Below are 101,854 nucleotides of genomic sequence, written 5' to 3' on the forward strand. Positions count from 1 at the left end.
ACCTCGGCGCCGGGTACGTCGCGAGCGGGCACGAGGTGACGCTCGTGGTGCCCGGCACGCGATACGCCACCTGAAGGTGCCCCTCACGGCACTAGGCGTGCTTCGCCGCAGCCGCGGCTTCCAGGCCCAGGAGCGTGATCGACTTCTCGCGCATCTCGACCTTGCGGACCTTGCCCGTCACCGTCATCGGGAACTCCTCGACGACGTGCACGTACCGCGGGATCTTGTAGCGCGCGAGCTTCCCGTCGCAGAACTCGCGCACCTTCTCCGCGGTCAACGCCGAAGCGCCTTCGCGCATCCGGACCCAGGCCATCAGCTCTTCACCGTACTTCTCGTCCGGGACGCCGATGACCTGCGCGTCGAGAATGTCCGGGTGCGTGTAGAGGAACTCCTCGATCTCCCGCGGGTAGAGGTTTTCCCCGCCGCGGATGACCATGTCCTTGATGCGGCCGGTGATGTTGAGGTAGCTGTCGGCGTCCATGATCGCCAGGTCGCCGGTGTGCATCCAGCGGGCCGCGTCGATCGCCTCCGCCGTCTTGTCCGCCTGCTCCCAGTACCCGAGCATCACCGAATACCCGCGCGTGCACAGCTCTCCCGGCTCGCCGCGCGGCACCGTCAGGCCCGTCTCCGGGTCGACGACCTTGACCTCCAGGTGCGGCCCGACCCGGCCGACCGTCGACACGCGACGCTCGACCGAGTCGTCCGCCCGGGTCTGCGTCGACACCGGTGACGTTTCGGTCATGCCGTAGCAGATCGACACCTCGGCCATCCCCATCCGGTCGATGACCTGCTTCATCACCTCGACCGGGCACGGCGAGCCCGCCATGATCCCGGTCCGCAGCGACGACAGGTCGAAGCTCGCGAAGTCCGGGTGGTTCAGCTCGGCGATGAACATCGTCGGCACGCCGTAGAGAGAGGTGCACTGCTCGGCGGCGACGGCTTCGAGGGTCGCCTTCGGGTCGAACGCCGGCGCCGGGATCACCATGCACGAGCCGTGGCTGGTGCACGCGAGGTTGCCCATCACCATGCCGAAGCAGTGGTAGAAGGGCACCGGGATGCACACTTTGTCGTGTTCGGTGTAGTTGCACAGTTCGCCGACGAAGTAGCCGTTGTTGAGGATGTTGTGGTGGCTGAGGGTGGCGCCTTTGGGGAAGCCGGTCGTGCCCGAGGTGTACTGGATGTTGATCGGGTCGTCGGCCGAGAGCTTGGTCCGCATTTCGGCCAGCACCGCCGGATCGCCCTGCCAGCCGGCGTCCATCAGCGCCTGCCAGCTCTCGGTGCCCAGGATGACGATGTGCTCCAGCCCGGCGCACTTCTCGCGCACCTCGTCGACCATCGCCGGGTAGTCGGAGGTCTTGAACTTGTCCGACGCGACCAGCAGCTTCACCCCGGCCTGGTTGAGCACGTACTCCAGCTCGTGCGACCGGTAGGCGGGGTTGATGTTGACCAGGATGGCGCCGATCTTCGCCGTCGCGTACTGCAGGAACGTCCACTCGGCCCGGTTCGGCGACCAGATCCCGACCCGGGCGCCCTTCCCGATGCCCTGCGCGACCAGACCCAGCGCCAGCGCGTTCACCTCGGCGGCCAGCTCCCGGTAGGTCCACCGGCGGCCGGCGGTCCGGTCGACCAGGGCGTCTCGATCACCGAAGACCGCCACCGTCCGATCGAAGTTGTCGCCGATGGTGTCCCCGAGCAGCGGAACCTCGGAGATCCCCGAGGCGTAGCTCGGCAGGGCGGGCGCGTCAGGCATGGGTGCCTCCCGTAGACGTCTTCGTCGGGCCAGGTGAGTCTAAGAACGGAACGCGCCGGTCGCGACTGCTCGGAGCCGTTTCGAGATCAGGGCGCTGGTAATGTCCGGACGGATTTCGAGGGGGCGTTCGATGGCCGGCCAGGGGTTTCGCGACGAGCTGACCGAGTTGCTGCAGGCTCGCTACCCGCTGCTGGTCGTCGAGACGCACGAGGAGCAGCGGGTGCTGCGGGAGATCCGCGCGGTGGCCGAAGACCAGAGCCGGCTGCGGACGCCGCGGCGGGTCTACGTCTGGTCGTCCACCACCGGACTCGCTCCCGCGGGCGGCCCACCGATCTCCGAGACCCGCGCCGCGTCCGCCGCGCTCGAGCGCGTCTACGGCTGGGGCGAGCCCGCCGTGTTCGTCTTCGTCGACCTGCACCCGCAGCTGGTTTCCGAAGGGGGGCACCGGCCGGACCCGGAGGTGGTGCGCAGGCTGCGGGAGCTCGCGGCCGCGTTCAAGACGCGGCCGGTGCCGCTGAGCCTGATCCTCGTGTCGCCGTCGCTGCCCGTGCCGCCGGAGCTGGAGCACGACGCCACCGTCGTCGACTTCCCGCTGCCCGACCAGCGCCAGATCGGCGAGCTGCTGGACGGCATGGTCGCCGCGCACCGGCAGAACGTCCGGATCAGCATCGACCGCGACGACCGGGACATGATCGTCGCCGCCGCGCGCGGGCTGACGCTGCCGGAGGCCGAGAACGCGTTCGCCAGGGCGCTCGTCGAAGGCGGCGGGCTCGACCCCAGCGACCTGGAGCTGATCCTCGCCGAGAAGCGCCAGGCCGTCCGCCGGTCCGGGATGCTCGACATCGTGCCGGCGGAAACGAGCTTCGACGCCGTGGGCGGCCTCGACCGGCTCAAGCGGTGGCTGACCAAGCGCACCGGCACCTGGACGCCCGCGGCGTCGGCGTACAACCTCGCGGCGCCGAAGGGCTTGCTGCTCACCGGCGTCCCCGGCTGCGGCAAAAGCCTGTCCGCGGTGTGCGTCGCGAATATGTGGCGCCTGCCGCTGCTGCGCCTGGACCTGAGCCGCGTCTTCGCCGGTCTGGTCGGCTCCAGCGAAAAGAACATCCGCACGGTCATCCGCACCGCGGAAGGCATCGCGCCGTGCGTGTTGTGGGTCGACGAGATCGAGAAGGGTCTCGCCGGCGCGGGCGGCGGTGGCGACGGCGGCACCGCGCGCCGCGTCTTCGGCACGTTCCTGTCGTGGATGCAGGAAAAGACCGCGCCGGTGTTCGTGATGGCGACCGCGAACCAGGTCGGCTCGCTGCCACCGGAATTCCTCCGCAAGGGCCGCTTCGACGAGATCTTCTTCGTCGACCTGCCCTCCGCGGCCGAGCGCACCGCGATCTGGCGGATCCACCTGCACCGGCGCGTCACCGACGACTTCGTGGCCAGTGAGCTGCGGATGGACGACGCGCTGTTCGCCGAGCTCGCCGACGTCAGCGCGGGCTACAGCGGCGCCGAGATCGAGCAGGCCGTGCTGGCCGGCCTGGTCGACGCGTTCGCCGAGAAGCGGCCGCTGCGCCGCGACGACCTGGTGCGGGCGGTGAAGTCGACCGTGCCGCTGTCGGTCACCCAGGCCGACGAAATCCTGGCCATCCGGAACTGGGCGGAGACCCGGGCCGTCGCAGCCACGGACACTTCCGACGACGTCGAGACTCCCGTCGCACCGCCGCTGCCGGAGTCCCCGAGGGGAAGGACGATCGACGTATGACGCACCGCGTGACCGTCACCATCGGCAAGGACGGCTCGATCAGCGCCGAGACGCACGGCGTGACCGGGTCCCAGTGCCTCGACTACATCCCGCTGCTGGAGGACCTGCTCGGCGCGGAGACCGTGACGTCGGAGTTCACCGAGGACTACCGGCGCACGTCGGCTTCCGAAGAGAACACGGCTTCGCAGCAGCAGTCGCAATGGAACTCCTGAACCTCCACCGGATCGTCGACGTCACCGCGGCCGAAGGCCCCGGCCTGCGGTGCGCGGTGTGGACGCAGGGCTGCTCGGTGCGCTGCCCCGGCTGCTTCAACCCGCAGACGTGGACGACCCGCGGCGGCACGCTCATGCCGTGGCAGGAGCTGGTTTCGCGCGTGGCCGGAATCCGCGGCATCGAGGGCGTCACGCTGCTGGGCGGCGAACCGTTCGACCAGCCTGCACCCTTGGGTGAGTTCGCTTCCGCCGTCCGTGAAGCGGGACTTTCGGTCATGACGTTCACCGGGCGCGTCCTGGAGGAGCTGCCGCCGTCGAAGTTGCTCGAGTCGACGGATCTGCTGGTGGACGGCCCTTTCCTGGCCGACCGGCCGGAGCCGTCACGGCCGTGGGTCGGGTCGGTGAACCAGCGGTTCCACTTTCTGACCGGCCGCTACGACGAGTCGATCTTCACCACCCCGAACCGCCTGGAACTGACGATCGCCCCGGACGGCGCGATCGAGCTGAACGGGTTCGCCACCACCGAAGTACTCGAAGCGCTGCTCGAAGGGGATCACCGATGAGTGTCACGCTCAAGCTGCGCAGCGAGGCGCTGGCCCAGCTCAACGCCGCCACGATCGCCGCGCCCACGCAGGCGCAGCCCGGCGTCGTCACCGTGCGGACCCGGATGCGGCACCGCGACCTGCTGGGCCGCGCGCTCACCGGGCTGCGCGCGCAGGTGACCGACGACGGCAACGCCGTCACCGCGGCGTGGGAGGGACGGCGGATCACGTTCGTCTACGGCCCCGAAGGCGTCCAGATGGCGCACGTCGACGGGCCTGGCCTCGCCGAGGCCGAAGCCCAGCGGCTGGTGCTGTCGGTCGACGAGGCGTACGCGGCCGAAGTGCAGCGCGCTGTGCTCGCCCGGCTGAAGGAACGGGCGGCTTCGAACGGGATGGTCGTCGAGTCCGAGCGCGTCAACGCCGACCAGTCGATCAGCGTCACGCTGGCCGCCACGTCGTGACCGAGGTCAGGGTCGGGCTGATCGAGTTCGGGAAGGCGCTCAACGACTCGGTCACCCTCCCCGGCCTCGGGGAGCTGCCCGGTGGGCAGGTGAGCATCGGGCGCGCGGTCCGCGGCGCCCGCGCCCGGCTGAAGCGCGCCGATCGCATCCTGGCGGACAACCTGCGCCTCGGGATCATGGTGCGGAAGAAGTTCTTCTCGAGCGACGTCGAGCCGGTGACCGATGCCGGGTTCCTCAAGGACGTCTTCGTCGCGGTGGGGCGGCGCGACCTCGGGAAGGGCGACGCGCTGGAGCTGTACACCGATGACACCGTCGGGCCTGACCTGAGCCGTCAGGAGGGGCTGGCGCAGGTGGTCGCGCCGGCTTACGACCAGCTGACCGGGTTCCACGTCCAGGTGCTGGTCCGGGAGGGTGTCCTGCGCTTCGGTTCGCTGGTGTCGCTATCGCGCGGCGGCCAGCCGATGCGGGTGCTCGGGCTGTTCGGTCCCGGGCCGGTGGAGGAACTGCCCGCCGGGCGGCCGGGCACGATGCTGCTCGGCTTCCAGTGCGACGTGCCGCCCATGGCGGGCGACGCGCTGACCGCGTTCCACGAGGCTCCGCACGACCACTTGGAGCGGCGTGACGGCGTCGCGGTGGTGCACGGGCTGAACGACCTGGGCAACGGTTCGGTGGTGGCGGCGGTCGAGGTCCCGGAGGGGCGGGGCTCGCTGTTCACGGTGGGCACGCGGGCGCGGGTGCTGCGGCCGGCGGGGACGACGTTCAACGAGCGGAGCACGGTCGTCGCGTCGGACCTGCGGATCCTGTCGCTGGCCCGGGGTGGGGTGGCGGTGCGGACGAACGGCGGGGTGCGGGCGTTCACGGTCGGGCTGGGGTTCCGGGACCTGCAGCAGAACGACGTGATCGAGGCCTACGTCCCGGCGGACGTGGTTCCGCTGGCGCCTCCACCGCCTGCTCCTGTTGCCTTGGTGGACGTCAATGCGGCTTCGGGGCCGGAGCTGGCGCGGCTGCTTTCGCCGGAGCAGGTGGCCAAGGCGCTGGAGCTGCGGCAGCGTCAGGGCGGGTTCCCGGACGTGGAGGCGTTCGGCGTCGCGATCGGGTTGCAGCCGCACGAAATCGTCCGCTTGCGCAAACGGGCGACGGCCGGCCGGGTGGCGTTGCGCGAGACGGGTGTGCGGCAGCTCGACATCTGAGCGCGGGGTGGCCGTTCCGCTACGCTCGGGGACGTGCCGGAGGAATTTTCACTGGGCTTGGCTGAGGTCGACACGGCGGTCCGGCGTACCGGTCTTCCGGCGAACTGGCACCCGTTCGAGATCCGCAGCCCCGGCCGCACCCTGGCGGAGAACGAACGCATCGCTTCGCTTTCTTGGGAGTCCATGCGATCACGGGGTCTGGCCGGGCCGGACAAACTGGACATCGAGGTGGAGCAGACGCTCCGGGCGTGGACCCAGCCGGACGTGCTGGTGATCGTCCGAGCGGCGGAGGAGGGCCGCCAGGTGTTCTACCGCGCGGTCATCGGCCACGGCCTGGGGGTGTTTTCGGAGCTGGTGGGCGAGGAGGTCCTGTTCGCCCAGGCCCGCCCGGACCGGCTGGCCGACCTGCTGGTCGGCATGCTCCCGGCGTACCGCCCGGTGCCGCTGGCGGAGCTGACGTTCACCGAGCCGGGCACCCGCCGCGACGCGGACGCGGCAACGGAGTTCTCATCGTGGCCCCTGCACCGCTACGGAACGTTCGAGCTGTCGGTCCGCACCGCGGACGTCTTGCGGCCGGCGGGAACGGTGACGTTCGTGGACAACGCGGGCGGCCGGTTCCTGATGTTCAGCGAGGCGTTACCGGGCGGCGAAACCCGGGTGACGTTCACCCCATCGGATGGTTCTCACCTGCGAACCTGGCTCCACGAGCGTGGCCGGAACCACTGACGCGGCCGGTTCGTCACTAGTACAGTGCGAAGGGACCACGCAGGGTGGTGCCGGACGACTGGGAGGGCGTCATGGGCGGATCGCAATTCGGCGCGCCGGGATCGTTCACACCCCCGGCCGGCGGGGACGCGGGGTCCAATTTTCTCTCCGGGCTGCTCACCGGTCCAGTGGACACCGCGGCCGCGGAGAAGGTCAGCACTGGCGGCAGCCACCTGAAGTCCCTCGCGGAAAACGGTCAGTTCGCGGTGAACGAAGAAGGGTTCCAGGCGTACATCAAAGCCTGCGACTTCTTCCTGGACGGGTTCACCACATTGATCGTCAATGTCAATACGCTGGCGAATCCGGCTCAGATGGGTGGCAGCGACTATGCCAAGGCTATCGCCAGCTTCAACGTGCAGGTCGCCAACGGCGACCCTGAGTCACTGATACCCAACCTCGAAAAGATGCGAGACGGTGTCGAGCAAGCGCGCGAGGCCATGGTGATCGCGCGCAAGAACTACCGCGAGACCGAAGATGCCCACAGCATGACGTTTGCCAAGTTGAACGAGGGGCTGCAGGGATAGTGATCGCACGACGCGTTCCAGTTGCGTTCACCGCCTTGACTCTGGGTTTCTGCCTCGCCGGCTGTACAAGCGCAGTCAGCGGCCAAGCGAATCCGAGTTCGCCGGGCCCCACCGCAAACAGCACGGCTGCTGATCCGAGCGACCCCTTCGCCGGGATGAGCCCGTGCACGATCCTCGACCAGGCTCTTGCCGGGCAAGATTTTCCTCAGGCAGTACCGAGCGTCGCATCTCCGGAACACAGCTGCCACTCCTTCAAGCCCACGTCCGGCGACACACCAGCCCTGGATCTTGGGCTGGTCCTTCAAGCCGGTGGAAACTACCGGAACAACGTGAACAACCCCGCGAAGGCCAGCGAGGGAAAGGTGAACGACCGCCCGGCGATCGAGGAGCAGGAACCTCTGCACGTCAAGGGCCAATGTTCCATCCGGTTCCAGGTACGGGATTCGCGAGCCCTGATGTCGCTCGCTTTCGGATCGGACACCGCCGCCGCCTGCAAGAAAATCGAAGAGCTTGCTCCGAAAGTCGAGCCTCTGCTGCCGAAGAACAACTGATACGGAGTCCAGCCATGAGTCAGCCGCACCGGGCGCAGCACCGCCAGTCCGAGGGTGACTACTACGCGGCCACCGAGCAGAAGCTTCAAGGCCAAGGCGCCGACGCACAGGGGATAACCCAGAAGGCGGCGTCGGACTATTCGGTTGCCCAGGGAAAGCTCCTGCAAGAAGGGCAGACTCTTCGGGGCGATGCTCCGGCGCCCGGGGAGAACTACGCGAACCAGCCACACGAAGTTCTGTACGACATGGTTCACAAGAACATGAACCTCGAGGACCTCAACGACCGCAGCCGGGTAACGAACGTCTACGGCAACTGGCTGGCCGACGCTTCCAACCAGTTCCGCGACGCCGCCACGGCGGCAGGCGGCTCTTGGCAGGGACCCGCCGCGGACCAGGCGAACGGCTTCTTCCAGAGCACCGCCGGGCATACCGAGCAAACCGGCAGTGCGATGCAGCTGGCGTCGAACCACTACTCCCAGCAGTCGGCCGCCGCGTCGTACGCCAAGAACAACATGCCCGAGCCCACCGGCTTCAATCAGCAAGCCGAGCTCGACAAAGCCAAACAGCAGTACAACTCCGGCAACCTCATCGGCATGAGCGGCACCATGGCCGGCATCCAGGCCAAGCAACAGCAGGCCGACGCCGCGCACCAGCAGGCCGTCCAGGTCCTCCAAGGTCTCGATGGCACCTACCACGAGACCGCCAGCTCCCAGCCCACCTACGTGCCGCCGCCGCAGCTGGGTGGGAACGACTCCACCTCCGTCTCCGGCTTCCACGGCACCAGCAGCACCTCCTTCACCGGCACCCCGACCATCGGCGGCGGGACCACCACCGGGCCCGGCGGGACGAGCGGGAGCTTCGTCCCCGGCGGCACCACCCCACCCGGGGTCACCCCGCCCGGCACCACGCCGCCGAACTTCGTCCAGCCCGGGGTCACCAGTGGTACCGGGAACTTCAGCGGCGGCAACACCGGCCTCCGCGGCGGCCCGGCCCCGAGCGCCTTCCCGCGGATGACCCCGGACGGCCTCGCCATGCCGGGGACGACCGGCGGAGCCGGCAGCTCGAGCGGGGACATCACCCGCGGCAAGTCCGGTGCCGGGCGCGCCGGGGCCGGGTTCGCCGGCTCCCGCGTCTCCGGTGGCGGCTACACCGGGGGCCCGAAGGAAACTCCGGGCGAAAGCGCCAAAACCGGCGGAAAAGCACCAGGTGAACGCCTCGAACGCGGAGCCACCGCCGCCGCGGCCGCGAAGGGCAAGGCCGGTGCTTCCGGGGCCCCAGGCGCCGCCGGGGCCGGCAAGAAGAAGGAAGACGACAAGGAGCACAAGAACAAGTACGCGGTCGACGAGGACGTCTTCGACCTCAAGCCCGAACGCGGCCCGGACGGCGAGAAGATCGTCAAGCCCACCATCGGGGAGTCGTAAGGGACAACCCCTGAATGTCCCTGAGAAAAGATCAACACGCCCAGGTCGCGGGCTACATTGGGGACATGCGCTTCTTCGTGGTCGACGCCTTCACCGACCAGGCCTTCGCTGGGAACTCAGCCGGGGTCGTCCTGCTGGACGAGCCCGCCGACCCCGCCTGGATGCAAGCCGTCGCGGCTGAGATGAAGCACGCCGAGACCGCCTTCGTCGTCACCACACAAGCCGGCCCGAAGTCACTCCGCTGGTTCACCCCCGCGGTCGAGGTCGCGCTCTGCGGCCACGCCACCGTCGCCGCCACGCACGTCCTCGGCGGCGAACAGACCTACACCACGAAAAGCGGAGAGCTGCGCGCCAGGGCCGACGACGGCTGGGTCGAGCTGGACTTCCCCTCCGACCCGCCGACCCCGACCGACGACGATCTGTCCGAAATCCTCCCCGATGTCGAGATCGAGTACACGGGCCGCGGCGTCGAGAACCTCTTCGCCGTCCTCGCCGACGCTGAAACGGTCAAAAACCTCGAACCCGACCTCGCGAAGCTCAAGACCACCTGGACCGGACGCCTGCTGGTCACCGCGAAAGGCGACGACTACGTCAGCCGCTTCTTCGCACCGGGCGTGGGCATCGACGAAGACCCGGTCACCGGCTCGGCGCACTGCATCCTGTCGCCCTACTGGTCCGAGAAGCTCCACAGCAAAGAACTGACCGGCCACCAGATCTCCGCCCGCGGCGGGATCGTCCGGACTCGCCAGGACGGCGACCGCGTCCACCTCGCCGGCCAGGCCGTCACCATCGTGAGTGGGGAGCTGCACGTCTGATGCGCACGCTGCTGAACATCATCTGGCTCGTCCTGTGCGGCTTCTGGATGGCCCTGGGCTACCTGGTCGCCGGCGTGATCTGCTGCGTCCTGATCGTCACCATCCCGTTCGGGCTGGCGTCCTTCCGGATCGCCCGCTACGCGCTCTGGCCGTTCGGCCGCACCGTGGTCGAACGCCGCGACGCGGGCGCGGCGTCCTTCCTCGGCAACGTCATCTGGTTCATCTTCGCCGGGCTCTGGCTGTCCATCGGGCACGTGTTCACCGGCATCGCGCTGTGCATCACGATCATCGGCATCCCGCTGGGCGTGGCGAACTTCAAGATGATCCCGGTGTCCCTGATGCCGCTCGGCAAGGAGATCGTCGAGATCGCCTAGGACTCCGGCTCGTACGGCAGCTCCACCACCAGGCACGGCCCGCCGACGAACAAGCCGCCGTCGACGCCGAGGGCCTTCCCGCCCGCGTACAGGAACGGCCCCTCGATCTGCGTCGGGTGGATCCCGAGCTGGTCGGCGATGACGCTGTGCCCGTGCACGATCCGGGACCCGCCCAGCGCGTCCATCAGCTTCTGCGCGTTCTCCTCGCCGTCCGGGCCGCGGAACGCGTAGCGCGTCGTCATGCGGCGCCACACGTCCCACCACGCCTCGATGTCCGAACCGGTCAGGATCTCCGCCGCCGCCTCGTTGATCTCCGGGACCGTCGACCCCCAGTCGAGGTACTCCAGCGTGTCGGAGTGCAGCAGCAGGTGATCGGCCGCCACGGCCGCCAGCGGGCGGGCCGCCAGCCATTCGATGTGCTCGGGCGTCAGCCGGTCCTGGTCCGCCAGGAGGCCACCGTTGATCTCCCAGCTGCGGGCGAAGCTGCGCGGGCCGAAGTCGGACGGCACCGGCTCGTCGCCGAAGTGGTACATCCCCAGTGCCAGGATCTCGTGGTTGCCCAGCAGCGTCTGCACCTGGCCGCCGGCCTCGGCGGCCTGCGCCTCCAGCCGCATGACCAGGTCGATCGCGCCGACGCCGTCCGGGCCGCGGTCGACGAAGTCGCCGAGGAACCACAGCTGGTCCTCTGCCCCCGACCAGTTGTCTTCGTCGTCGACCAGGCCTTCGGCGCGTAGTGCCTCGGCCAGTTCGTCACGGTGGCCGTGCACGTCGCCCACTACGTACGTGGACTTGCTCATCCGGTGACGATAAGCCCTCCGCGCACCCGGCCCACCGTCAGCCTTCGCCGAACGGGTCCGCGGTTCGCCCGATCAGGTCGGCGATCGAGTCCAGCACCAGGGTCGGCCGGTACGGATAGCGTTCGGCCGACTCCCGGGTGGAGATGCCGGTGAGCACCAGGATCGTCTGCAACCCGGCCTCGATGCCCGAGTGCACGTCGGTGTCCATCCGGTCGCCGATCATCAGCGTCGACTCCGAATGCGCACCCAATCGGCGCAACGCCGAGCGCATCATCAGCGGGTTCGGCTTGCCGACGTAGTACGGCGAGCGCCCGGTGGCCTTCTCGATCAGCGCCGCGACGGACCCGGTGGCGGGCATCGAGCCCTCGACGCTCGGGCCGGTCGCGTCCGGGTTGGTCGCGATGAACTTCGCGCCGCCCTCGATCAGCCGGATCGCGCGCGTGATCGCGCTGAAGCTGTACGTGCGGGTCTCGCCCAGCACGACGTAGTCGGGGTCACGCTCGGTCAGCACGTAGCCGACCTCGTGCAGCGCCGTCGTGAGGCCCGCTTCGCCGATGACGTACGCCGAGCCGTTCGGCCGCTGCGACGAGAGGAACTTCGCCGTCGCCAGCGCCGACGTCCAGATCGACTCCTCCGGGATGTCGAGCCCGGTGCGCTCCAGCCGGGCCCGCAGGTCGCGCGGGGTGTAGATCGAGTTGTTGGTCAGCACCAGGAAGTCGATGCCGTTCGACTTCAGCTCGGCGAGGAACTCGTCGGCCCCGGGGACGAGGTGCTCCTCCTTGACCAGGACGCCGTCCATGTCGGAGAGATACGTCCACCGGCGATCGTTCATGCGCGGAACCTATCACGCGCGCGAGGCACCTGCGTTCTTCGCGGAAAAGCGATACAGTGGGAATTGCGGGTATCGCGAGGGGAGTCGCATACCCGGCACACGAGGGGGTTCGGGGGAATTCTTCACAAGCGTCACCGACGGAAACGTCGTGGCGCAATTCGTCCTGCCCCCGCACAGCGAGGGGGAGAAACCGCATGACCGAAATCATCGAGCGTCCGGCCACGACCGGGCCCGTCACCGGGCCAGGCTGGGGGCTCACCAAGTTCCTCGACCCACTGCCGGTTCCACCGGTACTCCGGCCCCACAGCCGGGAAACGATCACCATTCCCATGGTGACCAAGAAGCAGCGGCTGCACTCGCAATTGCCGCCGACCACGTTGTGGACGTATGCGGGCCATTTCCCGGGTCCGACGATCGAAGTGCGCAGCGGCAAGCAGCTGCGGATTTCGTGGTCGAACGAAATCGACGGCGAGTTCCCGTTGGTCGCCGTTCAGGGCCCGGTGACGGACGCGCCGACCAGCCGCCCGGGCCGCGAGCTCGGCAAGCCCGGCTACTCGATCGTCGAGGGCGTCGCCGACCTGCCGGCGTGGACCGTCGTGCACCTCCACGGCGCGCGCACCAACGCGGGCAACGACGGCTGGGCGCACAACGCGGGCCTCAAGGGCACCTCGCAGCTGACCGAGTACCAGAACCGGCAGCCGGCGATGCCGCTCTGGTACCACGACCACGCCATGGCGATCACGCGCTTCAACGTCCACACTGGCCTGGCCGGGATGTACCTGATCCGCGACGACGAAGAGGATGCGCTCGACCTGCCCCACGGCGACCGCGAGCTGCCGCTGATCATCACCGACCGCAACCTCGACACCGACCCGGCCGGCGCGCTCACCGGGCAGCTGCTGTTCAAGTTCCCCTACGTCCCGGACGGCCCGATGATCCCGTTCTCGGGGCCGTTCAACCTGGTCAACGGCGTGATCTGGCCACACCTGGACGTCGACGCGAAGTGGTACCGCTTCCGGCTGCTCAACGCGGCCAACTCGCGGTTCTACACGCTCAACCTCGTCGACGAGAACAACAACCCGGTGAACGACGCCGTCCGCCTGATCGGCACCGACGGCGGCCTACTGCCCGCGCCCGCCCGCCTCCCGGCGAACGGCCTGACCGTCGCCCCCGCCGAGCGCTTCGACGTCCTGATCGACTTCAGCCGCTTCAAGGGCCAGAAGCTCAAGCTGCGCAACGCCGACCCGCGGCTGGGCGGGGTCGAGCCGGACCTCATGGAGTTCCGGGTCGACGGCCGCGCGAAGCACGACAACTTCACGCTGCCCGAGAAGGTCTCGACGTCCTACACACGGCTGGTGCACGGCTCGACGCTGCCGGAGGACCACGACCACGTCTGGATCGCGCTGCTGCTCAACGCCGAGGGCCACCCGGAGATGTGGGACCTCGAACAGGTCGACGCGGACCCGGGCGGCGAGGGGATCATCCAGCTCGACGACCCGAGCGGCGGGCTGAAGACGTTCCGGATGATCGGCCGGCTCTTCGACGACACGACCGGCATCTTCATCGACCACGACCGGTGGGCGGTGTGGAACATCGTGCACGTCGCGAACGGCGGCCCGGCGCACCCGGTCCACATCCACCTGACGGAGTTCCAGGCGCTGTTCCGGCGGAGCTTCACCACGACGTTCGACCAGGCCGCGGAGCGGACGACCGCGCCGATCAGCGGGTTCACCGACGTCCCGCTGGAGAAGTACGAGGAGGGCTGGAAGGACACGATCATCGTGAACCCCGGCCAGTGGGTGAGCGTCGCCGGGCAGTTCGGCGGTGGCACCGGCCAGTTCATGTACCACTGCCACATCCTCGACCACGAGGACGAAGGCATGATGCGGCCGTTCGTCGTGCACCCGCCCGAGGTGGCGAAGTTCCACGTCCACCCGGGCGGCGGCCACCACCACGACGGCTGAGGTCTAGGAGGCCGCGGCCGGGTGCACCGCCACGGTCGCGGCCTTCACCGAGAGCGTCACCGCCGAGCCGGGCTCCAGGGCGAGCTCGGCCACGGCGGCCGGGGTGAGGTCGGCGGTCAGGCCGTGCGCCCAGCCGTCGCCCTCGGCCCGGACCCGGATCACCGGCCCGTGCGGCTCCAGGGCCGCGACGACGGCGTCGGCGGTGTTGCGCGGGCTCCCGTGGTGCTCGCCGTCGTGCGGGTAGACGGCGACGGCGTTCGGCGGGAACACCGCCACCGCGGGCTCCCCCGCGACGACGTCCGCCGCCGGGATGCCGGCCACCACCTCGCCCGACGCCGTCCGCAAGCCGTCGTCGACCGCGGTGCCGGCGACGAGGTTGAGCCCGGCGATCCGCGCGGTGAACGCCGTCCGCGGTGCCGAAAGCACTTCGCGGGTCGGCCCGCGTTCGACGATCCGGCCGCCGTTCATCACCGCGACGTGGTCGGCGAGCGCGAGCGCGTCCAGCGGGTCGTGCGTGACGAGCACGGTCGTCGGCCCGGTCTTGAGCACGCGCCGCAGCAGGCCGCGGATCGCCGGTGCGGCGTCGACGTCGAGGGCGGCGAACGGCTCGTCGAGCAGCAGCAGGTCCGGCTCGGCGGCGAGCGCCCTGGCGATCGCGATGCGCTGGGCCTGGCCGCCGGACAGCTGCCCGGGCCGCCGGCCGGCGAGCGCGACGGCGTCCACTTCGGCCAGCCAGTAGAAGGCGCGCTCCCGCGCGGCGCGGCGGCCGGCGCCGGTCGAGCGCGGTGAGAACGCGACGTTGTCGGCCGCGGACAGGTGCGGGAAGAGCAGGGCGTCCTGGGAGAGCAGGCCGATCCCCCGGCGGTGCGGCGCCACGCCGGCCAGGGCGCGCCCGGCCACGGAGATCTCCGCCGACGTCGGCGTGATCAACCCCGAGAGGCAGCCCAGCACCGTCGACTTGCCCGAGCCGTTCGGGCCGAGCAGCGCCAGCACCGTCCCGGTCGGCACGTCGAGGTCCACGTCCAGCGAGAACGAGCCGCGGACGGCCTCGATCCGGGCGGTCAGGCTCACCGCAGGCCGCCTTCCCACGAGCGCGGGCGAGCCAGCGCGATGACGATGACCGCCACGACGATGAGCAGCAACGACAGCGCGACGGCGCTGTCGATGTCCACTTCGGCCTGCGTATAGACCTCGAGCGGCAGCGTGCGGGTGACGTCTTCGAGGCTGCCCGCGAAGGTGATCGTCGCGCCGAACTCGCCGAGCGCGCGGGCGAAGCTCAGGACGACGCCGGAGCCGAGCGCGGGCAGCAGCAGCGGCAGCGTGACGCGCCGGAAGACGGTCCACGGACGCGCACCGAGCGTCGCGGCGACCTGCTCGTAGCGGTCGCCGGCACCGCGCAGCGCGCCTTCGAGGCTGACCACGAGGAACGGCATCGCGACGAACGTCTGCGCGATCACCACCGCGGTCGTGGTGAACGGCACCGATTCCCCGGTCAGCGTGGTGATCAGCATGCCGAGGAAGCCCTTGCGCCCGAGGAGGTAGAGCAGTGCGAGACCGCCGACCACCGGCGGCAGCACCAGCGGCAGCAGCACGATGGAGCGCAGCAGCCGGACCCCGCGGAACCGGGCGCGCGCGAGCACGACGGCGAGCGGCACCCCGAGCAGCACACAGGCCAAAGTGGACAAAGCGGCCGTGATCAGCGACAGCCGCAGCGCGTGCCACGAAGACGGCGAGACGATCAGCGACGGCAGCCGTGTCAGGTCCGAGCGGACCAGCAGCCCGACGACCGGCAGCACGACGAGCGCCAGCGCCAGCGTGGCGGGGACGGCGAGCACCCACGGAACGCGCGAGCGGCCGGCCGGGACGGATCCCGGCCGGCCGCTCGCCGGACGCTTACTGCGCAGGGCCGAACCCGACCTTGCCGAGCTCGGTCTTGCCCTCGGTGCCGAGGACGAAGTCGTCGAACTCCTTGGCCAGCGCGGCCTGCCCGCCCTTGACCACGGCGATCGGGTAGTTGTTGATCGCGCCGCTCGCCTCGGGGAAGTCGACCTTGTCGACCTTGCCCGCGGCCGACGTGGCGTCGGTCACGTAGACCAGGCCCGCGTCGGCGTCACCGGACTGGACCTTGTTCAGCACCTGCTTGACGTCCTGCTCTTCGCTCTTCGGCTTGAGCGTGACGCCGGTGCTCTGCTCGACCTTCTTGGTGGCCGAACCGCACGGCACCTGCGGGGCGCAGACGACCACGGTCAGGCCGGGCTTGTTCAAATCGGCAAAAGTCTTGATGCCCTTGGGGTTGCCCGGCGCGACGGCGATGGCCAGCTTGTTCGTGGCGAACACCGTCGGCTGGCCGTCGATCACGCCACCCTGGACGGCCTTGTCCATGTTGGCCTGGTCGGCCGAGGCGAAGACGTCGGCCTTCGCGCCGTTGGTCAGCTGCTGGACCAGGCCGGACGAGCCCGCGAAGCTGAACTTCACGGTCACGCCGGGGTGCGAGGTCTCGAACGCCTTGCCGAGCGCGGTGAACGACTCGGTGAGGGACGCGGCGGCGAACACGGTGAGCGTGCCGGTACCGGCGTCGCCGCTGCCCTTCGGCGCGGGGGCGCTGGCCGACGCGCCGCCGGACTGCGTGCTGGGCTCGTCCGAGCTGCTGCACGCGCCCGCGAACAGGGCGACGGCCGCGACGGCGAGAGCAAGCTTCTTCATCGACTTCCTTCCGGTGTTTCCACCACGACAGTGGTCGCCTTGACCACCGCGACCGCGAGCACTCCGGGGCGCAGGCCCAGCTCGCGGACGGCTTCCGTACTCATCAGGGACACCACCCGGTGCGCCCCGCACTGCAGTTCCACCTGGGCCATCACCTTGTCGGCGATGACCTCGGTGACCAGCCCGACGAACCTGTTGCGGGCGGAGCGGCCGACGGTGGAGGGGTCTTCGGGGCCGGAGGCCTGGGCCCGGGCGAAACCCGCCAGCTGGGCGCCGTCGACGACCTTGCGGCCGGCGGCGTCGTCGGTCGCGGTCAGCTGCCCCGCGCGCACCCACCTCCGGACGGTGTCGTCACTGACGCCGAGCAGGCGCGCGGCCTCGGACAACCGAAATTGCGGCATGGCGAAGACATTATCTCCGCAGTTGAGGAAAAGCTACGCGGGGCGGGAATTGTGCAGGACTTCGGCGCGCAGCTGTTCGAGGATGACATTCTGATAACGCTCGATGGCTTTTCGCTCGACCGGGGAGAACTGCGCCAGCGTCTCCCGAAGGGTGTCGAAGGCCGACTGGAAGAGCGGCGCGAAGCGCTCTTCGGCCCCCGGCACGACCTCGACGAGGACCTTGCGGCGGTCTTCGGGATCGCGGACCCGGTGGACCAGACCGACCTTCTCCAGGCGGTCGATGACGCCCGTCACAGCGCCGGTCGACAGGCCCGTCAGCTCGGCGATCCGGCCGGCGGTCAACGGTCCGCCCGATCGGATGACCAGGTCGAACGTCTTGTGGTCGGTGCCCGACAGGCCCATCCGCTCGGCGATCCGGGCGTGCCGCAGGACGGTGAACGTGCTGCCTTGGCGGCCCAATTCCGCGAAGCGGAACAGCTCCTCTTCGGTGACCGGGTAGGTCTTTTCCGTCACAGGTCCTTCTCCCGGCACGATAGTTCGGCAACTGAACCACTCACTCCGCAAAGTATCCTAGCGAGCGGGTCAGTTCGCACGTTCCGGAGCTACGCTGTGCGTAATGACGGCAGTGGATCTCGGGTTTCCTCGCGTCCCCGGTACACGAGGGTCATCTCGCGTGCCCAGGCCCGAGAACCCCCAACTTATCGACACCTTCGGCCGGGTGGCCACCGATCTCCGGGTTTCCCTGACGGATCGGTGCAACCTGCGCTGCACCTACTGCATGCCCGCGGAGGGCCTCGACTGGATGCCGGGCGAACAGGTGCTGAGCGACGACGAGCTGGTCCGCCTCATGCGGATCGCCGTCGAGCAGCTCGGCGTCACCGACATCCGGCTCACCGGCGGCGAACCGCTGCTGCGGGCCGGGCTCGAGGACATCGTCGCGCGGGTCACGGCCCTGACGCCTCGGCCCCGGCTGTCCATGACCACCAACGGGATCGGGCTGGCTAAGCGCGCGGCCGGGCTCGCGGCGGCCGGACTGAACCGGATCAACGTCTCGCTCGACACCGTCGACCCCGAGAAGTTCGTCGAGATCACCCGGCGCGACCGGCTCTCGCACGTCGTGGCCGGGCTGGCCGCGGCGCGGGACGCCGGGATGACGCCGGTGAAGGTCAACGCCGTGCTGATCCGCGGGCTCAACGACGCCGAAGCCGTGCCGCTGCTGAAGTTCTGCCTCGCCGAGGGCTACCACCTGCGGTTCATCGAGCAGATGCCGCTGGACGCCCAGCACGGCTGGAACCGCGGCGAGATGATCACCGCGGCCGAGATCCTGGAGGTGCTGGGGGCGGAGTTCACGCTGTCGCCGTTCCCGGTCGCCCGGGGTGGCGCGCCGGCCGAGCGCTGGCTGGTCGACGGCGGGCCCGGTGACGTCGGCGTGATCGCGTCGGTGACCAGGCCGTTCTGCGCGGCGTGCGAGCGGACGCGGCTGACCGCGGACGGCGCGGTGCGCTCCTGCCTCTTCAGCAACGACGAGACGGATCTGCGCTCCCTCGCGCGCGCGGGTGCGCGTGATGAAGAGATTGCGGACGCCTGGCGCGCGACGATGTGGGGCAAGCTCGCGGGACACGAGATCAACGACGCCGGGTTCGCGCAGCCGATCCGGCCGATGAGCGCGATCGGCGGCTGAGATGTCGACTCTGACCATCGTGGTGCGGTACTTCGCTTCGGCGCGGGCCGCGGCGGGTGAAGAAGAGGAGAAGGTGCAGCTGGCCGCCGGCGCGTCGGTCGGCGACGCCGTGGCCGAGCTGCGCCGGCTCCACCCCGCGGACCTGCCGCGGGTCCTGGACGCCGCCAGCTACCTGCTCGACGGCTTCGCGGTGCGAGACCTCACCCGCCCGCTGCAGGACGGCGCGGAGCTGGACGTCCTCCCGCCCTTCGCCGGCGGCTGACACCCCGGGGGCCCGTGTCGCCCCTCCAATCACACGTGATGCCCCCTCAATCACGGGTGATACCCCTTCAATCACGCCCGAAGCCCGCCTGATCACGCGCGAGGCCCCTCCGATCACGCCCGATGCGCGGCTGATCATGTCCCGCCGGCCGTGCCGTCCGCCCAGGTACGCGAGCCGACCCTCCGGGTACGCGAGCCGACTGCCTGGGTACGCGAGTTCGTCCTCTCTATATAGAGGCCGACCGTTCGAGTACGGCCGCCGACCGCTCGGCGACGTCGTTCCGGGCCCTCGGCGTGGCGCGTCACCGGATCCGGGTGTTCGCGAGAAGCTGATCGCGTCCTCACCGCCACGCCATCCGGTGACGTGTTTCGCCTGGTCCGTCGCGGTGTGTTGGCCCACCTGGGCGTCGGCACCGGCCGGAGTCGCTCCAGGTGTGACTTCAAACCCCACGAAGAGGTGGGACTGCTGTGACTCAAGGGGCACATGAGGCACAGTTGTCAAGTCTGGCGTCCTCTCGCGAGTGGTCATAAGATGCGCGCTTCAATCGCTGCCACGACGTCGCGAATGGGCCATTCGCTGCGCAAAACACGTGATGCAAGCCTCACGATCCGTGTTTTATCTCGACTAGGAAACGACCAGGTAACGGCCCGCCGACCTGCGCAAACACCCACATCGATGCGGGTTGCGTGCTGTTACTGTGACGTAGGTCACGGCCCGAATAATTTCCGATCACGGCTCTCGTTACGTACCGTCGCTTTTCGGTTGGCCCCGACCAACCAGCACGACCGGGAATCCGTAGCGCCTAGCCCTGTCCGACGGATCCCCGGACCCATACCCCGAGCGAAAGCATTTCCGGACAGGGACGAGGGGACGACGAAGACGCGCCGTGCGTCGGACTCGTCTGCCGGCCTGAGACGGCCGGCGCCAGGACCCCGATCCTGACCCTCAGCACAGGCTCGTAGGCGCAGGGAGCGAGATACACTCAGATGTCTTACCGAGGCAAGCACCGCAAGATGTCCGCTGCTACCCGCACCGTCGCTCGCGTCGCCATCGCGGGCATTGCGGTCGGCGCGCCCCTCGCTATCGCCGCGACCCCCGCGTCGGCGACCAACTGGGACGCCGTCGCGCAGTGTGAGAGCAGCGGCAACTGGAACACCAACACCGGCAACGGCTACTACGGCGGCCTGCAGTTCTCGCAGAGCACGTGGAAGGCCTACGGCGGCACCGGCAGCGCGGCCAACGCTTCGCGCGAGCAGCAGATTGCCGTCGCCGAGCGCGTCCTGCAGGGTCAGGGCATCGGCGCGTGGCCGGTCTGTGGCAAGAAGGGCGGCGGTTCGTCGGCCCCGAAGGCCACCCACAAGACCACCACCAAGCAGTCGACGCCGACCAAGAAGACCACGACCGCCCCGAAGAAGGCGGCCGCGGCCCCGGCGGCGACCGGTGTGGCCAGCTCCAACCCGTCCGGTGACTACACCGTCGTGGCTGGTGACTCGCTGTCCAAGATCGCCAAGCAGTTCAACGTCGATGGCGGCTACAAGAAGCTGCAGGACCTGAACGCGAAGTACATCCCGAACGCGGACCTGATCCTCGTCGGGCAGAAGATCGCCACCAAGTGACGATCGCGCAGTGATGCGTAGGTCCGGCCTCGAGCCGTGACACCACGAGCCCTCCACCGCCAATCCCCCGGGCGGTGGAGGGCTTGTGCGTACCCGGCGTGCGGCTGACGTCACGCCGCGCTGGATGCGGGCCGGCTGCGAGTTGAACCCGCACGGCCCTCCCGCGGGCGAACTGGCGTGCCACTGGCCCGGCTATGCGCCCAAGCTGTCGCGCGTACGCCCTCGGCGCCGCCGCGTTCAGCCCCGTCGCGTGAATTGCCCGTTGTGAGCCGTTCTGCGGCCCCAGCATGCGCGAGGCGCCCTCCGCGGCCGCCAGCACGGCCCTGAGCGCGTCCGCGGGCTTGTCCGACCCTCCCCTGGCCCTCAGAGCGTGCGGATCCTCTCCGCCTCTCTCAGCTGCATCTGCTCGCCCCGGCGTAGCACCTCGGCCACCAGCGCCAGCTGCTCCGCCGAGTAGTCCTCCAGGATGGCCCGCCCCGCGCGCCCGATCGGCGCGTAGATCTCCTCCAGCAGCTTCGCCGCCTTCGGGGTCAGCTCCACCACTGCCCGGCGGCGATCCTCCGTCGCCGTCCGGCGGGTCAGGTGCCCCGCGCGCGTCAGCCGCTGGATCGCCGTTGTCGTCGCTGCCGGGCTCAGGTGCACCTGCGTCGCCAGCTGACCTGCCGTCAGCGTTCCCGCCGCCGCGATCAGGCCGATGATCCGCAGGTCCGTCCGGTTCACCCCGAACGCGGACGCCGCTGCTTCGTCCACGACGTCGTTCGCCGCGCCGGAGGCCGCCGCTGCCTGGGTTGACCCTTCCAGCCTGCCTCGCTGGCTCCGCCCCGCCAACCGGTTCGTCCGCCTGCCGACCCGGCTGGGGCTGCGCCTCGGCACCATCCACGTCCCCGGCCGCCGGTCGGGCGCGCCGAGGCCCACGCCGGTCTCGCCGCTGACCGTCGACGGTCGTCGCTACGTCATCGCCGGCGTTCCCCAGGGCGATTGGGCGCGCAACGTCCGGGCTGCTGGCCGGGGCGAGCTCGCGCACGGACGCCGGAAGCAGGCCGTGACGCTCGAAGAGGTCACCGATCCGGACGTCCGCGCGAGGGTCATGCGCGCTTTTCCACGCGAGGTCCCGCACGGGGTGCCGATGTTCGTCCGGCTGGGTCTGGTGACCTCAGCCGACGCGGACGAGTTCGCCGCGGCCGCCGAGCGCGTCGCCGTCTTCGGTGATTACGGCGAGTTGACCCACTCGTCCGTGCCGTCGGTGAAGTGCTGGTGCTTCCAGACCGGCAGCCGCGCCTTCACCTCGTCCACCAGGTCCGAGCACGCCGAGAACGCCTGGCCACGGTGCTCGGCCGCCACCGCGCAGGCCAGCGCCACGTCGCCGATCGTCAGGTGACCGACGCGGTGGCTCACCGCCACAGCCCGGACGCCGGCCCAGCGCGTCGCCAGTTCCGCGACCACGTCCGCGATCACCTGGCTCGCGCTCGGGTGGCCCTCGTACGTCAGGTCGCGCACGCCCTTGCCGCCGTCGTGGTCGCGGACCACCCCGGCGAACGTCACCACCGCGCCCGCCGCGTCGTCCTCGACCAGGCGGGCGTGCTCCTCGACCGACAGCAGGTCCTCGGTCACCAGCGCCCGCACGACCCGCACCGAGGGCGCGGCGGCGGCGGGACGCGGGTGGTCGCCGCCGGCCAGCTGGTCGACCGCGTGGTCCAGGATGCCGTCGAGCACGCCGAGGCCGTCCTTCACGCCGCCGCTGGAGCCCGGGAGGTTCACGACCAGGGTCCGCCCCGCGACGCCCGCGACCCCGCGCGAGAGCACCGCCGTCGGCACCTTCGGCAGCCCGGCCGCACGGATCGCGTCCGCGACGCCCGGCAGCTCGTGGTCCAGGAGCGCGCGCGTGACGTCCGGGGTGCGGTCGGTCGGCGAGATGCCGGTGCCACCGGTGGTGAGTACGACGGCGACGCCCTCGGCCAGCGCGGCCCGCAGCGCGGCACCCACCGGATCGCCGTCCTCGACGACGACCGGCGCCGGCACGTCGTACCCGCGCCCGGCCAGCCAGTCGACGATGACCGGGCCCGTCTTGTCCTCGTAGACGCCCTTCGCGGCGCGGTTGGACGCCACGATCACGCGTGCGGTGCGCTTCACGGCCGCTCCCAGGTCCCGGTCTTGCCGCCGTCCTTGCGGAGCAGGCGGACGTCGTCCAGCGTCGCCGCCGGGTCGACGGCTTTGATCATGTCGTGCAGCGTGAGCCCGGCCACCGCGACCGCCGTCAGCGCTTCCATCTCGACGCCGGTGACGTCGGTGGTCTTCGCGGTGGCGCGGATCCCGACCTCGGCGTCGCCGAGGGTGAACTCGACCTTGACCCCGGACAGCGCGATCTGGTGGCACAGCGGGATCAGCTCGGGCACCCGCTTGGCGCCCATGATCCCGGCGATGCGGGCGGTGGCGAGGGCGTCGCCCTTGGGGAGGCCGTCGGTGGCCAGCAGCCGGAGCACCTCGGCGGTGGTCCGCACGGTGCCGGCCGCGAGCGCGGTGCGCGCGGTGGCGGTCTTGCCGGAGACGTCGACCATCCGGGCGGCGCCGGTCTCGTCGACGTGGCTGAGTTCACTCACAAGCCGAGGCTACTTCCGGGGACGACGACGGGTGTCGCCGCCATCGTGTGGGGTTGATCGCCGTCACCGATGACGGAGCCGGCGCGGGTAGATCGCGTCCGCCGAGCCTGCTGAGTCTCAGAACCGAGGCACCGGGAACGCCGCCGCTGGTGCCAGGCCGGACGGCTCCGCCGCGCACGCCTTGTCTCGGAGTGGGCGTACTCCCGTTGTCAGGAACCTCGTCGCCGCGTTGTTCGCGCATTCGTTGGCGCCGAAGAAGTACGTGCCGTGGCCTCCCTGGTCGGCGGTCACCATGCGGGCCCGGTTGCCGAATGCCTGCCGCAGCCGGCGGGCGCCCGTCAGCGGGGTTGCCGGGTCCCGGAGGTTCTGCAGCATCAAGATGTCCGAGGGGCCTCGGTCGCCGATGCGGACTGGGGGCTCCGGCGGGTCGGCCGGCCAGAACGCGCACGGCCAGACGTTGGCCGCCGCCGCGCCGAACATCGGGTGGCGGATCCTGTCCGTCGCCACGTTCTTCTGGTACGCGCGGAGCGACTCCGGCCAGTTCACGTCGCCGCACACCACGTGCAGCTGGCTCGACAGCAGGTTGTCCGGGTTCGGGGTCGCGCCGCCCGGTGGCTGGGGGAACGGTGCCCCCGTGTCGAGCGCGTGCCACGCCGAGGCCAGGTACGGCAGGGTCGCGTCGTAGTAGAACATCCCGAACGTGAGCTGGCGGAACAGCTTGCCGTCGACGCCTTCCGGGCTCGGGTTCGCGTCCAGCCGCGCGGCGAGGTCGAAGTACTTGGCCGCCACCTCCGCGGGTGTCCGGCCGAGGGCGAACTCCGGGTGCGCCACGGCGAACGCGGCGAAGTCCGGGAAACGGTCGTCGAAGCCCTGGGCGAGCAAGCGCGAGCCGGTGCCGTCGAGACCGCCGGGCGCCAGGTTGCTGTCCAGCACGATCCGGTCGCTGCGCTGCGGGAACAACGTCGTGTACACCGCGCCCAGGTACGTGCCGTACGAGATCCCGTAGTACGACAGCTTCGGCTCGCCCAGCGCCGCGCGGATGCGGTCCATGTCGCGGGCGGTGTTCGCCGTCGTGACATACGGCAGCATCGACGCCGTCCGCGACGCGCCGCACTGCCGCGCGATCCCCTTCGCGTACTCGGCCTGGGCGACGACGTCCGCCGGGCCGAGCGCGTACGGCGGGACGTTGCTCCGCAGCTGCGCCGGCGTCAGATCACACGTCACCGGTGTGCTGTGGCCGACGCCGCGCGGGTCGAACCCGATGACGTCGTAGGTGTCCAGCACGCTCTTCGGCCACCCGATCTGCGGCAGCAACGCCGGCAGGTCCAGCCCCGGCCCGCCGGGCCCGCCCGGGTTGGTCAGCAGCACACCCCGGCGATGAGCCGGGTTCGTGCTCTTCAGGCGCGAGACCGCGACCTCGATCTGCCGCCCGTCCGGTTTCCGGTAGTCCAACGGCACATCGAGCGTCGCGCACTCCAGGCCCGGCGCCGTGACGTCCGCCGGGCACGCACCCCACTCCAGCGCGCCCGGCGCCGCCTGCGCCACCCCCGGCACCACCGACGCCACCACGACGGCCACCACCGCGACCAGCAAAGTCCTCCGCATTCGGCTTCCCCCCAAACGTGTCGGGATCCAGCCTAGGACGCCGGAGGACCCGGGTCGTCCATCAAAAGTACGACTCCGGGTCCTGCGAAGGGAGGACTCAGCGCTCGGCGCGCACGGCCTTCCGCACGGCCTCGGCGACCGCGGGCGCCACGGCGCTGTCGAACACGCTCGGCACGATGAACGACGCGTTGAGCTTGCCGTTGTCGACGACGTCGGCGATCGCGTCGGCGGCCGCCAGCAGCATCTCGTCGTCGATGTTGTTCGCGTGCGCGTCGAGCAGGCCGCGGAAGACACCCGGGAAGGCCAGCACGTTGTTGATCTGGTTCGGGAAGTCGCTGCGGCCGGTCGCGACGACCGAAGCGTGCTGCTGCGCCTCCAGCGGGTCGATCTCCGGGTCCGGGTTCGCCAGCGCGAACACGACGGCGTCGGAATTCATCGTCGCGACCTGCTCGGCGCCGAACAGGTTGGGCGCCGAGACGCCGATGAAGACGTCCGCGCCGACGAGCGCCTCGTGCAGGGTGCCGCTGACCTGCTGCTTGTTGGTGTGCGACGCGATCCACGCCAGGTTGTCGTCGAGGTTGCCGCGCGCGGAGTGGACGATGCCATCGATGTCCGCGGCGACGATGTCGCCCGGGTTCTTGCGCAGCAGCAGCCGGATGATCGCCGAGCCGGCCGCGCCGACCCCGCTGACCACGATCTTGCAGTCCTCGATGTTCTTCTTGACCACGCGCAGGGCGTTGCGCAGCGCAGCCACGACCACGATCGCGGTGCCGTGCTGGTCGTCGTGGAACACCGGGATGTCGAGCTGCTCGCGCAGCCGCTTCTCGATCTCGAAGCAGCGCGGCGCGGCGATGTCCTCGAGGTTGATCCCGGCGTACACCGGCGCGATCGCCTTGACGATCTTGATGATGTCCTCGGTGTCCTGGGTGTCCAGGCAGACCGGCCAGGCGTCGACGTCGGCGAACTTCTTGAACAGCGCCGCCTTGCCCTCCATCACCGGCAGCGCGGCGGCCGGGCCGATGTTGCCGAGGCCGAGCACCGCGGAACCGTCGGTGACGACGGCGACGGTGTTGCGCTTGATGGTCAGCCGGCGCGCGTCCTCGGGGTTCGCGGCGATCGCCTGGCAGACGCGGGCGACCCCCGGGGTGTAGGCGCGGGAGAGGTCGTCACGGTTGCGGAGCGCGACCTTCGGCGTGACCTCGATCTTGCCGCCGAGGTGGATCAGGAACGTCCGGTCGGAAACCTTGCGGACCTTGACGCCCGGCAGCGAGTCGAGCGTCTGGGTGATGTCGTTCGCGTGGTTCTCCGACAGCGCGTTGGCGCTGATGTCGACCACGATCGAGTCGGAATGGGACTCGACGACGTCGAACGCGGTCAGCACGCCGCCGACGCGGCCGACGGCGGTGGTGAGGTCACCGGCCGCGCTGGACGAGGCCGGGGCCTCGACCCGGACGGTGATCGAATATCCGGGACCGGGAACCGGCATGGCGCTTACCCCCGCATGGGAAAAGACGGTTGGGACGGGAGCGAACCTACTCCCGTGACCGCCCTCACGAGGCCGCGATACCGGTACTGACCAGTAACTCTGCCGTTGGTTGCCGCCCCGGCCACAGTCACGGCCGCATGGCCTCGCAGCACCAGTTGCGTGCCGCTCCGGGGCGGCCTGCTTTTGGCCGGATCGGCAACTGGCGTCAGCGGTTGATCTCGGTCTCGGGGTGCACGTAAGGCACCGTGTCGAGCGGGAACGTGAGGTCACCGAACGGCGACAGCGCACCCTGGCGGTCCGACGACAGCTCGGTCACGGGGTGCTCGCCGGCCTCGCCCGGCCACGTCGGGTCGATCCCCTTGTGCTTCTTCTCGCCCTTGGCCACAACGTCCTCCACAGCCGTCCTCGATCCGTGCCACGACAGTCTGCCTGAGCCCGAGCGACCTGTCGCACCCGCCCGGTACCCTGGCCTTCTATGCCCGCGACCTCCTTGGCGGACTGGCTGCGTGCAGAGTCCGACGCAGCCCTCGAAGAGCTGCTCCGCACTCGTCGCGACCTGTCGACGCCCCCGCCCTCCGACAGCACCGTGCTGGCCACCCGGGCCGGCACGCCGGGCTCGGTCGCGCGCGCCTGCGAAGACCTCGACACCGTCACCCTCGCCGTCCTCGAAGCGTGCCTGCTCGCCGGTGCGGACCGCGACCCCGTGCCGGTCGAGGACGTCGCGAAGCTGACCGGCGCCGACCTCACCGAGCCACTGGCCCGGCTGCGCGCGCGGGTCCTGGCCTGGGGCCCGGACGACGCGCTGCGCGTGCCGCCCTCGGTCCGGGAGGCGCTCGGGCCGTTCCCGGCCGGGCTCGGCGCGTCGTCGCCGTCGCTCGCCGGCGAGGACCTCGAGGCCCGGATCGCGGAGCTGTCCGACGACGAGCGTGGCGTGCTCAACGCCCTCGCCGCGGGCCCGCCGATCGGCCGGACCCGCGATGCCGGGCACGACACCTCCGTCGAGAAGGCCAAGACGCCCGTGCAGAAGCTGCTGGCCCGCGGGCTGCTGCTGCGGCGCGACGACCAGACCGTCGAGCTGCCGCGTGAGCTCGGCGTCGCGGTGCGCGGCGGGGTCTTCGCCCCGGGCGCGCTCACCGAGCCCGAGCTGCCGCTCCACCCGCACCAGCCGTCCACTTTGGACGAGGCCGCGGCCGGCGAGGCGATGGAGTTCCTGCGCCACACCGAATCCCTGCTCCGCTCGTGGTCCGCGGCGCCGCCGCCGGTGCTCAAGTCGGGCGGCCTCGGCGTGCGCGAGCTGAAGAAGCTCGCCAAGGACCTCGAGATCGACGAGGCGCAGGCGATCCTGCTGGCCGAGCTCGCCGTCGGCGCCGGGCTCGTCGCGGACAGCGAGGCGACCGCGCCCGAGTGGGTGCCGACGACGCTGACCGACTCGTGGCTCGCGTCGCCGACCGCGCAGCGGTGGATGACGCTGGCCCAGGCGTGGCTGGAGCTGCCGCGGCTGCCGGGGATGGCCGGCGGGCGCGACGCCAAGGACAAGCCGATCGCGCCGCTGTCGGAAGAGCTGCGCCGCCCGCTGGCGCCGGTCGCGCGGCGGCGGGTGCTGGCCGCGCTGGCCGACCTGCCCCGGGGCGCCGGGGTGAAGAGCGTCGACGAGCTCGTCGCGGTGCTGGCCTGGCGGGCCCCGCGGCGCGGCGGACGGCTGCGGGACGAGACCGTCCGCTGGACGATGTCCGAGGCGTCGGCGCTGGGGATCGTCGGGCTCGGCGGCCTCACCACAGCGACGCGGGCGCTGCTCGCCGACGACCGGCCGGGCGCGGTCGAGGCCGTCCTGGACGCGCTGCCCGCGCCCGTGGACCGCGTGCTGCTGCAGGCCGACCTGACGGTCGTCGCGCCGGGACCGCTGGAGCCGGAGCTGGCGGCGGAGATGGACGCGGTCGCGAACGTCGAGTCGGCGGGCCACGCGACGGTCTACCGCATCACCGAGGCGACCGTCCGGCGGGCGCTGGACACCGGCCGGACCGCGGACGAGCTGCACGCGCTGTTCAAGGCGAAGTCCGCGACACCGGTCCCGCAGTCGCTGAGCTACCTGGTCGACGACGTCGCCCGGCGGCACGGCCGGCTGCGCGGCGGCGTCGCGGCGTCGTTCCTGCGGTGCGACGACGAGGCGTTGCTGGCGGAGGTGCTGGCCCACCCGGTCACGGCGGAGCACGACCTGCGGCTGATCGCGCCGACGGTCGTGATCAGCCCGGACCCGCTGCACGAGGTTCTGACGGGCCTGCGCGCGGCGGGGTTCGCCCCGGCGGCGGAGGGCCCGGACGGCCGGGTCGTCGACATCCGGCCGGGCGGACGCCGGCTGCCGGCGAAGGCCCGGGCGGCCCGGCGCAGCCCGGGTGAGCCGGCGGTGCTGACGTCCGACCAGGCGACGCGGATCATCTCGAACCTGCGGGCCGGGGACGCCGCGTCCGCCCGGCGCCGGGGGTCCGCGGTGCGGGCGCCGGTCGGCGGCGGGGCGGACACGTCGGCGACGCTGGAGCTGCTGTCGCGGGCGACGCTGGAACGCCGTGAGGTCTGGATCGGGTTCGTCGACTCGCGTGGAACCGCCAGCCAGCGGGTGGTCCGGCCGGTGCGGGTCGGCGGCGGGATCCTCGAAGGCGACGACCACCAGCGGTACTCGCTGCACCGGATCACCTCGGCCGCATTGGTCGAGGAATAGGGGCTAGAGCGCCCGCAGGCCGGCCAGGACGCGTTCCATGAACTCGCGGGACGAGCGGTCCCCGAGGATCAGCTCCGTCTGGTGGATCAGCACCAGCCCGATGTCGGACATGTCGCCGACCAGCACCTTCACCACGCCCAGCGGCAGCCGCAGGTGGGCGGCGATCTCGGCCACCGACCGCGTGTCCAGGCACAGGTCGCAGATCCGGCGGTGCTCGACCGACCGCACGCCGCGGTAGCGGCGCCCGTCGTCGGACGTCGAAACCAGCGCCTCGAGCGCCAGGTTGTGGTCGGACCGCGTGCGACCGCCGGTCCGCGTGTAGGGGCGCACCCGGGAGCCCACCGAAGCGGCCGGCGACGGGCTCAGGACGCGCGCCGGCGGCTCCTCCCACGGCTCCGCGCGCGGGATCCAGCGGGTCTCCGGGTCCGGCGGGGGCGTCCAGCCGGTCCGCGGGTCGATCGGCGGGGCCCACGAAGGCGGGGGCGCCGCCTGGGGTCTGGACACCGGGGGTCTCGGCGCGGGCGGCCGGGGCGCCGGGGGCCGCGGGGGTGCCGGCGGACGCGGCGGGGCCGGCGGGCGCGCGCCACGCGGGGGCGTCCACGCCGGCTCGAGCGGCGGGGGCTCCGGCTGGTAGGTCTCGTGGTCCTGCCACTCCGGCTCGGCGGGGTCGTAGCCCTCGTCGTAGTCCTCGTCGAAGTTGGCGGCGTCGGACGGCGAACCCCACTCACGGGTGTCCTCGTCCGTGTAGCCCTGCGGATCCGGCTGCGGCCGCGCCGGCTTGCGCTTGGGCATGATCGTCGACAGCGTCGACATGTCGAACTTGCTGGGCGAATCGAAACCCTCGCGCTCGGTGCCGCGGTGCAGTGCGTCCCAGCCGCTGGAGTCCGGATCGTCGAATCCCGAAATCCTCATCGTGTCCTACCCACGCACGCCGCCCTGCAGCTGCGCGCGCAGCTCGGGGGTGATCTGCTGGCCGACCCGCTCGACGAGCAGCGTCATCTCGTACGCGACCGTGCCGATGTCGCACGTCGGCGCGGCCAGCACGGCCAGTGACGAACCGTCCGAAACGGACATGAGGAACAAGTAACCGCGCTCCATCTCCACCACGGTCTGGTTGACGCCACCCGCTTCGAAGCACCGCGCGGCCCCGCCCGTCAGGCTGATCAGCCCGGACGCGACCGCGGACAGCTGCTCGGCACGCTCTTGCGGCAACCCCTCCGACGGCGCCAGCAGCAGGCCGTCGGCGGACACCAGAACGGCGTGCGCGGCGCCGGGTACCCGGCGCACGAAGTCCGTGATGAGCCAGCCGAACGAGCCCTGGCCGGATGCCGTCACTTCTGCCCCTCCTTGCTCCCGCGGCGCCGCACGCCGCACCCCGGAGTGGCCGGCACGGCCCACGCTCAAGCGTAAGCGCCCCACCGGCGGTGTCGAGCCGACCACCGGCCGGCCGCTGCGCACCCTACGTGTGCGCGCGACCGCGCTCCGCGCCGACCCGGTCCGGGTCGCGCGGGCGAAGCTCACTCCGCGGCCCGCCGTGGCGGGGTGTCCGCGCAGGTCAGCCCGGTGGACGGCGGGCCGGGCGGGCAACGTCGTCCTCGACGCCGCCGAACCGCGGTGACCGCTTCGTCCTCCGGACGGAGGCCGCACTCCCCGAAGTGGGTGAAGCGCGCGGAGTTCACTCCAACGGCCGCATCCGGTTCGGGGCGTCATCAGGACTATCCCGCGCGCAGCGCCGAATCGTGCGCGATCGCGTGCTGGACGACGGAGATCAGCACCTGCTTGGCGGAGTCACGCTCGCGCGCGTCGCAAGCCATGATCGGGACCGACGGCGCAATGGTGAGCGCGTGCCGCACGTCCTCGATCTGGTGGTGCAGAAGCCGGTCGAAGCAGTTGATGGCCACGACGTAGGGCAGCTTCCGGTTCTCGAAGAAGTCGATCGAGGGGAACGCGTCGGCGAGCCGCCGCGTGTCCACCAGCACGACGGCCCCGATGGCGCCGACCGCGAGGTCGTCCCACATGAACCAGAACCGGTGCTGACCGGGAGTGCCGAACACGTACAGCACCAGGTCCGAGTCCAGTGAGATACGCCCGAAGTCCATCGCCACGGTGGTGGTGGTCTTGTTGGGCGTGGCCGAGGTGTCGTCGTGTCCGACGCTGGCCTCGGTCATCATGGCCTCGGTGGTCAGCGGGTCGATCTCCGAAATCGCCCCGACCATGGTTGTCTTCCCCGAACCGAACCCGCCGGCGACCACGATCTTGGCCGACGAGGTCGGACCCGTCACCTGCGGCGCGTTCGCGTCGGAGTCAAATTCTCCGAAGCCCACTGAGCACCCTTTCCATGAACTCGATACTCGGGCGGTCGCCCACGGTCTGACTGCTGGAGTGCACCAGCACCAGGCCGAGACCCGCCACGTCACCAATCAACACCCGCACCACACCGAGCGGCAGGCGCAGCAGCGCCGCCACCTCGGCCACCGACCGGGTGTCGAGGCACAGGTCGCAGATCGACCGGTGCTCGGGCACCCGGACCCGGTCGAGCATCCGGCCTTGTTCGCTGGTCGAGATCAGCGCCTCGATCGCCAGATCGAGGGTCGCCTTCGTCCGGCCCCGGGTCCGGAAGTAGGGCCGGACCAGGCCCGAGGTCTCCATTTCGGTCGGCGGCGGCTCGTCGACGTACTCCTGGTGGGCCTGCCGCGGCAGCGCCGCGGCCAGCTCACCGGAGTCCGGCCCCGACGAGAAGTCGCGGTCGTTGCTGTACGCGGCGAAGTCGTGCGCGTCGTACAGCGGCCCGCTCGACCCGCCGAACAGCTCCGCTCCCGGCCCACCCAGCAGCCGGTCGCGGTACTCGCCGCTCCCGGGCTGGATCGGCCGGATCGGTTCCTGGCCGGCATTGCTGTCGGTCAGCCAGTTCGGTGGTTCTCGCACGGGGTCGTTGTCGGACGCCTGCACCCGGCGTGACCGCCATTCGCGGTCGACCCGTTCCCGGAACGACTGCCAGTCCTCCCGGCCGTCGTCCGGTTGCTCGGACCACCCGCCGGAGAAGTCGTCACCGAGCCGGCCATCGCCCCTCAAGCGCCCGTCGTCCACGGCTCTCTCCTCGGTTCCCGGGTCCTCAGCGGCGGACTGCCGAGCCCTGCAGCTGGGCCCGCATCTCCGGTGTCAGCTGCTGACCGACCCGCTCCACCAGCAAGGTCATCTCGTAGACGACCAGGCCGATGTCGCTCTCCGGCGAACCGAGCACCGCCAGGCACGAACCGTCGGAAACCTGCATGAGGAAGAGGAAGCCGTTGGCCATCTCCACGACGGTCTGTGCGACCGTCCCGCCTTCGAACACCTTGGCCGCGCCACGCGCGAGGCTGGTGAGCCCCGACGCCACCGCGGCCAGCTGGTCCGCCCGGTCCTTCGGCAAGCCTCGCGAAGCCGCCAGGAGCAGGCCGTCGGCCGACACCACGACCGCGTGGGCCGCGCCGGGCACCCGGTGCACGAAATCCGTGATCAGCCAAGCGAAGCTGCCGGCATTGTTCGTCTTGGCATGCGCTTGGCCGTTCGGCTGCGCGGAGCCACCCGGCTGCATTGCACCCGCCCGTGTCACTTTCGCTCCTCACTGCTGTCTGTGGTGTTGCCACGCCCCGGAACCCTGCTGCTTTCCAGCTGTTCGTCGTCCGGGAGTTCCTTCAACGCGTGCCGTCCCGAGGTGTAGCCCCGCTGGAAGCTTGCCATCCTGCTCCGCGCCGCGGACGCCGAGCGGGTGATCGCACCCGTTCCGGGCATACCCGCGGTGTTGTCCGCGAAGTTGTTCTGCGCCGGTGCGTCGGTCGACGGACTGTTGATCGACCCCGGCACCAGGTAGGCGTTCGGGACGCGCTTGGGCAGCCCGGCCGTGGTGATCTCCTCGTTCTTGGCCTCGAGCAGCGACTGCGCCTTGCTCCAGCCGTCGTCGGAGGCACTGTGCCAGCCGTCGTCGGGCGGGAGGAGCGGGTGCCGGGTCGCCGCGGTCGGCTGCAGCTCGTCCACCTGCTCGGGCGCCGGCTCTCGCACCGGCTCGCGCTCGTGCCGACGGGTGACCGGCTCGGCGACGACGGTCCGCTCCGCCACCGGCTCGTCGGAGCCGGTGAGCGGCGGCAGGTTCGGGTCCGCACCCTCGCTCTGCGCCGGCACCGGGTCGGCAGTCGAGTCGTCGCCCTCACTGAACCAGCGTGACAGCACCGACTGGTAGATGGGCAGCCGCCGGGTGGGTACATCGTCCTCGAGGGCCGACGAACCGACCTCCTCCGCGCGGGGCGGGGGTGGTGGCGGCTCCTCCGGCGGGACGTACCTCGGCTCGCGCTTCGGCAGGACCAGCGGCGCGAACTGCGTGTCGCCCGCCCTCGAGCTGGCGCCCTCGCCGTTCGTCGACGGCGTCAGCGGGGCCAGGTCCTCGGCGGTCGGCCAGGCCGGCGTCTCGGGCTTCGGCAGCTCGGGCGACAGGAACGGGCCTGCCGCGCGACCGCCGCTGACCAGGTCGTCCAGGCTGATCGGCTGGTCGAGCGGGACCAGCCCGCCCTGGTTCGCCACCGGCTCGTGCACCGGCGGAGGCGGGGGCGGCGGGGGTGCCGACGGCGGGGCCGGCGTGTGCCTGTTCGTGTGCGTCTGGTCGAAGTCCGAACGCGCGGCCGGGATCGGGATGCTCGGCATCGACATCGACGTCTCGGACCGGTTCGCCGGCAGCGGGGTCTGCCGCGCCATGCCCTGGCGGAGCGGCGTGAGCAGCTCGGCCGGGACGACGACGCGGGCGATCACGCCACCCTCGATGTCCTCGTTCTCGCGCAGCCGGACCTCGATGCCGTGGCGCTTGGCCAGCCGCGAGACCACGTACAGGCCCATCCGGCGGGTCACCGACACGTCCAGGTCCGGCGGCTCGGCGAGCCGGCCGTTGACTTCGGCCAGCCGCTCGTCGCTCATGCCGACACCGTGGTCGGTGACCTGGATGGCCAGCGCCTTGCGGCGGGTGACGACGGCTCGCACGATGACCTTCGTCTCCGGCTCGGAGAAGTAGGTCGCGTTGTCGAGCAGCTCCGCGAGGACGTGCACGAGGTCGTGGATCGCGAGGCCCTGGACCGCGACGTCGGGCACGATGCCGACCTCGATCCGGGCGTACTGCTCGATCTCGGACACCGCGGCACCGATGACGTCGGCGGCGGGCACCGGCTTCGGCACGGACTTGGCCAGGCCGGCGCCGGAAAGCACCAGCAGGGACTCACCGTTGCGCCGCAGCCGGGTGGCCAGGTGGTCGAGCTCGAACAGGCTCGCCAAGTGGTCCGGGTCCTGCTCGTCGGCCTCGAGGCGGTCGATGACGCCGAGCTGGCGTTCCACCAGCCGCTGCGACCGCCGGGAGAGGTTCACGAAGATGCCGTTGACGTTCTCGCGCAGGAGCGCCTGCTCGGCGGCCATCTTGACCGCCTGCTCGTGGACGATGTCGAACGAGCGCGCCACCTCGCCGATCTCGTCGCGAGAGGTGACAGGCACCGGCTGGACGGCCCTCTTCGAGGCGCCGACCGGGTCCGGGTCGTCGAGGATCGCCTGCACGGTCTCGGGCAGCCGGGTGTAAGCGATGTCCAGCGCGCTCTTCCGCAGGATCCGGAGCGGGCGCAGCATCAGGCGGGCGACGATGAGCATCAGCGCGATCGCGGCGGCCAGCGCGGCGAGCACGATGGCACCGCCGACCCAGGCCGAGTTGACCGCCGCCGTGGCGAGGTCGTCGGCGCGGGTCTTGAGCTGGGCCAGCAGGTTCGACTCGACCGCGTGCAGCTTGTCCGCCGACACGGTGCTGTCCTTGCCGAGCGCCGTGGTGTCGATGCTCGGCGCATCACCCAGCTGGGCGAAGGCGAACGCCGCGGTCTGGATCCGGCGGCGGTCGTCGACCTCCGGGCCGGAGTAGGTGTCGTTGTAGAGCTGGCGCTGGTCGTCGTCGGCGTTCGCGAGGAAGGCCGCCACCGAGGCGTCCGCACTGGAGGCCGACGCACGCGTCTGGTCCAGGAGGTCGCCGGGGAAGTTCCCGCGGAACGCGGCGATCTGCAGCTCGGCGTCGGCCCGGGTGGTGAACTCCTTGGCCTCGCTGACCGCCTGCGTGCTCGTGCCGAGGCGCAGCACGTCCCGGTCGGTGACCGCGGTGGTCACCTCGCGGCCGAGCTCGATCAGCGCGTCGAGGATGCCGGAGTAGGCGGTCATCACCGTGATGTCGGGCAGCCCGTTCGCGGTGTTGAACGCCGCCCGCAGCGGGCGCAGGGCGTCGAGGCGCTGGATACCGCGGGTGTAGCGGTCCTTGGTCGCCTGGTCGTCGTAGCTGAGCGTCCCCGCCGCGTTGCGCAGGTCGGTGACCTCTCGGTCGACCTTGGCGATCTGCGAGTCGAGGCCCGTCTGCAGCAGGGGGTTGGCCGACGAGATCCGGGCGACGGCCAGCGAGCGCTCGTTCTGCAGCTCGTGCACCACCGTGGTGACCTTGACCGCGAACGCGACCTGGTCGGCGGTGTGCTGGAACTCGGTCGCTTCCTGGGCGTCGTCGACCACGCGCAACGTGCCCAGCACGAGCGCGGTCACCGTGGGGATCAGGAGGATCGCGGCCAGTTTGGACCGCAACCTCCAGTCGCGCATGCCGGAAAAGAAACCGGCCTTCCGGCCCGGAGCATCTCCGGGCGACTGCGCAGGGGTCCCTCCTACCCCTGCGGCGTCTTCGTTCGGCACCGCCGCACCACCATCATCGTTCGTGCTCGTGAAACCCTGGTCGGTCCAGCGCCCGCCAGGGCGCATAGCGTTCTCCTCAGCCACTCGTCAGCACGCTCCCGGTGCTCCGGCTCATCGGCCGATCGGCAGGAGCCCAGCGCGAGACGCTACCCGTACGGGTGAAAAGATCGTCTTCGACGGGGGTTCCTGAACCCCGCCCGGTTGGGCGGAATCGGTTCAGCTCGAGCATCACGGTCGGGTCCCTGCGCTGGTCCTGCATCGGTCTGTTCGGTTCGGCCTAGCCCGCCCGCACGGCGGCTGAGCCCGGCCAGGCAGTGGTCTCCGCGGGGAAGTTTCTCTCAGGAAAAGCACAGCGTGCCCTGGTAAACCGAGGATCGACTTGATCGGCCATCCAGGCACTCTCTCTCACTACATCGGAGGTTGTTACCTCCCCGCAGGTGCAGAGGGTAGCGAACGCCCGGAGAAGATGTAACCCTCCCGACGCTTCGTGCACGATGTTGCACAGCGTTCGCTCAGTCGGCGCACAGTTGGTGATCCCTCAATCGAGAACCGGGCCCTACGCTGGGTGAACGACTACGGCGAGTGGAGCAGCGGGTCTAGACCAGAGGCCAATGGAGTGACCTGCACCACTCTCTCGTGTATTGATCCCACCCGTTGTGAGCGAGCTGTCACGTTCTCTACAGTGACCCGCGTACTCCCGAGAATGAGTTACGTACTTCCCCGGGATTCGGTCCACCAACCGTCAATTTTCCCAAGGAGCAGGCCTTGCTTGGAAACGCCAGGAGCAGTGGCCGGGTTCGCACTCGCCGCGCCGCGCTCGGGCTCGCCCTGACCGTCGCAGCAGCGACAGCCCTCACGGGCTGCAGCGCGCTCGGCTCGGACGACTCGAACGCCTCGTCGACCGGGGGTGGCCTGGAGAAGTCGAAGATCAAGGTCTCGATCCTGCCGACCACCGACCTGGCGCCGTTCTGGCTGGCCCAGGACGCGGGGTACTTCAAGGCCGAGGGCCTCGAGGTCGAGCAGCTCATCGCGCCGAGCGGCCAGGCGTCGATGACGAAGGCGATCTCGGGTGAGGCGGACATCGCCCTTTCGACCTACACGCCGTTCTTCGTCGCCAAGAGCAAGGGCGCCGCGGACATCTCGCTCGTCGCCGACGGCACGTCGGTGAACGCGAAGAGCAACGCGATCGTGACGGTGCCGAACTCGCCGGTGAAGACGGTCGGCGACCTGAAGGGCAAGCGGATCGCGATCACGGCCCTGAACACCGCCTCCGACATCCTCACCAAGTCGGTGATGAAGGACCACGGCGTCGACTACAGCACGGTCAACTGGGTGCCGATCCCGCTCCCGAACATGGCGGCGGCGCTGCAGCAGGGCCAGGTCGACGCGGCCTACATGCCGGAGCCGCAGCTCTCGCAGGCGGCCAAGATCGCCGGCGCGACGCCGGTCATCGACATCAACACCGGCGCCAGCCAGAACTTCCCGCTGACCGGTTACGCCTCGACGGCGAAGTGGGTGCAGGCGAACCCGAAGACCCTCGCGGCCTTCCAGCGCGCCATGCAGAAGGCGACCGGCGAGGCGATCAACGAGCGCGCGAAGGTCGAACCGCTGCTGGTGAAGTACGCGAAGATCGACCCGGACACGGCCAAGCTGCTCACCCTGCCGGGTTACGGCTCCACCCTGGACGCGCGGCGCCTCCAGCGGGTGCCCGACCTGCTGCTCCAGATGGGTGTCATCACCAGCAAGGTCGATGCCGCGACGATGATCGCGCCGCAGGCGACCAACTGACGTGACGAAACTGCTCCGCGGCCTGGCCGGCCTGGCCGGATTCCTCCTGCTCTGGGAACTCGTCGTCCAGGTCGGCCTGGTCAGCAAGACGTTCATCCCGCCGCCGAGCGTCGTCCTGGTCACCGTCGGTGACCTGCTGGGCGACGCCGACTTCATCCGTGACGTCATCGCGACCATGCTCGCCTGGCTGATCGCCATCCTCGTCGCGATCGCCGTCGGCGTGCCCGCCGGGCTGCTACTGGGCAGCGTCCCGGTGCTGCGCACCGCCACCGCCGCGATCGTCGAGTTCCTCCGCCCGATCCCGGTCACCGCGCTGGTGCCACTGGTGCTGCTGGTGATCGGCTCCGGCCCCGACGCGAAGATCACCCTCGCGGTGTACGCCTCGCTGTGGCCCATCATGTTCAACACCATCTACGGCATGGGCGAGATCGACCCGGTGCTGATGGAGACCGCCCGCGCGTGCGGGACCAGCCGGTTCCGCATCCTGTCCTCGGTCGCGCTGCCGCAGACCGCGCCGTTCGTCTTCACCGGCGTCCGGCTGTCGGCGACCATCTCGCTGATCGCCGTCGTCAGCGTCGAGTTCCTGGCCGGCTCCGAAGTCGGGCTCGGCAACTTCATCCTCGTCGCCAGTACCGGTTCAGTCCGGTTCGACCTGGTCCTGGCCGGTACTGTGGTCGCCGGGGTCCTGGGCTACCTGATCAACGAAGGACTCGAATTGCTGGGCAAGCGGCTGTTCCGCTGGAGCAGCGTCGACCGGGAGGCGATCGCGTGAGCACAGCGACTCTTTCCGGCCGGGTGGGCCGCCGGGCCGCCCGCGGTGCCGCCACCGTCGTCCGCAACTGGCTGCTCTTCGCGATCCTCGTGGTCGTCTGGGAGTTCGCCGCGCGCGCCGGCGGCAGCAAGTTCTTCCCACCGCCCACGGAGATCGCGGTCGCCGCCGCGAAACTGTGGTTCACCGGGCCCGCGTCGGACCTGTTCCTCACCGACGCGGTGTACGACAACGTGTTCCCCAGCCTCGGCCGGATGCTCGGCGGCTGGGCGCTGGCCGCGATCGCCGGCATCACGCTGGGCGTGCTGGTCGGCCGGTCCAAGAAGGGGATGGACTACCTCGGCCCGCTGTTCGCGTTCTTCCGCTCGATCCCGCCGCCCACACTGATCCCGGTGTTCGCGGTGCTGTTCGGGCTGAGCTCGGGCATGCAGCTCGGTTCGATCATCTTCGGTGCGATCTGGCCGGTGCTGCTCAACGCGGTCGACGGCGTCCGTTCTGTCGACCAGGTGAAGGTGGAGACCTCACGGACCTTCCGCACGCCGAAGCGGTACTGGGTCGCGATGGTGGTGCTGCCCGCGGCGGCGCCGAAGATCTTCGCCGGGCTGCGGGTGAGCCTGTCGATCTCCCTGCTGCTGATGGTCGTCTCCGAACTGGTCGGCGCGTACAACGGCATCGGGCGGTCGCTGATGAACGCCCAGCAGGACTTCGACTTCCCGACCATGTGGTCGTGGCTGGTGCTGCTCGGCATCCTCGGCTACGTCTTCAACACGATCTTCCTGGCCGCGGAACGGCGGGTGCTGGCTTGGCAGCCGGCCCGTCTCGGCCGCGACTGACGCTGGAAAGGCCTCTCCCATGTCAACCATGCTCGAAGTGTCCGGCCTCAGTCACCGCTACGGCGCGGGCGCGAAGGCGCACATCGCGGTGAACAACTTGTCGTTCACCGTCGAGGCCGGGCAGCTGGCCAGCATCGTCGGCCCGTCGGGCTGCGGGAAGTCGACGCTGCTGCGCTGCGTCGCCGGGCTGACGCCGTCGACCGAAGGCACGGTGAGCCTGCACGGCGACCGCGTCTCGGGCGTGCCGGACGACCTCGCCGTCGTGTTCCAGGACTACAGCCGGTCGCTGTTCCCGTGGCTTTCGGTGCAGAAGAACGTCGAGTTCCCCCTGCGGTGGCGGTCGATCTCCCGTTCGGAACGGCGGTCACGGGCCGCCGAGGCGCTGGAGCAGGTCGGGCTGTCCGAGGTGGGCGGGAAGTTCCCGTGGCAGCTGTCGGGCGGCATGCAGCAGCGGGTGTCGATCGCCCGCGCGCTGGCCAGCCGGCCGTCGCTGCTGCTGATGGACGAGCCGTTCGCCTCGGTCGACGCGCAGACGCGCTTCGAGCTCGAAGACCTGACCCGGCGGGTGCAGCGCGAGCAGGGCACCACGATCCTGGTCGTCACGCACGACATCGACGAGAGCGTCTACCTGTCCGACCGGGTGCTCGTGCTGTCGAAGTCGCCGGCGTCGATCGTGGCGGACCTGCCCGTGGGCCTGCCGGCCGAACGGAACCAGATCACCACTCGCGAGTCCTCGGAGTTCGTGACACTGCGCGGCGAAGTGGCGCGGCTGCTGCAGGGCGGCACCCCGGCGGACGCCGTCGCGGCCGCTTCCGACGCCGCGGAATGGGACCTGGCCGAGCGGGCCAAGAACGGGACGAGGTCCAAGACCAGGAGCTGAAGTCGTGCGGAGGGCCGCTTCCCCGATGGTGGTGCGCTAGCGGTCCGCGGAGTCCGGGTAGACGACGTGCGCGTCGGTGTGCCAGTCGAACAGCCGCCACTGCTCGACGTTGCGCCCCGCGCACGCCGGGAAGACCTCGATCACGACGTGGCCGCTGAGCTCCACCGACAGCGTCCCGACCGGCCCGAGTACCGCCGACTCGACGAAGCATTCGTGCTCCGTGACCATCCCCGTCAGCTGGCGGGCTTGGCGGTCGTACTTGGTCCGGTACTCGTCGAACGCCGTCTCCGCGTCCCCGGTGTCCCGGTACCGCATGTCGACCGAGCCGAACAGGATCTGTTCGCGGTGCGTCACGCGGAACGGGCACTGCGCGTGGAGGCGCTTTTCGACGCCTTCGCCCTGGAAGCCCACGATGGCCATATCGAGGGTCCGGGAGAACTCGGTGACCCGGCACCCGGCCAGCCGGGCCACCGCCGCTTCCAGCTCTTCGGTTGTCGACAAGTCAGTAGAGCGTCCTGTCCGACGCGGTGACGCGGATGTGCACCAGCGTCGGGCGGGGGTCGGCGAGGGCCGTCGTCAAGCCGGGGACCAGGCCGGCCGGCTCGGTGATCGTCACGCCCTGGCAGCCCATGCTCGACGCCAGTGTCGCGAAGTCGATGCCGCCCAGGTCGGTGCCCGGGAGCTTCGCGCCGCCGAGCGTTTCGCCGAGGATGCGGACCGCCGCGTACTCCGTGTTGTCCAGGATCAGGATCGTCACCGGAAGCTCTTGGCGTGCGGCCGTCCAAAGTGCCTGGATGCCGTACATGCTGGAGCCGTCACCGATGACGCCGATGACCTTGCGGTCCGGCCGGCCGAGCGCCGCACCGACCACGCCCGGGACGCCGTAGCCGAGGGCGCCGCTGGCGATGGTCAGGAAGCCGGTGTCGGTCTGCGTGATCGGCAGGTGGTCGTGCAGGACGCCGCGGTGGCTGGGCGCCTCCTCGACGACGATCGCGTTGTCCGGCAACAGATCCGCGAGCGTCGAGTACACGAGCTCGCCGGTGAGCTTGTCGCCGCTGGGCTTCGCGGGGCGCACGAGCGGCTCCGGCGCGGGCCGGGTGCTCCGGTCGACGACGTTCAGCAGGGCACGGACGCCGAGCTTCGGCGTCGACCGGATGCCGGTGCCTTCGAAGGCGCGGGCGAGGATCTGCTCGTCGTCGCTGACGATGAACAGCGGCGGCAACGGAGCTTCCCCGCGGCCGCGGTCGACGTGGTAGGTGAAAGCGGGCGCCCCGATCACGATGACGAGGTCGTGCGCCGAGAGCTTGTCCGAGATGGCGCCGCGCTCCGGGTCGAGGAAGCCTTGGAAGAGCGGGTGGTCCTCGGGGAACGAGCAGCGGAACGACATCGGCGCGACGTACACCCCGGCCTGGAGGCGTTCGGCGAGGGCGACGGTCTCCACGACGGCGGTGTCCTGGTCGACGGCTCCCCCGACGACGATCGCCGGGCGCTCACTCGTTTCCAGGGCGGCGGCCAGTTCGTCGATCGCCTCGGGGTCCGGCGCGAAACCGCGGATGCGCGGGCGGGAGATGACCGGGCGCTCGGTGGTGACGGTCCAGTCATCGGCCGGCACGGACACGAAAACCGGCCCGGCCGGCGCCTGCGTCGCGACGTGGTAGGCCCGAGCCAGCGCGGCCGGGACGTCCTCGGCGGTGGCCGGCTCGATCGACCACTTGACGTACGGCTTGGGGAACTCGGGCGCGTCCATGGCACCGAGGAACGGATCGTGCGGCAGGAGCGCCCGGGTCTGCTGCCCCGCGACGACGATCAGCGGCGTCCGGTTGCGGTAGGCGGTGTAGAGGCTGCCGAGGCCGTGCCCGACGCCGCCCGCGGAGTGCAGGTTGACGAGGACCGCCTGGCGCGAGGCCTGCGAGTAGGCATCGGCCATCGCCACGACGGTGGACTCCTGCAGACCCAGGACGTAGTCGAAGTCATCCGGCCAGTCGGTGAGGAACGGGACCTCGGTGGTGCCGGGGTTGCCGAACACCGTGGTGAGGCCGAGTTCGCGGAGGAGCTCGCGGGTGGCGTCCAGCACCGTGCGCTTGTTCATCGGCCCAGACTAATGCTTAGTTTTGCGAAGGAAAGCCCCAAAAACGGGAACCGGGGCCGTCGCACGGATGCGACAGCCCCGGCTCCCGGAAACTCAGCCGATCAGGCCCGACAAGCCGCTGCCCTTGAAGGAGCCCCAGCCCGTCACCTGGTCATACCCGGTCCCGGCGGTGAAACCCGTTGTGCCGTGCAGGGTGTTGTTGCCCGTCGTCACGTCGTGGAAGCCCGTTCCGTACGACGACCCGTTCCCGATCGAGTAGAACTTCGGGTTCAGGTTGCCCAGCCCGCCGCCGTGGACCTGGTTCTGCAGCGTCGCGAACGCCGCCCACAGCGGGGCCGCGCCGGACGTGCCCCACACCGTTTCCCACGAGCCCGCCGTGTAGATGTAGTAGCCCGAGCCGCTCGCCGCGTCGGCCGAGACGTCCGGGACCTTGCGGTTCGTCGTGCTCTGCGAGGACTGCCACGACGGCGCCGTGAACACCGTCGAGATGCCGCCGCCGGTCGAGCCGTTGGACGCGCCGTCGTTCCACGCCTTCTCGCTGCTGTACGCGTTCGAGGACGTCACCGTCAGTTGCGTGCCGCCGACACCTGTCACGTTCGGGCTGGACGCCGGGAAGTCGACGGCCTTCGCCGTCGAACCCGTCTGGCGGTAGCAGTCGGTCGTGCCGTCGTCGCCCGCGGCCGCGAAGTACGAGATGCCCTCCGCGGTGCCCGTCGCGATCGCGTTGCTGACGCTCTTCGCCGCGCTCGAGCCCTCCGCGGATTCACAGGCGCCCCAAGAGATCGAGACAACGTTGACCGTGTGGTCCGACGCGATCTTCTGGTACATCGCCAGTTCGCCGGCGCTGGTGTTCGGGGCCTCGTACACGTAGTCGTTCGCCGCGGCCGCCAGGGCGTGCACGACCTCGATGTCGAGCTCGACCTCGATCTGGCCGTCCCCCGGCGCCGAGTCGTAGTTCGCGCCGCTGACCGGGACCGTCGTCACCGAGCCCGCCGAAAGGCCGTACGTGCTGTCGTACTTGGTGACGTCGGCCTTCTTGTAGCCGTCGAACTCGACGAAGCCGACCTTCACGCCGCTGCCGGTCGCCGAGAGACCGCTGGTGCCGTAGGCGGTCTTGAGCACCGGCGGGGTCACGGCCTTGACGACGTTGGGCTTCGCGACGGCGGACGTGTGCGTCCGCAGGGCGTGGTTGTCCAGGCCGACGACGTTGCCGACGACGCCCGAGACGTCCGCCGGCACGGTCGGCGCGGCGTCGTTGGCGAAGAAGTCCCGGCCGGACGTCTGGTCGTGGTAGGTCCCGATCCGGGTGTGGAACGCCGATTCGAGCTGGGCCGCCGAGCCGGTGAACGTGACGGCCTGGCGGTTGCCGGAAACCTCGATCCCGGTGGCGCCCGCTTTCTCGAGGAATGAGACGGCCTTGCCGACGTCGGCCTGGGTCGGGCCGAACTCGGCATTGAACTGCGCCGGGGTCAGAAAGTGGTGGTATTGCGGCGAAGCGGGGTTCTGCACGTCCGCGAGGAACTTTTCCAGCGCCTGCTGGTTGTGCAGTTTCAGGGACAATGCCGCGGTGATCCGCTGCCCGCCCGCCACGTCGCCGGTGCGAGCGCTGCTGACGAGCGGGGCGGCGTTGTCGGCCAGGGTGACCAGGGGTTCCGTCGCCGCGGCGGCGGGGACGACCACGGCGAGGCCGAGCAACGCCGGCAGCGGCACGGCGGCCGCGACGAGCTTGCGCAAGCGCATGGGGGATTTCCTCTCGGCGGTGGGTACCGGGCCTGCGCGGAATATTCGCCACAGGTTGCCGAGAAGCATAAGAAACCGCTGACGCACCGAGGAACCTACTTTTGTCTGCCCTTTCGCGGTTCCCATTTTCATTTTCCGGACGATTTACCTTTTCATGGCAATTCGATTATCATCCGGAATGCCCGAGATCGTCGACGCGGTCGACGATCTCCCGTGCGTCCGCATTGCCGGAAAACCGGCGGGCCGCCGCCGACAGCGTGCGCAGCCGCTGCCGCGTCCGCGGTGACCGCAGGGCGATCGCCAGCTCGATCGCCTCCTCGCCGACGGCGGTGGCGACGTCGAGGTCGCCGTCCAGCGCGTGCACGGTGGCGAGCCAGATCAAGGTCAGCGAGCGACTGCGCGTCATGCCCCGGCCGTACCCGGCGATCGCGTCGGTGAGCGCGGGGATGCCGTCGCGGCCGTGCCGGATGTCGACCATCTGGGCCAGCTCGCCGTGCACCGTCCCGACCATCGCCGCCAGGTCGGTGGGCCCGAAGAACGCGTCCCACGGCGCCGGCTCGCGCCCCTCGGCTTCCGCGAACTCCTCGCGGGCGCGGCGCAGGTAGGTCAGCGCTCCCGTCACGTCGGCCTTCATGGCGTACGCCCACGCCTGGTTGGCCGACAGGATCGCCTGCGCGAGCTTGGAGTGCGCCAGCAGCGCCGCTTCCCGGCCCCGCGCGAACTCCGCCAGCGCCGCGTCGACGGCGCCGTAGTGCAGGTGCAGCCGCCCGATGCGGTAGCGGACGTTGGCCTGGAGGTCGTCGTTCTCCGCCTGGACGGCGAGCTCCAGCGCCCGCGTGAACGCGTCGAGCGCCGCCGCCGGGCGGTCCTGGTCGAAGTTCGTCCAGCCGGCCAGGTTGTACAGGTCGGCGACCGCGGTGCACAGTCTCGCCAGGACGACGGTCTTGGCCACGCCGTCCAGCAGCGCGACGGCCGCGGGCAGCCGGGACTCGACGGCCGCCCGGCAGGCGCCGCCGCCGTAGCGGTAGTCCAGGGCTCTGAGCTCGGCGACGACGTCCTCGAGCCGCCGCACGTCGGCGAGACCCACGCGTGCGCCACGCTGGTCGTCCCGCCCTCCACTGCCGTCCATGGCAGCCCTCCGTCCGTAGAGAGCTGCCGGGCAGCTCCCGCTCATTCCCCGCCAGGCCGGGCCGGAGCCCGCTCCTTCGAGGGACTGGCGCCGGGCAGTACCCCGGCGGCGGTCAGCACCACACCCGTGGCGGTTTCCGCGATCTTGACGGCGGCCAGCAGGCCGGTGAGGGCGAGCGAGCCGCCGAGCCCCAGCTTCGCGAACTCGTCTTCGGAGGTTCCGGTTCCGCGTTGACGCGGTATCGCGCCGGTCACGATTCGACCTTGCGGCTCGTTCCGGACACGCTCGGGCGATACCCGCGCGGAATCAGCCGTCCACGAGCGAAATAAATCAACCGGATGGTGGGCATCCTGGTTTCTTGATGGCTTCTCATCGAATTGACCGCGAACTGAATACGCGCGCCCACAGCGCCGCCTCCTGTGTTGGCCGAACAATTCTTTAGACCATCCGAGCGACCCGCGGCCTGCCCGCCGCCGGTACGCCACTTGCCGGAAACCGCTATCGTTTCACGACTTCCAGCCAACGATAGCCAGCGCTTACCACGCCATCAGCCGCCAAGCAGCCCAACCAGGGCCCTGCACGTGCAGCTGCACAGGCGACGGAGAACCGTCATTCGCAAGACCTGAATGCAATTTCATCGGCAACGATTCAAGGGCAGTGAATACTGGTACAACCGGCTGGCGGATCAGGCAATTGTCCGCCAACCGGCTGCGGATTTCCAGACGGTCGCCGCGCGGCCCGTACGACTTCCGCAGTTCTTCAGGATTTGACGTGGTCCACCCAGGTGCGCACCGTTTCGGCGTCCACAGAGGACTGCCAGCCGCCCGGCCGGACCGCGCTTCCGACGTGGAACCCGCGCACCCCGCCCGCGCGCAGGAGGTGCACCTGCTGCGCGCGCAGGCCGCCGCCGACGAGCAGGTCCGGGCCGCTCTCACGCTGGGCGAGCCGCTGCAGCACGGAAAGCCCACTGGCTACCCCGTTCGGGTGCCCGGCCGCGAGCACGGTGTCACACCCGAGCGCGGCCAGCTGGTCGTACGCGCGCAACGGATCCCGCGTGCGGTCGATGGCGCGGTGGAACGTCCACGGCAGGCCGTCGACCTCTTTGATGAGCGCTTCGCAGGCGTCCAGGTCGATCTCGCTGTCGACGGTGAGGAACCCGAAGACGAACTCGCGCGCGCCCGCGTCGATCAGCCGGGCGGTGTCGGCGCGCAGCCCCTCGAGGTCGCCTACGGCGAAGGAACCGTTGTCCCGCAGCATGACCCGCACCGGGAGGTCGGTCGCCGAAAGCACGTCACGCAGGGTCTCCAGGGAGGGCGTCAGGCCGTCCTGCGCCATGTCCGTCACCAGTTCGAGGCGGTCGGCCCCGCCCGCCTGCGCGCCTTCGGCGTCCGCCGCGTCCAGCGCGATCACTTCCAGCAGGGGCGTCTTCGAGCTCATGCCTCATCCGTTTCACTGGTTCCGGGTGTCGTCTCCCCTCGCGTGCCGCCCTCGCCGGAAGCCGCCTTGAAGGCTCGTCATCCGCTCGCGCACCGCTTCCGGGGAAAGAGAGAGTATCGGCCGCTGCTCCGGTACCGCTCCGGGGCTCGCCGCGGAATCGGCGGGCTGCAGGAACGGCCAGGTGTCCTCGGCGCCGTCCTCCTGCTCCAGCTCGGCCGGTGTCGGCCACTCGTAGTCGGGCTCGATCGCGGCCGGCGGCGCGACGGGCGGGAACTGCGGGTCGGTGTCCTCGTCGTCCGGGTTCGGCGCGACCGCCACCGGCGGGGGTGGCGGAGGCGGCGGTGGCAGGGCCGCGGCCAGGGCGTGCCGCGCCTCGGGCTGGACGGGCCGCGGTGCCTCGGCCACCGGGCGCGGGTCCACCGGCCGCCGGGGTGCCTCGGGGGCCGCGGACGCGTCGAACCAGCGCGACAGGACGTCGCGGTAGGCGGGCATCCGCTCGGTCGGGGCGTCGAGGTCCAGGTGCGAGTCGTCGTCCGCCGTCGGCCACTCGGGGCCGTGCTCGCGGGCCACCACCGGAGCCCGGCGAGGCGGGCCCGCCTCGATCGACGGCGGCGTCAGCTCTTCCGGCTCCGGCTCCGGCTCGGGTTCCGGCGGCGTGAGCGGGGCCAGCGGCGCCAGCAGCTCCGGCTCGGGGGCCGCGGCCGGCTCGGCGGGCGGGGGCGGCCCCGGCATCGGCGGGAGCTCGACGATCAGGGCGGTCGGCACGAGCACGGTCGCGATCAGCCCGCCGTCCTGGCCCGCGCTCAGGCTGACGTCGATGTGGTGGCGCTTGGCCAGCGTCGCGACCACGAACAGGCCCATCCGGCGCGAGACCTCGACGTCGACGTCCGGCGGGTTCGCCAGCCGCAGGTTGGTGCGGTTGATCTCGGCCTGCGGCATGCCGGCGCCGTGGTCGATGATCTCGATCTGCCAGTCGCCGTCGTGGGTTTCGGCGCTCGCGACGGTGACCGGCGAGCCGCTGGCGTAGCGCGTCGCGTTCTCCAGCAGCTCCGAAACGACGTGCACGAGGTCGTTGACGGCCTCCCCGCGGACCGCGACCTGCGGCGCCGGGCCGAGCTGGATGCGCTGGTAGTGCTCGACCTCCGAGAGCGCGGCGCCGATGATCTCGTCGGCCGCGACCGCGCCGGCGTCCTCGCGCGCCGAGTCCTGGCCGGACAGCACCAGCAGGTTCTCGCTGTTGCGCCGCATCCGCGTCGCGAGGTGGTCGAGCTCGAACAGCCCGGCGAGGGTGTCCGGGTCCTGCTCGTCGGCCTCCATCCGGTCGAGCACCGACAGCTGCCTCTCGACGAGGTCCTGGCTGCGCTGCGAAAGGTTGACGAACATCGCGTTGACGTTCTCGCGCAGCATCGCCTGCTCGCCCGCCAGCCGGACGGCTTCGCCGTGCACCGCGTCGAACGCGCGCGCCACCTGGCCGAGCTCCTCGCGCGTGAACACCGGGACCGGCGCGACGGCGAGCCGTTTCCGCAGGTTCTCCGGGGCGGGCTCGGGGTCGGTGAGCAGGTTCTGCACGGCCGCGGGCAGCCGGTGCTCGGCGACTTCGAGGGCCGTCCGGCGCAGGATCCGCAAGGGGCGCAACAGGGACCGCGCGATGACGACCGACAGCACGCCCGCGACGAGCAGGACGCCGAGCACGATGCCGCCGTCCCAGATCGCCGCCGCGCGCGCCTGCGCCGCCAGGGCGTCCGTGCGTTCCTGCAACTGGACCAGCAGCGCCTGCTGCACCTGGTGGGCGAGGTTCACCGTGTGCGTCGCCGAGACGTCCCACTGGTTCGGGTCGAGGCCGTTGAGGTTCTGGCCGTTCTCGGTGCGGGTGAGCGCGGACTCGACCATGTCGTTGCCGATGTCGACGACCAGGCCGATCACCGTGTCGTCGAACATCCGCTGCTGTTCGGGCGTCGCGAAGGTGCGGTAGTCGTTGCGTGCGGCGGCGAGCTCGGCTTCGGCGCCGAGCAGCGCGCGCGTGCGGTCGCGGTTGAGGCTGCCCGCGGCGAGCGACTCGGCCAGCACCGCGCGCTTGACCGACATCTGGTCCTTGATCCGGGCCAGCGCGTTGCCGGCCAGGCGCAGCCGCGCGAGCTCCGGGTCCGAGACGTCGGCGGCGGCCGAGTCGCTGATGTCGAGCAGGCCGGAGATCAGCTCGCTGTAGGAGCGCAGCACGGCGTCGGCGGGGAACGCCGAATGCTCCGCGGAGAAGCGGAGGCCGCCGAGGACGCGGAGCCGGTCGTCGGTCTGTTGCAGGCTTTCCGCCGCCTTGGCGTCGAGCCGGGGTTTACTGTCGGCGAGGGTCCGTTCGAACGTGCCGATCGCCTGGTCGACGCGTTTGCGCTGGCCGGTGAGATCGGCGGTGTCGCCCTGGCGGTCCTGGGCGACGAACCGGACGGTGAGGTCGCGCTCGCGCTGCAGCTCGTGCAGGGCTTCGGCGATCGTGTTGTCGACGCGGCCGCGGGTGGCGAACTCCGCGAGCTGCCGGGCGTCCCGCAGGTCCGAGTCGATCCGCAGGCCGACGAGGGCGATCACCGCCAGCGCGGGGATGAGGAGGACGGCGAAGAGCTTCGTGCCGAGACGCCAGTTACGGAGCCGCCACCGGCCGCCGGCCGGACGTGGATCCGCCGCGCCGCCACCCGTGGGGGGACGCTGATCGCGACGGGTCACCTGGTTTCCTTTTCCACCGCGGGCGGGAACCCGCGGACCTGACGACACTCGAACCTACTGAACGGTAGCCCGCCCCATGAAGATCCGAAAGCCGCGCTGGCGCGATACGGCCCTGCCCGCGATCGTATGGGGCGCGGCCCATACGATCCAGCACGAGAGCCAGATTCTCGCGGTAGGTGAGAGTTCATGATCGGACGCAGACAGGCGATTCCGCTGGTAGCGGCGCTTCTGGCGACCGCGGGGTGCAGCGTGTTCTCGTCCGGAACTCCGGCGTCTCCACCACAATTGGAACGGACCACGCTGCGCGTGGGTGTGGGCAACGCCATCGACACGGCCCCGCTGCGGATCGCCGTCGCGGCCGGGAAGTTCGGTGCCGCGGGCCTGAACGTGCAGCTCGTGGAGCTCGGCGGCGAAGACGGGCTGGCCAAGCTGGCCGCCGGAGACCTCGACGTGACGTTCGCCTCCGACATCGCGTTGTTCCGCGCCGCGGCCGGCGGAACGGCCCTGCAGCTGCAGGGCGAGGCCTACACGTCCGGCCCCAACACTATGGCGCTGGTCACCCTGCCCGGCTCGGACTACGTCGTGCCGACGTCGAAGAAGTCGCCGGAGATCGCGGTGAACATGCTCGACGACGTCGGCGCGCTGGCCGCGCGCTCGGTGCTCGGGACGGCCGGAGTCGACGTGGCGAAGATCAAGTTCAAGGAAGTGGCGTTCGACCGGATGCCGCAGTCGCTGCAGGCGGGCGACGCCGACGCGGCGCTGATGATCGAGCCGTACATCACCCGCGCCGAGAAGGACCTCGGCGCCCACATCCTCGCCGACGGCGCCCGCGGCTCGACGCTCGACTTCCCGCTGTCCGCGTACGCGTCGGCCAAGCCGTTCGCGCAGGCCAACCCCCGCACGCTCGCGGCGTTCCGCAAGGCGTTGGGCGCGGCCCAGCAGAGCGCGACCGACCCGGCCATCGTCCGCGACTCGCTCCCGACGTTTTCGGACATCGACACGACCACGGCGGCCCTGATCTCGCTCGGCTCGTACCCGGCGTCCCTCAACGGCATCCGCCTGCAGCGCGTCGCGGACCTGATGCACAACTCGGGCCAGCTCGCGAACCGCCTCGACGTCCAGGCCCTGCTCCCCGACCAGAACGGTTATTGACTTTCGGCAAACTTGCACTTGGTCTACTTTTGCACTCAGTCTACTTGAGGAGTGCCCGCATGACCGACGTCCTGATCGCCGGAGCCGGCCCGACCGGCCTGATGCTCGCCGCCGAACTCGCCCTCGCCGGGGTCGAGGTGACCGTCCTCGAAAGCCGTGAAGGACCGGGGCTCCCGCGGCCCGTCGGGCTCCAGCCCCGCACCGCGGAGCTCCTGGACCTGCGCGGCCTGGACACCAGCCCGGAGCTCGAGGGGCCGAGCGGGCACTTCGCCGGCCTGCCGGTCCCGCTCGACCACAGCGTCTGGCACACCCGCCACCCGCGAGTGCTCAACCGCACGCAGGACGACGTCGAAGCGATGCTGGCCGAGCACGCCGTGAAGCACGGCGCCGTCATCGAGCGCGACCACGAGGTGACCACGGTCGACGTCGAGGCGGACGGCGTCACGGTCGACGGGCTCCGGGCCGGCTGGCTCGTGGCCTGCGACGGCGCGCACAGCACGGTCCGGCGGCGGCTCGGGGTGCCGTTCCCCGGCCGCACCGAGACCTACGTCGCCACGCTCGCGCACGTCCGGCTCGCCGCCGCGTCCGAGCTGGTCCCGGCCCGCGTCGCGCACTTCAGCCAGGTGACGCGGCAGGCGAACGGCTACTGGTCGATGCTCACCCCGCTCGGCGACGGCGCCCATCGGTTCGTGTTCGGCTCCACGACGGCCCAGCCGGGCCGCGACGCGCCCGTGTCGGACACCGAGGTGACCGAAGCGCTGACAGCCCTCTACGGCGCCGAGACGCGCTTAGGCGAGGTGTACGGCGCTTCGCGCTTCAACGACGCGACGCGGCAGCTTGAGCGCTACCGGCACGGCCGCGTCCTGTTCGCCGGCGACGCCGCGCACATCCACCCGCCGCTCGGCGGGCAGGGGCTCAACCTCGGCGTCCAGGACGCGGTGAACCTCGGCTGGAAGCTGGCCGCGACGGTCCGCGGCACCGCGCCGGACGGCCTGCTCGACAGCTACCACGACGAGCGGCACCCGGCCGCCGGCCGCGTCCTGCGGCACACGGCGGCACAGCGCGTGTTCACCGCCCCGGACCGCGGCGAGAACGTCGAGGCGCTGCGCGAGATCGTCATCGACCTCATGCGGCAGCCGGACGGCAACCGCTACTTCAGCGGGCTGCTGTCCGGGCTCTCGCTGAGCTACCCCGGCGCGCACCGCGTCCCCGACCTCGACCTGACGACGGCGGACGGCCCGACGCGGCTTTCGGCGCTGCTGCACGACGGCCGCGGGCTGCTCCTCGACCTCGGCGACCACGCCACGCCGGCCGGCTTCCGCGGGCAGGTCCGCGTCGTCCGCGCGGCCACCGCCGACGACGGGTACCGCGGCCGGCTCCTGCTGATCCGGCCGGACGGCTACGCCGCCGACCCCGCGGACCTGGCGCGCTGGTTCGGCTAGATGTTCTCGCCCGGCGGCGCCAGGCACACGGTCCGGCGCGGCGAGCCGCCGTACATCAGCACCTTGTCGGCGGCGTCGCCGCAGACGTCTTCGCTGCCGAAGCTGGCGGTGAAGACCTGGACGCGCTCCTCCGCCGCCGGGTCGGTGCAGCTCACCTTGCCGATCAGGGCCTCGTCGTCGACGTCGCGCAGGCAGTCGCCGGTGCTGACGTTCAGGGCCAGGCAGAGCGTCCTCTCGGCGGAGCCGGTGCCGGAGATCTGGAACCGCACGTAGTCGCCGATGCTGCAGCGGGCGGACCCGCGGTAGCTGCGCTCGACCTTGTAGGCCGCGCTGTCCGTCCCGCAGCCGACGCGGTGGTAGGCGAGCTTGCTGCCGCTCTCGCGCGTCAGGTAGAGGCAGTCGCCGTCGGAGGGCGGGCCGCTGGTGCCGGCCCAGTAGATGGTCAGCGCGCCGAGCGAGCCCAGGCCCAGCGCCAGGATGACGCACGCGGCGAGCGTGATCTTCACCTTCGTCGTGAACCAGTGCGGGATCGGCCGCCGGCCGGGTGCCGCCGGCATCGGCGGCGGTGACGTCGCGTAGTCCGGCGACCGGAACGGGTTGTCGTCGAACGGTGGTGTGGTCAACGTGCCCTCCAGTGATCCCCTCGGCATGGTGTCCCACCGGCGACCCCGCGACGGGAGCGGGCCGGAGCGAGCCACGTATAACAGTAGTTGTGACTGATGGCCCGCTGATCGTCCAGTCCGACAAGACCGTGCTCCTGGAGGTCGACCACCCCCAGGCCGGCGACGCGCGCGTCGCGATCGCGCCGTTCGCCGAGCTCGAACGGGCGCCGGAGCACGTCCACACCTACCGGATCACGCCGCTGGCCTTGTGGAACGCGCGCGCCGCCGGCCACGACGCCGAGCAGGTCGTCGACGCGCTGACGACGTACTCGCGCTTCCCGGTGCCGCAGCCGCTGCTGATCGACGTCGTCGACGTGATGGGCCGGTTCGGCCGGCTGCAGATCGCCAACCACCCGGCGCACGGCCTCGTCATGTCGACCACCGACCGCGCGGTGCTGACCGAGATCTCCCGGAACAAGAAGATCAGCCCGATGCTGGGCGCGAAGATCGACGACGACACGGTCATCGTGCACCCGTCCGAGCGCGGGCGGCTGAAACAGGCGCTGCTGAAGGTCGGCTGGCCGGCCGAGGACCTCGCCGGGTACGTCGACGGCGAAGCGCACCCGATCGCGCTCGACGAGCAGAACTGGCACCTGCGCGACTACCAGCGGATGGCCGCGGAGGCGTTCTGGGCGGGCGGCTCCGGCGTCGTCGTGCTGCCGTGCGGTGCGGGCAAGACGCTGGTCGGCGCGGCGGCGATGGCTCGCGCGCAGGCCACGACGCTGATCCTGGTGACGAACACCGTCGCCGGGCGGCAGTGGAAGCGCGAGCTGATCGCGCGGACGTCGCTGACCGAGGAGGAGATCGGCGAGTACTCCGGCGAGAAGAAGGAGATCCGGCCGGTCACCATCGCGACCTACCAGGTGATCACGCGCAAGACCAAGGGCGAGTACCGCCACCTGGAGCTGTTCGACTCGCGCGACTGGGGCCTGGTCGTCTACGACGAGGTGCACCTGCTGCCGGCGCCGGTGTTCCGGATGACGGCGGACCTGCAGTCCCGCCGGCGGCTCGGCCTGACCGCGACGCTGGTGCGCGAGGACGGCCGCGAGGGCGACGTCTTCTCGCTGATCGGGCCGAAGCGCTACGACGTGCCGTGGCGCGACATCGAGGCGCAGGGCTGGATCGCGCCGGCGGAGTGCACCGAGGTCCGCGTGACGCTGACCGACGCGGAACGCCTGGACTACGCCACGGCCGAGGCCGACGAGCGGTACAAGCTGGCGGCGACGGCGCAGACGAAGACCCCGGTGATCAAGTCGATCGTGGCGAAGCACGCGGGCGAGCCGACGCTGGTGATCGGCGCGTACCTCGACCAGCTCGAGATGCTCGGCGACGAGCTCGACGCGCCGGTGATCCAGGGCTCGACCCGCAACAAGGAGCGCGAAGAGCTGTTCGACAAGTTCCGCCGCGGCGAGATCCGCACGCTGGTGGTGTCGAAGGTGGCGAACTTCTCGATCGACCTGCCCGAGGCGTCGGTGGCGATCCAGATCTCCGGGACGTTCGGTTCGCGGCAGGAAGAGGCCCAGCGGCTCGGCCGGCTCCTGCGTCCGAAGGGCGACGGCCGCCAGGCGCACTTCTACTCGATCGTCTCGCGCGACACGGTCGACACGGAGTACGCGGCGCACCGGCAGCGGTTCCTCGCGGAGCAGGGGTACGCGTACCACATCGTGGACGCGGACGACCTGCTCCGGCCGCTCTGACCTGATCGCTTTTCCGCGCGCGGCATCGCACCGAACCCGGGTGGTGCCGCGCGCGGCTTCGTCCTGCCCGTCGGCAGGTCGGCGCAGTGCCGTCCGCGGGTTCGGCGGCCACGGCGTCCCCGTTCGGCCCAGCGCATCGTCACAGGAACAACTTCCGCCACAGAAGTCTCATACATCGCGCTGACCTGCACATTTCCGGATTCACTCGAACGGATGAGCGGGCCGAACGCTGGAAATTGTCAGACCATCGAACTACTGTTCGACATGCACCAGCCGAACACAAGTTCGAGGGGACGTCCATGACGATCGCACCGCTCCGCCCCGGTACGCCCGCGCCGCCGGTCCAGACCCTGCCACCGGGATCGTGGCACGGCCGGCTGTGGGTGTCCGACCTGCCGCTGACCCGGCCCGAGCGCTACCTCGGCTGCGTGGCCGAGTTCGAGCGGTCGGGGTTGTGGCCGGTGCTGATCCCGCACGACCAGCGTTTCGCGGCGAACGGCGAGGACTGGATCGACGACCGCGGCCGCCTGGCCCCGGCGGGCCACCGGGTCGCCTCGGCGGACGCGGCGGACACCCTGTCCCGCTGGTGGGACGGCTCTTGCTGCGACGGCGCATGCCTCCGCCCGTTCGGCGCGCGCTTCCCGGGTCTGGCCAAGCGCAGCCCCCGCAGGTCCGACCCCCTGGCCGAGGCGGGCAACACAGGTTCGATCCTGTCAGCGCGCGCCCCGCACCGGCTGGGCCTGGTCCAGACCGAGCGCCCGGCGGACATCCCCGCCCTGCTGGGCTGGACGGGCATGATCAAGTGCACGGACCAGGTGGCCGAGCTGTCAGCGGTGCTACGCAGCTGGGAGGACCGTTTCGGGGCAACGCTGGTGACACTGGGGTTCGACACGCTGGAGCTGTCGGTATCAGCGCCACCACGAAACCAGGCGCGGGCGTTGACGGTAGGGGCCGAGCACCGGGCGTTCAGCCTGCCGACATTCGCGGCACAGCCGGGAAACCTGCGCGAGTACGCATCGGGGTTGGTGCAGTCGCGGCTGTGGAAGTTCTCCTGGGCATGAGCCGCAGGCGGCGGCAGCGCCGGAGGTCAGGCCGCGCGGAGTCGGGCCGGGCCGGGTCGGGTCGGGTCGGGGCAGGGGCACGGGAGCAGCGGCCGGAGCGACGGGCACCGAGCGGACGGTCGGCCAACTCAGAAAAGAGCTGGGAGGTCATCCCGTCGCCTGAGGCCGTCAAATCACTTTGAGCCAGGCCCGCAACCCACCCACCAAGGCAAGACGAAAGCGCAAGCTTGCGGGCCTGGCTCAAAGTGATAGGCCCATCCAGGCGACGGGATGACCACCCAGCGACCCACACGCGAAGGCGACATGAAAGCGACCCCGAAGGTCATCCCAGAGCCTGCCCGTCCGGCGAGGACAGTCTTTTCAACCACAGCAGCCTTCTCAACCACAGCAGCACCCGCCACCAAGACCAACCCCGCAGACCAGAGCGCGACCCGATGAGCAGGCACCACAAAGGCCCCCTCAGACGACCGTCCACAAAATCAGGTCACCTGTCCCGCCCCCCAGCCCACCTGTCCGAACAACACCACCACAGCCGAGTTTGGCCGCCCCGTCGAACGGGCATAACCCACCGCGGAAAGGCGGTGAGAGCGATCGCCGAAATCCGAATAGGCACGTCAGGATGGCGCTACCCACCTTGGCGCGGAGTCTTCTACCCGCCAGGACTGGCGCAGCGACGCGAGCTCGAACACCTCTCGCGGCGGATGAACGCCGTCGAAATCAACGGCTCCTTCTACTCGCTGCAACGCCCGGACCGATACCGAGCCTGGTTCGACGAGACCCCATCCGACTTCCTCTTCGCGGTGAAGGGCGGCCGCTTCATCACGCACATGAAGCAACTCCGAGACGTCGAGACGGCACTAGCGAACTTCTACGCGTCCGGCGTACTGGCCCTCGGCACAAAACTGGGCCCATTCCTCTGGCAGCTACCACCAAGGCTGACGTTCGACCCCGACCGGCTGGCGAACTTCTTCGCCCTCCTGCCCCGCACGACGACCGAAGCGGCCCAGCTCGCGGCCAACCACGACGACAAACTGAAGGGCACCCCCTACCTCGAAGCCGGCGCGCAAAAGCCACTACGGCACGCACTCGAGGTCCGGCACCCGAGCTTCGCCGAGCCCGCGGCGAAGGAACTCCTCCGAAGAAACGAGATCGCCCTGGTGACCGCCGACACCGCGGGCAAGTGGCCGTTCCTCGAGGACCAGACCGCGGACTTCGCCTACGTCCGCCTCCACGGCGACGAGGAGCTGTACGTCAGCGGCTATTCGGACCAGGCCCTGCGCCGGTGGGCCGACAAGATCCGGGCCTGGCACGACGGCGGGAAGCGCGACGTCCACGTCTACTTCGACAACGACGTGAAGGTCGAGGCACCCCGCAACGCCGAGACCCTGGCCGAGCTGCTCGGCATCTCCCCACCGGACGAGACACCGAACGAGACAGTGAGTGGACAGTGAGCGCCATGAGCTTGAGTAAGCACGCGGGCCGGACCGGCTTGCGTGCTGTCACTGGGGGTCGGCACGCGGGCGGTCCGCCACGCGCCACCCGGGCGGGTCAGCTCCCGGCCCCCACCAGCGCCGCCAGTTTCGCCCGCACGTCGTCCGCGTCGGGGTGACCCAGCTCCGTCAGCAGCCGCACCGAGCGGACCCAGCACTCCCGCGCCACCGCCCGATCCCCGTGGCGCAGGTGGATCGTGCCCAGCTGGGCCAGCACGTCCGCCGCCTCGTACTGCTCGCCCCGCTCGAAGAACATCGAAACCGAGTCTCGGATGCACGCGATCCCCTCGTCCACGCGGCCCAGCCCGACCAGCGCCAGGCCGCGCGTGTGCTGGGTGAACCGCGTGTCCACCGGCTCGCCGTCGGGCCCCAGCACGGCCAGCGCGGCATCCGCCAGCCGCAGCGCCTGCTCGTGGTCGCCCATCGACGTGCAGATGTCGCCCAGCGCGCGCAGCACACTCGCTTCGAACGGCCCCAGCCCCAGCTCGCGGACGATCGCCAGCGCCTGCATCCCGTGTTCGTACGCCCAGGCGTAGTCGTCGAGGTTGTGCGCCGCCATCGCCAGGTTGTACTGCGCCCGCGCCTCGCCCTCCCGCGCGCCGAGCTCGCGCTGGATCGCCAGCACCTGCTCCAGGAACCGCCGCGACTCGTCGTACTGCCGCGCGACGCCGTTGACCACGCCGAGCCCGCTGAGGATGCCCGCCTCGCCCGGCCGGTGGCCGCTCGCCTGCGCCGCTTCGAGCGCCACCGCGAACACCGAACGCCACTCGTCGAGCCGCGAGCGCGTCACGAAGTAGCTCTGCAGCAGCCAAGCCAGCTTCCAGCAGACGTCGTCACGCCGGTGCCGCGCCAGGTGGACCGCGGCGATCAGGTTGCCCGCTTCCTCGCCGAACCAGTCCAAGGCGTCGTGGTACGACGCGAAAGCCAAGCCGCCCACGAAGTCGTCGTGATCCAGCAGCCGGTAGTAGCGCTCCGGCCGCATCCGCCGTGACGCGTTCAGCGCCGACGCCAGGTACCAGCCCAGTAGCCGGTCCAAAGCGGCGTCGCGCTGCGAAGCCGAGTCGACCTGCGAAGCAACTTCGCCGGCGTACGCCCGGATGAGGTCGTGGAACTGGTAGCGGCCCGGCCGCGGCTGGGCGAGCAGGTGCGCGGCGGCCAGGGTTTCCAGCATCGGCCGGGTCGCCGCGACGTCCAGCCCGGCGACCGCGGCCGCCGCCGGCGCGGTGAAGTCGGCGCCGGTGGTCAGCCCGAGCAGCCGCAGCAACCGCGCAGCCGGCGGCTCCAGCGCCTGGTAGGAGTACGAAAGCACCGAGCGGATGTTCGTCCCTTCGCCGTCGGCGAGGTCGAACGAGCCGAGCAGGTCGGTCTCGAGCGAGTCGACGAACTCGTCGAGCGCCAGGTCGGGGAACTGCGCCGCCCGCACGGCGAGGATCCGGATCGCCAGCGGGAGCCCGCCGCAGTAGCGCACGAACCGCTCGGTCGCGCCGGGATCGCGCGCCACCCGGTCGAGGCCGATCGCCGACGCGAGCAGCTCGACGGCGTCCTCCTCGCCGAGCTCCTCCAGCGCGATCCGCCGCGCGCCGTGCGTCGCGACCAGCGCGCGCAGCTGCCAGCGGCTCGTGATCACGACCAGGCAGCCCGGCCCAGGCAGCAGCGGCCGCACCTGCTCGGTGCGGTTGGCGTTGTCGAGCAGGACCAGCAGCCGGCGTCCCGCGCTGTGCGTCCGCCAGCTCGCCGCGCGGCCGTCGAGGTCACCGGGGATCGCCTCGCACGGCACGCCGAGCGCGGTGAGCATCGCCTCCAGCGCCGCCGACGGCTCGACCGGCTCGCCGGGCCCGTAGCCGCGCAGGTTGAGGTAGACCTGCCCGCCGGGGAACCGGTCGGCGATCTCGTGCGCGAAGTGCACGGCCAGGGTCGTCTTGCCGATGCCGCCCATGCCCTCGACGGACGCGATCGGCGTCGACGTGCCCGCATCGATGGCCTCCGGCAGCAGCGCGTGCAACGCCTTGAGGTCGCACTCGCGCCCGGAGAAGACCCGCAGGTCGGCGGGCAGCTGGTGCGGCACCTGCGGTTCGGCGCCGAGCCGGTAGCGGGCCAGCCGGCCGCCGGCGGCCGCGTCGTCGTCGGCGGCACCCGTGAGGATCGCCTGGCGGGTGCGCTGCAGCGACGGCCCGGGGTCGAGGCCCAGCTCCTCGGCCAGCACACCGCTGATCCGGCGGTGGACGTCGAGCGCTTCGGCCTGCCGGCCCGACCGGTACAGCGCGACCATCAGCTGCTCGTGCAACCGCTCCCGCAGCGGGTTTTCCCTGGTCAGCCGGGTCAGCTCGGGGACGACGGTGCCGTACTCGCCGACATCGAGCAGGGCGTCCGCCCACTCCTCGCGGACGCGCAGCCGTTCTTCGGCCAGCTGCCCGACCTCGTCGCGGTGCAGCGCATCCGACTCGACGTTCAGCAGCGCCGCGCCCCGCCACTGCCCGAGCGCCTCGGCGAAGTGCGCGGCCGCTCGACGGCTTTCACCGCGGTCCATCGCGGCCTTGCCGCGGGTGGCGAGGCCGCGAAACCGGGAGAGGTCCAGCAGGTCGTCGTCGAGCTCGATCAGGTAGCCGCCGCTCTCGGTGCGGATCGCGACCTGGTCACCGAGGGCGCGGCGCAGGCGCAGCACGTACGTCTGGAGCGCGCCCTTGGAGCGGCGGCGGTCGTCGTTCCAGAGCCAGCGGCCGAGCTCGTCGACCGGCACGACCCGGTTCGCGCGCAGCAAAAGCCCGGCCAGGACGATCAGCGGCCGGCTGCCCCCGAGCGGCACCGGGTGGCCGTCTGCCGTGACCTCGGCCGGACCCAGCACGCGGAAGTCGAGGACCACGGAGTCATTCTGGCCGGAAACGCGCTGTTCGGCACCCGTTTGCCAAAGTCGGGGATGGCATGATCGGCGACGATGAAGGTCTACGCGATCCCCCTGCGCACCCGGTTCCGCGGCATCACGGTCCGCGAAGGCGTTTTGCTGCCCGGCCCGGCGGGCTGGGGCGAGTTCTGCCCGTTCGCCGACTACTCGGACGCCGAGAGCGTCCCCTGGCTGCACTCGGCGCTGGAAGCGAGCGAGACGGGCTGGCCGGCGCCGGTCCGCGACCGGGTCGAGGTGAACACGACGGTGCCGGTCGTCGGCCCCGAGAAGGCGTACGAGCTGGTCCGCGCCTCCGGCTGCCGGACGGCGAAGGTGAAGGTGGCGGACCCGCGTTCGTCGCTGACGGACGACTGCGATCGCGTGGCGGCGGTCCGCGACGCGCTCGGCCCGTCCGGCGCGGTGCGGATCGACGCGAACATGGCCTGGGACGTCGACACGGCGGTCCGCGCGATCACGGACCTCGACAAGGCGGCGGGTGGTCTGGAGTACGCGGAGCAGCCGTGCCCGACGATCGAGGACCTGGCGGCGGTCCGCCGCCGGGTGCCGGTCCGCATCGCGGCGGACGAGTCCATCCGCCGCGCGGAAGACCCGCTGAAGGTGGCGGTCGCGGGCGCGGCGGACATCGCGGTGCTGAAGGTGGCACCGCTGGGCGGCGTGCGCCGGGCGCTGGAGGTCGCGGAGGCGTGCGGGCTGCCGTGCGTGGTGTCGTCTGCGGTGGAGACGAGCGTCGGCCTGGCGGCGGGACTGGCACTGGCGGGCGCACTCCCGGAGCTGGAGTTCGCCTGCGGACTGGGGACGATCACGTTGCTGGAGGGCGACGTCTGCGCTTCCCCACTGTCCCCTGTGGACGGATACCTGCCGGTCCTGCGCCAGGCACCGGAGCCGACGGACGCCTACCCGGCGTCGGCCGACGTGCAAGCTGTGTGGGAAGCCCGGCTCAAGCGGGTGCGCGCCTTGTCGTGAGTGGGAAACAGTGTTCTGACCCTGTTTCCCACTCGCGACGTCAAGCCGCCTGCCGGGCCGAGTCGTAGGCCCGCACGAGCCACCGGTCCGCCCAGGCCCGGTCCGGCTGTTCCGGCAGCGGCGACGCGCCCCGGACCAGCCGGTCGAGCCGGTCTTCCAGCTCCGCGGCGGCCGCCACGGCTTCGTCCTGCGTGTGCTTCCCGCGCCGCAGGTCGCGCAGCCAGGTCAGCCAGGGTTCGGCGATCGGCAGCGTCATCCGGCCGGTCTCGAGCAGCTCGACACCCTGGACGCCCAGCCGCACCATGTGCATGGCGTACTTGGTGTCGAAGCCGTACTTCTCGATCAGCTCCGGCCGGTTGACCTTGATCGCGCCCTCGAGCATCCGCTGCCGCTGGGTCCGCAGATAGCCGGCGAACCTCGAGCCCGCCTGCCGTGACACGACCCGGTCCGCGTGCGCGCGCAGCTCGTGACCCAGCTCGGTGATCCGCACGATCTCGTTCTCGGGAACGAAAAGCGGCAGCAGGATCGTCGGGTTCCCGGTGAGCGCCAAGCGCATCCACTTGCGCAGCGAGTAGACGATCAGGTCCAGATCGCCGGGCCCGGACCGGACGCCTTCGGGCTGGGTGCGGAAGACGTACTGCTCGAACCGCCGCAACCCGCTGACGTACTCGGCCGGCTCCACGCACAGCCCCATTTCGTCGCGGTCGTCCTGACCGTCGACGGCGGTACCGTGCAGGCCGGACCCGACCTGGCAGCGCAGGATCGTGCCCCGCTCGGCGATCGCGGCGAACTCCGGGGTGTCGTGCTTCATGGTCCGAAGTTGTACCCGGCGACCGACCTTGCGAGCACGTGGTTTCCCCGAGGTCAAGTTCAGGGTCCGGATCCGGGCCCTTCCCGATGTTGCCGAGCACCCGCGAAAGCCACCATTGAGCCATGACGAACAGCGTGTACGCCCCCGAAACCAAGAAGCTCCGCCGCAGCACGAGCGACAAGATGCTCACCGGTGTCTGCGGTGGCTGGGCCACCTACCTCGGCATCGACGCCAGCGTGCTCCGCATCGGCATGGTCGCCGCCGTTTTCCTCTCCGTCGGGATCGCCATTCCGGTCTACGTCGCCGCCGCGATCCTGACTCCCGAAGAAGGCTCCTGACCCCGGGCGGGCGCCGGCTCGCAGGGGGAGCCGGTGCCCGCCGGATGATCGGGGGTGCGCTGATGAACGGCCCGGACGCCAAGGGGACGTCCGGGCCGTTCGGCTCAGCGCAGTACGCCGACCAGCCCAAAAGGACGACGTGAACCCCGTACGAGGGGTTAGGGTTCGCGGTCGTGGATCAAGGGAGCAGACAGGCCGCGAAGATCGTGGTCGGGATCTTGGGCGGGCTCTATCTGATCGCCGGGCTGGGGCTGACCGCCTTGGCCGCCTTCTTCGCGCTCGCCTTCAACGACACCGGCAGCGCGAGCGTCACGAAGACCGTGCTCTACACGGCCGCGGCGGTGGCGATCTGGATCCTGCTCACCGGGATCGGCGCGATCGTCGTCGCGCTGGAAGCGGAAGAAGCGAGCACCGCCTGGCTCGGGGGCCTCGGTGTGCTCGCGCTCGGCGTCGTGATCGTCGGCGCGTTCGCCGTCTGGTTCTTCACGAAACCATAGAAAAAGCCCGGCCCGCCGAAGCGGACCGGGCTTTTCCGGTGAAGCGACCGAACTCAGAAGTCCATGCCACCCATGCCACCGGACGGGTCGGCGGGAGCGGCCGAAGCCTTCTCCGGCTTGTCCGCCACGACGGCCTCGGTGGTCAGGAACAGCGCCGCGATGGACGCGGCGTTCTGCAGCGCGGAGCGGGTGACCTTCGTCGGGTCCGGCACGCCGGCGGCGAGCAGGTCCTCGTAGACACCCGTGGCGGCGTTGAGGCCGTGACCCTGCGGCAGGCCCTTGACCTTCTCCACGACGACGCCGCCTTCGAGGCCGGCGTTGATCGCGATCTGCTTGAGCGGGGCCTCGACGGCCACCTTGACGATGTTGGCGCCAGTGGCCTCGTCGCCCTCGAGCTTCAGGCCCGCGAACGCGGCTTCGGCAGCCTGGATGAGAGCGACGCCACCACCGGCGACGATGCCCTCTTCAACGGCGGCCTTGGCGTTGCGCACTGCATCCTCGATGCGGTGCTTGCGCTCCTTGAGCTCGACCTCGGTCGCGGCGCCGGCCTTGATGACGGCCACGCCGCCGGCCAGCTTCGCGAGCCGCTCCTGCAGCTTCTCGCGGTCGTAGTCCGAGTCCGAGTTGTCGATCTCGGCGCGGATCTGGTTGACGCGACCCTGGATCTGGTCGGCGTCGCCCGCACCCTCGACGATGGTCGTCTCGTCCTTGGTGATGACGGCCTTGCGAGCCTTGCCCAGCAGGGCGAGGTCCGCGTTCTCCAGCTTGAGGCCGACGTCCTCGGAGATGACCTGGCCACCGGTCAGGATCGCGATGTCCTGCAGGATCGCCTTGCGGCGGTCACCGAAGCCCGGGGCCTTGACGGCGACGGACTTGAAGGTGCCGCGCATCTTGTTGACGATGAGGGTGGCCAGGGCCTCGCCCTCGACGTCCTCGGCGATGATCAGCAGCGGCTTGCCGGACTGGATGACCTTCTCCAGCAGCGGCAGGACGTCCTTGACGGTGGAGATCTTCGAGCCGAAGAGGAGGATGTAGGGGTCCTCCAGCTCGGCTTCCTGACGCTCCGGGTCGGTGACGAAGTAACCCGAGATGTAGCCCTTGTCGAAGCGCATGCCCTCGGTGAGCTCGAGCTCGAGACCGAAGGTGTTGCTCTCCTCGACGGTGACGACGCCTTCCTTGCCGACCTTGTCCAGCGCCTCGGCGATCAGCTCGCCGATGGTGCGGTCAGCGGCCGAGATCGAGGCGGTAGCAGCGATCTGCTCCTTGGTCTCGATCTGGACGGCCATCTTGTGCAGCTGCTCGGTGATGGCCTCGACAGCCGCCTCGATGCCGCGCTTCAGGCTGATCGGGTCGGCTCCGGCCGCGACGTTGCGCAGGCCTTCCTTGACCAGGGCCTGGGCGAGCACGGTGGCGGTGGTGGTGCCGTCACCCGCGACGTCGTCGGTCTTCTTGGCAACTTCCTTGACGAGCTCGGCCCCGATCTTCTCCCACGGGTCTTCGAGCTCGATCTCCTTGGCGATGGAGACGCCGTCGTTGGTGATGGTCGGCGCGCCCCACTTCTTTTCGAGCACGACGTTCCGGCCCCGCGGGCCGAGGGTCACCTTGACGGCTTCGGCGAGGATGTTCAAGCCACGCTCGAGACCGCGGCGGGCGTCCTCGTCGAACGCGATCAGTTTGGCCATTGCGGTGTGGTCCTCCGGTATTGGGCGCCACCGCCGCGCTGCGCTGTTGGGTGTTCCAGTTACTGCAGCGGCGGCAGCAGGACTCTTCCTCGGCCAGGCTCGGTGCCCGCGACGGACGACTGGACCCGGGTGGGGGCCAGCCTCACCGTCCCGACCTTCAAGCACGCGGCCGGTGGCCGCGTGCTTGGCACTCAACGGCGTCGAGTGCCAAGTCCGTGTTTAGCACTCTGCGAGGGAGAGTGCAAGAAGGCCAGCTCAGCGCGGCACGATCAAGCGGTGCTCAGTTGCCCGGCTTGATGGAGATCGACGTCGGTGGGGCGTTCAGCGACGATGTCGGGTTGCCCTGCGAGTCGCCGGGGCCGACCGGGATGTTCGGGGCCGTCGTCGTGCCGCCGCCACCGCCGCCACTGTCGCTGAACAGGAAGATCGCGCCCACGACCAGGCCCGCCAAGACCAGGATGCCGAGAGCGATGAAGATCCACTTCTTGCCGCCGCCGCCCGACGGCTGGTGGAACGCGCCCGCGCCGCCCGCAGGCATCGGGGGGCGCAGCCGCATCGGGTCCTGGCCGTAGCCCTGCGGGGGCATCCCCGGCTGCTGCGGGTAGCCGTACCCCGGCGGCGGCCCTGGTGGCATCCCCTGGGGCGGCCCCTGCTGGGGATAGCCGTAGCCGGGCGGCGGGCCCTGCGGCGGCATGCCCTGCGGCGGCCCCTGCGGCCCGGGCTGCTGCCCGTAGCCCGGCTGCTGTCCTCCGTACGGATGCACGGGGGCCCCCTCTCCCTGCGGTGCGCTGTTCTGGTGCGGCCCCTGTTGTACCTGACCGTGGCGCTGCGGCGCGGGGATTCCCCCCGAATTGGACCCGGGTGGGCCCGGTGGGGTGTCGGACGCCGCCAGGGGGCCGAGCGCGCGGCGGGCGGCCGCGATCATCTCGACGCAGCTGGGGTAGCGGTCCGCGGGGCTCTTCGCCATCCCCTTCCGGATGACCTCGTCGATCGCCGGCGGCAGCGCGACGACCCGGGAGATCGCCGGCGGGTCGCCGTTGAGGTGGCCCTTGATCACCGTCGGCACGTCGCCCTTGAACGGCGGGCTCCCCGTCAGGCACGCGTACAGGACGCAGGTCAGCGCGTACTGGTCGGTGCGCCCGTCCAGCGGCTCGCCGCGCAGGTGCTCGGGCGCCGCGTACGTCGGCGAACCGAGGAAGTCGCCGCCGCGCGTCCGGTGCCCCGTCGCGCCGCGGCGGGTCAGCCCGAAGTCGGCGACGTACACGTGCTCGCGCGAGGTCTCCTTCTTCGTCACGAGCACGTTGGCCGGCTTGACGTCGAGGTGGACCAGACCACGGTTGTGCAGCGTGTCGAGAGCGTCCGCGACCTGGTCGAGCATCGTCAGGGTGCGCGCGGGCCCGATGGCCCCGCCGGAGATCAACCCGGCGAGATCGCCGCCGTCGACCATGCGCATGGCGATGTAGAGCATGCCGTCGAGCTCGCCGAAGTCGTAGAGCGGCACGACGTTGGCGTGGTCGATCGCGGACGTGTTGCGCGCCTCGTCGACGAACCGTTCGCGGAACTCGGCGTCGGCCCCGAGGTGGTCACCGATGACCTTCAGCGCCACCTTCCGGCCGAGCCGCACGTCGGTGGCCTTGTAGGTCACGCTCATGCCGCCCTTGCCGAGCACCCCGTCGATGCGGTAGTTGCCCAGCCGGCGACCGGTGAGGTCCCCCGACACTTCGCCTGTCACGCCCGGCAGCCTAACGTCCCTGGTTCCCAGCTTGCCGGGGGTTCGCCAATCGGGTGATCCGTGTCCTTACGAGACCTTCCGCACCTCCGCGGCTTGACTCCGCCCGTCACGCCCGGACTGGACTTCGAACTCGACGCGGTCACCTTCGTCCAAAGTGCGGAATCCATCGGCCTGAATGGCCGAATAGTGGACGAACACGTCCGGTCCTTCGGTGGATTCGATGAACCCGTAGCCCTTTTCCGAGTTGAACCATTTGACGGTGCCGACAGCCACGGCGCCCTCCCTCAGCACAAAGGATCCGCTGGCCCGAGCGGATGCCAGCGGCGGAAGTGTCAATCACGCTACCGGAATTATTCCCCTCGGCAATGGGCAATTCGTCCGAAGATCACGAGCGGGAAAGGCGGCTGTTCCGCGCTTGCACGAGCACCGTCCCGGGACCCGCGAAGTCGACCGCGAGCCCTTCACCCGTGCGCAGCGACTGCGGCCCGCCGGGATCGAGCGCCCGCAACCGGCACTGCACGGTGTCGGGGTAGGCCAGCAGGTAGTCCGGCCGGACGGTGACCAGCTCGCCCTGCCCGAGCTCGAACGCGTCGACCGGGCCGGGCGCGGCCAGCACGAGCGGCCCGGTGCCGCTGTAGTGCTCGAGGAACCCGGAGTCGGCGCCGAAGAGCTGCTGCAGCGGCGCCCAGCCCGGGTCGTGCCGGGCCGACGACGGCCGCACCAGCACGGCTTCGCGGTGCACCGACCAGCCCGTGCCGCCGCCCAGCTCGAGCGGGTAGACGTCGCCGGGGCGCAGCGGCGCGAAGTCGATCCAGCCGCCGTCCGAAGGCGCGGTGTAGACCACCGCCGCGGACTTGCCCGTGCGGACGCCGCCGCGGCCGGCCGGCGCCTCGGTGACGCCGAAGCGGCTGGCGAGCAGCGTCTCGGGCGCGGCCTGCACGGACTCGCCCGCGTCGAGCAGGATGCGGGCGACGCCGAAGCCGGGGGTGTGCCGGGTCTGGACGCGCATCAGCGGGACGGTACGTGCGAGACGATCCAGCTGACCAGAGCCGACGGGTTGCGCGTCTGCGTCATGATCTGGCCGGGACCGACGAAGTCGAACACGAGGCCTTCGCCACTCTTCATGGACTGGATGATGCCCGTCGCGACCTTCCGGATCTGGTACTGCACGGTGTCGGCGTACGCGACGACGTGGCCGGTGTCGACGGTGACCATCTCGCCCTGCTGCAGCGTGATGGTCTCGACCGCGCCGTAGCAGGCGACGAGCAGCTGGCCCTGGCCGGTGGCGTGGGTCAGGAACCCGCCTTCGCCGCCCATCAGGTTCTTCATCCCGCCCCACTTGGTCTCGGTCTGCACGCCGTGCGACGACGCGAGCCAGCAGCCGCGGGTGACAGCCCAGCCGGTCCGGCCGTCGAGGGGGATCACCTGGATGTCGCCGGGGAGGTTGGCCGCGACGTCGACCCAGCCGCCGTTCTGCGGCGCGGTGAAGGTGGAGATGAAGAAGGACTCGCCGGAGAGGAACGCGCGCCCGAGGCCCTTCATGATCCCGCCCTGGGACTGCGACTGGACCTGCACGCCGTAGCTGGTTGCCATCATGGCGCCGGATTCGACCTGGCACGGCTCACCGGGCGCCAGCATCAGCCGGGCGACGGCGAACGAGGGCTGTTGACGGACTCCGACCTGCATGCAGTGCTCCCCTACGGCGTGCTCGTGACGGGGCAGAGTCTTGCACGCCGTCCCAAGGCGGGGAGGATGGTCCGGTGATCTCCGTCGACGACTACCGCGACCGGGTTGCCGCGCTCCTGGGCACCTCCCCCGCCACCGCCCTGCCCCTCGCCGCCGCGGCCGGCCTCGTCCTGGCCGAGGACGTGCGGGCCGGCGTTTCCCTCCCGCCCTTCGACAACTCGGCGATGGACGGCTACGCGGTCCGCGCCGCCGACATCGGCGAAGTGCCGGTGACCCTGCCGGTCGCCGACGACATCCCGGCCGGCCGCGTCGACGTCGGGACGCTGGAACCGGGCACGGCGCACCGGATCATGACCGGCGCGCCGATGCCGCCCGGCGCGGACGCCGTCGTGATGGTCGAGGACACCGACGGTGGCACCGAGACCGTGACGATCTCCGCCGCGGCCAAGGAAGGCGCGCACATCCGGCACTCCGGCGAGGACGTCCTCGAAGGCACCCTCGCGCTGCACGCCGGGACGGTGCTGGGCCACTCCCAGCTGGGCCTGGCGGCCGCGGTCGGGCTCGCCGAGGTGCTGGTGCACCGGCCGCTGCGGGTGGTGGTCGCCTCAACCGGCACCGAGCTGATCGACGCGCCGGCGCCGCTGCGGCACGGCCAGATCTACGAGTCCAACAGCGTGATGCTCGCCGCGGCGGTCCGCGACCTCGGCTGCGAGGTCGACGTCGTCCGCAGCGTCGTCGACGACGTCGAGGAGTTCCGCAAGGTCATCGAGCCGAAGCTGGCCGGCGCCGACCTGCTGGTCACCTCCGGCGGGGTCAGCGCGGGCGCGTACGAAGTGGTGAAGGACGCGCTGACCGGCCAGGGCGTCGAGTTCGCGAAGATCGCGATGCAGCCGGGCGGGCCGCAGGGCTGCGGGCGCTGGCAGGGCGTGCCGGTGGTGACGCTGCCCGGCAACCCCGTGAGCGTCCTCGTGTCGTTCGAGGCGTTCCTGCGCCCGGCGCTGCTGACGGCGATGGGCCACACCGACGTCTCGCGGCGGCGGGTGCGGGCCCGGCTGACCGAGGCGATGTCCTCCCCGGGCGGCCGCCGCCAGTACCGCCGCGGGGTGTTCACGCCGTCCGACCGGGAGGTCACCGGGGTCGTCGGGCCGCGCGGCGGGCCGGGCTCGCACCTGCTCGCGGCGTTCACGCAGGCCAACTGCCTGATCGTGCTGCCGGAGGACGTCACATCGGCTGCGGTTGGCGACGAGGTGGACGTCCTGCTGCTCTGACCGGGAAGTCGCGCAGCTTCCGGAACGGCGCGAGCAGCGGGAGCGCCGCGATCAGCAGCACGGCGGCGACCCAGAGCGTCTCGCGGACGCCGATCGCCTCGCCCAGCGCGCCACCGAGCACCCCGGCCAGCGGGATCGTGCCGTAGGCGACGAGGGACGCGCTCGAGGTGATCCGGCCGAACAGCTCGGGCGGGCAGTAGCGCTGGCGGAACGTCGCGGTCAGCACGTTCGAAGCGACGACGCCTGCGCAGACGCCGAAGTCCGCGAGCACGAACAGCACCAGGCCACCGCCCGGACCGGCGAGCGGGCCGAGCAGCATCATCGGCGCCGCGAAGGCCTCGCAGAGCAGGAACGCCCTCGCGGCGCCGAAGCGCGCGCCGAGCCGGCCGGCCAGCGCCGCGCCGACCACCCCGCCCACCGCGGCCAGGGCCAGGACCAGGCCAACGAGGCCGGGCCCGGCGCCGAGCGTGCGGGACAGGAAGACGATCTGGATGGAGGAGTACCCGGTCAGCGCGAGGTTCGAGGCGGCGGCGAAGGCCATCATCGACCGCAGGTACCGGTCACCGGCGACGAACCGCAGTCCTTCGGCGATCTGGCTGCGCATCGGCGTGCGCTCGGCGGGGACGACGGTCTCGCGCACCCGGATCGACCGCACGCACAGCACGGAGATCCCGAAGCTGACCGCGTCCGCGAGGATCCCGCTGACCGGGCCGAACGCCTGCGCCAGCAGCCCGGCCAGGCCCGGCCCCGCGACCTGCGTCGCGGACTCGCTGCCCTGCAGCTTGGCGTTGGCTCCCAGGAGGTCGTCCGGGCCGAGCAGGACGGGCAGGTACGCGCGGTAGGCGAGGCTGAAGAAGACCTTGGCGGCGCCGCCGAGCAGGGCCGCGCCCAGCAGGTACGGCATCGTCAGCACGCCGAACGCGGCGGCGACCGGGACGCTGGCGAACACGGCCATCGACACGGCGTTGCAGACCAGCATCACGGGACGCTTCGGCAGCCGGTCGACCCAGGCGCCGGCCGGCAGCCCGATCACCAGCCACGGCAGCCACGCGACCGCGGTCAGCACGCCGACCTGGAAGGTGCTCGCCTGCAGCGTGAGCACCGCGACCAGCGGCAACGCCGTGCTCGCGACCATGCTGCCGAGCATGCTCGTGGTCTCGCCGGTCCAGAGCAGCCGGAAGTCCCTGTTCCCCCAGAGCCCCTTCACGGCTTGCCCAGCGAAGTCCGCGCGGCGAAGAAGACCGGACGGCGTTCGACGCCGTCACCCGGTTCGGTCCGGTTCTCGAACTCGGCCAGCAGCAGGAGGACCCGCTCGTTCAGCTCCTCGAGCTCGCCGGCGGACAAGCGCATCCAGGTGTCCGTGCTGGACGCCACGCCCCGCCACTCCGGCGGGTAGGTGTCGCGCGTCGCGATCCACTCGCGCGCGATCGCCATCTGATGGTCGAGGGTGAGCACCTCGGCGGCCTCGGCCACCGGGTCGTCCGGGAAGTCCGCGGCCGCCCACCGGAGCGTCTTCGCGGAGCGCTTCCACCAGCGTTCCCGCTGGTCACGCGCCAGCTCGGGGGCCTCCTCGACCAGCTTGGCCGCGGCCAGCACCTTCATGTGGTGGCTGATGTTGCCGACCGCCTGGTCGGTCTTGCCCGCCAGGATCGACGCCGTGGCCGGCCCGTCCAGGTGGAGCAGTTCCATCAGCCGCCGCCGCAGCGGGTGCGACACCGCCGCCAGCACCTTGGAATCCCGGATGTTCCGGACCTCATCGCTCATGACGCACAAGAGTAGTTGTACAACAGCTCTTGTGCAATAGCTCTTGTGCATCCGCTCGCGTAAGCTCCCGCCATGGGTTTCGTCGCATGGGTGATCTTCGGGGCGATCGTCGGCTGGGCCGCGAACCTCGTCGTCGGCGGCCGCGACCGGCGCCGGCAAGGCTGCCTGGTCAGCGTGCTCGTCGGCGTGATCGGCGCGGCACTGGGCGGGCTGGTCTACCGGCTCGCGACCGGCCAGGCGAAGACGTACGACTTCGACTTCCCCAGCTTCGGCGTGGCCATCCTCGGCGCCGTCGTGCTGCTGGCGATCCTGCGGCTCGTGAGCGGTCTCGGCCGTCGTCCGAGCGACCGTTCGTAACTTTTGCCGGACGAATCGTGGCCGGTACCGCTCCGGCGGCTAAACTGTTTCCTCACGCGCATCGCCCGGTGGCCGGGTGCCTGCGCCGTCGGGGGGCGCAGGCGCTCGGCCGCACTTCTTCGCCTCGATGACGACGTCGACGGCGCGCAGCGGATCCACCAGGGACGGAATCGGCACTTCGTCGATCTCCGCGCGCCAGGCGCCGAAGAGCTCGTCGAGGCGAGCGTCGGCGGGATCGCGGTGATCGGTCATCGTCCCCTCCCAAGGGCCGCGGCAGCGCCCCGAACGGCGTCAACTACTTAGAGTTGTCGGCGAATTCGACCTTCCGTTACCGGGATGTGGTCGTTCCCACCCGGTGCGGGGACACCCTCGCGGAGGAGCCACCCAGGGGCGCGCGGACACGTTCACCTGGGGCAGCGGTAGCGTGGTGGCGCCCGTACGCGGCCGCCGGACCCCGGCGCCGACCCGATCTTCCGACACGAAACCAGGGGACCCGACCATGAGCGGCACCCGGCCGGAATCCGCCGGCAATCCCGTCGCCCACGCTCTCCAGCTGGCCCGCGAGACGCTGCCGCCGATGCACCCGGCCGGTCGCCCGTTCGTGGCGGGCGGCGCGGTCGCGACGCTGGTCGCCCGCCGGTTCTCCAAGCGCCTCGGCGTCCTGGGCGCGCTCACGACGGTGGCGATGGCCGCCTTCTTCCGCGAGCCGAAGCGGGTCCCGCCGCCGCTTGACGGCGTCGCGCTCGCCTCGGCCGACGGTCTCGTCTCGCTGATCGAGGAAGCCGTCCCGCCCGCCGAGCTGGGCCTGCCGGCCGAGCCGCGGATGCGCGTGTCGGTGTTCCTCTCGGTATTCGACGTGCACGTCCAGCGCGTGCCGGCGAACGGCGTGATCGAGCGCGTCGCCTACCGCCCCGGCAAGTTCCTCTCCGCCGACCTGGACAAGGCCAGCGAGGACAACGAACGCAACTCCGTGCTGATGCGCACCGAAGACGGCCACGAGCTCGTCGTCGTGCAGATCGCCGGGCTGGTCGCGCGCCGCATCCTCTGCGAGATCCGCGAGGGTGACAAGGTCGGGGCCGCCTCGACCTACGGCATCATCCGCTTCGGCTCACGGGTCGACCTCTACCTCCCGCCGGGTTCGCGGGTGCTGGTCAGCAAGGGCCAGCGCACGGTCGGCGGCGAGACCGTGCTCGCGGAACTCCCTGCCTCGCCTGCGAAGGGCTGATCGATGGTCCGCGTGACCACCCCCGGCGTCCGGCTGCTCCCGAACGCCATCACCGTGCTCGCGCTGTGCGCGGGCCTGTCGGCCGTGCAGTTCGCGCTCACGAAGAACTTCGCGATGGCGATCGCCTCGATCGGCATCGCGGCGGTGCTCGACAGCCTGGACGGCCGGATCGCCCGCCTGCTCGACGCGACGTCGAAGATGGGCGCGGAGCTGGACTCGCTGTCCGACGGCATCTCGTTCGGCGTCGCGCCGGCGCTGGTCATCTACGTGTGGCAGACCGGCGCGGACCGGATCGGCTGGGTGGCGTCGCTGATCTTCGCCGTCTGCATGATCCTGCGGCTGGCCCGCTTCAACACGCTGCTGGACGACACCGAGCAGCCGGCGTACGCGAGCGAGTTCTTCGTCGGCGTCCCGGCGCCCGCGGGTGGCCTGCTGGCGATGCTGCCGCTGGTGGCCTGGCTGCAGTGGGGCAGCGGCTGGTGGTCGTCGCAGTGGGTCGTGTGGGCCTGGACGGTCGCCATCGCCGCGCTGCTGATCAGCCGCATCCCGACGCTGTCGCTGAAGACGGTCAAGGCCCCGGCGAAGGCGATCGCGCCGCTGCTGCTCGGCGTCGCCCTGCTGGCGGCGGCGATCATCCAGTTCCCGCTGGTCGCGCTGATCGCGGCGATGATCCTGTACCTGGCGCACATCCCGTACTCGGTCTACCGGCACCGCTGGCTGGCCGCGCACCCGGAGGCCTGGACGGTCCCGCCGCGCGAGCGCCGCGCGATCCGCCGGGCCTCGCCGCGCCGCCTCGGCCTGCGTCGCCCGCTGCGCCGCCGGGTGGCAGGCGCGGCAATGCGCGCGGTCCGCCTCCCGCGCACCGGCGAAACGGTCCGCACCCCCCGAGGCAGCGAAAACGGCCAGGGCCCGCGGCGCCGCTCATGGCGCCAGATCGGCCTCCGCCGCAAGTAACCGGCCGTGTCGCCCCTCCAATCACGTGTGATGCCCTGCCAATCACGCGAGTCACGCCCCCAATCACGCGAGATCGGTCCCTGATCACGCGGGTCACGCGCCGGATCACGCGAGCCGACCCTCCAGGTACGCGAACCGACCGTCCAGGTACGCGAGTTCGCCGTCCAGGTACGGGAATCGCTCGTGATCCGGTGGGCATCACGCGTGATCAGCCGGGCATCAGGCGGGTTCCACGGCCTCTTCGTCGGCCGGGCCATCGAGGACGAACTTCGCGGCCGTGAGCCGGGACCGCAGCTCGGTGACGTCGATGTCACTCGCACGGCCGCGCATGGCCTCGCCGATGTGCGCGGCGAAGCGGTCTTCCAGGTCCTGGACGAGCTGGCCGGCTCCGACGGCGCCCATGAGTTCGCCGACGCGGCCGAGCTTGCCGGTCCTGATCATCGTCTCGCGCGCGGCGGCGTTCCGGGATCGATCGACCCGGATGCGGAGCGTGCAGATGCTTTCGAGGTACAGCCGCGCGAGGTCCTTCTCCTGCTCGGTCAGGAACGGCGCCCGGCGGATCAGGAAAAAGTTGAGCTCCTGCAGGTGCCGGTAGAACTCCTCGGAGCCGAGCACGGCGATCCGCGCCGCGGTCGCGTGCTCGTTCAGCACCGACCAGAGCTCCTTGAGGGCCTCGGCCCGCTCGGCCTGGTAGTGCTCCGCCGCGGTGGCGGCCCGCTGCCGACGCCACTGCCAGTGCGCCAGCGACGCCACGAGCAAGGCGACCGCCGCCGCGATGATCGCCGACACGACACTGGCCATCGCGGACCCCCCACAGCGCAGGAACGCCCAGTCTATCCGCGCCGCAAGCCCCCGATCAGCAGCTCCAGCTGGTATTCGAAGTCCTGGACGCAGTCGCCGGACTCCAACGCCGGCAGCGCCCGCCGCAGGCTCGGCAGCTCCTCGGACGTCACCATCCGCCGGAAGTACGCGACCACCGGCTCGGCCCGCTCGGCCCGGGTCCCGGTGCCGGCCGTCCCGGTGAGCACCGAGCCGAACAGCATCCCCAGCAACGACCGGTAGCTCCGCGCCGCGGCCTCCTCGGAAAGCCCCGCGTCCAGCAACGCGTGCAGCAGCGCGTCGATGACGCGCAGGGCGCCGGCCGAACGCGGGTTCGCGTCCTGCGCCGCCAAGGCCCGGACCACCACGGGGTGCCGAGTGAAGCTCGCGTGCAACCCGGAGGCCAACAGCCGTACCCGCGAATCCCACGGCAACGCGGGATCAGGAAGCGAGACCTCCTCGAAGACGCACGCGGTGAGCCCGTCCAGCAGGTCGCCCTTGTTCGAAACGTGGTTGTAGAGCGACATCGCCTCGACGCCGGCCGCCGCCGCGACCTTGCGCATCGACAGGGCGGCGAGACCCTGCTCATCAGCCAAGCGCAGGGCCGCGTCCAGGACTTTCTCACGGTTCAAGACCATACTTACAGTGTACGCATACACTGTAAGTATGGACGCCGAAACCGTGCTCACCACCACCCGATCCGTGCGCCGCAAGCTGGACCTCGACCGCGACGTGGCCCCAGAGGTCCTCGACGACTGCCTGAGGGTCGCCCAGCAGGCACCGGCGGCGGGCAGCATGGCCGCGCAGTTCCGCTGGCTCCTGGTCCGGGACGCACGGAAGAAGGCCGCGATCGCCGCGTACAACCGCGAAACCGCCGAAGCGGCGTGGGCGAAGTACGGCCACCTCGTCGAAGAACGGGCCCTCAAGTCCGCCCAGCACCTCGTCCGCAACCTCGAACGCGTGCCCGTGCTGGCGATCCCCTGCATGATCGGCCGCCCGCCGGCGGACGCCTTCACCCAGTCCGCGTACTTCGGCTCCGCGTACCCGGCGATCTGGAGCTTCCAGCTCGCGCTGCGCGACCGGGGGCTCGGCAGCTCGATCTGCGGCTACCACCTGCAGGACCACGAAGCCGACGTCGCCGCGCTGCTCGGCATCCCGGACTACGTCCTGCAGATCAGCCTGCTCGCCGTCGCCCACACCACCCAGCGCGACTTCCGGCCCGCCGCGCGACCGGCGGTCCGGGACATCACCTACTTCGACGCCTGGGAGGGCTCCGCATCGCTAGGGTGAACGGCGTGAGCCACCCGCAGATCACGCTGACCGTCCGGCACACGCCGTCCGCGCTGGACACCCGCCGCGGCGTCGTCCGGCTGCACCCCGAAGTCCTCGACGCGCTCGGCCTGCGGGCCTGGGACGCCGTGCACCTCACCGGCGCCCGGGTCAGCGCCGCCCTCGCCGCGCCCACCGACGAGGCCGACGTGCCCGGCATCGTGCTCACCGACGACGTCACCATGTCGAACCTCGGCGTCACCGAGGGCGCCGAGATCGTCGTCGCGCCGGCCGAGGTCTCCGCGGCGAAGACGGTGATCGTCGCCGGGTCGCGGCTGGCCAGCGTCTCGGTCAGCCCGCACATGCTCCGGCTCGCGCTCATCGGCAAGGTGCTCACCGTCGGCGACGCCGTTTCCCTGCTGCCGCAGGACCTCGCGCCGACGCCGGGGTCCGACCCGGCCGGCCTGCGCGGCCAGCTGTCGCGGGCGATCGGCGCGACCTGGACGAACGAGCTGCTGACCGTCACGTCGGCCGAGCCCGCCGGCACAGTCGCGGTCGGACCGTCCACAGTGGTCGTCTGGCGCGACGGCGCGCGGCCGGCGCCCGAGCCCGCCGCGCCCCGGACGGCGACCGCGCTCGTCCGCACCTCCGCCGTCACCGCGGCCGAGGAGTGGATCGACGCGGAGATCGTCGAAGACGAGGTGGTGGTCGAGGAGGCCGTCGAGCCGGCCGTGCCGCTGGCCGACCTCATCGGCGCCGAAGCGACCGCGCGCAAGCTCGCCGAGTGGTTCGACCTGGCGTTCCACCGGCCCGAGCTGCTGGCCCGGCTGGGCGCGCCCGCCCACCTCGGCGTCCTGCTGTCCGGCCCCGAGGGCGTCGGCAAGGCGACGCTCGTCCATTCGGTCGCGAACGAGTCCGACATCCGCGTGGTGCCGGTGGCCGCGCCGAACCTCGCGGTGCTCGACCCGAACGTCGCGGTCTCGCGCCTGCGTGAGGCGATCCGCGGCGCGGAGGGGCCGACCGTACTGCTGCTCACCGACGTCGACGCGCTGCTGCCCGCGGCCACGCCGCCGCCGGTCGCGACCGTCGTGCTGGAGGAGCTGCGGACGGCGTTGCGGCGCGAGCGCTTCGCCGTCGTCGCGACGACGGCCCGTGCGGAAGCCGCCGACCCGCGGCTGCGCGCCACCGACCTGCTGGACCGCGAGCTCGGCCTCGCCCTGCCGGACGCGAAGACGCGGCGGGAGCTGCTGAACGTCCTGCTCCGCGACGTCCCGCTCGACACGGGCATCGACTGCGGTGTCCTGGCCGAGCGGACGCCGGGGTTCGTCGCCGCGGACCTGATCGCGCTGCGGCGGGACGCGGCGCTGCGGGCCGCGCTGCGCCAGCGCGAGGCGGACGAACCGCGGATCTCGCAGCAGGACCTCCTCGACGCGCTGGCCACGGTCCGCCCGGTGTCGATGTCCACTTCGGACAACCTGGCCACCGGCGGGCTGACCCTGGACGACGTCGGGAACATGATCGACGTCAAGCAGTCGCTCACCGAGGCCGTGCTGTGGCCGCTGCGGTACCCGGACTCGTTCGCGCGGCTCGGCGTCGAACCGCCGCGCGGCGTGCTGCTGTACGGCCCGCCCGGCGGCGGCAAGACGTTCCTGGTGCGCGCGCTGGCCGGCACCGGCGCGCTGAACGTCTTCGCGGTCAAGGGCGCCGAGCTGATGGACAAGTGGGTCGGCGAGTCGGAGCGCGCGGTGCGGGAGCTGTTCCGCCGGGCCGCCGAGGCCGCGCCGTCGCTGATCTTCCTCGACGAGATCGACGCGCTGGCCCCGCGCCGCGGCCAGTCGTCGGACTCGGGTGTCGCCGACCGGGTGGTCGCGGCGCTGCTGACCGAGCTCGACGGCGTCGAGCCGATGCGCGAAGTCGTCGTCCTCGGCGCGACGAACCGGCCGGAGCTGGTCGACCCGGCGCTGCTGCGGCCGGGCCGGCTCGAGCGTCGCGTGTACGTGCCGCCGCCGGACGCCGAAGCCCGCGCGGCCATCCTCGCGGCCAGCTCGAAGAACACGCCGCTGGCTTCCGATGTGGACCTCGCCGAGGTCGCGTCCACTCTGGACGGTTATTCGGCCGCCGACTGCGCGGCGCTGATCCGCGAAGCGGCGCTGACGGCGATGCGCGAGTCCCTGGAGGCCCGCGAAGTCACGGCGGCCCACCTGGACCGGGCCCGCAAGACGGTCCGCCCGAGCCTCGACCCCGCTCAGCTCGCGGCCCTGGAGGCCTACGCGAAAACCCAGGCCGGAGACTGAAGCCGGAACTCGCGTGATCCGGCCCGTAACTCACGTGATTGAGGCCGGAACTCGCGAGTTCCGGCCTCGATCACGTGAGTTACGGGTTCAGCTGCCCTTGTGGCCGGACTCGTAGTTGTTCGTCACGATGACGATCACGCCCGGCGTCGCGTCCTGTATTCCGGCGAAGCGGGGCTCGGCCTTGAAGCCGAACTCCTGGGCGAGCTGCTTGGCCGCCGCTTCCTCGTCGGTGCCCGGGCGGTAGTACGCCGTGGTCGCCGGGATGACGCCCTGCGAGTAGTTGCTGACCTCGGTGACGTTCCAGCCCGAGCCGGCGAAGTCGTCCTTCGCCCGCGCGGCGAGACCCTTGATCGTCGAGTTGTTGAACACCCGCACGGTGACCCACTTGTTCGACGCCTGCTGGTCACCGGGCTGCCCCGGCTGACCGGACGTCGGCTGGCCCGGCGGCGGCGAGGTCGGTGACGGCGGAGTAGGCGACGACGGCGAAGTCGTGGTGGGCGGCGACGTCGTCGGCGTCGTGCCCGAAGGCGGCTGCGACCCGGTGGAGGTACCCGGCTGGGTCGGCGTGCCGCTCGGCCCCGCTTCGTTCGACCCGTCCCCGCTCAACGCGGAGATCCCGCCGATCACCGCCGCGATGATCGCCACCCCGACCAGGGCGACGCCCGCGGCCTTCATCGGCCGGGACATTCCCGAAAACACACTCATTTCAGCTCGATCCCCAGTCGCCGGGCGCCACGCTTGCGCTGGCGGGTGGCGCGCGTCTTGCGCAGCCGCTTCACCAGCATCGGGTCGGCTTCGATCGCCTCCGGCTTCTCCAGCAGCTTGTTGAGCAGCTGGTAGTAGCGCGTCGCAGACAAGTCGAAGCGTTCGCGGATGGCGTTCTCCTTCGCCCCGGCGTGCCGCCACCACTGGCGCTCGAAGGCGAGGATCTCGACCTCGCGTTCGGTCAGGCCGGGCACGGGCTTCGGCGGCGACGGCTGCGGCTCAGCCATCGACTCCGCGGCGTCCATCCGGGTCCCTCTCAATCGGGCGTATGGCGAATCAGACCTAGCTCTTCCGCGGGCGCCATTCAACCACGGAAGCTGCCGCCGACGTGGGCATCCGCATCGGCGCGTCACGGTCTGATGCAGGTCTACCAGAAGGGTCCGACTAAACTGTGTCGCCGTGACCATCCACCCCATCGTGATCGCCGGCGAACCCGTGCTGCACCAGCCGACTCGGGAGATCACCGAGTTCGACGAGAAGCTGCGCACGCTCACCGACGACATGTTCGAGACGATGTACGCCGCCGAGGGCGTCGGCCTCGCGGCCAACCAGATCGGCCTCGACCTGCGGGTGTTCGTGTACGACTGCCCGGACGACGAAGGCGTGCGGCACAAGGGCCTCGTCGTGAACCCGAAGCTCGAGACGTCGGAGATCCCGGAGACCATGCCGGACCCGGACGACGACTGGGAGGGCTGTCTGTCGGCGCCCGGCGAGTCGTACCCGACGGGCCGCGCGGAGTGGGCGAAGGTGACCGGCTTCGACGTCGAGGGCACCCCGATCGAGGTCGAGGGCACCGGCTACTTCGCGCGCTGCCTGCAGCACGAGACCGACCACCTCGACGGCTTCATCTACCTCGACCGCCTGGTCGGCCGGCACGCCCGCGCGGCGAAGAAGATGCTGAAGTCCAACAAATGGGGCGTGCCCGGCCTGTCGTGGCTCCCCCCGCGCACCCCGGAAGACGACGGCGCCGTCATCTGACCTTGAAAGCCGTGAAGGCCTCCTTACCGGCTCTTATGGCCGGTAAGGAGGCCTTCACGGCTTTTGGCGAGGTCTAGCAGCCGAGGTAGTGGCAGCGGACGACGCGAGGCGTTTCGAGGACCGAACCCGCCTTGACGTCCCAGGCCAAGCGCACGTACTGGGCGTGCGTCCAAGCCAGCGGCGTCGCCGACGCGTTGGGCGTGCCGACCGGGAAGCCGGTCTGCCCCGACGGCGGGTTCTCGTCCCACACCTGTTCCGGCATGGTCTCCGCCGAGCTGCTCACCCGGCCGAGGTCACGCAGCCGCCGCGCGGCCGACGACGGGTCGCCGAGCGTCAGCTCGTACTCGCCGCGCTCGCCGGCGAGCAACGGCCACAGCCGCCCGAACGTCGTGCGGCTCTCGGCCGGGAACGTGTAGTCCCACGGCGAACCATCGGCCTGCTCGCCGTAGCCGTCCTTCGTGTACCGGTGCCAGAACTGGCCGGTCGGCGTCGTGAACGCGATGTCCTTGTCGGTGACCTTCACGCTGTTCTTGATCACCGGGTCGTCGGCCCGGTAGATGCCGAGGCGCACCAGGTCGAGGAAGCCCGCGTCGGTGACCGCGCGCTGGTCCATCGTCACGCTCGAGTTGCCGAGGTTGTACGTCGTCGGAGCGTTGGCGTTCGCGTCCTTCGTGAGCCGGACGAAGTACGGGTCCTTCGACAGCGGCCCGTTCGTGGTGATCGTCTGCTTCGGCAGGTCGGCCTTGAACTTGTCGGCCGCGGCGAGGTACCGGGCCGCGTCCGCCGGGGCACCGCTGTGCGAGGCGAGGTCCGCCGCGCAGACGAGCCCGGCGATCACCGAGGCGATGGTCGACGGGGACCAGCCGTCCTGCTCCTCCCAGCGCTCCTGCTGGGTGTACGGCGACGGCTGCCCGGCCGGGCCCCGGTAGCCGATGATGAAGTCGGCGGCCTTCCGGACGCCGGGCCACAGGTCGGTCCGGCCGAGCTGCTGGGCCAGCACGATCGGGAAAGCGGTTTCGTCGAGCTGGATCGACGTCCAGTACGGCACGCCGTCGACGCGGCTGTTCTGCGGCATGTGCCCGTCGGCCTGCTGCTGGGTGCCGAACATGTAGCTCACCGAGCGGTTCGCGGCGGCTGTGTCCCCGCCGGCGGCCAGGCCGGTCGCGATCTGGTAGAGGTCACGCGGCCAGACCAGGTGGTAGGTGCCGGACGGCGACCACTCCGGGTCGTTGTTCCCGAACCGCCACGGCATGCTCGGCGACGCGATGAAGGCGCCCGGGTGGTGCTTGTCCTCGCTCGCGGCGAGCGTCAGCATCGACGCCTTGTAGAGGTCGCGCTCGGCGTCGGTCTTCAGCGACGACGGCGGTTTGCTGATCCCGCGCAGGTACTGCTCCCAGCCGCGGTCGTACGCGCGGGTGGTGTCGCGGACGCCGCGTCGCTGCGACGCCTGCGCGCTGCCGAGCGCGTCGGCGGCCTTCGCGCCCATGCCGAGGGCGAGGGTGACGTGCCGGCTGCGGACGCCGTCGGCCGCGGTCTGCCCGGTCAGCAGGACGTTGCCCTTCGCGGCGGTGTCGTAGGTGTTCAGCTTGAAGGTCTTGGTGAGCTGCGTGTTCCCGTCGGACGAGCCGGCGTAGCCGACGCTGGTCCTCGTGAAAGCCGGCTTCGCGGTCAACGCGGCGGCGTTCGTCGCGTCCTGCGCGGTGACGGCGTCGCCCTTCCGCGCGGCGGAGTCGTCGGAGCCGTCGTTGGTCAGGTCCGGGTCGGCGACCGCGTAGAGCTGGTAGGGCCGCCCGGTGAGCGACTGGAAGTCGACGTCCACCAGCACCGTCGTGGCGGCCGGGTCGGTGACGTACGTCTTGCGCAGGCGCCAGCGGTGCTGGTCGTCGGTGATGGTCTGCTCGTAGGTCAGGCTGTCGTCGTCGGTGCGCCGGACCTGCTGCGACTTCGCCGTGTAGTCGGTGTCGGCGAAGCTGCGGCCGTCCGTGACGACGAAGTTCATCGACCGGACGCTCGGCGTCGACAGGTCCGGGTAGTAGACCTCGGACATCTGGCCGCCCTGAAGGGTGAACCAGACGTTGCTCGACCGGTCGTGAGCGGTGCCGAACCCGGTCTTGTTCGCGGGTAGCCAGCTGGGATGGGCCCCGGGCGCACCGGGTGCCTCGCCGCCGCCCTGAGCCGCCGCGATCCCCGGTATCAGGCCGGTGACCAGCAGCCCGGCGAGGGCGCCGAACATGAGTTTGCGCATATCAACCCCACAGAAAAGTCGCTTCTGCACCGTTACAGAAGCGACAGGCAGTGTCTCGCCGATTCTTCACGGGCGCATGGTCCGAACCGGTGAACCACTGACCGTCACTGGTCCGGTCACGCCGCCGGTTCGCCGCCGGCGAACGGACTTCCGGCTCGACCGGGCGCACACTTGTATTACCTGCAACGGTGTAATCGAGGTGCAGTCATGGACGAGGCGATGGACGCCTACTCGCGCGCCGTCAGCACGGTCGCGAAGACCGTCACCCCGCACGTCGCCGGGGTCCAGCTCGCGCGCGGCAGCGGCTCGGCCGTCGTCTTCGCCGGCGACGGCCACCTGCTCACCAACGCGCACGTCGTCGACAGTGACCGAAAAGGCGTCGCGACCTTCGCCGACGGCAGCGAGGTGCCCTTCGACGTCGTCGGCGCCGACCCGCTGTCCGATCTCGCCGTGCTGCGGGCGCGCGGCGAGACGCCGTCGGCCGCCGTGCTCGGGGACGCCGACGACCTCGTCGTCGGGCAGCTCGTCGTCGCCATCGGGAGCCCGCTCGGCTTCTCCGGCACCGTCACCGCGGGTGTCGTCAGCGCGCTCGGCCGGGCGCTCCCGGTGCGCCACGGCCGCGCCGGGCGCGTGATCGAGGACGTCATCCAGACCGACGCCGCGCTCAACCCGGGCAACTCCGGCGGCGCGCTCGCCGACTCCGCCGGCCGCGTCGTCGGGATCAACACCGCGGTCGCCGGGTTCGGGCTCGGGCTCGCGGTGCCGATCAACGCGACGACGCGGCGGATCATCGACACGCTCGTCGTCGAGGGCCGGGTGCGGCGCGCGTACCTCGGCGTCGTCGGCGTCCCGGCGCCGCTGCCGGACGACGTCGCCGAGCGCACCGGACAGGCGGCCGGGCTGCGGGTGCACGAGGTGGTCGCGGGCGGGCCCGCCGAGCGCGCCGGGCTGCGCGCCGGCGACCTCGTGCTGACCGTCGGGCGCACCCGCGTCTCGGACGCCCAGGGCATCCAGCGGCAGCTGTTCGCGGAAGTGATCGGCACCGCACTGCCGATCACCGTGCTGCGCAACGGAGCCATGGTCGACATGTACGCCACACCGGCCGAACTGGTCGGGTGAGGTGAGCGGACTTGAGTATGTCGCCCCGGCGTGGCATGGTCGGTGGCACAACACCACAACGCGGGAGCTCGCGCCATGGCGGGCTGAGAGGGTGACTGGGGATTCTCCCAGGTGTCACCGACCGCATGAACCTGACCGGGTAATGCCGGCGTAGGGAGTGAAAGTCGTTGACCACCTTGGAAAACAAGGACGTCTCCGTCACGACCGGACCCATCACGGGCTCGCACAAGATCTACCAGCAGACCGAGTCCGGACTTCGGGTTCCGGCACGCCGGATCGACCTCTCGAACGGCGAACACTTCGACGTCTACGACACTTCGGGCCCCTACACGGATCCCGAAACCGAGATCGACGTCCACAGTGGACTCCACCGGTTGCGTGCCGGCTGGGCCGACGGCCGTGAGCACAACACCCAGCTCGGGTGGGCCAAACAGGGTGTCATCACCCGGGAAATGGAGTACATCGCGGCCCGCGAGCGCGTCGAGCCGGAGTTCGTGCGCGCCGAGGTCGCGAGCGGCCGCGCGGTGATCCCGGTCAACCGCCGCCACCCCGAAACCGAGCCGATGATCATCGGCAAGAACTTCCTGGTGAAGATCAACGCCAACATGGGCAACTCGGCCGTCTGGTCGTCGGTCGAAGAAGAGGTCGACAAGATGGTGTGGGCGACCCGCTGGGGCGCCGACACGATCATGGACCTCTCCACCGGGAAGCGGATCCACGAGACGCGCGAGTGGATCATCCGCAACTCGCCGGTCCCGGTCGGCACCGTGCCGATCTACCAGGCGCTGGAAAAGGTCGACGGGGAACCGGAAAAGCTGTCGTGGGAGGTCTACCGCGACACGATCATCGAGCAGTGCGAACAGGGTGTCGACTACGTCACCGTGCACGCGGGCGTGCTGCTGCGCTACGTCCCGCTGACCGCGCGGCGCGTCACCGGGATCGTCAGCCGCGGCGGCTCGATCATGGCCGCGTGGTGCCTCGCGCACCACCAGGAGTCGTTCCTGTACACGCATTTCGAGGAGCTCTGCGAGATCCTGCGGCAGTACGACGTCACGTTCTCCCTGGGCGACGGCCTGCGCCCCGGCTCGATCGCGGACGCCAACGACCGCGCCCAGTTCGCCGAGCTGGAAACCCTCGGCGAGCTGACGCACATCGCGCGTTCACACGACGTCCAGGTGATGATCGAAGGCCCCGGCCACGTGCCGATGCACAAGATCAAGGAGAACGTCGAGCTCGAGGAAAAGCTCTGCGGCGAGGCGCCGTTCTACACCCTCGGTCCACTCGCGACGGACATCGCGCCCGGGTACGACCACATCACGTCGGCCATCGGCGCGGCGCAGATCGGCTGGTACGGCACGGCGATGTTGTGTTACGTCACGCCGAAGGAGCACCTCGGCCTGCCGAACCGCGACGACGTCAAAACCGGCGTGATCACGTACAAGATCGCCGCGCACGCCGCCGACCTGGCCAAGGGGCACCCGTACGCGCAGGAGTGGGACGACGAGCTGTCGAAGGCGCGGTTCGAGTTCCGCTGGAACGACCAGTTCAACCTCTCGCTCGACCCGGACACCGCACGCTCGTTCCACGACGAGACACTGCCCGTCGAAGCAGCGAAGACCGCGCACTTCTGCTCGATGTGCGGGCCGAAGTTCTGCTCGATGCGGATCACGCAGGACGTCCGCAAGTACGCCGAGGAGCACGGTCTGTCCACTGTGGAGGCGATCGAAGCCGGCATGGCGGAGAAGTCGGCCGAGTTCTCGGACGCGGGCAACAAGGTCTACCTGCCCGTGGTGCAGCCGTGACTCCCCCCACCGCCCTCACCATCGCCGGGTCCGACTCCGGCGGTGGTGCGGGCGTCCAGGCGGACCTGCGCACGTTCTTCGCGCACGGTGTGCACGGGCTCGTCGCGCTGACCGCGGTCACCGTGCAGAACTCGCTGGGCGTACAGGGTTTCACGGAGATCCCGGCGGACATCGTCACCGCGCAGATCAAGGCGGTGGCGTCCGACATGGGCGTCAACGCGGCGAAGACGGGCATGCTGGCGTCCGCCGAGATCATCCGCGCGGTCGCGAAGACGCTGGACGAGGTCGAGATCGGCCCGTTCGTGGTCGACCCGGTGGCGGCGTCGATGACGGGTCACGCGCTGCTGCGGGAGGACGCCCTGGAGGCGATCTGCACGGAGCTGTTCCCGCGCGCGACACTGATCACGCCGAACCTGGACGAAGTCCGCTTGCTCACCGGCATTTCCGTGGTCGACGCGGCTTCCCAGCGCACGGCCGCGGAGGCGTTGCTGGAGTTCGGCTCGCAGTGGGTGCTCGTCAAGGGCGGCCACATGCAGGGGACGCCGGAGTGCGTGGACCTGCTCTCGGACGGCCGCGAGTTCATCTCGTTGAGCGGCCCGAGGTACGAGACGGAGAACACCCACGGCGGCGGCGACACGATGGCGTCGGCGATCACGTCGTCGTTGGCGAAGGGCGCCTCGGTGCCGGACGCGGTGGCGTCGGGGAAGAAGTTCATCGAGCGGTGCGTGGCGGAGGCTTATCCACTGGGCGCGGGTGTCGGCCCGGTATCCCCGTTCTGGGTCCTGGCCTAGCGGACCGGCTGCAGCTCCCGCGTGTCATAGGACTCGCGCGCCGAGCGGATGCGGGCGAAGTTCGCCTGCGACCACGTGCTCAGCGCGACCAGGTGCGCCCCGACCTCCGACCCCATCTCCGTCAGCGCGTACTCCACCGTCGGCGGGGTGGTCGGGTAGACCGTGCGCGTCAGGAAGCCGTCGCGCTCCAGCTGGCGGAGGTTCTGCGTCAGCATCTTCTGGCTGATGCCGTCGACCGCGCGCCGCAGCTCGCCGAAGCGGTGCGGGCCGCGGGCCAGCGCGCCCAGCACCAGCGCCGTCCACTTGTTGGCCAGCAGGTCCAGCACGTCGCGGCACGGACAGCTGCGGAGGTAGACGTCCCAGGGTCCGTCCTGGTCACAGGTGGTTTCCATCAGGTACCTACTTTACGAACAAGTGCCTTCTAGCGAAAAGTGCCTACCCGTCCGAGTATAGGAGGCGACCCCGGAAAGAAGGAGAGAGCAGATGCGCATCGTGACCCAGGAGACCCTCGGCGGGCCGGAGGTGCTCCGCGTCACCGAAGCACCGCGCCCCGAACCCGGGCCGACGGAGGTCCTGGTGCGGGTGCACGCGGCCGGGATCAACCCCGTCGACTGGAAGGTGCGGGCCGGCGGCGGGTTCCTCGGCGAACCGCCATTCACGGTCGGCTGGGACGTCGCCGGCGTCGTCGAAGAAGTCGGCTTCGGCGCCACCGGCGTCCGGCAGGGTGACGAAGTCCTCGGCATGCCGTGGTTCCCACGCCCGGGCAACGCCTACGCGGAGTACGTCACCGCGCCGTCGCGGCACTTCGTGCGCAAGCCCGCCGGCCTCTCGTTCGCCGAGGCCGCCGCACTGCCGCTGGCCGGGCTGACCGCCTGGCAGGGCCTCGTCGACGTCGCGAACGTCCACAGCGGACAGCGCGTGTTCGTCGACGCCGCCGCGGGCGGGGTCGGCCACCTCGCCGTCCAGATCGCCAAGGCGCGCGGCGCGCACGTCATCGGCACGGCCAGCGCCGGCAAGCACGACCTGCTGCGCGAACTCGGCGTCGACGAGCCGATCGACTACCACGATCCCGAAGCGGGTACGTCCGATGTGGACGTCTACTTCGGACTCGTCGGCGAAGAGAGCGACCTGCGCTGGCTCCCCGCGATCAAGGAAGGCGGCCTGCTGATCGGCGTGCCCAGCGGTGTCGCCGACCGCGTGGCCCGGAAAGCGGCCGAAAGCGGAGTCCGCACGGAGCGGATCCTCGTCGAACCGGACCGCGGCGGGCTGACCGGCCTCGTCGAGTTGATCGAAGCCGGTCAGCTGAAGGTCCGCGTCGAACAGACCTTCCCGTTGGAAGACGCCGCCAAGGCGCACGAGCTGGGCGAGTCCGGCCGGGTGTCCGGAAAGCTCGTGCTGACCGTCTAACCCCTGGCGAGCACCTGCGGCAGCACCGTCGTGAGCCCGGTCCAGTCCGACGTGATCACCGACGCGTGCTGCTTCGCGAGGTCGGCGACGCGCTGGTTGGCCTGGTCGACCGTCGGGTTGTGCGCGTCGATCGCGGGCGCGACGTTCTGGCCGTCGGTCATCACGACGTAGTAGTGGTTGGCGTCGTACCACCACGGCCCGGTCTGCGTCACCCACGCGTTCGCGTCGCCGTCGAACACGACGAACCACGGCTTGAGGTCGGCGGTGTACTTGTCCCGCGGGTCACCGCCGGCCGCGCCGTGCACGGTCGGGAAGATGTTCGCGTCGCCGAGCTTGCCCGCGTTCTTGAGCCCGACCAGGTACCGCGCGTACTCGACGTCCGTCTTCAGCGTGTCGGTCGGGTTCTGCTCCTCGACCGTGCCCGGGATGATCTCCGTGATCACCCGGCCCCGCAACGCGTCCACGGACGGCCAGTTGTCCGCTTTGGCCGCGTCGTCGAGCGTGCCGTAGCTCCCGAGCAGCTCGGCCGGGCGGAACGCGACGCTGCCGAGGTGCGAGCGGAACGTCGCGTCCAGCTCGTCCGGCCCCATGCCCGTGTTGTCCGAGAAGCCCGTCTTCATCTCCAGCTTGAGCGTGATCGGCGTGTGCCCGGGGTGGGCGGCCAGCCAGATCCGGATGTCGTCGAGGCAGTACTCGAGGTTCTTGTTCTTCCCGCCGGTGTACAGCTGTGACGCCGAGGTCGCCGCGACGCAGTTGTTGCTGTTCCCCAACGGGTTCGAGTGGCTGACCTTCCACTCGTGGGTGAAGAAGTCCGGCCAGACGTCGAGCTCGATCAGCGACGACCCGGCGTCGAGCGCCCGGGCCAGGTAGTCGTAGGCCGCGGGGTCGTACGTGTTGTGCACGCCGACCGTCGTGACGTGGGAGAGCTTCGGGCTGTCCGCGTTGGCCGCGGTCGCTCCGGAGAGCACGAGAGCTGCAGTGAGGAACGCCGCCGAGAAGAGCTTCATCCAGGCTCCTTCGCCCAAGAACTGGTGAGTAGCCCACACAATGTGCCACCGTGGTGGACTGTTGATGAAGCAAAAGCGGCCGATTGGCCTAGACCAGAAGTCGGGAAAAGAATGACGACGAGCCCTCCGACGGCGTTGACCATCGCCGGGTCGGACTCCGGCGGCGCCGCCGGGCTGCAGGCGGACCTGCGCACCTTCCTGACGTGCGGCGTGCACGGCCTGGTCGCGGTCACCGCCGTCACCGTCCAGAACACCCTGGGCGTGCACGACCGCGCCGACCTGCCCCCGCACATCGTGGCCGGGCAGATCGAGGCCGTCGCGGCGGACATGGGCGTCGGCGCGGCCAAGACGGGCATGCTGGCGTCCGCGGAGATCATCAACGCCGTCGCGGCGGCGTGCGACAAGGCGCAGATCGGCCGCAACGAGAAGATCCCGTTCGTCGTCGACCCGGTCGCGGCGTCGATGCACGGCCACCCGCTGTTCGACGACGCCGGCCTGCACGCCCTGCGCGACGAGCTGCTGCCGCGCGCGACGGTGCTCACCCCGAACCTCGACGAGGTCCGCCTCCTCACCGGCATGACCGTGAAAGACCGCGAAGGCATGCACACCGCGGCCGTGGTGCTCCAACGAATGGGCCCGAAGTACGTCCTGGTCAAGAGCGGCCACCTGCAGTCCGACCCGGAGTGCGTGGACCTGCTGTTCGACGGCTCGACGTTCGTGGAGCTGCCCGGGCAGCGCTACGCGACCCCGCACACGCACGGCGCGGGCGACACGATGGCGTCGGCCCTCACCGCGGGCCTGGCCAAGGGCATGTCCGTGGTCGAAGCGGCGCGGTACGGCAAGTGGTTCGTCTCCCACGCCGTGGAGCACGCCTATCCGATGGGCGCCAAGGTCGGACCCGTTTCGGCCTTCTGGCGGCTGGCACCCGAACAGCGCTGAGTACCCGCCCGGTTACCATCGCTGCGTTTACTCATCCTTGAAACCAGCAGGGGGCGGTCTTGACCGGGCGCGAGCGGGTGGCGAAGGTCCTCGAGGACCGCCGCTTCCAGAACTTCATCATCGCGGTGATCGTGTTCAACGCGGTCACGCTCGGCATGGAGACGTCGACGTCGCTGATCGACGGCTACGGGACGCTCCTGCACACCCTCGACCACGTCGCGCTCGGCATCTTCGTTACCGAGCTGCTCGCGAAGTTCTACGCCTACCGCGGCGCGTTCTTCCGCGACAACTGGAACGTCTTCGACCTGCTGGTCGTCGGCATCGCGGTGATCCCGGCGACCGGGCCGTTCGCCGTCCTGCGGTCGTTGCGCGTGCTGCGCGTCCTGCGGCTGATTTCGGTCGTGCCGTCGATGCGCAAGGTCGTCTCGGGACTGCTCGCGGCGATCCCCGGCATGGCGTCGATCGCCGCCCTGCTCGGGCTGATCATCTTCGTCGCCGGCGTGATGGCGACCAAGCTGTTCGGCGTCATCTCCCCGGAGAACTTCGGTGACCTCGGGACGTCGCTGTTCACGCTGTTCCAGGTGATGACCGGCGAAGCGTGGCCGGACATCGCGAAGGAGATCATGATCCAGGCGCCGATGGCCTGGATCTTCTTCGTCGTGTACATCCTGGTGTCGAGCTTCGCGGTGCTGAACCTCTTCATCGCCGTCGTGGTCAGCGGCATGGAGGACGAGCTGCGCCAGGACATCCGCGAGGAAGAGGCGAAGCAGGCCGAAACCCAGGCCGCCGCGAACCAGGAGATCCTCGACGAGCTACGCGCCCTGCGCGCGGAGCTCGCCGAGCTGCGGCAGAAGGCGGCTTAGATGTCCTTGCGACCCGCTGTCGTCCTCGCGCTCCTGGCCGTCGTCCTCGTCGGCTGCACGCAGGAACCGGCGTCGACGGGCCGCGTCTCGGCCGCCGCGATCATCAGCACCGTCGAGGGCTTCGCCGGCAAGGATGCCGCCGTTTCCCACATCAACGTGCTGAGGAAGGAGGCGAAGAACGGCGAGGTCAGCTTCGTCGACCTGGCCATCGCCTGCAAACCCGGAACGCGCGACTGCCTGCTGGTGGCACCCGACGGCGCCGGATACCCGAACTTGGCGGACTTCGTCGACGACACGAAGCTCCTCGAACCAGGCGACACGATTTCCGGCGCGGGCGGAATTCCCACCCACCCGGACACTGCACAGAGCGAGACCATCACCAAGAACGACCCGGCCGACGCGGCGTGGACCGTCGTGGGCCTGTCCGCCGCCGGTCTGGTGGTGGCGGCGCTCGTCGTCTTCGTCGCGTTGTGGCTGGTCAGGCGGGCCCGCGGACGCCGTGACGCCGATCGCCTGCTGACCGAATGGGACTTGCCGCCCGAGGACTAACCCTCGTCCGCGATCAGCGCCTCCATGGCCGGGAGCGCCGCCGTCAGGGCTTCGCGGTGCTCGGGCGACAGGCGGTCGAGACGCCGGTTCAGCTCCTGCACCCGCGTCGACCGGACGCCGGACACCAGCCGCTCGCCCTCTTCGGTCGCCTTCGCCAGCCAGGCCCGGCGGTCGACCGGGTCGGACTCGCGGCTGACGTACCCCGCCTCGACCAGGGACGCGATGATCCGCGACATGGTCGCCGCGGCGACGCCCTCCTTCGCGGCGAGATCGCCGAGGCGCAGCTGGCCGGAGATCACCAGCGTCGCGAGGGCCGAGATGGCGCCGTGGCCAGGGCCCGGTACGCCGGCCTGCCGCAGTGACCGGGACAGCCTGCCGACGGCGAGGTACAACCTGCCCGAGACGTCCTGGACCGATGTGCTCGTCACGGCTGGCTCCTTCTGCCTCACGCGTGCGCGGGTGCGCCGGAAAGTGCCGTCAACCTTACGGGTTCGCCGTGCACGTTCGGCGTTAAGCCACCCCGGTTCACCGGGGTGGACTCGACGCCTGGGCCCAGAACCGCTGCGGCACGCGCCCCGCGCTGCGGGCCAGGTGGCCGGCGACGACGGCCGAACGCATCGCCGCGGCCATCCGCTCGGGGTCCGTCGCCCGGGTGACGGCGGTGGACAGCAGGACGGCGTCGCAGCCGAGCTCCATCGCCAGCGTCGCGTCCGACGCGGTACCGATTCCGGCGTCCAGGATCACCGGGACGCCCGCCCGCGAGACGATCAGCTCGATGTTGTGCGGATTCCGGATACCGAGGCCGGTGCCGATCGGCGCGCCCAGCGGCATCACGGCGGCGCAGCCGGCCTCCTCCAGGCGCAGCGCGAGCACCGGGTCGTCGTTCGTGTAGGCGAACACGGTGAACCCGTCGGCGGCCAGCCGCTCGGCCGCGTCGAGGGTTTCGAAGGGGTCCGGGAGCAGTGTCCGGTCGTCGGCGTGCACCTCGAGCTTGACCAGATCGGTACCGAGCGCCTCGCGCGCCAGCTGCGCGGTGAGCACGGCTTCGGCGGCCGTGCGGCAGCCCGCGGTGTTCGGCAGCAGCTCGATGCCGAGCCTTTTCAGGAGCTCGAGGACACCGGAGCCGCCTTCGGCGTCGGCGCGGCGCATGGCGACGGTCGTCAGCTCGGTGCCGGACGCGACCAGCGCACGTTCGAGCACGGCCAGGTTCGCCGCGCCGCCGGTGCCGATGATCAGCCGTGACGTCAGCTTGGAGGTGCCGATGACCAGCGGTTCTTCGTCCATTTCAGCCTCCCTGGACCGCGGTGAGCACGTCGACGCCCGCGCCCTTGGGCACGGCGGTGGCCGTCCAGTCGCTCCGGCGGACGACGACGCCGTCGACCGCGACGGCGATGCCGGGCCGCGGCCCGCCGGACGCCTCGAGGACGTCGGCGACGGTCGCGCCGTCCGGGAACTCCGTCCACTTCCCGTTGAGCTTGATCTCCATCACACGTGCTCCTTCTGGTGCAGGCGGGCGGGCGAAGCCGCTTCGACGCCTTCGGGCGGCTTCTCCCCCTCGAGCCAGGCGACCACGGCGTCCGCGGTCACGGGGGCCATCAGCAGGCCGTTGCGGTGGTGCCCGGTGGCGGCGAAGACGCCGTCGTCCAGGACGCCGATGTAGGGCAGCACGTCCCGGCTGCCGGCCCGCAGGCCCGCGGCGGTCTCGACGAGCTCGTACTCGGTGATCGCGGGGAAGACGCGTTCGGCGCCCTCGATCAGCTCGCGGACGCCGCGCGCGGTGACGGCCCGGTCGAAACCTGCTTCGTACTGCGTCGCGCCGAGCACGAGCTCCTGGTCGCCGCGGGGGACGAGGTAGATCGGGCGGCCCTCGACGACGGCCCGGACGGTGCGCGTCGGTGGCGGCAGGCAGCCGCGGCGGGGCTTGAGGCGGAGGATTTCGCCTTTGAGCGGGCGGACGGCGTCGGCGAGCTGCGGGTGCAGCCGCCCGGTCCAGGCGCCCGCGGCGAGCACGACGGCGTCGGCGTCCGGGATGCGTTCGACGCGCTCGCGGACGAACCGGACGTCTCGTTCCTGACAGGCCGCGTACAGCGCGTTGAGCAGTTTCCGGTTGTCCACGGCCAGGTCGCCAGGCACGTGGAGTCCACTTCGGACGGACCCGGTGCCGGGTTCGAGCCGCTTGACCTCGCGGCCGGTGAGCCGTTCGGCCGCGCGGCCGATCGAGTGCAGGTGACCGGCGAGGATGTCGAGGTGGCCGGCGTCGGCGCTGTCGAACGCGACGACGAGGGTCCCGTGTTCCGCCAGGCCCGGGTCGACGCCTTCCTGGGCGAGGTCGCTCGCGAAGCCGGGCCAGCGGCGTAAGGACTCTTCGCCGAGGCTGAGGACGTCCTCCTCGCCCGGCCAGGCTTCGGTGACCGGGGCGAGCATGCCGCCGGCCAGCCAGGACGCGCCGCCGCGGACGGGTTCGGGGTCGTAGAGGGTGACGTCCCGGCCGGTTCGCGCGGCGCGCCACGCCGCGGACAGGCCGATCACGCCGCCGCCGACGACGGCCAAGGTGTTCGTCATGGGAATCACGCTCCCTGCGCCGGCATGACCCGGATCAGGTTCCACGGTCGGAGCGGCAGCTCCCTCTCAGCCCGTGCCTCGGGCTCCCGTGCGGACAAGTCCACCCTACTGTGCCGTTCGTTGATAATCCAACCGCAGTCACGGCCGGATGGCTTTCGCGACAACGGCATGTACCGCTCGACGGCCGGCCTGCTTTGGTCGGATTGTCAACTTGCCAGGTACGGTCGCCGCTATGCTCGCCCTCTCCGGTGACAAGATCCGCGCCCGCCTCGACAGCGCGCGCCTGTACCTGTGCACGGACGCCCGCACGGCCCGCGGCGACCTGGCTTCGTTCGCCGACGCGGCGCTGGCCGGCGGCGTCGACATCATCCAGCTGCGCGACAAGACCGGCGCCTTGGAAGCCGCGGGAGAGATCGCGGCGCTGGAGGTGCTGGCCGAGGCGTGCGCCCGGCACGGGGCGCTGCTGTCGGTGAACGACCGGGCGGACGTGGCACTGGCGGTCGGCGCGGACGTGCTCCACCTGGGCCAGGACGACATCCCGGTACCGCTGGCCCGCCGAATCCTGGGTGACGACGTGGTGATCGGCCGCTCGACACACTCCCTTGACCAGGCCCTCGCGGCTTCGTCAGAGCCAGGAGTGGACTACTTCTGCACGGGCCCCTGCTGGCCGACGCCGACGAAGCCCGGGCGCTCGGCACCTGGTTTGGACCTGGTGCGTTCGACGGCTTCGGCCGCACCGGAGCGGCCGTGGTTCGCGATCGGCGGCATCGACGGCGACCGGCTCCCGGAGGTCCTGACGGCGGGAGCGTCGCGGATCGTGGTGGTCCGGGCGATCACCGAGGCCGAGGACCCCGAGTCCGCGGCCCGCGAACTGCGCGCCCGCCTGGCCTGACAGCCCCCGCCCTCCCTGGGGGGCGTCCCCTGTCCAGTCTATCGGTCCCTGGCCTGCAAAAACGGCTCCGCGCAAAGTTGTGGACAACTTCGCGCGGAGCCGTTCGCCTGTGGACAAGTGGCTGCTAGGGCGTGGGAGTCGAAGCCGCGCCCTGGCTGGTGGGCGGGGCCGCCGAGGTCGACGGCGGCTGGGCCGTCGTGCTCGGTGTGGTCGGGGTCGTGGTCGGCGAGTCCGCCGAGGTCGTCGGCGGGGTTGTGGTCTCGGTCGTCGACGGGGTCGGCGTCGGCGAGTCCTGGGTGTCGTTCGTGCTGGTGGACGGTGTCGTCGAGGGCGTCGTGTCGGGGTGACCGCCGCCGCCGAAGATCTTGCCGATGCCCGAACCCGTGCCGCCGCCGATCTGGGTGCCCGTCGCCGACTCGAAGCCCACTATCGCCAGGATCGCCACCGCGAACGCCGCCACGCTCGTGCCGATGATCAACGGCCAGCGCAACTTCCGCAGCCGCGACGGTTCCTCCTCGGGCGGGCCGTCCTCGGGCCGGGGCAGCTGGACCGTCGGCTGCTCGGCCAGCGCCACCTCCGCGCCGACGCCGGGGCCGCCACGCCGGCGGATGCCGGACGTCGCCAGCTGCCGCGCCTTCGCCGCCGCCGCGCGCGTGCGCTGCAGCGAGCGCAGGTAGAGCTCGCCGCCGACCGTCGTGATCACGCTCGCCACGCCCGCGCCGACCACGGTGCCGGCTACGCCGAGCGTCGACCCCAGCAGCGCCGCCGTCACCGCCGCGAGCGCCGCCGCCATCACCTGCGCGATGCGCAGACCTGACTTTTCTTCCTTCGCTTCGGAAGCCGCTGCGTTCTCCTTGCTCATGATCCCGATCCGGTAGTAAGTCTTCTCCCCTGTCCAACGTCTAAGGCGCGCGAGGAACTCCCCCCGTTGCCCCGACGTGAGAAGGACCACTCTGACTGTCCACAATAGACAGTATCGGGCGAACATTTTCTTGACATAATCAGCACATGGAACTGGTGACGATCTCTGACATCGAGGCCGCGGCGAAGCGCGTCCGAGGTGTCGCCGTGCATACGCCCCTGCTGCTCCAGACGTGGGATCCCCGCGGAACCCTGTGGCTCAAACCCGAAAGCCTGCAACCGGTCGGCGCGTTCAAGGTGCGCGGCGCGTTCAACGCGATCGGCGCCCTCGACGAGCAGCGGCGCTCCCGCGGCGTCATCGCCTACTCGAGCGGCAACCACGCGCAGGCCGTCGCCTACGCCGCGCAGCAGTACGGCGTGCCCGCGGTGATCGTCGTGCCGGACGTCGCGCCGCGGATCAAGGTCGAGGCCACCCGCGCGTACGGCGCCGAGGTGATCGAGGTGCCGATCGGCGAACACGAGGGGAAAGCGCACGAACTGGCCGCCGAACGCGGGCTGACCCTCGTCCCGCCCTACGACGACGCGGCCATCATCGCCGGGCAGGGCACCGCGGGCCTCGAGATCGCCGAGGACCTCCCCGACGTCGAGGTCGTGCTGGTGCCGGTGAGCGGCGGCGGGCTGGCCTCCGGCGTCGGCACCGCGATCAGGGCCCGCGCGCCGCGCGCGAAGGTCATCGGCGTCGAGCCGGCGCTGGCCGGCGACACGACCGAGGGCCTGCGCCTGGGCCGCCAGGTCGACTGGCCCCAGGCCGACCGCGCCCGGACGATCGCCGACGGCCTGCGCGCGCAGCCGTCCGAGCTGACCTTCGCGCACCTGAAGGAGGTCGTCGACGCGATGGTCACGGTCACCGAGGACGAGATCCGCGAGGCCATGCGCACGCTCGCCCGGAAGGCCCGGCTGGTCGCCGAGCCCAGCGGCGCGGTGGCGACGGCGGCGTACCTGTTCCACGCGGACGAGCTCCCGGCCGGCCGCACGGTCTCGATCGTCTCGGGCGGCAACGCCGACCCGGCACTGTTCGCCGAGATCCTCGCGGGTTAGGACTCAAGCGCCCCAATGTGGCGTTGGTTGCGTCCAACGCACCGAACGCCACATTGGGGCGCTTACGAGCCGGCGACCGGGGCGCCGCCGCGGACGTGCGTCGGCGGGCCCTCGACGCCGCAGTGGTAGCACTCGCCCAGGTGCGGGGACTCGTCGGCGGCAGGGGGCGGCGGAGTCGGTGGCGCGAGGACGCCGTTGTGGATGCCCAGCGCGATCAGCCCGCCGGCGATCGCCAGCGCGGCGCAGATGATCAGCGCCGTCCGCCAGCCCGCGGTGAGCGCCACCGGGTCGGCGTACGCCTCGCCGGTCAGGCCGGCCGCCGCGGGCAGCACCGCCACCGCCAGGAGACCGCCGGACCGGGCGATCGCGTTGTTGACGCCGGACGCGACGCCGGCGTAGCGGTCCGGGGCCGCGGCGAGCACCGTCGCGGTCACCGGGGCCACGACCGTCGCCAGGCCGAGCCCGAACACGACGACCGCGGGCAGCACCGTGCCGAGGTAGGACGCGCCGGGCGCGATGCGCAGCATCAGCAGCATCCCGATGCCGACGACGATCGGGCCCACCACCAGCTGCGCACGCGGGCCGATGCGCTGGGCGAGCGCGCCGGAGCGGCCCGAAAGCAAGAGCATGATCACCGTCAGCGGCAGCCCGGCCAGCCCGGACGCCGTCGGCGAGTAGTGCAGCGACACTTGCAGCTGCATGACCAGCAGCATCATCACGCCGCCGAGCGCCGCGTACATGGCGAAGGTCAGCGCGTTGGCCAGGGTGAACGTCCGGTCGCGGAACAGCATCGGCGGTACCAGCGGCTCGCGCGAGCGGTGCTGGACGGCGACGAACGCGGCCAGTCCCGCGATCCCCAGCAGGCCCGCGACCAGCACGATCGGGTCGCCGATGCCGCGGGCCGGTGCCTCCACCAGCGCGCCGGTGACCCCGGCGAGGCCGAGCGCGCCGAGCGCGGCGGCGCCGAAGTCCGGGTGCCCGGTCGCCTCGGGGTCGCGCGACTCGGGGACGAACTTCCGGGCCATCAGCACGACCGCGACCGCGATCGGGACGTTGATGAGGAACGCGAGCCGCCACGACCAGACCTGGACGAGGAAGCCGCCGAGCAGCGGCCCGGCGGCCGCCGCGATGCCGCCGAGCCCGGACCAGGCGCCGATCGCGCGGGCGCGGGCGTCGTGCGCGAAGGACGACTGGAGGATCGCGAGCGACCCCGGCGTCAGCAGCGCGCCGCCGATGCCCTGCAGGATCCGCATCGCGACCAGCATCTCGGTGGACACGGCGGCGGCGCACAGCCCGGAGGCGATGCCGAACCAGACGACGCCGATGAGGTACATGCGGCGCCGGCCGTACCGGTCGCCGAGCGAGCCGGCGACCAGGATGAGCGCGGCGAGCGCCAGCAGGTATCCGTCGAGGATCCACTGGAGCCCGGCGACGGAGGCGTTCAGCTCGGCGCCGATGCGGGGCAGGGCGACGTTGACGATGGTGCCGTCGAGCATCGCCATGCCCGATCCGAGGATGGTGGTGGCGAGCACGCCGCGGGCGGCGTGCGTCCCCCATCGGATCCCGGTGTCTTCGGTGGCAGTCACGTGCTTACTCCACCGTCAGCGGAGATCCGCGTCAACCGGGCTACGGCAGCAGCGTCGTGACGAACTTGTACCGGTCGCCGCGGTAGACCGAGCGGGCGTACTCGACCGGCTTGCCGTCGGTGGCGAACGAGTGCCGGGTCAGCCGGAGCACCGGCATGCCGACGTCGGCGCCGAGCATCTCCGCCTCTTCCGGGCCGGCGAGCGACGTCTCGATCGACTCTTCGGCGCGTTCCAGTTCCACTCCGTAGTACTCGCGTAGAACGGCGTACAACGAACCGCCCGCCGAGACGTGCTTGCGCAGCCCGCGGAATCGGCCGGCCGGCAGGTGCGAAGTCTCCAGCGCCATCGGCTGCGAGTCCGCGAGTCGAAGCCGTCGAAGGCGAAGAATTTTCGCACCAGTACGGATTCCGAGCAGTTTCGCGAGATCGCCCTCGGCGGGAAGCTCTTCGAGCTCCAGCAGCTTCGAAGACGGCTTCAGCCCCTGCCGCCGCATGTCCTCGGTGTAGGACGACAACTGCAGCCGCTGCGCGAGCTTCGGCTCGGCCGCGAAGGTGCCTTTGCCCTGCACACGGTGCAGGCGGCCCTCGGCGGTGAGGTCGGCCAGCGCCTGGCGCACCGTGGTGCGGGAGACCGTGAACTCCCCGGCGAGCGCGCGTTCGGTCGGGATCGGCGACCCCGGTGGCAGCACGTCCAAGAGGTCGAGGAGGTGCTGTTTCAGCGCCCAATACTTGGGCTCGCGCTGCCCGCGCAGCCCGGCGACGGCGCCCGCCTCGCCCGTGGTGGTGGTCTCCAACATGCCCGACTCCCTATGTCTTCCCTCATTGCGCGCCACGTCCCCGTAAGAAACGTACCCTTTTCCCCAAACCCGCCGCCCCACTAACATTGGTCTAGACCTGACCGACGCCGCCTGAGTCCGGTACATAATGCCGGAGGTGGAGAGGAAAATGATGACCGAACAACGGCCCGGCGAGCACATGGCCGCGGAGATCGCCCAGCAACCGGACGTCCTGGCCGGACTGGTCGAGCGTCAGGCGGAAATCGCCGGGGTGGCGGAAAAGATCTCACAACGGCCCCCGCGCTTCGCTTTGCTCGCCGCGCGTGGATCGAGTGACCACGCAGCGTTGTACGCGAAGTACCTGATCGAGGTAATGCTCGGCCTTCCGGCTGGTCTTGTCTCCCCGTCCACGGCGACGCTGTACGGCGCGCGGCCCGATCTGCGGGACGTGCTGTTCGTCACGGTCAGCCAGAGCGGCGGCTCGCCCGACCTGATCGAGGTCACCGAAACGGCACGCCGCCAGGGCGCGCTGACGGTGTCCGTCACCAACACGCCGGACTCGCCGCTGCGGGAAGCGTCCGAACTGGGCGTCGACATCGGCGCCGGCGTCGAGAAGGCCGTCGCCGCGACCAAGACGTACTCGGCGACGCTGATGGCGCTCTACCTCCTGATCGACGCGGTGCGCGGCGGCAAGGCGGCCGACGCCGAGAAGATCGGCGAGCTGGCGCAGCAGACCCTCGACGGTGCCGCCGAGGGCGTCCAGCGCGCGGTCGACCGGTACCGCTTCGTGGACCGCGTCCTCACCACCGGCCGCGGCTACTCCTACGCCACCGCGCTCGAGGGCTCGCTCAAGCTCGCCGAGACCAGCTACCTGGCCGCCCGCGCGTACAGCGGCGCGGACCTGCTGCACGGCCCGGTCGCGGCGGTGGACGGCGAGACCGCGGTGCTCGCGGTGACCAGCGCCGGCCACGGCGGCCGCGCGATGCACGAGGTCCTCGAGGCCGTCGGCAAGCGCGGCGCGGACGTCCTCGCGGTCGGTTCGGCCGCCTCGGAGGTGCCGGCGGCGCTGCGCATCGACGTCGCCCCGACGGCCGAAGAGCTGGCGCCGATCCTGGAGATCCTGCCCATCCAGCGGATCGCGCTCGGCCTGTCGCTCGCCCGCGGCGGCGACCCGGACAGCCCGCGTGGCCTGCTCAAGGTGACCAAGACCCGGTGACCTTCGCGATCGGCGTCGACGCCGGCGGTACGTCGACCAGGGCCGCACTGGTCGACGCCGCCGGCGTCGTGCTCGGCACCGGGCGCGGCGGCGGCGCCAACCCGAACGCGCACGAGCCCGAGGTCGCCGCGGGCCGGATCGCGGACGCGATCACCGAAGCACTCGGCACGCACGATCCGGGCGACGTGCGCGCGTGCGTCGTCGGCATGGCCGGGGTCAGCAAGCTCAGCGACGTGCGCGTGGCGGCGGTGTTCGACGCGGCGTGGGCGCGGATCGGGCTCACCGGCGTGCGGGTGGTGGCCGATGCCGAAGTGGCGTACGCGTCCGCGACGTCGGCGCCGGACGGGACCGTGCTCGTCGCCGGCACCGGTTCCATCGCGGGCCGGATCCGCAAGCGCCGGCTGGCCGGCACCGCGGGCGGCTACGGCTGGCTGCTCGGCGACGAAGGGTCCGCGTTCTGGCTCGGCCGCGAAGCCGTCCGATCCACTTTGGAGGCTCTCGGGCGCGGCCTGCCCCTCGACGGGTTGCCGTCGGCGGTGCTCGGCGCCGCGCTCGGACCGTCCGGTTTGGACGTCCGGACGGACGCGGAGCGGCTCACCGCGTCGCGCGCGTTGATCACGACCGCCAACGCCGAGGCGCCGGTCCGGCTCGCCCGGTTCGCCCCTTTGGTGAGCGCGGCGCACGACGCGGGCGAGCCCGGCGCACGCGAAATCGTCACCCGTGCGGCGGAACTTCTGGTCGCGAACGCCCTCGCCGCGCGCGAACCCGGCGAGTCGACCCCGGTCGTGCTCGTGGGTTCGGTTCTCACCGGAACCAGCCCCGTCGGCACGCTCGTGCGCCGCGGGCTGGCCGGGCTCGAGGTGCTGACCAGCTCCGATGGGGTGCTCGGGGCGGCCTGGCTCGCGGCTGTGGACGCCTTCGGCGAAGGGGTGGTTAGACCAGTATTTCCCTAAAAAATTGAGTAAAACGCGACGCGAAGACGCCAAAACGTCGACTGAACCCCGGTAGTCCGGGTAACGTAGTCACTGGCCCCCGGACCCTCCCCCCTCGCCGGGGGCCGCCTTATGTCCCGGGTACGTCGTCCGGGCGGGGTTCGGGAGCCAGGCGCAGGCCCGGATGCTCCGGCGGCAACGCCCGGTAGAGCACCCAGCCGCTCACCGCGACGGTCAGCGCCACCAGCGGCCACGACAGCACCGTGCGGGCCACGCCGAGTGCGATCACCTGGCCGGACCACCACAGCAGGCCGTACACGACCACGCGCAGCACGTACTGGCCGAACACCCACACCCAGCTGGCGCGCGAGTACGCCTTGAGCAGCACGGGGTCGCGGCGCCAGCGCGTTTTCTGGCCCAGCAACAGGCCGACGACGACGCCGAGCAGTGGCCAGCGGATCACGATGCTGGCCGCCCAGAGCAGCGCGCTGGCCACATTGGACATCAGCTGCAGCAGGAAGAAGTCCTGGGCGCGGCCGGTGTGCAGGGCGATCAGCGCGGCCGCGACGACGCCGGCCAGGCTGACAACCAGCGCGCGGATCTTCCCGCCGCGGACGATCCGGTAGACCCCGAGGGCCACGGCGACCGCGATGGCGGCGCCGGCGCCCCAGGCGATGGACTGCCCGGCCGCGAGCCAGCCGACGACGAAGCCGGCGGGCGGGATGCTGGCGTCGAGCGCGCCCCGGCGGCCACCGAGGATCTGCGCGAGTGACTCACGGGGTTCTGCGGACACGTGTCCAGCGTGCCGGATGGGGCCGGGAAGGCCCCAAGCAGGGAGATTTACGCCACAAGAGTCTGGTGATTGCCTTCGAGTGTGCTGTCTCACGGCATGCGGAAGGTGAAGACTACGTAATAGAGAGGCGGAGAAGGCCGACAAGATAAGACACTGTTACCGCCGGCTGAACGCTCGAGGTGGCAGCGGGGGTGGGGCCCCGATGGTTAGTTGAGGTGTACAACTACATGTCGGGGGTCGGTCGCAGGACGGGAAGGGGACCCAGCGTGTACGGATTCGACAGCTATGTGGCGATCGGGGACAGCTTCACCGAGGGGCTCAACGACGGGCTGCCGGACGGCTCGTTCCGCGGCTGGGCCGACCGGCTCGCCGAGATCCTGGCGGCCGGGCGACCCGGCTTCCAGTACGCGAACCTGGCCCTGCGGGGCAAGATGCTCGACGAAATCATGGACGAACAGCTCCCGATCGCCCTGGAGCTGAAGCCCGACCTGGTCACGCTGTGCGCGGGCGGCAACGACATCATCGTCCCGGGGGCGGACGTGGACGCGGTGGCGGAGCGCTTCGAAGAGGGCGTCGCGAAGCTGCGCGAGGCGGGGATCCCGGTGCTGATCTTCAACGGCCCGGACACGAAGGTCCTGTCGGTGATGTCGGTCCTGCGCGGCAAGGTGGGGATCTACAACACCCACCTGTGGGCGATCGCGGAGCGCCACGGCGCCCGCATGGTGGACCTGTGGGCGATGGGCCCCCTGCACGACCGGCGCGCCTGGAGCGACGACCGGCTGCACTTCTCGCCCGACGCCCACCGGCGGATCGCGATGAAGTCGGCCGAGGTCCTGGGAGTCCCGCTGAAGGACGACTGGCGCGAGCCATGGGCGCCGGAAGCGGTCCCGAGCCGCTGGATCGACTCGCGGCGGTCGGACTTGACGTGGACGAAGGTGCACTTGCTGCCCTGGATCCGGCGCCAGCTGCGGGGCGAGTCCATGGGGGACGGGTTGTCGCCGAAGCGGCCTCAGCTCGCTCCGTTCGTTCCGCTCGAGGTGCTGGACGCGCTCGAAGTGCCGGACAACGCTCAGGCTCGGCAGCAGGCCAGCTGAGGTCCACTGCGGTCCGCTGGTCGTGAAGGCCACCTTGAGGGAATTGAAGTCCCGCAAGGTGGCCTTCACGGCTTTCGGAGCCCGCCCGGGACTCAGCGTCGGCCGGTGGCGCGGACGTCCGGCTCGCCGGATTCCTCGACGATCCCGAACGCGGCAAGCCGCCCCCGGGCCCCACAGGCATCCCCCGCCGCTCCGAGGCAGGGTCCCTGGCGCGCTCGGCCGGAGTTCGGTGTCGCGAATGAGTCATTGGGGACCTCCGGCGCCCCGAATGAGTCATTCGCGACGTTCAGTTCGCCGGCGAGCGGGTGGGGACTCGCTCCGCGGCAGCGGTCATGAACGACCCTTTCACCTCGTCTGACGAGGTGAAAGGGTCGTTCATGACGTCCGGACTGCCGCCGCCCCGCTCGCT

Annotated in this window: 100 protein-coding genes, 2 pseudogenes and 2 riboswitches; of the genes and pseudogenes, 49 read left to right on the forward strand and 53 right to left on the reverse strand. The window is 70.8% G+C overall.

What is annotated here, in order from left to right; genetic code table 11:
• Positions 1-132 (forward strand): annotated as a pseudogene (locus AB0C38_RS39845) (alpha-(1-2)-phosphatidylinositol mannosyltransferase); the annotation flags it as partial.
• Here the strand turns inward: AB0C38_RS39845 and AB0C38_RS39850 are convergent.
• Complete coding sequence (locus tag AB0C38_RS39850; protein WP_360683236.1) at positions 92-1,750, reverse strand: AMP-binding protein; 1,659 nt, start codon at positions 1,748-1,750, stop codon at positions 92-94. The pseudogene AB0C38_RS39845 and the gene AB0C38_RS39850 overlap by 41 nt on opposite strands.
• Before the next feature lie 130 nt (positions 1,751-1,880).
• Here AB0C38_RS39850 and AB0C38_RS39855 point away from each other — a divergent pair, with 130 nt between their 5' ends.
• The 11 genes from AB0C38_RS39855 (at position 1,881) to AB0C38_RS39905 (ending at position 10,355) form a co-directional block, all read left to right on the forward strand.
• Positions 1,881-3,500 (forward strand): AAA family ATPase, encoded by a 1,620-nt coding sequence (locus AB0C38_RS39855; RefSeq protein ID WP_360683238.1) that lies wholly within the window; start codon positions 1,881-1,883, stop codon positions 3,498-3,500.
• The gene (locus AB0C38_RS39860; RefSeq protein WP_360683240.1) at positions 3,497-3,712 is read left to right on the forward strand and encodes a DUF2997 domain-containing protein; all 216 of its coding nucleotides are present in this window, start codon (positions 3,497-3,499) and stop codon (positions 3,710-3,712) included. Before AB0C38_RS39855 ends, AB0C38_RS39860 begins: the two co-directional genes overlap by 4 nt.
• Positions 3,700-4,275, forward strand: coding sequence for a 4Fe-4S single cluster domain-containing protein (locus tag AB0C38_RS39865; protein ID WP_360683242.1), 576 nt, complete (start codon positions 3,700-3,702; stop codon positions 4,273-4,275). Before AB0C38_RS39860 ends, AB0C38_RS39865 begins: the two co-directional genes overlap by 13 nt.
• Positions 4,272-4,715, forward strand: coding sequence for a hypothetical protein (locus AB0C38_RS39870; RefSeq protein WP_360683244.1), 444 nt, complete (start codon positions 4,272-4,274; stop codon positions 4,713-4,715). Before AB0C38_RS39865 ends, AB0C38_RS39870 begins: the two co-directional genes overlap by 4 nt.
• Positions 4,712-5,905, forward strand: coding sequence for a hypothetical protein (locus AB0C38_RS39875; protein WP_360683246.1), 1,194 nt, complete (start codon positions 4,712-4,714; stop codon positions 5,903-5,905). Before AB0C38_RS39870 ends, AB0C38_RS39875 begins: the two co-directional genes overlap by 4 nt.
• A gap of 33 nt (positions 5,906-5,938) precedes the next feature.
• Entirely contained in the window at positions 5,939-6,631 is a 693-nt protein-coding gene (locus tag AB0C38_RS39880) for an ESX secretion-associated protein EspG (RefSeq protein WP_360683248.1), read from the forward strand.
• A 44-nt stretch (positions 6,632-6,675) separates the two neighbouring features.
• Positions 6,676-7,194 carry a hypothetical protein gene (locus AB0C38_RS39885; RefSeq protein WP_360683250.1) on the forward strand — a complete coding sequence of 173 codons (519 nt, stop codon included), beginning with the start codon at positions 6,676-6,678 and terminating at the stop codon, positions 7,192-7,194.
• Positions 7,194-7,745 carry a DUF3558 family protein gene (locus tag AB0C38_RS39890; RefSeq protein ID WP_360683252.1) on the forward strand — a complete coding sequence of 184 codons (552 nt, stop codon included), beginning with the start codon at positions 7,194-7,196 and terminating at the stop codon, positions 7,743-7,745. Before AB0C38_RS39885 ends, AB0C38_RS39890 begins: the two co-directional genes overlap by 1 nt.
• Before the next feature lie 14 nt (positions 7,746-7,759).
• On the forward strand, positions 7,760-9,166 hold the full coding sequence (locus AB0C38_RS39895) for a hypothetical protein (protein ID WP_360683254.1): 1,407 nt from the start codon (positions 7,760-7,762) through the stop codon (positions 9,164-9,166).
• A 65-nt stretch (positions 9,167-9,231) separates the two neighbouring features.
• The gene (locus tag AB0C38_RS39900) at positions 9,232-9,981 is read left to right on the forward strand and encodes a PhzF family phenazine biosynthesis protein (RefSeq protein ID WP_360683256.1); all 750 of its coding nucleotides are present in this window, start codon (positions 9,232-9,234) and stop codon (positions 9,979-9,981) included.
• Positions 9,981-10,355, forward strand: coding sequence for a YccF domain-containing protein (locus AB0C38_RS39905; RefSeq protein WP_360683258.1), 375 nt, complete (start codon positions 9,981-9,983; stop codon positions 10,353-10,355). The genes AB0C38_RS39900 and AB0C38_RS39905 overlap by 1 nt, the downstream gene beginning before the upstream one ends.
• Here AB0C38_RS39905 and AB0C38_RS39910 read toward each other — a convergent pair.
• Positions 10,352-11,152, reverse strand: coding sequence for a metallophosphoesterase (locus AB0C38_RS39910; protein ID WP_360683261.1), 801 nt, complete (start codon positions 11,150-11,152; stop codon positions 10,352-10,354). The two genes, AB0C38_RS39905 and AB0C38_RS39910, sit on opposite strands and share 4 nt — an antisense overlap.
• A gap of 37 nt (positions 11,153-11,189) precedes the next feature.
• Positions 11,190-11,984: an HAD-IIA family hydrolase gene (locus AB0C38_RS39915; RefSeq protein WP_360683263.1), complete on the reverse strand. Its 795-nt coding sequence runs from the start codon at positions 11,982-11,984 to the stop codon at positions 11,190-11,192.
• 194 nt (positions 11,985-12,178) lie between these two features.
• On the opposite strand from AB0C38_RS39915, the gene AB0C38_RS39920 reads away from it, so the two are divergent.
• On the forward strand, positions 12,179-13,948 hold the full coding sequence (locus AB0C38_RS39920) for a multicopper oxidase domain-containing protein (protein WP_360683265.1): 1,770 nt from the start codon (positions 12,179-12,181) through the stop codon (positions 13,946-13,948).
• A 3-nt stretch (positions 13,949-13,951) separates the two neighbouring features.
• On the opposite strand, the gene AB0C38_RS39925 is transcribed toward AB0C38_RS39920, so the two are convergent.
• From AB0C38_RS39925 to AB0C38_RS39945, 5 genes are read right to left on the reverse strand one after another with little or no spacing between them, the layout of a single operon-like run.
• Positions 13,952-15,019, reverse strand: coding sequence for an ABC transporter ATP-binding protein (locus AB0C38_RS39925; protein ID WP_360683267.1), 1,068 nt, complete (start codon positions 15,017-15,019; stop codon positions 13,952-13,954).
• Positions 15,016-15,783, reverse strand: coding sequence for an ABC transporter permease (locus AB0C38_RS39930; RefSeq protein ID WP_360683269.1), 768 nt, complete (start codon positions 15,781-15,783; stop codon positions 15,016-15,018). Before AB0C38_RS39930 ends, AB0C38_RS39925 begins: the two co-directional genes overlap by 4 nt.
• Positions 15,784-15,841: 58 nt before the next feature.
• Positions 15,842-16,651, reverse strand: a complete 810-nt coding sequence (modA, locus tag AB0C38_RS39935) for a molybdate ABC transporter substrate-binding protein (RefSeq protein ID WP_360683271.1) — start codon at positions 16,649-16,651, stop codon at positions 15,842-15,844.
• Positions 16,648-17,052, reverse strand: coding sequence for a helix-turn-helix transcriptional regulator (locus tag AB0C38_RS39940; protein ID WP_086675206.1), 405 nt, complete (start codon positions 17,050-17,052; stop codon positions 16,648-16,650). Before AB0C38_RS39940 ends, modA begins: the two co-directional genes overlap by 4 nt.
• Before the next feature lie 33 nt (positions 17,053-17,085).
• Positions 17,086-17,565 (reverse strand): MarR family transcriptional regulator, encoded by a 480-nt coding sequence (locus AB0C38_RS39945; RefSeq protein WP_360683273.1) that lies wholly within the window; start codon positions 17,563-17,565, stop codon positions 17,086-17,088.
• Positions 17,566-17,725: 160 nt separating this feature from the next.
• Here AB0C38_RS39945 and moaA point away from each other — a divergent pair, with 160 nt between their 5' ends.
• The 3 genes from moaA to AB0C38_RS39960 all read left to right on the forward strand — a co-directional run bounded on the left by moaA (position 17,726) and on the right by AB0C38_RS39960 (position 20,611).
• Positions 17,726-18,733, forward strand: coding sequence for a GTP 3',8-cyclase MoaA (gene moaA, locus AB0C38_RS39950; RefSeq protein ID WP_360683276.1), 1,008 nt, complete (start codon positions 17,726-17,728; stop codon positions 18,731-18,733).
• 1 nt (position 18,734) lies between these two features.
• Positions 18,735-18,995, forward strand: coding sequence for a MoaD/ThiS family protein (locus AB0C38_RS39955; protein ID WP_360683278.1), 261 nt, complete (start codon positions 18,735-18,737; stop codon positions 18,993-18,995).
• A 986-nt stretch (positions 18,996-19,981) separates the two neighbouring features.
• Positions 19,982-20,611 (forward strand): transglycosylase family protein, encoded by a 630-nt coding sequence (locus AB0C38_RS39960; protein ID WP_360683280.1) that lies wholly within the window; start codon positions 19,982-19,984, stop codon positions 20,609-20,611.
• Between the two features lie 363 nt (positions 20,612-20,974).
• Here AB0C38_RS39960 and AB0C38_RS39965 read toward each other — a convergent pair whose 3' ends face one another.
• Positions 20,975-21,361: a MarR family transcriptional regulator gene (locus tag AB0C38_RS39965; RefSeq protein WP_360683282.1), complete on the reverse strand. Its 387-nt coding sequence runs from the start codon at positions 21,359-21,361 to the stop codon at positions 20,975-20,977.
• Here AB0C38_RS39965 and AB0C38_RS39970 point away from each other — a divergent pair.
• Positions 21,306-21,698 (forward strand): annotated as a pseudogene (locus tag AB0C38_RS39970) (nitroreductase/quinone reductase family protein); the annotation flags it as partial. The gene AB0C38_RS39965 and the pseudogene AB0C38_RS39970 overlap by 56 nt on opposite strands.
• A 122-nt stretch (positions 21,699-21,820) precedes the next feature.
• Here the strand turns inward: AB0C38_RS39970 and AB0C38_RS39975 are convergent.
• From AB0C38_RS39975 to AB0C38_RS39995, 5 genes are all read right to left on the reverse strand, one after another.
• Entirely contained in the window at positions 21,821-22,741 is a 921-nt protein-coding gene (locus AB0C38_RS39975; RefSeq protein WP_360683284.1) for a molybdenum cofactor biosynthesis protein MoaE, read from the reverse strand.
• Entirely contained in the window at positions 22,738-23,208 is a 471-nt protein-coding gene (gene moaC / locus AB0C38_RS39980) for a cyclic pyranopterin monophosphate synthase MoaC (protein WP_155540659.1), read from the reverse strand. Before moaC ends, AB0C38_RS39975 begins: the two co-directional genes overlap by 4 nt.
• A 117-nt stretch (positions 23,209-23,325) precedes the next feature.
• Positions 23,326-24,813: an alpha/beta hydrolase gene (locus AB0C38_RS39985; RefSeq protein WP_360683286.1), complete on the reverse strand. Its 1,488-nt coding sequence runs from the start codon at positions 24,811-24,813 to the stop codon at positions 23,326-23,328.
• Between the two features lie 97 nt (positions 24,814-24,910).
• A complete protein-coding gene (locus AB0C38_RS39990) occupies positions 24,911-26,299 on the reverse strand; it encodes an NAD-dependent malic enzyme (RefSeq protein ID WP_360683288.1) in 1,389 nt (462 codons plus the stop codon).
• Between the two features lie 205 nt (positions 26,300-26,504).
• Positions 26,505-26,684, reverse strand: a complete 180-nt coding sequence (locus AB0C38_RS39995; protein ID WP_360683487.1) for a hypothetical protein — start codon at positions 26,682-26,684, stop codon at positions 26,505-26,507.
• A gap of 90 nt (positions 26,685-26,774) precedes the next feature.
• Between AB0C38_RS39995 and AB0C38_RS40000 the strand changes: the two genes are divergently transcribed.
• A complete protein-coding gene (locus AB0C38_RS40000) occupies positions 26,775-29,012 on the forward strand; it encodes a helicase-associated domain-containing protein (RefSeq protein ID WP_360683290.1) in 2,238 nt (745 codons plus the stop codon).
• A gap of 3 nt (positions 29,013-29,015) precedes the next feature.
• Here the strand turns inward: AB0C38_RS40000 and AB0C38_RS40005 are convergent, their stop codons facing one another.
• From AB0C38_RS40005 to AB0C38_RS40030, 6 genes are all read right to left on the reverse strand, one after another.
• Entirely contained in the window at positions 29,016-29,924 is a 909-nt protein-coding gene (locus AB0C38_RS40005; RefSeq protein ID WP_360683292.1) for a DUF742 domain-containing protein, read from the reverse strand.
• A 6-nt stretch (positions 29,925-29,930) separates the two neighbouring features.
• Positions 29,931-30,347: a roadblock/LC7 domain-containing protein gene (locus tag AB0C38_RS40010; protein WP_360683294.1), complete on the reverse strand. Its 417-nt coding sequence runs from the start codon at positions 30,345-30,347 to the stop codon at positions 29,931-29,933.
• Positions 30,348-30,727: 380 nt separating this feature from the next.
• Positions 30,728-31,336: an ATP/GTP-binding protein gene (locus tag AB0C38_RS40015; RefSeq protein ID WP_247017872.1), complete on the reverse strand. Its 609-nt coding sequence runs from the start codon at positions 31,334-31,336 to the stop codon at positions 30,728-30,730.
• Positions 31,317-32,099 (reverse strand): DUF742 domain-containing protein, encoded by a 783-nt coding sequence (locus tag AB0C38_RS40020; protein WP_360683296.1) that lies wholly within the window; start codon positions 32,097-32,099, stop codon positions 31,317-31,319. The genes AB0C38_RS40015 and AB0C38_RS40020 overlap by 20 nt, the downstream gene beginning before the upstream one ends.
• Before the next feature lie 25 nt (positions 32,100-32,124).
• A complete protein-coding gene (locus AB0C38_RS40025) occupies positions 32,125-32,586 on the reverse strand; it encodes a roadblock/LC7 domain-containing protein (protein WP_155544159.1) in 462 nt (153 codons plus the stop codon).
• 14 nt (positions 32,587-32,600) lie between these two features.
• Positions 32,601-35,798, reverse strand: a complete 3,198-nt coding sequence (locus AB0C38_RS40030; RefSeq protein WP_360683298.1) for a nitrate- and nitrite sensing domain-containing protein — start codon at positions 35,796-35,798, stop codon at positions 32,601-32,603.
• A 699-nt stretch (positions 35,799-36,497) separates the two neighbouring features.
• Between AB0C38_RS40030 and AB0C38_RS40035 the strand changes: the two genes are divergently transcribed.
• Genes AB0C38_RS40035 through AB0C38_RS40050 form a run of 4 tightly spaced genes read left to right on the forward strand, consistent with a single transcriptional unit; the run spans position 36,498 to position 40,002 of the window.
• On the forward strand, positions 36,498-37,520 hold the full coding sequence (locus AB0C38_RS40035) for an ABC transporter substrate-binding protein (protein ID WP_360683300.1): 1,023 nt from the start codon (positions 36,498-36,500) through the stop codon (positions 37,518-37,520).
• A 1-nt stretch (position 37,521) separates the two neighbouring features.
• Positions 37,522-38,292 (forward strand): ABC transporter permease, encoded by a 771-nt coding sequence (locus AB0C38_RS40040; protein WP_360683302.1) that lies wholly within the window; start codon positions 37,522-37,524, stop codon positions 38,290-38,292.
• Positions 38,289-39,122: an ABC transporter permease gene (locus AB0C38_RS40045; RefSeq protein ID WP_360683305.1), complete on the forward strand. Its 834-nt coding sequence runs from the start codon at positions 38,289-38,291 to the stop codon at positions 39,120-39,122. The genes AB0C38_RS40040 and AB0C38_RS40045 overlap by 4 nt, the downstream gene beginning before the upstream one ends.
• Positions 39,123-39,141: 19 nt before the next feature.
• Complete coding sequence (locus tag AB0C38_RS40050) at positions 39,142-40,002, forward strand: ABC transporter ATP-binding protein (protein ID WP_360683307.1); 861 nt, start codon at positions 39,142-39,144, stop codon at positions 40,000-40,002.
• Positions 40,003-40,038: 36 nt separating this feature from the next.
• Here the strand turns inward: AB0C38_RS40050 and AB0C38_RS40055 are convergent, their stop codons facing one another.
• The 7 genes from AB0C38_RS40055 to AB0C38_RS40085 all read right to left on the reverse strand — a co-directional run bounded on the left by AB0C38_RS40055 (position 40,039) and on the right by AB0C38_RS40085 (position 49,109).
• A complete protein-coding gene (locus tag AB0C38_RS40055) occupies positions 40,039-40,503 on the reverse strand; it encodes a hypothetical protein (RefSeq protein WP_360683309.1) in 465 nt (154 codons plus the stop codon).
• A 1-nt stretch (position 40,504) separates the two neighbouring features.
• A complete protein-coding gene (gene mdlC, locus AB0C38_RS40060) occupies positions 40,505-42,091 on the reverse strand; it encodes a benzoylformate decarboxylase (protein WP_360683311.1) in 1,587 nt (528 codons plus the stop codon).
• 93 nt (positions 42,092-42,184) lie between these two features.
• Positions 42,185-43,831, reverse strand: coding sequence for a S53 family serine peptidase (locus AB0C38_RS40065; protein ID WP_360683314.1), 1,647 nt, complete (start codon positions 43,829-43,831; stop codon positions 42,185-42,187).
• 169 nt (positions 43,832-44,000) lie between these two features.
• Positions 44,001-44,960 (reverse strand): hypothetical protein, encoded by a 960-nt coding sequence (locus AB0C38_RS40070; RefSeq protein WP_360683317.1) that lies wholly within the window; start codon positions 44,958-44,960, stop codon positions 44,001-44,003.
• A 41-nt stretch (positions 44,961-45,001) separates the two neighbouring features.
• Positions 45,002-45,214: a hypothetical protein gene (locus tag AB0C38_RS40075; protein WP_360683320.1), complete on the reverse strand. Its 213-nt coding sequence runs from the start codon at positions 45,212-45,214 to the stop codon at positions 45,002-45,004.
• A gap of 505 nt (positions 45,215-45,719) precedes the next feature.
• On the reverse strand, positions 45,720-46,397 hold the full coding sequence (locus tag AB0C38_RS40080) for a copper homeostasis protein CutC (RefSeq protein WP_360683323.1): 678 nt from the start codon (positions 46,395-46,397) through the stop codon (positions 45,720-45,722).
• A gap of 12 nt (positions 46,398-46,409) precedes the next feature.
• Entirely contained in the window at positions 46,410-49,109 is a 2,700-nt protein-coding gene (locus tag AB0C38_RS40085; protein ID WP_360683326.1) for a nitrate- and nitrite sensing domain-containing protein, read from the reverse strand.
• Between the two features lie 186 nt (positions 49,110-49,295).
• Between AB0C38_RS40085 and AB0C38_RS40090 the strand changes: the two genes are divergently transcribed.
• Together AB0C38_RS40090 and AB0C38_RS40095 are read left to right on the forward strand one after the other, a co-directional pair.
• A complete protein-coding gene (locus AB0C38_RS40090) occupies positions 49,296-50,261 on the forward strand; it encodes an ABC transporter substrate-binding protein (RefSeq protein ID WP_360683329.1) in 966 nt (321 codons plus the stop codon).
• 59 nt (positions 50,262-50,320) lie between these two features.
• Entirely contained in the window at positions 50,321-51,703 is a 1,383-nt protein-coding gene (locus AB0C38_RS40095; RefSeq protein ID WP_360683332.1) for an FAD-dependent monooxygenase, read from the forward strand.
• Here AB0C38_RS40095 and AB0C38_RS40100 read toward each other — a convergent pair.
• Positions 51,700-52,326 (reverse strand): hypothetical protein, encoded by a 627-nt coding sequence (locus tag AB0C38_RS40100; RefSeq protein WP_360683335.1) that lies wholly within the window; start codon positions 52,324-52,326, stop codon positions 51,700-51,702. The two genes, AB0C38_RS40095 and AB0C38_RS40100, sit on opposite strands and share 4 nt — an antisense overlap.
• An 89-nt stretch (positions 52,327-52,415) precedes the next feature.
• Between AB0C38_RS40100 and AB0C38_RS40105 the strand changes: the two genes are divergently transcribed.
• The 3 genes from AB0C38_RS40105 to AB0C38_RS40115 all read left to right on the forward strand — a co-directional run bounded on the left by AB0C38_RS40105 (position 52,416) and on the right by AB0C38_RS40115 (position 56,574).
• On the forward strand, positions 52,416-54,062 hold the full coding sequence (locus AB0C38_RS40105; RefSeq protein WP_360683338.1) for a DNA repair helicase XPB: 1,647 nt from the start codon (positions 52,416-52,418) through the stop codon (positions 54,060-54,062).
• Between the two features lie 299 nt (positions 54,063-54,361).
• Positions 54,362-55,123 (forward strand): DUF4253 domain-containing protein, encoded by a 762-nt coding sequence (locus AB0C38_RS40110; RefSeq protein WP_360683341.1) that lies wholly within the window; start codon positions 54,362-54,364, stop codon positions 55,121-55,123.
• Positions 55,124-55,704: 581 nt separating this feature from the next.
• Positions 55,705-56,574 carry a DUF72 domain-containing protein gene (locus AB0C38_RS40115; RefSeq protein WP_360683343.1) on the forward strand — a complete coding sequence of 290 codons (870 nt, stop codon included), beginning with the start codon at positions 55,705-55,707 and terminating at the stop codon, positions 56,572-56,574.
• 97 nt (positions 56,575-56,671) lie between these two features.
• Here the strand turns inward: AB0C38_RS40115 and AB0C38_RS40120 are convergent, their stop codons facing one another.
• Complete coding sequence (locus tag AB0C38_RS40120) at positions 56,672-59,473, reverse strand: BTAD domain-containing putative transcriptional regulator (RefSeq protein ID WP_360683346.1); 2,802 nt, start codon at positions 59,471-59,473, stop codon at positions 56,672-56,674.
• Positions 59,474-59,545: 72 nt separating this feature from the next.
• Between AB0C38_RS40120 and AB0C38_RS40125 the strand changes: the two genes are divergently transcribed.
• A complete protein-coding gene (locus tag AB0C38_RS40125) occupies positions 59,546-60,475 on the forward strand; it encodes an o-succinylbenzoate synthase (RefSeq protein ID WP_360683349.1) in 930 nt (309 codons plus the stop codon).
• Positions 60,476-60,515: 40 nt separating this feature from the next.
• Here the strand turns inward: AB0C38_RS40125 and AB0C38_RS40130 are convergent, their stop codons facing one another.
• Positions 60,516-61,286, reverse strand: a complete 771-nt coding sequence (locus AB0C38_RS40130) for a nucleotidyltransferase domain-containing protein (RefSeq protein WP_360683352.1) — start codon at positions 61,284-61,286, stop codon at positions 60,516-60,518.
• Positions 61,287-61,408: 122 nt separating this feature from the next.
• Here AB0C38_RS40130 and AB0C38_RS40135 point away from each other — a divergent pair, with 122 nt between their 5' ends.
• Positions 61,409-61,624: a PspC domain-containing protein gene (locus AB0C38_RS40135; RefSeq protein WP_360683355.1), complete on the forward strand. Its 216-nt coding sequence runs from the start codon at positions 61,409-61,411 to the stop codon at positions 61,622-61,624.
• Between the two features lie 173 nt (positions 61,625-61,797).
• Positions 61,798-62,121 (forward strand): hypothetical protein, encoded by a 324-nt coding sequence (locus tag AB0C38_RS40140; RefSeq protein ID WP_360683358.1) that lies wholly within the window; start codon positions 61,798-61,800, stop codon positions 62,119-62,121.
• Between the two features lie 53 nt (positions 62,122-62,174).
• On the opposite strand, the gene groL is transcribed toward AB0C38_RS40140, so the two are convergent.
• From groL to AB0C38_RS40165, 5 genes are all read right to left on the reverse strand, one after another.
• Positions 62,175-63,803 (reverse strand): chaperonin GroEL, encoded by a 1,629-nt coding sequence (gene groL, locus AB0C38_RS40145; protein ID WP_360683361.1) that lies wholly within the window; start codon positions 63,801-63,803, stop codon positions 62,175-62,177.
• A 280-nt stretch (positions 63,804-64,083) separates the two neighbouring features.
• A complete protein-coding gene (locus AB0C38_RS40150; RefSeq protein ID WP_360683364.1) occupies positions 64,084-65,535 on the reverse strand; it encodes a serine/threonine-protein kinase in 1,452 nt (483 codons plus the stop codon).
• Positions 65,536-65,601: 66 nt separating this feature from the next.
• Positions 65,602-65,808: a cold-shock protein gene (locus AB0C38_RS40155; RefSeq protein ID WP_284749612.1), complete on the reverse strand. Its 207-nt coding sequence runs from the start codon at positions 65,806-65,808 to the stop codon at positions 65,602-65,604.
• 112 nt (positions 65,809-65,920) lie between these two features.
• Positions 65,921-66,544: an AIM24 family protein gene (locus tag AB0C38_RS40160; protein ID WP_360683368.1), complete on the reverse strand. Its 624-nt coding sequence runs from the start codon at positions 66,542-66,544 to the stop codon at positions 65,921-65,923.
• Positions 66,544-67,221 carry a TIGR00266 family protein gene (locus AB0C38_RS40165; RefSeq protein WP_360683371.1) on the reverse strand — a complete coding sequence of 226 codons (678 nt, stop codon included), beginning with the start codon at positions 67,219-67,221 and terminating at the stop codon, positions 66,544-66,546. The genes AB0C38_RS40160 and AB0C38_RS40165 overlap by 1 nt, the downstream gene beginning before the upstream one ends.
• A gap of 74 nt (positions 67,222-67,295) precedes the next feature.
• Between AB0C38_RS40165 and glp the strand changes: the two genes are divergently transcribed.
• Entirely contained in the window at positions 67,296-68,489 is a 1,194-nt protein-coding gene (glp, locus tag AB0C38_RS40170) for a gephyrin-like molybdotransferase Glp (protein ID WP_360683374.1), read from the forward strand.
• Here glp and AB0C38_RS40175 read toward each other — a convergent pair.
• On the reverse strand, positions 68,443-69,696 hold the full coding sequence (locus tag AB0C38_RS40175) for an MFS transporter (RefSeq protein WP_360683377.1): 1,254 nt from the start codon (positions 69,694-69,696) through the stop codon (positions 68,443-68,445). The genes glp and AB0C38_RS40175 overlap by 47 nt on opposite strands.
• A complete protein-coding gene (locus tag AB0C38_RS40180; RefSeq protein WP_360683380.1) occupies positions 69,693-70,253 on the reverse strand; it encodes a helix-turn-helix domain-containing protein in 561 nt (186 codons plus the stop codon). The genes AB0C38_RS40175 and AB0C38_RS40180 overlap by 4 nt, the downstream gene beginning before the upstream one ends.
• Positions 70,254-70,325: 72 nt before the next feature.
• On the opposite strand from AB0C38_RS40180, the gene AB0C38_RS40185 reads away from it, so the two are divergent.
• Entirely contained in the window at positions 70,326-70,610 is a 285-nt protein-coding gene (locus tag AB0C38_RS40185) for a GlsB/YeaQ/YmgE family stress response membrane protein (protein WP_360683383.1), read from the forward strand.
• A 39-nt stretch (positions 70,611-70,649) separates the two neighbouring features.
• On the opposite strand, the gene AB0C38_RS40190 is transcribed toward AB0C38_RS40185, so the two are convergent.
• Entirely contained in the window at positions 70,650-70,862 is a 213-nt protein-coding gene (locus AB0C38_RS40190) for a hypothetical protein (protein WP_360683386.1), read from the reverse strand.
• A gap of 247 nt (positions 70,863-71,109) precedes the next feature.
• Between AB0C38_RS40190 and AB0C38_RS40195 the strand changes: the two genes are divergently transcribed.
• A complete protein-coding gene (locus tag AB0C38_RS40195) occupies positions 71,110-71,835 on the forward strand; it encodes a phosphatidylserine decarboxylase (protein ID WP_360683389.1) in 726 nt (241 codons plus the stop codon).
• 3 nt (positions 71,836-71,838) lie between these two features.
• Positions 71,839-72,789: a CDP-diacylglycerol--serine O-phosphatidyltransferase gene (gene pssA, locus AB0C38_RS40200; protein ID WP_360683392.1), complete on the forward strand. Its 951-nt coding sequence runs from the start codon at positions 71,839-71,841 to the stop codon at positions 72,787-72,789.
• Positions 72,790-73,008: 219 nt separating this feature from the next.
• Here the strand turns inward: pssA and AB0C38_RS40205 are convergent, their stop codons facing one another.
• Both AB0C38_RS40205 and AB0C38_RS40210 read right to left on the reverse strand, forming a co-directional pair.
• Positions 73,009-73,590 (reverse strand): hypothetical protein, encoded by a 582-nt coding sequence (locus tag AB0C38_RS40205; RefSeq protein ID WP_360683395.1) that lies wholly within the window; start codon positions 73,588-73,590, stop codon positions 73,009-73,011.
• Positions 73,591-73,622: 32 nt separating this feature from the next.
• Positions 73,623-74,246 carry a TetR/AcrR family transcriptional regulator C-terminal domain-containing protein gene (locus tag AB0C38_RS40210; protein ID WP_360683398.1) on the reverse strand — a complete coding sequence of 208 codons (624 nt, stop codon included), beginning with the start codon at positions 74,244-74,246 and terminating at the stop codon, positions 73,623-73,625.
• A gap of 28 nt (positions 74,247-74,274) precedes the next feature.
• Here AB0C38_RS40210 and AB0C38_RS40215 point away from each other — a divergent pair, with 28 nt between their 5' ends.
• A complete protein-coding gene (locus AB0C38_RS40215) occupies positions 74,275-74,898 on the forward strand; it encodes a nitroreductase family protein (protein WP_360683401.1) in 624 nt (207 codons plus the stop codon).
• Between the two features lie 5 nt (positions 74,899-74,903).
• Positions 74,904-77,171, forward strand: coding sequence for an AAA family ATPase (locus tag AB0C38_RS40220; protein WP_360683404.1), 2,268 nt, complete (start codon positions 74,904-74,906; stop codon positions 77,169-77,171).
• 87 nt (positions 77,172-77,258) lie between these two features.
• Here AB0C38_RS40220 and AB0C38_RS40225 read toward each other — a convergent pair whose 3' ends face one another.
• Positions 77,259-77,876 (reverse strand): LytR C-terminal domain-containing protein, encoded by a 618-nt coding sequence (locus tag AB0C38_RS40225; protein WP_360683407.1) that lies wholly within the window; start codon positions 77,874-77,876, stop codon positions 77,259-77,261.
• Complete coding sequence (locus AB0C38_RS40230; RefSeq protein WP_155544154.1) at positions 77,873-78,181, reverse strand: DUF3263 domain-containing protein; 309 nt, start codon at positions 78,179-78,181, stop codon at positions 77,873-77,875. Before AB0C38_RS40230 ends, AB0C38_RS40225 begins: the two co-directional genes overlap by 4 nt.
• Before the next feature lie 154 nt (positions 78,182-78,335).
• Here AB0C38_RS40230 and AB0C38_RS40235 point away from each other — a divergent pair, with 154 nt between their 5' ends.
• Complete coding sequence (locus tag AB0C38_RS40235) at positions 78,336-78,914, forward strand: peptide deformylase (RefSeq protein WP_360683410.1); 579 nt, start codon at positions 78,336-78,338, stop codon at positions 78,912-78,914.
• 73 nt (positions 78,915-78,987) lie between these two features.
• On the opposite strand, the gene AB0C38_RS40240 is transcribed toward AB0C38_RS40235, so the two are convergent.
• Positions 78,988-81,159 carry a glycoside hydrolase family 15 protein gene (locus tag AB0C38_RS40240; RefSeq protein ID WP_360683413.1) on the reverse strand — a complete coding sequence of 724 codons (2,172 nt, stop codon included), beginning with the start codon at positions 81,157-81,159 and terminating at the stop codon, positions 78,988-78,990.
• A 207-nt stretch (positions 81,160-81,366) separates the two neighbouring features.
• On the opposite strand from AB0C38_RS40240, the gene AB0C38_RS40245 reads away from it, so the two are divergent.
• From AB0C38_RS40245 to thiD (AB0C38_RS40255), 3 genes are all read left to right on the forward strand, one after another.
• Positions 81,367-82,278 carry a trypsin-like peptidase domain-containing protein gene (locus AB0C38_RS40245; RefSeq protein ID WP_360683416.1) on the forward strand — a complete coding sequence of 304 codons (912 nt, stop codon included), beginning with the start codon at positions 81,367-81,369 and terminating at the stop codon, positions 82,276-82,278.
• 50 nt (positions 82,279-82,328) lie between these two features.
• Positions 82,329-82,452: riboswitch (TPP riboswitch) on the forward strand.
• On the forward strand, positions 82,446-84,080 hold the full coding sequence (thiC, locus tag AB0C38_RS40250; protein WP_360683419.1) for a phosphomethylpyrimidine synthase ThiC: 1,635 nt from the start codon (positions 82,446-82,448) through the stop codon (positions 84,078-84,080). It overlaps the preceding riboswitch by 7 nt.
• Complete coding sequence (gene thiD, locus AB0C38_RS40255) at positions 84,077-84,871, forward strand: bifunctional hydroxymethylpyrimidine kinase/phosphomethylpyrimidine kinase (protein ID WP_360683422.1); 795 nt, start codon at positions 84,077-84,079, stop codon at positions 84,869-84,871. Before thiC ends, thiD (AB0C38_RS40255) begins: the two co-directional genes overlap by 4 nt.
• Here thiD (AB0C38_RS40255) and AB0C38_RS40260 read toward each other — a convergent pair.
• Positions 84,868-85,263 (reverse strand): helix-turn-helix domain-containing protein, encoded by a 396-nt coding sequence (locus AB0C38_RS40260; protein ID WP_360683424.1) that lies wholly within the window; start codon positions 85,261-85,263, stop codon positions 84,868-84,870. The two genes, thiD (AB0C38_RS40255) and AB0C38_RS40260, sit on opposite strands and share 4 nt — an antisense overlap.
• A 91-nt stretch (positions 85,264-85,354) precedes the next feature.
• Between AB0C38_RS40260 and AB0C38_RS40265 the strand changes: the two genes are divergently transcribed.
• Positions 85,355-86,278 carry an NADP-dependent oxidoreductase gene (locus AB0C38_RS40265; protein WP_360683427.1) on the forward strand — a complete coding sequence of 308 codons (924 nt, stop codon included), beginning with the start codon at positions 85,355-85,357 and terminating at the stop codon, positions 86,276-86,278.
• Here AB0C38_RS40265 and AB0C38_RS40270 read toward each other — a convergent pair.
• Positions 86,275-87,285 carry a phosphatidylinositol-specific phospholipase C domain-containing protein gene (locus AB0C38_RS40270; protein ID WP_360683430.1) on the reverse strand — a complete coding sequence of 337 codons (1,011 nt, stop codon included), beginning with the start codon at positions 87,283-87,285 and terminating at the stop codon, positions 86,275-86,277. The two genes, AB0C38_RS40265 and AB0C38_RS40270, sit on opposite strands and share 4 nt — an antisense overlap.
• A gap of 111 nt (positions 87,286-87,396) precedes the next feature.
• On the opposite strand from AB0C38_RS40270, the gene thiD (AB0C38_RS40275) reads away from it, so the two are divergent.
• The 3 genes from thiD (AB0C38_RS40275) to AB0C38_RS40285 are packed head-to-tail and all read left to right on the forward strand — an operon-like array spanning position 87,397 to position 89,636.
• Entirely contained in the window at positions 87,397-88,224 is an 828-nt protein-coding gene (gene thiD / locus AB0C38_RS40275) for a bifunctional hydroxymethylpyrimidine kinase/phosphomethylpyrimidine kinase (protein WP_360683433.1), read from the forward strand.
• A 59-nt stretch (positions 88,225-88,283) separates the two neighbouring features.
• The gene (locus AB0C38_RS40280; RefSeq protein ID WP_360683436.1) at positions 88,284-89,087 is read left to right on the forward strand and encodes an ion transporter; all 804 of its coding nucleotides are present in this window, start codon (positions 88,284-88,286) and stop codon (positions 89,085-89,087) included.
• The gene (locus tag AB0C38_RS40285) at positions 89,088-89,636 is read left to right on the forward strand and encodes a hypothetical protein (protein WP_360683439.1); all 549 of its coding nucleotides are present in this window, start codon (positions 89,088-89,090) and stop codon (positions 89,634-89,636) included.
• Here the strand turns inward: AB0C38_RS40285 and AB0C38_RS40290 are convergent.
• From AB0C38_RS40290 to thiO, 4 genes are all read right to left on the reverse strand, one after another.
• Positions 89,633-90,064: a MarR family transcriptional regulator gene (locus AB0C38_RS40290; protein ID WP_360683442.1), complete on the reverse strand. Its 432-nt coding sequence runs from the start codon at positions 90,062-90,064 to the stop codon at positions 89,633-89,635. The genes AB0C38_RS40285 and AB0C38_RS40290 overlap by 4 nt on opposite strands.
• Positions 90,065-90,161: 97 nt before the next feature.
• The gene (locus AB0C38_RS40295; RefSeq protein WP_360683445.1) at positions 90,162-90,920 is read right to left on the reverse strand and encodes a thiazole synthase; all 759 of its coding nucleotides are present in this window, start codon (positions 90,918-90,920) and stop codon (positions 90,162-90,164) included.
• Position 90,921: 1 nt separating this feature from the next.
• Entirely contained in the window at positions 90,922-91,122 is a 201-nt protein-coding gene (gene thiS, locus AB0C38_RS40300; RefSeq protein ID WP_360683448.1) for a sulfur carrier protein ThiS, read from the reverse strand.
• A complete protein-coding gene (gene thiO, locus AB0C38_RS40305) occupies positions 91,122-92,198 on the reverse strand; it encodes a glycine oxidase ThiO (RefSeq protein ID WP_360683451.1) in 1,077 nt (358 codons plus the stop codon). The genes thiS and thiO overlap by 1 nt, the downstream gene beginning before the upstream one ends.
• Positions 92,193-92,298, reverse strand: a riboswitch (TPP riboswitch). (Overlaps the previous gene by 6 nt.)
• Before the next feature lie 132 nt (positions 92,299-92,430).
• On the opposite strand from thiO, the gene thiE reads away from it, so the two are divergent.
• Complete coding sequence (gene thiE, locus AB0C38_RS40310) at positions 92,431-93,090, forward strand: thiamine phosphate synthase (RefSeq protein WP_360683454.1); 660 nt, start codon at positions 92,431-92,433, stop codon at positions 93,088-93,090.
• Positions 93,091-93,214: 124 nt separating this feature from the next.
• On the opposite strand, the gene AB0C38_RS40315 is transcribed toward thiE, so the two are convergent.
• On the reverse strand, positions 93,215-93,952 hold the full coding sequence (locus tag AB0C38_RS40315; RefSeq protein WP_360683457.1) for a hypothetical protein: 738 nt from the start codon (positions 93,950-93,952) through the stop codon (positions 93,215-93,217).
• 146 nt (positions 93,953-94,098) lie between these two features.
• On the opposite strand from AB0C38_RS40315, the gene AB0C38_RS40320 reads away from it, so the two are divergent.
• Positions 94,099-95,049 carry a threonine/serine dehydratase gene (locus tag AB0C38_RS40320; RefSeq protein ID WP_360683460.1) on the forward strand — a complete coding sequence of 317 codons (951 nt, stop codon included), beginning with the start codon at positions 94,099-94,101 and terminating at the stop codon, positions 95,047-95,049.
• Between the two features lie 62 nt (positions 95,050-95,111).
• Here AB0C38_RS40320 and AB0C38_RS40325 read toward each other — a convergent pair whose 3' ends face one another.
• Both AB0C38_RS40325 and AB0C38_RS40330 read right to left on the reverse strand, forming a co-directional pair.
• Complete coding sequence (locus AB0C38_RS40325; RefSeq protein WP_360683463.1) at positions 95,112-96,635, reverse strand: MFS transporter; 1,524 nt, start codon at positions 96,633-96,635, stop codon at positions 95,112-95,114.
• A gap of 40 nt (positions 96,636-96,675) precedes the next feature.
• The gene (locus tag AB0C38_RS40330; protein WP_360683466.1) at positions 96,676-97,431 is read right to left on the reverse strand and encodes a GntR family transcriptional regulator; all 756 of its coding nucleotides are present in this window, start codon (positions 97,429-97,431) and stop codon (positions 96,676-96,678) included.
• Positions 97,432-97,579: 148 nt separating this feature from the next.
• Here AB0C38_RS40330 and AB0C38_RS40335 point away from each other — a divergent pair, with 148 nt between their 5' ends.
• Together AB0C38_RS40335 and AB0C38_RS40340 are read left to right on the forward strand one after the other, a co-directional pair.
• Positions 97,580-98,626: an SIS domain-containing protein gene (locus AB0C38_RS40335; RefSeq protein WP_360683469.1), complete on the forward strand. Its 1,047-nt coding sequence runs from the start codon at positions 97,580-97,582 to the stop codon at positions 98,624-98,626.
• On the forward strand, positions 98,623-99,579 hold the full coding sequence (locus AB0C38_RS40340) for a BadF/BadG/BcrA/BcrD ATPase family protein (protein WP_360683472.1): 957 nt from the start codon (positions 98,623-98,625) through the stop codon (positions 99,577-99,579). The genes AB0C38_RS40335 and AB0C38_RS40340 overlap by 4 nt, the downstream gene beginning before the upstream one ends.
• 109 nt (positions 99,580-99,688) lie before the next feature.
• Here AB0C38_RS40340 and AB0C38_RS40345 read toward each other — a convergent pair whose 3' ends face one another.
• Positions 99,689-100,351 (reverse strand): DUF3159 domain-containing protein, encoded by a 663-nt coding sequence (locus tag AB0C38_RS40345; RefSeq protein WP_360683481.1) that lies wholly within the window; start codon positions 100,349-100,351, stop codon positions 99,689-99,691.
• A 266-nt stretch (positions 100,352-100,617) separates the two neighbouring features.
• Between AB0C38_RS40345 and AB0C38_RS40350 the strand changes: the two genes are divergently transcribed.
• Positions 100,618-101,445, forward strand: coding sequence for an SGNH/GDSL hydrolase family protein (locus AB0C38_RS40350; RefSeq protein WP_360683484.1), 828 nt, complete (start codon positions 100,618-100,620; stop codon positions 101,443-101,445).
• The last annotated feature ends 409 nt before the right edge of the window (positions 101,446-101,854 follow it).

This window comes from Amycolatopsis sp. NPDC048633 (assembly GCF_040650695.1).
In the GTDB taxonomy this organism is placed as follows: Bacteria; Actinomycetota; Actinomycetes; order Mycobacteriales; family Pseudonocardiaceae; genus Amycolatopsis.

Excerpts from the sequence above, each read along its gene's own strand:
- AB0C38_RS40160 (WP_360683368.1), bottom strand. The coding sequence starts at position 66,544 with ATGCGCGTCCAGACCCGGCACACCCCCGGCTTCGGCGTCGCCCGCATC.
- AB0C38_RS39985 (WP_360683286.1), bottom strand. The coding sequence starts at position 24,813 with ATGCGGAGGACTTTGCTGGTCGCGGTGGTGGCCGTCGTGGTGGCGTCG.
- AB0C38_RS39990 (WP_360683288.1), bottom strand. The coding sequence starts at position 26,299 with ATGCCGGTTCCCGGTCCCGGATATTCGATCACCGTCCGGGTCGAGGCC.
- AB0C38_RS40195 (WP_360683389.1), top strand. The coding sequence starts at position 71,110 with ATGAGCGGCACCCGGCCGGAATCCGCCGGCAATCCCGTCGCCCACGCT.
- AB0C38_RS39915 (WP_360683263.1), bottom strand. The coding sequence starts at position 11,984 with ATGAACGATCGCCGGTGGACGTATCTCTCCGACATGGACGGCGTCCTG.
- thiO (WP_360683451.1), bottom strand. The coding sequence starts at position 92,198 with ATGACGAACACCTTGGCCGTCGTCGGCGGCGGCGTGATCGGCCTGTCC.
- AB0C38_RS40215 (WP_360683401.1), top strand. The coding sequence starts at position 74,275 with ATGGACGCCGAAACCGTGCTCACCACCACCCGATCCGTGCGCCGCAAG.
- AB0C38_RS40330 (WP_360683466.1), bottom strand. The coding sequence starts at position 97,431 with ATGTTGGAGACCACCACCACGGGCGAGGCGGGCGCCGTCGCCGGGCTG.
- AB0C38_RS40265 (WP_360683427.1), top strand. The coding sequence starts at position 85,355 with ATGCGCATCGTGACCCAGGAGACCCTCGGCGGGCCGGAGGTGCTCCGC.
- AB0C38_RS39895 (WP_360683254.1), top strand. The coding sequence starts at position 7,760 with ATGAGTCAGCCGCACCGGGCGCAGCACCGCCAGTCCGAGGGTGACTAC.
- AB0C38_RS39940 (WP_086675206.1), bottom strand. The coding sequence starts at position 17,052 with ATGCCGCAATTTCGGTTGTCCGAGGCCGCGCGCCTGCTCGGCGTCAGT.
- pssA (WP_360683392.1), top strand. The coding sequence starts at position 71,839 with ATGGTCCGCGTGACCACCCCCGGCGTCCGGCTGCTCCCGAACGCCATC.
- AB0C38_RS40205 (WP_360683395.1), bottom strand. The coding sequence starts at position 73,590 with ATGGCCAGTGTCGTGTCGGCGATCATCGCGGCGGCGGTCGCCTTGCTC.
- AB0C38_RS40030 (WP_360683298.1), bottom strand. The coding sequence starts at position 35,798 with ATGCGCCCTGGCGGGCGCTGGACCGACCAGGGTTTCACGAGCACGAAC.
- AB0C38_RS40260 (WP_360683424.1), bottom strand. The coding sequence starts at position 85,263 with ATGGAAACCACCTGTGACCAGGACGGACCCTGGGACGTCTACCTCCGC.
- AB0C38_RS40080 (WP_360683323.1), bottom strand. The coding sequence starts at position 46,397 with ATGAGCTCGAAGACGCCCCTGCTGGAAGTGATCGCGCTGGACGCGGCG.
- AB0C38_RS39860 (WP_360683240.1), top strand. The coding sequence starts at position 3,497 with ATGACGCACCGCGTGACCGTCACCATCGGCAAGGACGGCTCGATCAGC.
- AB0C38_RS40320 (WP_360683460.1), top strand. The coding sequence starts at position 94,099 with ATGGAACTGGTGACGATCTCTGACATCGAGGCCGCGGCGAAGCGCGTC.
- AB0C38_RS40335 (WP_360683469.1), top strand. The coding sequence starts at position 97,580 with ATGATGACCGAACAACGGCCCGGCGAGCACATGGCCGCGGAGATCGCC.
- AB0C38_RS40240 (WP_360683413.1), bottom strand. The coding sequence starts at position 81,159 with ATGCGCAAACTCATGTTCGGCGCCCTCGCCGGGCTGCTGGTCACCGGC.
- AB0C38_RS39905 (WP_360683258.1), top strand. The coding sequence starts at position 9,981 with ATGCGCACGCTGCTGAACATCATCTGGCTCGTCCTGTGCGGCTTCTGG.
- AB0C38_RS39855 (WP_360683238.1), top strand. The coding sequence starts at position 1,881 with ATGGCCGGCCAGGGGTTTCGCGACGAGCTGACCGAGTTGCTGCAGGCT.
- AB0C38_RS40095 (WP_360683332.1), top strand. The coding sequence starts at position 50,321 with ATGACCGACGTCCTGATCGCCGGAGCCGGCCCGACCGGCCTGATGCTC.
- AB0C38_RS40130 (WP_360683352.1), bottom strand. The coding sequence starts at position 61,286 with ATGAAGCACGACACCCCGGAGTTCGCCGCGATCGCCGAGCGGGGCACG.
- AB0C38_RS40210 (WP_360683398.1), bottom strand. The coding sequence starts at position 74,246 with ATGGTCTTGAACCGTGAGAAAGTCCTGGACGCGGCCCTGCGCTTGGCT.
- AB0C38_RS40245 (WP_360683416.1), top strand. The coding sequence starts at position 81,367 with ATGGACGAGGCGATGGACGCCTACTCGCGCGCCGTCAGCACGGTCGCG.
- thiS (WP_360683448.1), bottom strand. The coding sequence starts at position 91,122 with ATGGAGATCAAGCTCAACGGGAAGTGGACGGAGTTCCCGGACGGCGCG.
- AB0C38_RS40230 (WP_155544154.1), bottom strand. The coding sequence starts at position 78,181 with ATGGACGCCGCGGAGTCGATGGCTGAGCCGCAGCCGTCGCCGCCGAAG.
- AB0C38_RS39900 (WP_360683256.1), top strand. The coding sequence starts at position 9,232 with ATGCGCTTCTTCGTGGTCGACGCCTTCACCGACCAGGCCTTCGCTGGG.
- thiD (WP_360683433.1), top strand. The coding sequence starts at position 87,397 with ATGACGACGAGCCCTCCGACGGCGTTGACCATCGCCGGGTCGGACTCC.
- thiE (WP_360683454.1), top strand. The coding sequence starts at position 92,431 with ATGCTCGCCCTCTCCGGTGACAAGATCCGCGCCCGCCTCGACAGCGCG.
- groL (WP_360683361.1), bottom strand. The coding sequence starts at position 63,803 with ATGGCCAAACTGATCGCGTTCGACGAGGACGCCCGCCGCGGTCTCGAG.
- AB0C38_RS40025 (WP_155544159.1), bottom strand. The coding sequence starts at position 32,586 with ATGCAGCCGGGTGGCTCCGCGCAGCCGAACGGCCAAGCGCATGCCAAG.
- AB0C38_RS40070 (WP_360683317.1), bottom strand. The coding sequence starts at position 44,960 with ATGGACGGCAGTGGAGGGCGGGACGACCAGCGTGGCGCACGCGTGGGT.
- AB0C38_RS40190 (WP_360683386.1), bottom strand. The coding sequence starts at position 70,862 with ATGACCGATCACCGCGATCCCGCCGACGCTCGCCTCGACGAGCTCTTC.
- AB0C38_RS40090 (WP_360683329.1), top strand. The coding sequence starts at position 49,296 with ATGATCGGACGCAGACAGGCGATTCCGCTGGTAGCGGCGCTTCTGGCG.
- AB0C38_RS39960 (WP_360683280.1), top strand. The coding sequence starts at position 19,982 with ATGTCTTACCGAGGCAAGCACCGCAAGATGTCCGCTGCTACCCGCACC.
- AB0C38_RS40110 (WP_360683341.1), top strand. The coding sequence starts at position 54,362 with ATGACGATCGCACCGCTCCGCCCCGGTACGCCCGCGCCGCCGGTCCAG.
- AB0C38_RS39850 (WP_360683236.1), bottom strand. The coding sequence starts at position 1,750 with ATGCCTGACGCGCCCGCCCTGCCGAGCTACGCCTCGGGGATCTCCGAG.
- AB0C38_RS39870 (WP_360683244.1), top strand. The coding sequence starts at position 4,272 with ATGAGTGTCACGCTCAAGCTGCGCAGCGAGGCGCTGGCCCAGCTCAAC.
- mdlC (WP_360683311.1), bottom strand. The coding sequence starts at position 42,091 with ATGAACAAGCGCACGGTGCTGGACGCCACCCGCGAGCTCCTCCGCGAA.
- AB0C38_RS40135 (WP_360683355.1), top strand. The coding sequence starts at position 61,409 with ATGACGAACAGCGTGTACGCCCCCGAAACCAAGAAGCTCCGCCGCAGC.
- AB0C38_RS39865 (WP_360683242.1), top strand. The coding sequence starts at position 3,700 with ATGGAACTCCTGAACCTCCACCGGATCGTCGACGTCACCGCGGCCGAA.
- AB0C38_RS39920 (WP_360683265.1), top strand. The coding sequence starts at position 12,179 with ATGACCGAAATCATCGAGCGTCCGGCCACGACCGGGCCCGTCACCGGG.
- AB0C38_RS40185 (WP_360683383.1), top strand. The coding sequence starts at position 70,326 with ATGGGTTTCGTCGCATGGGTGATCTTCGGGGCGATCGTCGGCTGGGCC.
- AB0C38_RS40005 (WP_360683292.1), bottom strand. The coding sequence starts at position 29,924 with ATGAGGATTTCGGGATTCGACGATCCGGACTCCAGCGGCTGGGACGCA.
- AB0C38_RS40050 (WP_360683307.1), top strand. The coding sequence starts at position 39,142 with ATGTCAACCATGCTCGAAGTGTCCGGCCTCAGTCACCGCTACGGCGCG.
- AB0C38_RS40180 (WP_360683380.1), bottom strand. The coding sequence starts at position 70,253 with ATGAGCGATGAGGTCCGGAACATCCGGGATTCCAAGGTGCTGGCGGCG.
- AB0C38_RS40065 (WP_360683314.1), bottom strand. The coding sequence starts at position 43,831 with ATGCGCTTGCGCAAGCTCGTCGCGGCCGCCGTGCCGCTGCCGGCGTTG.
- AB0C38_RS40000 (WP_360683290.1), top strand. The coding sequence starts at position 26,775 with ATGCCCGCGACCTCCTTGGCGGACTGGCTGCGTGCAGAGTCCGACGCA.
- AB0C38_RS40165 (WP_360683371.1), bottom strand. The coding sequence starts at position 67,221 with ATGCAGGTCGGAGTCCGTCAACAGCCCTCGTTCGCCGTCGCCCGGCTG.
- AB0C38_RS40225 (WP_360683407.1), bottom strand. The coding sequence starts at position 77,876 with ATGAGTGTGTTTTCGGGAATGTCCCGGCCGATGAAGGCCGCGGGCGTC.
- AB0C38_RS40295 (WP_360683445.1), bottom strand. The coding sequence starts at position 90,920 with ATGGACGAAGAACCGCTGGTCATCGGCACCTCCAAGCTGACGTCACGG.
- AB0C38_RS39955 (WP_360683278.1), top strand. The coding sequence starts at position 18,735 with ATGTCGACTCTGACCATCGTGGTGCGGTACTTCGCTTCGGCGCGGGCC.
- AB0C38_RS40270 (WP_360683430.1), bottom strand. The coding sequence starts at position 87,285 with ATGAAGCTCTTCTCGGCGGCGTTCCTCACTGCAGCTCTCGTGCTCTCC.
- AB0C38_RS40125 (WP_360683349.1), top strand. The coding sequence starts at position 59,546 with ATGAAGGTCTACGCGATCCCCCTGCGCACCCGGTTCCGCGGCATCACG.
- AB0C38_RS40315 (WP_360683457.1), bottom strand. The coding sequence starts at position 93,952 with ATGAGCAAGGAGAACGCAGCGGCTTCCGAAGCGAAGGAAGAAAAGTCA.
- modA (WP_360683271.1), bottom strand. The coding sequence starts at position 16,651 with ATGAAGAAGCTTGCTCTCGCCGTCGCGGCCGTCGCCCTGTTCGCGGGC.
- AB0C38_RS39910 (WP_360683261.1), bottom strand. The coding sequence starts at position 11,152 with ATGAGCAAGTCCACGTACGTAGTGGGCGACGTGCACGGCCACCGTGAC.
- AB0C38_RS40285 (WP_360683439.1), top strand. The coding sequence starts at position 89,088 with ATGTCCTTGCGACCCGCTGTCGTCCTCGCGCTCCTGGCCGTCGTCCTC.